Consider the following 114,318-nt stretch of genomic DNA (forward strand, 5'->3'; position numbering starts at 1 on the left):
AAACCGGCCCCACACTGCTGACGGACTTAGCCTTGTTCTATGACTTTGCGCGCCACCCGGAAACACTCCAGCGCCTGCGGTACGCCGCAATAAATGCCGATTACGTGAATGATTGCCCGAATCTCTTCGGTGGTGACACCGTTGTTGATGGCACCCCGGCAGTGGATTTCCCATTCATGCATCTTGCCGAGCGCGCCGATCATTGAGAGGTTCATCATCGAACGCGTCTTTGCGTCGATGACGTCATCACCCCAACCGAACCCCCAGCACCACGCGGTCATGGCTTCCTGAAAAGGGCGGGTTAAATCGTCGGCGGCTGCCAGATTTTTCTCGACATATTCAGCGCCCAGCGTTGCTTTTCGCTGTTCCAGTCCTATCAGAAAAAGGTCTTCGTCAAAGATGTTCGCCATTCGGAACCTCCGGTTGGTTTGGGTGAATTCAGGACTTCAGGCGATGCCTGTACAGGTGATCATAATGCGGCTTCATCCGGCGATGAACCTGCCGGACCCTTTCGGGTGCATCTTCGATCGAGATGTGCTTGCGTGGCTGTGGCGCAAGGCCGGTGGAGTTGGCCAGATTGGCGTGAAACGATCCGCCATCCCACCAGCTATGGGCAGACGGATCGCCGCCAGCCTCCCAGGTCAGAGCGTCTTCAATGAATGGTATGCCTATGGAATCGCAAAACTTTTGCGTCATGCTGTGCGGATCTTCCAGCAAGTCGTCGCTGTCAATCACGGGCGGCGGGGTGCCGTTTAGCGCTGTCAGCAGATCAAAAAGGGCGCGTTGTTCGGGGAAGCCGACTTCGCCTTCGGCAAAGTCCGGCCATTGCCGGTACATGGAAGTGATCGTTTTAGCAGGATCGCGGATCAGGAAAGCGTGAGTGAAATGAGACAGCAGCTCAGCATCCCACATGTGGTTGATATAATGCGGAAAATCCTTGAGGAACACCGGCCCCTTGCGGGCGCGCGCCCGGACGTCTTCCCAGACACTTTCAAGGGTCAGGCCCGGCGTGGTCTTTTCGCCCGGCCGAAAGCGATGCCAAAGCGGTTCTTCGCCCTGATACCACGCTTCACCAAAGGGTTCGTGCAGGCAATCGAGATCGCCGCGCTGGCGCATCATCCACTCGAAGGCCGTCGAGGTTGACCGGGGTACAGCCCAGAGCGCGAAGATTTGGTGCATTTGAACGACCTTTCGACTGCCATTCTTGTCTTCGTACAAGGCAAAATCCCGGCTACAGACGCCGCAGAAGCTGCCCGTGAGGTGTTTGGGGTGCGATGCCAAGCGATTTGAAGATGCGCCAGTACAGCGCGATGTCGTGGCCGATCACGGGCTTGCCGATTGCGGCCTCGAGATCATCGGCCAGATGCAAGGGACGTTGCGGAAGACCGCCCGGACCGGTTCTGAAATTGCACATGCCGTTGATCAGGATCGCGTCGGCCTTCGGGGCTTTTTCGGCAACATATTCGAAACTGCGGCGGGCCAGATCGCCGTCGAACACCCAGCGATGACTGTTGACCTCTTCCTGGCTGGAAAACCAACCCTGATCGTGAAAATTGCCGGCCCAGACCACGTCAAACCCGGCCTCGCGCAGGAAGCCGACGGTGCCCTGCCACCATTCGGGCCAGTGATAGGCCGCGTTAAGGGCGACCTTCTCGATGTTCATGTCCCGAAGCGCTTCGACCATGGCATAGCCTGCCATGTGAAACTCCGTGCCGTGTTTGTCGGACAAATCAGCACAGTGCTGCCGCACCCCGTCGACACCCAACCCGCAGGCATGGACCCAGTTCGACCCGACCTGACCGCAGACATCCACGCCATTGCGTGACATGCAGTGCACGAAATCTTCGAGCATGCCGAAGTTCTTTTTCCGCTGATCCAGCCCGTGGACGTAATCCGGGACATGCAGCATCCAGCCATGCACGCCGACGGTTTCGGGGCACATGCGCAGGAAGTCCGATGGCGCGGCATCGAAATCGAACGGCGGAGAGGTGAAGCCGACCTGATAAGGAAAAAGCTTGTGTTCAGGCCGCCATTCTCCGGGCATCAGCATAATCGGCCTGTCCTTTCGAAGACTGAGAAAATTTGACGCCTTCCCTGGGACAAAGGCACCGGCGTCATTCGACGGCCTCGCGCATCCATTGTTGCAATTTGGCGATCGAATGTTCCGACATCACGCCGCAACCCGGGTCCAGCACCAGCGGGCCGGGACGATAGCCGCGCGACTTGAGCCCGCGGTGCACGGACTCGACAAGGCGGATGTCTTCCTCGACCGTGGTTTCCCGGTCCTGTACGGCCAGTTGGCGGATTACTGCGCTTTCCGAACCGCCCTCGGTATACCAGCCCCGCCAGACGGTGCAGTGATCGGCATCGTTGGCGCGCCAGTGGTAGGTGTTCAGCACGTTGCCCGGGTAGCACTGGAACGAGAACATCGGCCACAGAAACCATGACTGGTAATCGCCCGCATGCGGTACTGACAGGTCAATAGGGTAGGTCATCTTTTCCAGGCTCTGACATTCGGTCGTGTGACGCAGCACATAGCCGCCGTCGGCGTCGGGTTGAATGTCATAGGTCTCGGGCTTGACCACGCCTTCGGCAAAGGTCGGGTGGTTGGTCGGGCAGTGGTAGCATTCCGAGTAATTCTCGATACTGACCTTCCAGTTGCAGTTTTCCGGAATTTCCACCCATTCCAGCGGTTCCAGATTGTCTATGTTCGGAACAAAGGCACGGATTTCCTCGCGCACGCCGGGGTACCATTCATCCATAGGCGCGGCGTCATCATCGAGGTTGACGAAGATGAAACCGTTAAACACCTCGGTGCGGACAGGGGTCAGGCAGATGGCGCTGCGGTCAAAGCCGGGGACGGATTTGATGTTGGGGCCCGCGCGCAACTGGCCGGACAACTCGTAGGTCCAGGCGTGATAGGGGCAGACGACGACGCGCGTGTTGCCCGCTCCGGTGACCATCTCGTGCGCACGATGCTGGCAGACGTTGTAAAAGGTGCGGATTTCGCCATCGCGGCCGCGGATGCAGAACAGGTTTTGCCCGGCGATCTCGAAGGCGAAGTAATCCCCGGTCTCGCGGACCTGCGCGATGTGGCCCGCGAACTGCCACGTTCGGGCCAGCAGACCCTGCAACTCCTGCCCGAATATGGCGGGATCGGTATAGTATCGGGCGTCAAGGGAATGGGTCAGGGGGGCGTTCATTCGGGCTCCTCCGCGTAGAGGCCAAGTTGGTGTCTGCGTTGGTGAAACCGTTCCACCCGCTCGACGATCTCATCGCTGGACACCGCGATCACGAAAGACAGCAGTGTTTCCAGCAAAGCGATGGTCGAAACGGAGGACGGGAAGAACTGTGGTGTGTCGGCGGCGACGACAAAACCGTGATGTGCGTTCAGGATCACCGGGCTGGCCGGGCTGTCCGAGATGCCAACGACGGTCAGGCCCTGCTGGCGGGCCAGCTTGATCGCTTCGATCACCTCGGTCCGGTAGGGGCGGCAGGTGATCGCGATCAAAACGTCCTGTTCATCGGCCCAGGCCAGATCATCCACCGGGGTCGAGCCGGGTCGCGGGATGGCGTGAAACTGTTTCATCCCTGTCGAGGCCAGATAGGTGAAGTTGCGCGCGTTCGAGTTGTTGACGCCGACGCCCAGCGTGAAGATCTGGCGGCTGTTCCAGATGTCTTCTGCGGCAGCTTTCAGCTTTGTGGCGTCGATACCGGCAAAGGTTTCTTCGATGTTGCGAATCGCGGCGCCGACCATATCGGCGTAAAGCCCGCCCAGTTCGCCCGACTTGCCAATGTCCTGCAACCATCGGGCACGGTCGGGAAACGACACGCTGCCCTTGCGAATCGCTTCGCGGAAGGGCGCGCGGAAATCCTCGTACCCATCGAAGCCGACCTGACGCGCCATGCGGACAAAGGTGTTGGGCTTCACTTTTGCCGCTTCGGCAATCTCGCGCACGGTCGAGACCCCAACGTCGCTTGGGTTTTCCAGCACATAACGCGCGGCTTTCTGCGCCTCGGGGGTGAGGGCGTCCCACTCCTGACTCAGGCGGTTCAGAACGATTGATGATACATTTGTGTCATTCATGATTGACGATGGTACATTTGTGGAATTAGCCTGTCGAGCAGAAACGCGACTCGGGAAGAGGAAAAATCATGTCCGGGAATGAATTGCCGTCACAGGCCCGTGTGGTCATCGTCGGAGGCGGTGTTATGGGGGTCGGTCTGGCCTATCATCTGGCGCATGAAGGGTGGGGCGGTGATACCGTCCTGCTGGAGAAGGCTGAACTGACCAGCGGCAGCACCTGGCATGCGGCGGGCCAGATCACGCATTCGACCTCGAGCTTTGGGCTGGGCAAATGCGTGGACTACAACATCGGCCTGTATTCCGGCCAGCTGGAGGCTGAGACCGGCCAACCCGTCACATGGCATGGCTGCGGCTCGTTCCGGCTGGCCTATACCGAGGACGAGATGGACTGGTTGCGCCACACGTTGTCGGTGGGCCGGTCGCTGGGGTTCAACATCGAGCTGGTCGGCCCCGAGAAGGTCGCCGAGCTGCATCCGTTCTATAATCTCGAGGGCGTTCTGGGTGCGCTCTATACGCCAGATGACGGGCATGTGGATCCGACCAATGTAACAATGGCGATGGCGACCGGCGCGCGTCAGAAAGGCGTGCGAATCTTCCGCAATTGCCGCGCCACCAACATCACGCAGGCCGAAAATGGCGAGTGGGTGGTCGAGACCGAGTTGGGCGCAATCACCTGCGAGCATGTGGTGAACGCGGGCGGTACCTATGCCCGGCAGATGGGTGAATGGTCCGGTTTGCAACTGCCGATGACTTCGATGACCCACCATTACTTCGTGACCGAGCCGGTGCCGGAGTTCCAGAACCTGGATAAGGAGCTGCCGGTGATCCGCGATGACCGCAAGGTCTCGGGGTATATCCGGATGGAGCAGCAGCGCGGGCTGATCGGGATTTATGAGAAGGAAAACCCGAACTCGGTCTGGCACGATCATTGCCCGTGGGAATACGAGAACTGGCTGTTCGACGCGGATTACGACCGGGTGATGCCGTGGCTGGAGGAAAGCCTGAATCGCATGCCGATCTTTGCCGAGCTGGGCATTCAGCGCGATGTGCATGGGGCGATCTCGCATCCGCCGGATGGCAACCCTCTGATCGGGCCCGCGCCCGGTGTTCGGAACTACTGGTGTTGCTGCGGGACCCAGATCGGGATCGGCTGGGGGCCGGGTCTGACCCGCGAACTGGCGCGCTGGATGGTGCATGGCGCTGCTGATATTTCGATGCGCGAGTATGACCCGCGCCGGTTTGGCAGCTATGCGACCAAGGACTGGCAGGTGATCAAGGCGGAAGAGGATTACTGCCTGCGCCACGAAATCCCCTTTCCGCATTTCAACCGTCTGGCGGGGCGCCCGATCAAGCCGTCGCCACTGTATGAGCTGCTGAAATCCAAGGGTGCTGTGCACGAGGAGGTCTATGGCTTCGAACGCCCCCGCTGGTTCGCGCGGGACGGCGTGGAGCAGCGCGATCACTATTCCTTCCGCCGTACACCTGCCGATGACATGGTCGCGGCTGAAGTCAAAGCGGTGCGCGAACGCGTGGGCATCATGGATGTCACCGCCTTTACCAAGGTCGAGGTCTCGGGGCCGGATGCCTACGCCCTGCTGGACCGGCTGACCGCCAACCGGATGCCGCAGAAGGTCGGCTCGATCACGCTGACCCACATGCTGAACCGGCGTGGGCGGATCGAGTTGGAGACGACAATTGTCCGCATGGCCGAGGATCGGTTCTATCTGGTCTGCGCGGCGTTCTTCGAACAGCGCCTGCTGGATCATCTGGCGCAACAGCGCGCAGGTGAGGATGTTCAGATCACCGCATTGTCCGCAGACTGGTCGGCCCTGTCGCTGAACGGCCCCCGCTCGCGGGACGTGTTGGCGCGTTGCACCGACGCCGATCTGACCAATGCCGGGTTCCGCTGGCTTTCAGCGCAGGAGATCGCCATCGCGGGCCACAAGGTCTGGGCCTTCCGCATGTCCTATGCCGGAGAGCTGGGTTGGGAACTGCACATGCCCAACGCGGCCTGCCTGGATGTCTACAACGCGTTGTGGGTGGCAGGCGAGGCCCATGGCATCACCGATTATGGCAGCTTTGCCATGAACGTGATGCGGATGGAGAAGGCCTTCAAGGGCGCGGGTGAACTGACCAACGAGGTCACGTTGGCCGAGGCAGGCGTGCTGCGCTTTGCCCAGACGGACAAGGACTATCTGGGTAAGGACAAGACCCTGAACACTGACCTGCCCTGGGTGTGTGCATATCTCGAAATCGAGCCGGATGGTGTTGCGGATGGCCATGGTGGAGAAGCTGTGGTGCTGGACGGGCGTGTCGTGGGGTCGACCGCTTCGGTGGTCTATGGTCACACAGTCGGCAAGATCCTCGCCTTTGCCTATGTCAAACCCGACGCGGCCGCACCCGGAACCGCAGTAGAGGTCGTGATCCACGGCAAGCCCCGCGCGGGCCGGATTCTTGGTCAGCCGGCCTATGACCCCGAAAGCCTGTTGCCCCGCACAGACGCAATAATGGAGACCGCGTGATGAGCCTGCCCGATACGATGAAAGCCATGGTCACGATGGGTCACGGCGGGCTGGAGCAGATGGTGCTGCACACGGACTGGCCGCGCCCGGACCCCGCCGCCGGAGAAGTTCTGATCAAGGTCGCCGCCTGCGGTCTGAACAACACTGACGTGAACACGCGATCCGGCTGGTACTCCAAAACCGTCTCTGAGGCGACCACCGGAGGTGCTTTCGAAGAAGTCAGTGAGGACGACCCGACATGGGGCGGCGCGCCGATCACCTTCCCCCGCATTCAAGGGGCCGATATCTGCGGTGAAATCGTGGCCGTCGGTGAAGGCGTTGACCCTGCCCGTATTGGCCAACGTGTCATCACCGATGGCTGGTTGCGGGACCCTGCCGACCCGGAAAACATGGACAAAACCGGCTATTTCGGTTCGGAACGCGATGGCGGATTTGCCGAATACGCGACCACGCTTGCGGTTAACGCTGTGCCGATCAACTCGGGCCTTTCGGATGCCGAATTGGCGACGTTCTCGTGTTCTTACTCCACCGCCGAAGGCATGCTGACCCGCGCCAACGTGACCGAAAAAGACACGGTGCTGGTGCCCGGCGCGTCCGGCGGTGTTGGGGGCGCTTTGGTCCAGTTGGCCAAGCGCCGCGGTGCGCGCGTGATCGCGCTGGCGTCCGAGGCGAAGCATGCCGATGTGGCCGAACTGGGGCCCGATGTGATCCTGCCGCGCGCGCCGGAAAACCTGCGGGCGGCGCTGGGCGACGAGAAGATCACCGTGGTTGCCGATGTGGTGGGCGGGCCCTACTGGCCGACCCTGATCGACATTCTGGAACGAGGTGGTCGGTATACCTGTTCCGGCGCCATTGCGGGCCCGATGGTCGAGTTTGACCTGCGGACTTTCTATTTGCGCGACCTGACCTTTACCGGCTCGACCGTGATCGACCCGCAGGTAATGCGGAACCTCGTGAAGTATATCGAAGCCGGAGAGATCAAGCCCGCGCTGGCCGCGACCTTTCCGCTGGAAAAGTTGCGCGAGGCGCAGGCCGCCTTCATCGCCAAACAACACACCGGCAATATTGTGGTGATCCCATGACGCTTGATGACGTACTGGAAGCGGCCCGGTTGGTGCATCAGGCGCATCCTGATCTTGCCGCTTTCGGGGCCTGGCCCGATGATCTGACTCCCACAGGTCTGCAGCCTGCGCCGATACCGGCGACCGATCTGGTGCGTGACTTTGCCGAGGACGTCGGGGAGCCGACCCGCGATCTGGTCGCGGCGATCAAGGCGACGGCGCATCTGGCGCAGTGGAAGCTGACCTATACCGAAGAGGAGGTCGGCGCGGATTTCCTGAACCGCTTTGGGTACTACGAACTCTTTGGTCCGACAGGGCATTTCCACTCGACTCAGCTGCGGGGCTACGTCGCGTATTGGGGTGCCGGCCTGAACTATGATTGGCATAGCCATCAGGCTGAGGAGCTGTATCTGACTCTGGCGGGCGGGGCGGTGTTCCGGGTCGACGGAAACGAGGCCTTCGTCGGCCCTAACGAAACGCGGCATCACAAAAGCTGGCAAAGCCACGCCATGACCACGACAGAACAGCCGATCCTGACCTTTGTCCTGTGGCGCGGCGACGGGATGGGCGATCTGCCCAGAATGGACGCTGCATGAAGATCAACCGTATCCGCGTCTTCCAGACCGGGCTGCCCTATGTAGGTGGCACGTATGTCTGGGGTGCGGGCAACGCGATTGAAACCGCTATTGCGTCGGTGGTCGTGATCGACACCGATGCCGGATTGCAGGGCTGTGGGGAGTTCACGCCCTGCGGCGAGAACTACATGGTGGCGCATTCCGAAGGTGTTCCTGCACTCGCACGTCTGGTGGCACCAAAGCTGTTGGGGGAAGACCCGCGTCAGGTCGGGCGGATCGAACGGCTTCTGGATCACCTGGTACAGGGGCATGGCTATGCCAAGGCCCCGTTCGATGCGGCATGCTGGGATATTCTGGGGCAGGCCTGTGATCAGCCGGTGTGGATGCTGCTGGGCGGTAAGCTGACCGACGGTGCGCCGATGTACCGGGTGGCCCCACAAAAGGCGGTGGACGAGACCGTGGCCGAGATGGATCGCTACCGGGATCAGGGCTATCGCCAGTTTCAGGTCAAAGTCGGCGGCGATTGGGTCACCGATATTGACCGTATCCGCACCACGGTGCCGCTGTTGGAGCCGGGTGAAAAGGCGATGGCCGATGCCAATCAGGGTTGGCGCGTGGACAATGCGATCCGGGTGGCGCGTGCCACGCGTGATCTGGATTTCATTCTGGAACAGCCCTGCCGCACCTATGAAGAATGCCAGCAGGTGCGCCGTGTCGCCGAGCAGCCGATGAAGCTGGACGAATGTCTGACCGGCATCCACATGGCGCAGAGGATCGTGGCGGATCGCGGGGCCGAGATCTGTTGCCTGAAGATCTCGAACCTCGGGGGGCTCAGCAAGGCGCGGCGCGTGCGGGATTATCTGTTAGATAACCGAATTCCGGTGGTCAGTGAGGATACCTGGGGTGGCGAGATCACATCCTCGGTCGTGGCGCATTTCGCGGCCTCAACCCCGGCAGAGTATCTGCAGAACACCACCGATCTGATGAACTACAACACGCGGTCGACCGGAATCGGCGGTCCGGTGTCGCGGGATGGCAAGCTTTACGCCTCTGATACGCCAGGTCTGGGCGTAACCCCTGATTTCGAAAGCCTCGGCGCGCCGATAGAGGAGTTCCGCCTATGAGACCACAAGCAACGGCAACTCAAATGATTGACGACGCCCGTGTTCGGGTGACGCGATTTGACTTTGCGCCCGGTGGGGAAACCGGGTGGCATCGGCACGAGATGGACTATGTCATCACCGCCATCTCCGATTGCCATATGCGGCTGGAATTGCCCGATGGCTCGGTCAATGACGTGACGGTCCCGGCCGGATCCGCGTATCGGCGCGATGAAGGGGTCGAGCATAACGTTATCAATAACGGGGACAGCCCCATGTCCTTTGTCGAAGTGGAACTGAAATGAAGATCACCCGGATATCGGTCTATCACGTCGATCTGCCGTTGGAGCATCCCTATTGGTTGTCCGGCGGGCGGCTCAAGTTCGAGGTGCTTGATGCAACGCTGGTCAAAGTCGAAACGGATGAGGGCCTGGCCGGCTGGGGCGAGGGCACTCCTTGGGGCCACACGTACGTGCCCGCACACGGGCCGGGTATCCGCGCGGGAATCGAGACGATGGCGCCCTTCGTTCTGGGCCTGGATCCGCGCAAAGTGTTGGATGTGGAACGTGCCATGGATCTTGCCTTACCCGGACATCTCTATGCAAAAAGCCCGATCGACATGGCCTGCTGGGACATCGCCGGGCAGGCGGCGGGCCTGCCCATTGCCGACATTATGGGCGGCGGGTCACGAACACCGCGTCCGATTGCTTCGTCCGTGGGCGCGAAAACCGTGGAAGCAACCCGCGCGGTGATCGAACGCTATCGCAGCCGGGGCTACATCGCCCATTCGGTGAAAATTGGTGGAGATGTCGAACGCGACATTGCCCGTGTTCGCGATGTCGAAAGCATCCGGCGACCGGGTGAGATCATCCTTTATGACGTCAACCGGGGCTGGAACCGGCAACAGGCGCTGCGGGTGATGAGTGCCTGCGAGGACCTGAACGTCACGTTCGAACAACCCGGTGAGACGCTGGACGACATTGCTGCGATCTCGGGCAGACATGCCTCGCCCGTTTCGGTGGATGAAAGCCTGGTCACCCTGCAGGATGCGGCGCGCATCGCCCGGGATGGGCTTGCCGAGGTTTTCGGGATCAAACTGAACCGCGTCGGCGGCCTGACCAAGGCGGCGCGGATCCGTGATGTCGCGCTGGCCCATGGTATCGACATGTTCGTGATGGCCACGGGCGGGTCGGTTCTGGCGGACACCGAAGCGCTGCATCTGGCCGCGACCATCCCGGATGACAACTGCCACGCGGTCTGGGCCTGTCAGGATATGATCACCCTCGACATCGCTGGCGGGCGCGGTCCGCGCAACATTGATGGCCACCTGCATCTGCCTGAAACGCCCGGCCTTGGTGTTTCGCCGGACGAGGATGCGCTGGGCGATCCGGTCGGAGCCTACCAATGAGGATCACCAAGATAACGCTCTGGTCCGTCGACCTGACAAGTCACGAAACCTATCACATGGCCGAGGGCAAGACCTGCGCGACAGTCAAAAGTCATATCCTGTGTCTGGACACGGATACCGGCTTGAAAGGCTGGGGCGAGGTCTGCCCGATTCCGCATTACCTTCCCGCCTATGCCGATGGGGTTCCCGCAGCTGTGGCCGAGATGGGGTCGGAAATTCTTGGCATGTCTCCCTTCGGGGTCGATGCGCCCATGCGCAAGCTGGATGGGTTTCTGCAGGGGCATCTCTATGCCAAATCCATCGTGGATCTCGCGCTGTGGGACCTGTTTGGCAAGGCCTCGGGTCAGCCGGTCTATGCGCTGCTGGGCGGGCGGACACAGGCGGATATGCCGCTGTACCACTCGATTACCTGCATCGCGCCAGATGACATGGCGCGGATCGCCAAGACCGCTTACCAGACCGGCATTCGCCAGTTTCAGGTCAAGCTGGGCGTCGAGGGCGATTGGCAAGCCGACGCTGAGCGGCTGTCCAGGGTGCGCGAGGCCGTGGGCCCGGGACCGCTGGTTTATGGCGACTGGAATTGCGGGGCAACGCGCTTGCAGGCGACGCGTACGGGCCGGGCGGTGGCGCATCTGGATGTGATGCTGGAACAGCCCTGCAAAACGCTTGAGGACTGCGCGGCGGTGCGTCAGGCGACCGGCCTGCCGATGAAGATCGACGAAAACGCTCATGATCTGGCCTCGCTGTTGCAGGCGCATGCGCTGGGCTGCATGGATGCCGTCGCTTTGAAAATCTCGAAATTCGGCGGGCTGTCGGCCATGCGCCGGGCGCGGGATCTGACCGTGCATCTGGGGGCCGAGATTTGCGCCGAATGCACCTGGGGGTCGGATATCGTGACGGCCGCGGCGCTGCATTTCGCGGCGTCGACACCGGCTGCGTCGCTGATGAATACCTGCGACCTGTCTTCCTATGTCTCCCCGCGCGTCTGCCCGGACGCACCAAACCGTGAAAATGGCCGGATTGCCCCGCCTGAGGGTCCGGGGTTAGGTGTTACACCGGACCCGGAGGTTCTTGGCTCCCCAATATTGGAGATCGTTTGAGATGCTGAAAATCAATACTCAATCCGAATGGATCGCCCGCGCGAACGAGGTTCTTCCCGCCGGCGGGTTTGGCAATTTCGATCCGGGTATCATCATCGCCCGCGGCGAAGGCAGCCGCGTCTGGGATGAGGATGGCAAGGAATATGTCGATTACCTGATCGGCTCGGGGCCGATGCTGCTGGGCCATGGCCACCCCGAGGTGATGGAGGCCGTGCTGGAGCAATTGCCCAAGGGCATGACCTTTTTTGCCAACAATGCAAAGGGTGTCGAGCTGGCCGAAGCGATTGTTGATGCGGTGCCGTGTTGCGAGCAGATCCGCTTTGTCGCCTCGGGCGGTGAGGCGGATATGTATGCGATCCGATTGGCCCGCGCCTATACCGGTCGCGACAAGATCCTGAAATTCGAAGGCGGTTATCACGGGATGAGCGCCGAGGCGCAGATGAGCCTGGCCCCCAGCCGCGAGGTCAACTTCCCGCAGGCCGTGCCCGACAGCGCGGGTATCCCGCAGGGCGTGGCCGACCAGATGCTGATCGCGCCTTTCAACGATCTCGAGGCGGTGTCGAACCTGTTGAATGAACATGACGACATTGCAGCCATCATGGTCGAGCCGCTGCAGCGGATCATCCCGCCTGAACCGGGTTATTTGCACGGGCTGCGCGATCTGTGCGACAAGCACAGTGTTCTGCTGATCTTCGATGAGATCGTGACCGGGTTTCGTCTGGCCTATGGCGGTGCGCAGGAGAAATACGGCGTGACGCCCGATATCTGCACGCTGGGCAAGATCACCGGTGGCGGTTTTCCCCTGGCGGCTCTTGGTGCCAGCGCCGAGATCATGAAGCATTTCGACAAGGCGAAGGTGGGCGAAGAGGGCTGGCTCATGCAGTTGGGCACGCTGTCCGGCAATCCGATCGCGTCCGTGGCCGGTTTGAAAACCATGGAGGTTCTGCGCCGCGACGGTGTCTATGACAAGCTGCGCGCAACCGGAAAGGCGCTGCAGACCATGCAGTCCGAAGCGCTGAGCGCCGCCGGTATCCCACACCGGATTTGCGGCGATGAGACACTGTTCGACATCTATTTCACCGCCAACACTTGCCGGGACTACCGCAGCGCGAAACATGATGATCCCCAGCGCAACGTCGTCTACAACACCGCCTTGCGCGAGGCGGGTATCTTCAAGGCGCCGGGCAAGCTGTACCCGTCGCTGGCCGTGACCGAGTCTGATCTGGAACACACACGCGCGGCGGTGGCAAAGGCGGTTGCGGCCATCGTCTAAGGGTTTTGGCGCCCTGCGATCAGGTTTGCCCGGGCTTGCGCAATGGCCGGTGTTCTGCGCAAGTCGCATCTGAGTGGTGTCCCGGGATACCGCTCTTCAGGATCGAATCCAACAAGCTTGGCCCCCAGGAATGTCGCAGATCATATTCTGCACCCGCGGACTGGGCCGAAGCCATGAAACAGGGGCTGAAACACCATGACATGCTGTTTGTCGGCATGCATTGCCCGGTGCCTGAGCTGATCCGCAGAGAGGCCGCCCGTGGTGACCGTCCGCCCGGCAGCGCGGAACAGGACCAGCGGACAATTCACAAAGGCCGGCAATACGATCTGGAGGTCGACGCGACGGACGGGGTGGATGCCAATGTGGACGCGATCCTTGCGGCGTGGCGCAGTGGCACGCGCAAATCAGAGTTTGCGATCTTGCGTTGGGCGGCCCTGATCCTTAGCCGCGCGGCTGCGCCGCCGGGTAGACGCCCAGAATTTCAACGTTGGTCGTGAAGTGTTCCAGCTCGTCCATGGCCAATTGCACGTTGCGGTCCTCGGGGTGTCCAACGATGTCGGCGTAGAACTGGGTCGCGGTGAACGAGCCGTCGATCATGTAGCTTTCCAGCTTGGTCATGTTGATGCCGTTTGTCGCAAAACCGCCCATCGCCTTGTAAAGGGCGGCCGGGATGTTGCGCACCTGAAACACGAAGCTGGTGATCATGCCGTGATCCCCGCGTGGCGTCAGGTCGGACTGCCGGGACATGACCAGAAACCGGGTGGTGTTGTTGTCGCGGTCCTCGATATGGCGGGCCAGCACGTTCAGGCCGTAGATTTCTGCCGCAAGCTCGCTGGCAAGGGCCGCCGAATGCAGCTCGGCCTGTTCTGAAACCTCGCGCGCGGCGCGGGCGTTGTCGGGGCTGACGCGGCCGCGAATGCCGTGTTCCTTCAAAAATCCCGCGCATTGCGGCAGCAGCACCAGATGGGAATGCGCCTCGGTGATGTCTTCAAGCTTTGCGCCCGGAACGCCCAAAAGGTTGATATGGACGCGCACGAAGGCCTCATCGATGATGTGCAGCCCGCTGTGCGGCAACAGCCGGTGAATGTCGGCCACCCGGCCATAGGTCGTGTTCTCGACCGGCAGCATCGCCAGATCCGCGTCACCGGCGCGAACCGATTCGATCACATCTTCGAAAGTGCGGCAGGGCAGGGCCTCCATATCGGGGCGCGCGTTGCGGCAAGCTTCGTGGCTGTAGGCGCCGGGCTCACCCTGAAATGCGATGCGATTGGTCATTTGGTCGATTCCGTGCAACAAGTTCTTGATTTGGGCGTTTAGTCGCGGTGTCTATACCTTGCCTCTTGCAAGGGGAAGCCTTAGACACCCCGCAGACAGCTGAAATGGACTCGCGATCAATGTTCGACACGATGACAGTTACCAAGGCCGCCGCAGGCCTGTTCGGCACCTTCCTGGTGCTTCTTCTAGCCAAATGGGGGGCAGATGTTCTCTATAGTGTAGATGCCCATGGCGCCGAAGCCGCCTATGTCATCGAAACCGAAAGCTCGGGCGAAAGCGCCGACGGCGAAGAAGTGGTATTCGAGGACATGCTGGCAGCCGCCGATCCTGAAAAGGGTGCGAAGGTATTCCGCAAGTGCACCGCCTGCCATAAGCTGGAAGACGGCGCCAACGGCACTGGCCCATATCTGTACGCGATTGTGGATCGTCCGGTTGCGTCCGCCAAGGGCTTTACCGGCTATTCCGCATCCATGCAGGCCCATGGCGGCAACTGGACGCCAGAGGCGCTGGATGCCTTCCTGACAAGACCCAGCAGCTACATTTCCGGCACCTCGATGAGCTTTGCCGGCCTGAAGAAGCCGCAGGAACGTGCCGACCTGATTGCCTATCTGCAGACCATCGGCAACTGATCGGCCGATCGGATGAACCGAATTCAAAGCCGCTGCCCCGTGCAGCGGCTTTATTTTTTGTCTAAGGACAACTTCACAATCCGTTCACGCGTTCTAAACTTGCAACTTACAGTTCTGGCCTTTTAGCTGTCGGTCACAACAATGAAGACGGAAACGACCAAGAGGATGAGCACCATGAAATCCCTTCTGTCCAGTAATCTCAAATTGCACGCCCGGTCCTGGGCTGCCGTTGTGGGGGTTTCTGCCGCTCTGGTCGTGGGGGCCGCGAATCTGGCCGGGGCCGTTGAGGAGGGCGTGACGCGCAGCCACGGGTATTCCTATTTTGGCAATCTCGACTACCCGCCCGATTATCCGCATCTGAACTATGTCAATCCCGAAGCCCCCAAGGGGGGCGAGCTGTCGCTGGCGGGGTCTGGCACCTTCGACTCGCTTAATCCTTATTCGCGCAAGGGCCGCGCCGGGGCGCTGACGTCGATCCAGTATGATGCGCTGATCGACAGCGCGTCAGACAGTGTAGGGCAGTATTACGGTCTGCTTGCACACAGCATGGAGTATGATGAAGGGCGCAATTACGTGATTTTCCACATGCGACCGGAGGCGACGTTCTGGGATGGAACACCGGTGACAGCCGAGGATGTAGTCTACAGCCATCGCCTGTTCATCGAGCAGGGGTTGCCATCTTATGCGCAGGCCGTCGGTCGCATGGTTACAGGGGCCGAAGCGCTGGACGATCATACGGTGAAATTTTCCTTTAGCCCGGAAGTGACGCGCCGCGGGTTGATCGAAACGGTCGGGTCGACGCCGGTATTCTCGAAAGCCTGGTTCGAGGCTGACGAATCCCGCCGTCTGGACGAGCCCCGGCTTGAGGTTGCCGTGGGGTCCGGGCCTTACAAGCTGGACAGTTACGACATCAACCGGCGCATCGTCTACAAACGCCGGGACGATTACTGGGGCAAGGATCTGCCGATCAACGTTGGCCGCAACAACTACGACACCATTCGTATCGAGTATTTCGCCGATCAGACTGCCGCTTTCGAGGGGTTCAAGGCCGGTGAATACACCATGCGGATCGAAAGTGACCCCAAGCTTTGGGCCTCGAGCTATGATTTTCCGAAGCTGACCCAAGGAACGGTTGTCCGCGACGAGATTGCGGATGGCAGCCCGCCGACTCCTTCCGGGTTTGTGTTCAATCTGGGTAAACCGCAATTCGAAGACAAGAAAGTGCGGCAGGCGCTGGCGCTGGCCTTCAACTTTGAATGGGCCAATGAATCGCTGATGTTCGGCTTGAACGCACCGCGCAATTCCTTTGTTCAGGACACCCATATTGAGGCCAAGGGGCCGCCGGAGGGGGCTGAACTGGCCTTTCTGGAAAGCCTTGGCGATATCGTGCCGGATGAGGTTCTGAGCGAACCGGCCCTGGTGATGCACGAGTCCAGTTCGGCGCGCCTGAACGATCGGCGAAACATGCGGGCGGCCTCGAAGCTGCTGGATGAGGCTGGCTGGCCGGTTGGAGATGGCAATCTGCGCCGAAACGAACAGGGTCAGACGCTGAAGGTGAACATTCCCTATTCTTCCAGCATTCCGACCTCGACCGCGACGATGATCGAGACCTTTGTGCAGAACCTGCAGGCCATTGGTGTGGATGCAACGGCGGAAAAGGTGGATCCGTCGCAATACACGCTGCGCCGGCGCGAGCGGGACTATGACATGATCCATTCCACACAGTATGGGGCGTTCCTGTCCACCGGCGGGGGGCTCAGCCAGATGTACGGCTCGAAAGAGGCTGCGTTCAGCCTTTTCAACCCGGCTGGTCTGGCCAGCCCATTGGTGGATGCGGTGATCGAAGCCTCGTTCGATACCACGAATCAGGCAGAACAGGACGCGGCGTTGATGGCGCTTGACCGCGTGTTGCGGTATGAGTTCTTCGTGATCCCGGATGGATACGTTGCGGACTATTGGACGGCTTACTACGACATGTATGAATACCCGGAAAACCTGCCTCCGTTCAGCCTTGGTTATCTGGATTTGTGGTGGATCAATCCGGAAAAAGAGGCGGCTCTGAAAGCGAAAGGCGCGCTGCGATAACATGGGCGCGTATATTCTAAGACGCCTGTTGCTGGTCATTCCGACCCTTCTGGGCATCATGATTGTTAACTTCACGCTGGTGCAGTTCGTGCCGGGCGGGCCGGTTGAACAGATCATCGCCCAGATCGAAGGGCAGGGCGATGTGTTTGCCGGATTTGCAGGCGGTGGCGATTCCGGGGCGGCCTCGGAACCTGCCGGGGGCGCCTTTGACGACAAATATGTCGGCGCGCGGGGGCTGCCGCCTGAATTCATTGCCGAACTGGAGAAAGAGTTCGGCTTCGACAAGCCTCCGCTCCAGCGCTTTCTGAGCATGATGGGCAACTACCTGACGCTGGATTTCGGCGAGAGCTATTTCCGGTCCATCAGCGTCATCGATCTGGTGCTGGAAAAGATGCCGGTTTCGATCTCGCTGGGTCTTTGGTCGACCCTGATCGCCTATCTGGTGTCGATCCCGCTGGGCATCCGCAAAGCCATCAAGGACGGATCGACCTTTGATACCTGGACCAGCGGAACCATCATTGTGGCCTACGCCATTCCCGGTTTCCTGTTCGCCATCCTGCTGCTGGTGCTGTTTGCGGGCGGATCCTACTGGCAGATTTTCCCGCTGCGGGGGCTGACATCGGATAATTGGGACAGCCTCAGCCTGATTGGCAAGATTGCGGACTATTTCTGGCACATTGCCCTGCCGATCATTGCGCTGACGATTTCGGCGTTTGCAACGCTGACGCTGCTGACCAAGAACTCGTTCCTGGATGAAATCAAGAAGCAATATGTGATGACCGCCCGCGCCAAGGGCCTGAGCGAGCGCAAGGTTCTGTACGGTCATGTGTTCCGCAATGCGATGCTTATCGTGATTGCGGGCTTTCCGGCGGTGTTCATCGGGGTGTTCTTTGGCGGCTCGATCATCATTGAGACCATATTCTCGCTGGACGGGCTGGGACGGTTGGGGTTCGAGGCCGCGGTGGCGCGTGATTACCCGGTAATATTCGGCACGCTGTTCATCTTTGGTCTGATGGGGCTGGTGGTCGGCATCATCAGCGATCTGATGTACGTGGTGGTCGACCCGCGCATCGATTTCGAAAAGCGGGAGGGGTAAATGGCGCTGTCCCCACTCAACCAGCGCCGCTGGCGCAATTTCCGGCGCAATGGTCGCGCGTTCTGGTCGCTGATCATCTTCTCGGTACTGTTCGGCCTGTCGCTGTTCGCCGAGTTCATCGCCAACGACAAACCGATTCTGGTGAAATACCGGGGCGAGTTCTTCACGCCGGTGTTCAATTTCTACGCCGAAACCGAATTTGGCGGGGATTTCCAGACCGAAGCCATTTATCGCGACCCCGAGGTGAGATGCCTGATCGACAGCGGTGGTCTTGATCAGTGTTTTGACGACCCCGAGCGAATCATCGAAGAGATCGATGCCGGCACGTTTCAGGCGGACGGGTTCGAGCGGGGTTGGGCGATCTGGCCGCCAATTCCGTACTCCTACAATACCAGTGTCGACCGGCCGGGTGCGGCACCCCTGCCGCCGAACGGGCAGAATCTGTTGGGCACCGACGACACCAAACGTGATGTTCTGGCGCGCGTGATCTACGGGTTTCGGCTGTCTATCCTGTTCACGCTGGTCGTCACCGGCGCGGCCAGCCTGATCGGGGTGTTTGCAGGGGCCATCCAGGGCTATTTCGGCGGCTGGCTGGATCTGATCTTTCAGCGGATCATCGAGATCTGGTCCGCGACACCGTCGCTCTATGTCATCATCATCATGTTTGCGGTTCTGGGACGAAGTTTCTGGCTGTTGGTCATCCTGATGATCCTGTTCAGCTGGACCGGTTTGGTGGGCGTGGTTCGGGCGGAATTCCTACGTGCGCGCAACCTTGAATATGTCCGCGCCGCCAAGGCGCTCGGCGTTGGCAACATGACGATCATGTTCCGGCACATGTTGCCCAACGCGATGGTGGCCATGCTGACCTTCATGCCATTTATCGTTACCGGCACCATCGCAGGTCTGGCCAGTTTGGATTTTCTGGGCTTCGGCCTGCCGTCCTCGGCCCCGTCACTGGGCGAACTGACCTTGCAGGCAAAACAGAACCTGCAGGCGCCGTGGCTGGCCTTCACCGCGTTCTTCACCTTTGCCATCATGCTGTCGCTGCTGGTTTTCATCTTTGAAGGCGTGCGGGATGCGTTTGACCCCAGAAAGACGTTCTCATGAGTTTGTTGGATGTGAATAACCTCAGGGTCTCGTTCCGGCAGGACGGGCAGGTTTCCGCGGCGGTCAGGGGTGTGTCATTCACCGTCGACCGGGGCGAAACGGTCGCGCTGGTTGGGGAATCGGGGTCGGGCAAGTCTGTAACGGCGCTGAGCACGGTTTCGCTTTTGGGTGACAGCGCGATTGTCGAAGGCTCGGTCACGTATGAAGGTCAGGAAATGATCGGCGCGTCCGAGGACAGGCTGATGGATGTGCGCGGCAACGATATCAGTTTCATCTTTCAGGAGCCGATGACCTCGCTCAACCCGCTGCACACGATCCAGAAGCAGATGGCCGAGTCGCTGGCCCTGCATCAGGGTGTAACCGGCGACGAAGCGCGCGAGCGGATCGTGGAACTGCTGATCAAGGTTGGCATCCGCGACCCGAGGGATCGGCTGGACAGCTATCCGCACCAGTTGTCTGGCGGACAGCGCCAAAGGGTGATGATCGCGATGGCGCTGGCCAACAAGCCGGACATCCTGATCGCGGATGAGCCGACAACCGCGCTGGATGTCACAATTCAGGCGCAGATCCTGGAGTTGCTGGCTGACCTGCAGAAATCGGAAAACATGGGGATGCTGTTCATCACCCACGATCTGGGTATCGTGCGGCGGATCGCCGACCGGGTGTGCGTGATGAAGGACGGCGAGATTGTCGAAACCGGCGAAACCGCCGAAATCTTCGACAACCCGCAGCATCCCTACACGCGCAAGCTGCTGGCGGCGGAACCGTCGGGCGAACCCGATCCGGTGGCCGCTGATGCCGAGGAAGTGGCGCGGACGAACCACCTGAAAGTGTGGTTTCCGATTCAGCGCGGGTTCTTCAAGCGGACAGTGGGCCATGTGAAGGCCGTCAACGATGCGACGCTGTCGGTGCGCGCGGGTGAGACGCTGGGGATCGTGGGCGAAAGCGGGTCGGGCAAGACCACGCTGGCACTGGCGATCATGCGGCTGATTGCCTCTGAAGGCGGGATTACATTCCGCGATCAGGACGTGCGCCGCTGGTCGACGCGTGAATTGCGCCGCCTGCGCAAGGATATGCAGATCGTGTTTCAGGACCCGTTCGGCAGCCTCAGCCCCCGCATGACCTGCCAGCAGATCATTGCCGAGGGCTTGGCGATCCACAACGTTGACCCGCACCGCGCGCCGCGCGAACTGGTGGCCGAGGTGATGGCCGAAGTCGGTCTGGACCCGGCGGCGATGGACCGGTATCCGCACGAGTTTTCCGGCGGTCAGCGCCAGCGCATCGCCATCGCGCGGGCCATGGTGCTGCGGCCCAAACTGCTGGTGCTGGATGAGCCGACCAGCGCGCTGGACATGACGGTGCAGGTGCAGATCGTCGATCTGCTGCGCGATCTGCAAAAGAAATACGGGCTGGCCTATCTGTTTATCAGTCACGACCTGAAGGTGGTGCGCGCCATGTCCCACAACGTCATTGTTATGCGAAATGGCGACGTGGTCGAGATGGGCAGGGCCGAGGACCTGTTCGAGAATGCCCAGACCGATTACACCCGAGAACTGATCGCGGCGGCGGGCTGAGAGCAGCCCGCCACGGTGCGTCAGGCGTTGGCCGTTTCACGCGATGCCGATTTCGGCACCGGTCCGCGCAGTTCCTGATAGTGATCGAAGCTGAGTTTGACCCAGCCGGTACCGCGCGTGGCACTGGCAAGGGTGCGGTGCAGCTCATCCTCGGCCACGGCGGGAAGCTGGGCGTTGAAGATCTCCCAGCCCGAGGCATTTGGGTTGCCTTCGAAACCCAGAACCTGCCCCTGGAGCGAGCTGATCGTCGGCACCAGGTCGCCCACAAAATCCGACGGCAGGTGGATCTCGGCGTTCAGGATCGGTTGCAGGACAACGGGTTTGCCCTGCGGCAGTGCCTCGCGCACGGCATTCTTACCGGCTGTGCGGAAGGCATAGTCCGAACTGTCCACGTTGTGGTGCTTGCCATCGCTCAGCGTGACTTTGACATCGACAACGGGAAAGCCTTCGGGGCCTTCAACCAGCGCGTCTTTCGCGCCGTGTTCAACCGACGGAATGTAGTTCTTGGGAACTGCGCCGCCTTTGACAACCTCTTCGAACTGAAAGCCCGATCCGCGCGGCATGGGCGCGACCGTGATCACGACGTCAGCGAACTGACCGGCACCGCCCGATTGCTTGCGGTGTCTGTGACGATGTTCAACCGGTGTCCGGATGGTTTCGCGATAGGCAGTTTCGACCTGATCCGCCTCGATTTCGATCCCGAAGTCTTCTGCCAGCTTGGCGGTGACGCGTCGCATATGCTGAGGGCCCTGCGAGCCCAGAATCGCGTGACCGCTCAGTTCGTCCTGTTCGAGGGTCAGGCCGGGATCGATTTCGACCAGGCGGCTCAGCGCGTTGGACAGGCGTACGTCATCCCGTTCATGCGCCGGTGAGACGATCTGCCGATGCGCCGCGGGACGCGAGGTGGCCCAGTCTGGCAGAGGCGTGGCGGAGGAACTGTCGTAAATGTTGCCCGGATTGAGGTGATCGGACTTGACGGCCAGACCGATCTGACCGGCCTCAAGCGCGCCGATCTGGGTCTTGGCGTCCAGCGTGGTCAGGTTGCCGACGGTTTCGCCGCCCAACGCCTCATGCGCGGTGACGCCTTCGCCAAGACCGCGCAGCACGATGATCTTGCCGATGTGTTTTTTCACGTCGGCGAACCCGGCAATGGCGCGGGCGTTGTCTGCGGCCTCATCCCGCCCGGCGGCTATGTCGAACTCGGGCGCTTCGTGGCGCAGGGCTTTCATCAGGCGGGTCAGGCCGTTGCCGTGGCTGGCGGCGCCCAGGCAGGCGGGGATCAGCTGGTGGTTCTGCAGAACCTGTGCAGCCAGTTCAAAAACCTCTTCGTTGGGAGGCTGCTTGTCTTCAATCAGCTGTTCCAGCAGCTTGTCGTCGAAGTCGGACAGGGTTTCGAGCAATTCCGTGCGCGCTTCCTGTTCGCGGTCCTCGACCGATTGAGGCAGTTCGATCAGGGCCGAGGGCTGGCCTTCCTGATATTTCCACGCCCGCTCGGATATCAGATCAACCGCGCCGATGATGACCTCGCCGTCGCGAATGGGCACCTGCCGTAGCGCGATATGATGGGTGCAATAGGTTTGCAGGGCCGCGATGATATCGCGGATGCGGCCGTTGGGGTTGTCCATCCGGTTGATGAACAGGAAGCAGGGAATCCCGGCTTCTTCGACCAGTCTGAGATAGGGGGCGCACAGCACTGCGGCGTCCGGGTCGGGCGGAACCACCACAACCGCCGCGTCCGAGATTGCCATGGCAGGACCGACATAGGCCAGGGAATCCCCGCCGCCATCCACGTCGATGGCGCACCACGGCTCGTCCAAATAAGAAAAACCGTGCAGATGCACGGTTCCGGATACGTCGAATGTTGTTGGCCGACCATCAAGGCGGCTGATGGCCTCGACCAGGGTGGATTTGCCCGATTGACTGGGGCCGAGGACGGTGAAAACGCGCATGAGTGCTGTCCCTCTTTCAGGTTTAAGAACGACTGCGCGATATCGGCTGCCTTGCGCTGACGCGCAGGGGTCAATTGCCTGAAAACGGATCTGCCTCGGGGTTGGGGCGGCTTGCCGCCCGCGTTCTTAAGTTTGCGGAATACCCCCTGTCTGCGTCAACCCCCCCTCTGTCCGAAGTCAATCAGATGGCCGAACTGTGGCCTGCCTTGCTTAGGTCATAGGCGTCAAAGCTGCGGGCGATCATCCGGGTCAGGGCACGGGCCTCGGGCGGTATGAAAAGACCGTCCCCGGTCACCTGCAGCAACCCGTCGAACGCATCGTTGGCCGTGTTGAACATGCCCTGCAATTCCCCGGCCGAGATGTCGTGGTCCCGCAGGATTTCAGCCGAATCGATCCGGAAATCGCACATCAGCGCCTCGATCAGCCGGGCGCGCAGGATGTCCTGCCCCTTGAACAGGTGCCCGCGCGAGGTCGAGAACTGCCCGTTCCGGATGGCCTTGGTATGCGCTGAAGTTGCCGGCGCGTTCTGGGCGTACCCTTGCGGAAACTTTGAGATCGAGCTGGCACCAACGCCGATCAGAACCTCGGCCTGATCGTCGGTATAGCCTTGAAAGTTCCGTTTGAGCTTTCCGGTCTGCAGTGCACGGGTCAGCCCGTCATCCTGCGTCGCGAAATGGTCGATACCAATCTCGGCGTAATCGTCCCACATGAACAGGCGGCGCGCGGTGTCGAACAGGTCAAGCCGCTGTTCCGGCGTCGGCAGCGCGTCCGAGGGGATAAGTTGCTGGCGTTTGGCCATCCAAGGCACATGGGCATAGCCATAGAGCGCAACGCGGTCCGGGCTGAGCGACAGCAGCTTTTGTACGCTTTCGGTCATCCGGGTCTTGGTCTGATGCGGCAGCCCATACAGGATATCGGCGTTCAGGCTGGTGATGCCGCGCGCGCGGATCATGTCGATTGCTTTGCGCGTGGTGTCATAGCTTTGGATGCGGCCGATGGTTTTCTGGATTTCGTCGTCGAAATCCTGCACCCCGATCGAGGCGCGATTCATGCCGGCCTCGGCCAGAGCGTCCAACCGTGCTTCGTCGATTTCGTTCGGGTCGATCTCGACCGAGAACTCGGCGTCCGGGCCCAGCGGCACGATGTCCAGAACCCGCGCTGCCAGATCGCGCATCAAATCGGCGTTCAGCAGGGTTGGCGTGCCGCCGCCCCAGTGCAGCCGCGACAGGGTGACGCCCTCGGGCAGGCGCGCGGCCAGCAGATCAAGCTCGGCCTTCAAAACGTCGACATAGGCGATGACGGGGTTATCGGTCTGTGTTCCCTGGGTCCGGCAGGCGCAGAACCAGCACAGTCTGCGGCAAAAGGGGACATGGATGTAAAGGGACACGGCGCTTCCGGGCTGAATGCCCGAAATCCAGTCGCCAAACATGCCTGATCCCACATCGTTGTTGAAGTGGGGCGCTGTCGGGTAGCTTGTGTAACGCGGAACTTTAGCGTCAAATAGTCCAAGCTGTGCTAATTGTGGTTTCACTATCATGGCGATACCGTTAAGGGACGGCCTTCAACAAGACCTTGACTGAGATCAAGTGGAAACGCGAATGAACCTGAATTCCCAATTTGACCACTCGAATTGTGCGGACTGCCCGATCCGGCACCGTGCCGTGTGTGCCCATTGCGAACCCGACGAGCTTGTGGAACTGGAAGAGATCAAGTTCTACCGTAGTTTCGAGGCCGGGCAGACAATCATCTGGTCCGGCGATCAGATGAATTTTGTCGGCTCCGTGGTTTCGGGCATCGCCTCGCTGACGCAGACGATGGAGGATGGCCGGACCCAGATGGTGGGCCTGTTGCTGCCCAGCGACTTTGTGGGCCGTCCGGGACGCGAAACTGCGCCCTATGACGTTCAGGCCACAACTGATCTGGTGATGTGCTGTTTCCGCAAGAAACCGTTCGAAGAATTGATGAGCACAACCCCGCATATCGCGCACCGGCTGCTGCAGATGACGCTGGATGAGCTGGACGCGGCCCGCGAGTGGATGCTTGTCCTTGGGCGCAAAACCGCGCGCGAGAAGATTGCCAGCCTGTTGTCGATCATCGCGCGGCGCGATGCTTCGGTGGCCCAGAAAAGCAACTCCGGTCCAATGGTGTTTGATCTGCCGCTCACGCGTGAGGCGATGGCGGATTATCTGGGGCTTACACTGGAAACGGTCAGCCGCCAGATGTCGGCGCTGAAAAAGGACGGCGTCATTACACTGGACGGAAAACGCCACGTGACCATTCCGGACATGGCGCGCCTCATGGATGAGGCCGGCGATGATGCGGACGGCGGTTTTCTGGTCTGACACCCGATACGCAAAAGGAGATTCGGATGGAGTTCACCAGCCTGCTTGCAATGTTGTTCATCGGCGCAATCGCCGGATGGCTTTCAGGCAAGATCATGGAAGGCCGGGGTTTTGGCCTGTTCGGCAATATCATCATCGGGATCGTCGGCGCGTTTCTTGCGGGCGCGATTTTCCCGGCCTTGGGCTTTTCGGTTGGCGGTGGGCTATTCTCGTCGATCTTTTTCGCAACCATCGGTGCGGTGATCCTGCTGTTCGTGATCGGCCTGATCCGGCGCAACTAGTTTAGAATACTGCCCCAATGAAAGGGGCAGTATCTGCAAGCCGCACGTCCCTTCGGATCAATGGGCCAAAAAGACCGGCACAACGGATTGTTCCAGCATGTTGCGGGTGGCACCGCCCAAAATGGCCTCGCGGAACCGCGAATGGCCATAAGCGCCCATGACGATCAGGTCAGCCTCGGTATCGCCAGCATGGCGGTTGAGGATGTCCGAGACGCGGGTCATGGTTTTGCTCAGCACGTCAATTTCGCATTTCACCCCGTGCCGGGCCAGCATTTGTGACAACAATCCGCCCGGGTCCGAGCGGTCTGGTCCGTGGCGCGGCGGATCGATGACGACGATGCGCACCAGGTCCGCCTGTTTCAGGAAGGGCAGGGCGCGGCGGATGGCCCGCATGGCCTCGACGCTTTCATTCCATCCGATCAGAACGGTTTTTGGTTTCTCGAACGGCGTCACATCATCGGGCACAACCAGAACCGGTGCGTGGCCTTCGAACATGGCGGCTTCAATGATGGGCTCGGCCTCGGCCGCGCGATCCTCGCCATATGGCTGCGGCAGCACAACCAGATCGGAAAACCGTGCGCGATGGGCCACGTGGCGGCCGATATCGGCAATCTGGGCCACGCCGTTTTCCGCGGACCAGCGGATCCCGGTTTTGCCCAGGTAGTTCTTTGCATACTCCAGAACAGCGTCGGAATCGGCATTGGCGCGGCTGAGCGTCTCCTGAAGGATCAAGGCGTTTGCGCCAGCGTAATAGTAGCCGGTCTGGCTACGATCAACGCCGAGACACAGGGCTTCGACATGCGCGTCCTGCGCGTTTGCCAGAGCTACAAGCTGGGCCAGTGCCGCGTTCGCCTGCTTTGTCTCTGTCATGACTGTTAGAAGGGATTTGTAAGCCATTTTGACCTCACTCGATGTGCGCGGGGGGCAAGCTGCGACCAGTTAACCCACTCAATTGTTTATCACTGCCACGGAAAACAGGCTATTGTCTTGACACAGATCAAAGCAGCTATGGCCCTTGTCAGACAGAACAGCGGCCAGTCAAATGGGTTTCGTGCGGCGTCAAGAATCGCACGGGGCATGCAAAGGGACGCAATATGTCAAATTACATCAAGCTGATCGTGCTTGGTCTGATCGTGATTTTTGCCGCGATCGGGTCCAACTATGCACGGGATTTGGCGTATCAGGTGCACGCGATTCTGGTGATGCTGATCGCCGTTGGATTGTTCATCTGGACGCTTCGAAACACAGATGAGCCAGATATTCTCGTAGACCGCTCGGCCGAGTACATGGATGACGTGATCCGCTATGGCGTGATCGCAACTGCTTTCTGGGGCGTGGTCGGGTTTATTGCAGGAACTTTCATTGCGTTTCAGTTGGCCTTTCCGGCACTGAATTTCGAATGGGCCCAAGGATATCTGAACTTCGGCCGTTTGCGTCCGCTGCACACATCGGCGGTGATTTTTGCCTTTGGTGGCAACGCCTTGATCGCAACCTCGTTCTATGTTGTGCAGCGCACCAGCGCCGCGCGCCTGTGGGGTGGTAATCTGGCGTGGTTCGTCTTCTGGGGCTATCAGCTGTTCATCGTGCTGGCGGCAACCGGCTATGTCCTTGGCGGTACGCAATCCAAGGAATACGCCGAACCCGAGTGGTATGTTGACCTGTGGCTGACAATTGTCTGGGTCGCCTATCTGGCCGTTTATCTGGGCACGATCATCAAGCGGAAAGAGCCCCACATCTACGTGGCCAACTGGTTCTATCTGGCGTTCATCGTCACTGTCGCAATGCTGCACCTGGTGAACAACATGACCATCCCTGTCAGCATCTGGGGTTCGAAATCGGTCATCGTCTGGTCGGGTGTTCAGGACGCCATGATCCAGTGGTGGTATGGCCACAACGCCGTGGGCTTCTTCCTGACTGCGGGCTTCCTGGGCATGATGTACTACTTCATCCCGAAACAGGCCGAGCGCCCCGTGTTCTCGTACAAGCTGTCGATCATCCACTTCTGGGCGCTGATCTTCCTGTATATCTGGGCCGGTCCGCACCACCTGCACTATACCGCGCTGCCTGACTGGGCGTCGACGCTGGGTATGGTGTTCTCGGTGATCCTGTGGATGCCGTCCTGGGGTGGCATGATCAACGGTCTGATGACCCTGTCGGGTGCATGGGACAAGTTGCGTACAGACCCGGTGATCCGCATGATGGTGATCTCGGTCGGTTTCTACGGCATGTCCACCTTTGAAGGCCCGATGATGTCGATCCGCGCGGTCAACAGCCTGTCTCACTACACTGACTGGACCATTGGTCACGTGCACTCGGGTGCGCTGGGTTGGAACGGCATGATCACCTTTGGTGCGCTGTACTTCCTGGTGCCTGTTCTGTGGAAGCGGGAACGCCTGTACTCGCTGCAGATGGTCAGCTGGCACTTCTGGCTCGCGACTATCGGCATCGTGCTCTACGCCGCGTCGATGTGGGTGACCGGTATCATGGAAGGCCTGATGTGGCGTGAAGTGGATGCCAACGGCTTCCTGGTGAACTCGTTCGCCGACACCGTGGCCGCCAAGTTCCCGATGTATGTGGTGCGTGCTCTGGGTGGCGTTCTGTTCGTCGCTGGCGCTGTGATCATGTGCTACAACCTGTGGATGACTGTGCGGAAAGCGCCGGCCAAAGAGGCCAGCCTGACCGTCGCGGTCCCGGCTGAATAAGGAGGGCCGGAGCTATGGCAATTCTCGACAAACACAAGATCCTCGAGACCAACGCGACCCTCCTGCTGATCTTCAGCTTTCTGGTCGTGACCATCGGCGGCATCGTGCAGATCGCGCCCCTGTTCTACCTTGAGAACACCATCGAGAAGGTGGAGGGCATGCGTCCTTACACCCCTCTCGAGATGGCGGGGCGCGAGATCTACATCCGCGAAGGCTGCTATACCTGCCACAGCCAGATGATCCGTCCGATGCGGGACGAGGTCGAACGCTATGGCCACTACTCGCTGGCGGCTGAATCGATGTATGACCATCCCTTCCAGTGGGGGTCGAAGCGCACCGGGCCCGATCTGGCCCGTGTCGGCGGCCGGTATTCGGATCAGTGGCAGGTGGACCACCTGCGTGATCCGCAGTCGGTGGTGCCGGAATCGGTGATGCCGAAATACGGCTTCCTCGAGCATCGCAAGATCGATGGCAAATACATTGGCGACATCATGAAAGCGAACGCGATGGTCGGCACGCCCTACACCGACGAGATGTTGGAAAACGCCGTGGCGGACTTCCGCGCTCAGGCCGATCCGGACAGCGACTATGACGGGCTGCTGGAACGCTATGGCGACAAGGTCAACGTGCGGAACTTCGACGGTCAGCCCGAACTGACCGAAGCCGATGCGCTGGTCGCCTATCTGCAGATGCTGGGAACGCTGGTCGATTTCTCGACCTTCACCCCGGACGCAAGCCGCTAAGGGAGGATCGTGATGGAAGAGTACACCCTTCTCAGGCAGTTCGCGGACAGCTGGATGCTGCTTGTGCTGTTTGTCTTCTTTGTGGGCATCATCATCTGGGTTTTCCGCCCCGGTGCCAGCAAGGAATACAATGACACCGCCAACATCCCCTTCCGGCATCAAGACAAACCCGCCACATCCAAGGAGGCGCGGCAATGAGCAAGACACCTGAAAAACAGCCGGGTGATCCGAACACCACCGGCCACAGCTGGGACGGGATTGAGGAATTCGACAATCCGATGCCGCGCTGGTGGCTGTGGACCTTCTACGCCACCATCGTCTGGGGTGTGATTTACACGATCATGTATCCGGCATGGCCTCTGGTACAGTCGGCAACCGCCGGTGTCATGGGCTGGTCTTCTCGGGCGCTGGTGCAGCAGGAGATGGTTGCGTTCGAAGAAGCAAATGCGCCTTGGAACGCCAAGCTGGTGGAAACGCCGCTGGAAGACATCGCCAAGGATGCCGAATTGCAGCAATACGCCGTCAACTCGGGTGGCGCCGTGTTCCGCACGTGGTGCGCGCAGTGCCACGGCTCGGGTGCGCAGGGTGCGCCGGGTTTCCCGAACCTGTTGGATGACGCCTGGTTGTGGGGCGGTTCGCTCGAGGATATCGAGTACACTGTGGCCTATGGCATTCGAAACGAAGAAAGCGACTATGCGCGCTATTCCGAAATGCCTGCCTTTGGTGAAATCCTCGAAGCGGAAGAGATCACGCAGGTGGTTCAGTATGTCATGTCCCTGACCAACGCCCAGACCGACGATGCTTCGGCACAGGCTGGCAAGGTCGTGTTCGAGGACAACTGCGCGTCCTGCCATGGCGAGGACGGGACCGGCGACGTCACGCAAGGTGCACCGAACCTGACCGACGCGATCTGGCTGTTCGGCGGCTCGGAAGAGGCGCTGACCGAGACGGTTACGTACAGCCGCTTCGGGGTCATGCCCGCGTGGGAAAACCGCCTGACCGAGGCACAGATCCGCGCCGTTTCGGCTTACGTCCACCAGCTGGGTGGCGGTCAATAAAGATAAGTGAACACCTTCGGGCGGTTCGCCGCCCGAAGGCTTAGGCACCGGCTGTTCCATCTGTTCGCGCGTTTCCTGAACAGCCGGTGCCGACTTTCCCGAGAATAGAACCAGGACTTGCCCGGGTCCAGTTTCCGGTGTGGCCATCTTCGTCGGATGTCACCGATTAACCTGCCGGTTTTCCGGTTTGCGGCCTATCCTTTCTTCGCTGAAACCGACCGAAAATGTGCTAGGTGTGACAAAAGGTGTCTGCCCGATGCGCATTTGACACATGTCAAAGTTGGTCAGCGCATGATCTGGGAAAAGACGCCTGATCAAAGCCAGACGTGGAGCCAGCCCGTGAGCGATTCCGACCCTGCCCCCAGCCTTTATGCAGCACGTGAGCCGATTTTCCCGCGGCGCGTGTCGGGTCCATTCCGTAACCTGAAATGGATCATCATGGCTGTGACCCTGGGGATTTATTACATCACCCCATGGTTCAGATGGGACCGGGGTCCCAGCCTGCCGGATCAGGCCGTGTTGCTGGATCTTGCGAACCGGCGATTCTATTTCTTCTGGATCGAAATCTGGCCGCACGAGTTCTATTTTGTCGCCGGCTTGCTGATCATGGCGGGGCTTGGACTGTTCCTGTTCACCTCGGCCCTGGGCCGGGTCTGGTGCGGATATGCCTGCCCGCAGACGGTGTGGACCGACCTGTTCATTCTGGTCGAGCGCTGGATCGAGGGCGACCGGAACGCACGTTTGCGGCTGCATCGGCAGAAGAAACTGGATTTCCGCAAGGCCCGCCTGCGGGCGACGAAATGGGGGGCGTGGTTTCTGATCGGACTGGCCACCGGCGGGGCCTGGATCTTTTACTTCGCGGATGCACCGACACTGGCGCGCGATCTGGTGACGGGCAACGCGCATCCGATCGCCTACACAACCATGTTGATCCTGACAGGTACGACTTTTCTGTTCGGCGGGTTTGCCCGTGAACAGATCTGCATTTACGCCTGCCCCTGGCCCCGTATTCAGGCGGCAATGATGGATGAAGACACGCTGGTCGTCGGCTACCGCGAATGGCGGGGCGAGCCGCGCGGCAAGGGCAAGCGGACCGCTGACACGGAATTGGGCGATTGTATCGACTGCATGGCTTGCGTGAATGTCTGCCCGGTTGGCATCGACATCCGCGACGGTCAGCAATTGGAGTGCATCACCTGCGCGCTCTGCATTGATGCCTGTGATGACATGATGGCCAAAATCGGCAAGCCGCGCGGCCTGATCGATTATATGGCGCTGAGCGACGAGGCGCATGAACGCTCGGGCCAGCCGGCCAAGAATGTTTGGAAGCACATCCTGCGCCCGCGCACGATCATGTACACCGCGCTGTGGGCGCTGGTTGGGTTCGGCCTGTTGTTTGCCCTGTTCATCCGTTCCGACATCGACCTGACCGTGGCGCCGGTACGCAATCCGACCTTTGTCACCCTGTCAGACGGCACAATCCGCAATACCTATGACGTGCGTCTGCGCAACAAACATGGCGAGGATCGGTTGTTTAAACTGTCCCTGACCGGAGACCCGGCCATGCGGCTGGAGATTGAAGGCACGATCATAGACACTGTGAATGTAAGCGCGGATACGGCACAATTGAGCCGCGTTTACATCACCGCCCTGAAGGACACCGACCCAGCCAACACCGACGCGACGCCGGTTCGTATCTGGGTCGAGGATCTGATCAGCGGTGAACGCGCGTACAAGGACACCACGTTCAACGGACGAGGGAACTGAGAATGGCAGAACGACAGTTTACCGGAAAGCACGCGCTGGCCGTGTTTGTCGCCGCCTTCGGCGTGATCATCGGTGTTAATCTTGTACTGGCCTACAGTGCGGTCAAAACCTTTCCCGGGCTCGAGGTCAAAAACTCGTATGTCGCCAGCCAGGAGTTCAACGAGCGTCTGCAGGAACAGCAGGCGCTGGGTTGGGACGTGCGGGCCGAGACCAAGGGCGGCTTGTTGATCCTGCACATCAACGACGCGCAAGGCGCGCCGGTCAGGGTCGATCAATTGCAGGCCGTTGTGGGGCGGGCGACCCATGTGCGCGAGGATTTCACCCCCGACTTTGTGTTTGACGGAACCGCATATTCCACCCCGGCGACCCTTGGCGAGGGCAACTGGAACATCCGGCTTGTCGCCAAGGATGGCGAAGGGGCCACCTTCTCGCAGCGTATTCCGCTTTACGTCAAAGGCTAGGCTGATGACAGCGCAACCCTCACCCGGAACCATGGCCTGTCCCGGCTGCGTCGCGGCCACGGCCGAGCCTGCCCTTCCGGTTCCCGAGGACATCCAGATCGCCCTGTCCTTGCCGGGAATTCACTGTTCGGCCTGCATCTCGACGGTCGAGCGGGAACTGAACGCGCTTCCGGGCGTCGAGGATGCGCGGGTCAACCTGACCCTGAAACGGGCGATGATTAAGGCCGCGCCAGACATCCGCGCCGCCGATCTGATCCCGGTGCTGGAACAGGCAGGTTTTGAGGCGCATGAACTGGATACCGGTGCGCTGTCGGCTACGCAGACGGACAAGGCGGGCCGGGATTTGCTGATGCGGCTGGCGGTGGCCGGGTTTGCGTCGATGAACGTGATGCTGCTGTCGGTTTCCGTCTGGTCCGGGGCCACGGACGCGACGCGCGACATGTTCCACTGGATTTCGGCGGCCATCGCGCTGCCTGCCATCGCCTTTTCGGCGCAGCCGTTTTTCGTCAATGCCTGGAGCGCACTGCGTGTGCGCCGTCTGAACATGGATGTGCCGATCGTGCTGGCCATCCTGCTGGCGCTGATCACCTCGCTTTGGGAAACTGCGCTGAGCGGCAAACATGCCTACTTCGACGCTGCGCTGACGCTGACATTCTTCCTGCTGGCCGGACGGTATCTCGATTATCGCACGCGCGCCGCTGCCCGGTCCGCGGCCGAGGAACTGACGGCGCTTGAGGTGCCGCGCGCCATCCGGCTGGTCGACGGCACAGAAGAGGAAGTGGCCGTCGCGACGCTGACCGTCGGTGACCTGATCCTCGTTCGGCCCGGTGGCCGTATGCCCGTGGACGGAGAGATCATTTCGGGCCGGTCGGAACTTGACCGCTCGTTGCTGACCGGGGAAACCCTGCCGGTTTTTGCCGAAGCCGGGCTGACAGTCAGCGCGGGCGAGGTCAATCTGACCGGCCCCCTGACGATCCGGGCGACAGCGGTGGGCGAAGACACTTCGCTGCACCGGATGGCCGATCTGGTGGCCATCGCTGAATCGGGGCGCTCACGATACACGTCGCTGGCTGACAAGGCGGCCAAGCTGTATGCGCCCGGGGTGCACATCCTGTCGGCGCTCAGCTTTCTGGGCTGGTACATCTATTCCGGCGATATCCGCACCGCACTGAACATCGCGGCGGCGGTTCTGATCATCACCTGCCCCTGTGCGCTGGGGCTGGCGGTGCCTGCGGTGACGACGGCGGCATCGGGGCGGCTGTTCCGCAAGGGAATGCTGATCAAGCACGCCACAGCGCTGGAGCGTCTGGCCGAGGTGGACACTGTTGTCTTCGACAAGACCGGCACGCTGACATCGGGTGCGCCTGAACTGACCAATCTGGCGGATCATACCCGTTCCGATCTGGAAGTTGCGCTGGCGCTGGCCGAGGCGTCGGCGCATCCGCTTTCCGTCGCGCTGGCCAAAGCGGCGCGTGACGCGGGTATCAGGCCGGCCTGCCTTGACGCTGTGGTCGAAGTGCCAGGTTTTGGCACCGAAGGCGAACATAAAGGACAGCGCGTTCGGCTGGGCCGGGCGAATTGGGTCGGAGCCGAACCCGGCACCCAGACGTCAGCATGGCTTGCGGTCGGGAGCTGTAAACCCGTGCCGTTCGTGTTCGCGGACGCTCTGCGACCGGGCGCGGCCAGCGCGGTTGAGGCGTTTAGGAAAGCGGGCAAGGATGTGATCCTGATTTCAGGCGATACACGGGCTGCAGTGGAAAAGCTGGCTGGAAATCTGGGTATCGCAAACTGGGTGGCCGAAGCGCTGCCACAGGACAAGGCGCAGCGTGTTCAGGACCTGCGCGACAACGGGAAAAAGGTTCTGATGGTGGGGGATGGCCTGAACGATACCGCCGCCCTTGCGGCGGCGCATGTGTCGATCTCGCCCGCCTCGGCGCTGGATGCGGCGCGGGTTGCCTCGGATATCGTGCTGTTGGGCAACGACCTGTCGCCCATCGCCGATGCCTGCGACACGGCCACAAAAGCGACTAGGCGGATTCGTGAAAACTTCCAGATTGCAACCGTGTATAATGTCATCGCGGTGCCCCTGGCGGTGGCCGGGCTGGCAACGCCGCTGATCGCGGCGCTGGCGATGTCGACCTCGTCCATCACCGTGTCCCTGAACGCCTTGCGGCTGAGGTGATCTGATGGAAGTTCTGGCCTATCTCATTCCGATTTCGCTGCTTTTGGGCGGTGTCGGTCTTGTAGCCTTTGTCTATACCGTGCGGTCGAACCAGTACGACGATCCCGAAGGCGATGCCCGGCGGATTCTGAGCGACGAATGGGACGACAAGCCCAAGCCCTAACCGCCCTTGAAATTGCCGCAATGCCCGGCTATGTCGGGCGCATCCGCTAGCAGAGAGACAAAGCCTCATGGCCACCACAAACCCGATCCAGTTCATCCAGCAGGTCCGTGCCGAAGTATCCAAGGTCGTCTGGCCGACCCGGCGCGAGGTGCTGTTGACCACGGTCATGGTGTTCATCATGGCGGCGTTGACGGCCGTGTTCTTTGCGCTGGTGGATCTTGGCATTCGCGGCGGGCTGCAGCTGATTCTGGGCGCGTTCAGCTAAGACGGGACGGGCAGTGCGGAAACGCGGCTGCCCCCTTGCGCCGCGCGCAATGTCAGAGTAGTTCACGCGGAACTATCCGGAATGGGCGTGCGGCGATTCGGGCTGCGCGCCGCTTTTTGTTCCGGGTCTCGCGACAGAATTTCAATGACGGTACATCCGGATGTGCGGATGCGACCTAAGGCAAACAAGGACGACAGGTTCATGGCGAAACGGTGGTACTCGGTCAGCGTTCTTTCGAATTTCGAAAAGAAGATCGCAGAGCAGATCCGCACGTCGGTGGCCGAGCAGGGCCTTGAGGACGATATCGACGAAGTTCTGGTGCCCACCGAAGAGGTGATCGAAGTGCGCCGGGGCAAGAAGGTTACGACCGAGCGCCGCTTCATGCCCGGCTATGTGCTGGTGCATATGGAAATGTCCGATCAGGGCTACCACCTGGTTAACTCGATCAACCGCGTCACCGGTTTCCTCGGTCCGCAGGGCCGCCCGATGCCGATGCGCGACGCCGAGGTGAACCAGATTCTGAACCGTGTTCAGGAAGGTGAAGAAGCGCCCAAGCTGATGATCACTTTCGAGATCGGCGAAAAGGTTAAGGTCAACGACGGCCCGTTCGAGGATTTCGACGGCATGGTCGAAGGCGTGGACGACGAGAACCAGAAGCTGAAGGTCTCAGTCTCGATCTTTGGCCGGGAAACCCCGGTCGAGTTGGACTTCACACAGGTGACCAAGCAGAGCTGACAAGCTCGCCAACGCGTTTCGAAGCGCCGCGATGCCTTGGGCAACGTGGCGCTTTTTTGTTGTGCCGGGCCAGTGGATCAGGCCCAGGCAAAAACTGCAGGTTACTTCCCCGGCAATGAAAGCGCTTTTCGGTTATGGTCGGCCGGGTATCAGTTGTTGTTCCTGAAGAACCGTCAGAATGTCGAGAATGGTCGAAGGGCTGACATCCACCGATCCTTCCAGAAAAACACCAAGCCCGCCCTCTCCGATCTCTCGAGGACCTCCATTGTCGTAAGTGGGGTCGAGGGACGCGAGTTCGGGGGGTAATTCCGGGCACAAGGGGGTTTCGTTCAACACAAGATCAACAGCGGCCAGCATAAGTTCCTTTGCAGACTCGAGCGTGTCATCCTCCAGAAGCTGTTCGCGTTGTTCTTCCGGGGCCGAAAGCGTCAGATCGATGAGTTTGAAGTAGGCACAATTGTCACGCAGTTCGACGGTCGCTTCGGTGGCCATGTTCGCCTGGATTGCCCTTTTCTGTTCACCCCGCTGAAAGTCGCGTTCACTCGTCCGGCTGCATTCGAAAATCGTGATGGTCACGTCGCCATCCAGATCGATCGCATCGTCCAGTGCTTGCAGGCTCAAATCGTCCAGGCGCACTTGCAGACCACAGTTGTCGATTATGGCATTGTCCGCCAATCGCTCGGGCACCGTTTTCTGGATTTCGCGCAGATCGAGAAGGGCGCCCACCCCGATCCGAGTGGGCGCAACAGCGCTCAGGCTCAGATCAAGCTTGTATAGCAGTTCCGTTTCCCGGACCTGCTGGGTTGCATCGATGACAAAAGTCACTTCCTGTGCGCCGGACGATTGGGCGCCCAGCGCAGCGGCCATCAGGGCCGGGAAAACCAACCAACGTCTCATTTGGCAAACTCCAATACGCCAAGGTCCTGCAGCCCACCAAGGACTTTGACGATGGTCTCTGCGCTGACATCAGCCGATCCGGTGATGGCTGCGCCCAGCCCGCCGGGCGCAATCTCGCGCGTGCCTCCGGATTCGTAATTCGGGTCGAGAACCGTGAATTCCTCTGGCAAGGGCGGACAGACCGGGTTGGCAGCCAAAAACTCGCCACCCTTTTCAAGGACGGCTTCATTAATGCGGCTGGTCAGGCCGAAGAGGTTTGAGACAGCGCCGATGAACCCGCGCGGGTTCAGATCAACGTCTTCGATACTGAATGTAAGGCACTGGCCTTTCACCTCTGCCTTGGCGACGGCAACCGCGTCCACGGTTCCCCCGAAATAACGAAAGCCCGGTTCCTGGCGCCGGTTGCAGGTTGTAAATCGTGCACGGGCCGAGCCTTCGACCCTGACGGTGTCATCCTTGGCAGTGACATCCCGGATCTCGAGGTAGATTTGGCGTTTGCAGCTTTCTTCAAGCGGACCCGTCAGTATTTGGGGGGCCTTTTCCTGCAAGCCGCGCAAGTCCATGAACGCCCTCAACCGCAAGCGGGTAGGGCTGGCTTCTTCCAGGCCGCTATAGACCGTGAAAGGCACCGGAATGTCGCGAACGGGGACTTCCTTGGTGAACTTGATCTGAAACCGACCGGCGTAAGTGGCGGGGTCGATCCCTTTTGCGCCGGAGGACGCCGTGCTGTTGATGCCGTCGGTTTGGGTTGCCGATCCAGACCCTTCGCCCTGATCCTGAGCCCTGCTGCCACAGCCCGGCAGCATGGCAAAAAGAACGCAGATCAGTAATCCCTTGTTCAGCCGAGATGATCCCATCCCTGACCACCTCTTTTGTGTCCAAGTTTCACCAAGATACCCACCTGCGTCTCCGACGCAACTTATGTATTCAACAAAATCATTTTGTTCCGTCAGTTCCCTGGCCTCACCGAAGCCCGACCGGTATACAACTGGGTTACTTGGGAATAGGGTGCCAGCCACTTGCCAACCCCTCCGTTCCGCTGTACATGCCGCCTCTATCGTCTTCGGGCGAGATTCTCTCGTGGGAGATTGCAGGGATCGCGATCCCGGATCGGACCACGCAACATAATCTGGGTGAGACGCGTTTCACCTAAGTTGAAAGGAAAACCAAATGGCTAAGAAGCTTGCTGGTACAATGAAGCTGCAGGTTCCTGCAGGTCAGGCGAACCCGTCGCCGCCAGTTGGTCCGGCGCTGGGTCAGCGCGGCATCAACATCATGGAATTCTGCAAGGCGTTCAACGCCAAGACCGCAGACATGGAGCCCGGCGCTCCGTGCCCGACCGTGATCACCTATTATCAGGACAAGTCCTTCACCATGGACATCAAGACGCCGCCCGCGTCTTACTACCTGAAAAAAGCGGCTGGTCTTAAGCCGGTCGGCAAGCGTAACCGTCCCCGCGGCGCGGAAAATCCCGGTCGTGAGACCGTGGCAACCGTGACCTCGAAGCAGGTTCGTGAAATCGCCGAAGCCAAAATGAAAGATCTGAACGCCAACGACGTCGAAGGCGCAATGCAGATCATCCTGGGCTCGGCCCGCTCCATGGGCATCGAGGTGAAATAAGATGGCAAAACTCGGTAAACGTACCCGCGCTGCGCGCGAAGCTGTCGCCGGCAAGGAAAACCTGTCGGTCGAAGAAGCCGTTGCCCTGGTCAAAGGCAATGCAACCTCGAAATTCGACGAGACCATCGAAATCGCTCTGAACCTGGGCGTTGACACCCGTCACGCAGACCAGATGGTGCGCGGCGTTGTCGGCCTGCCGAACGGCACCGGCAAAGACATGCGCGTTGCTGTTTTCGCTCGTGGCCCCAAGGCTGACGAAGCGAAAGAAGCAGGCGCAGATATCGTCGGTGCAGAAGACCTGATGGAAACCATTCAGGGCGGCACCATCGAATTCGACCGCTGCATCGCAACCCCGGACATGATGCCGATCGTTGGCCGTCTGGGTAAGGTTCTGGGTCCTCGCAACTTGATGCCGAACCCGAAGGTCGGCACCGTGACCATGGACGTGAAAGCGGCCGTGGAAGCAGCCAAGGGCGGTGAAGTTCAGTTCAAGGCGGAAAAAGGCGGCGTTGTGCACGCCGGTGTTGGCAAAGCTTCGTTCGACGAAGCCAAGCTGGTCGAAAACGTCCGCGCATTTGTCTCGGCTGTTGCCAAAGCCAAGCCGTCGGGCGCCAAAGGCACCTACATGAAGAAAATCGCGCTGAGCTCGACCATGGGCCCGGGCGTGACTGTTGATGTTGCGCAGGCTTCGGGCGAATAAGCCTCAGCCTCTGCAAAAAAACGAAATAACCCGGGTGGTGCCAGCCATCCGGGTTCTTTCGTTTTTGGGTCGCTTGAATTCCAGTAGATGCCGGATCAACCTGAACTTCGGGGCAGGTTGAATGCCTGTTTCAGCCGTATCTCCAGCCGAGTGCGCCGGTGGTCTTCGAATTCGCTGCAAATATGGCTTGGCTGGCTAAGAAACAGCCAATCCTTGAGCAGGCGTCCGCGAATGCAGAAATCCAGAATGTCCATATTGATCGGATGGCGGTACAGGCGGAAGAACATGTCCTTGTTTCGTTTCAGGATGCCGCTGCGATCCACATCTGACGGCTGACTGTCGCGGAATATGTCGGCCTTCAGGAAGTCGACGATGTCGTATACGGCCAGCTTTTCGCGTGCCTCGGTGAAATCCAGCCCGATGGTTTTCCCTTGCCCCATGATCAGGTTGAGACCGTGAAAATCGCCATGCGCGAACACCTGAATATCCGGCGCCCCTTTCAGGCGCGCGGCCTCGGCCAGCATCGTGTTGATCATTCGCTGACTTATGCCGGCAAGATTGGCGGGCAGGTTTTTCGACAGGTCCCGGATGCTGTCGGTCATCCATTTCGGCCGGAACCCATAGTCTTTTGGCGGGCGAAACCCGTGCAGATCGTTCAGCCATGCTCCGGCGCGGCGATAGACCTGGGCGACCTGATCGTTGTCGGGGCTGTTGTATATCAGATCGACGGCGGTGGGGCGTTTGATGTATTCGGTGACCATGAAGTCACCTGCGGATGAGAGGTAGATCGGACGCACAACCTGCGACGTCTTCTTGTCGTCGAAGTATTCGGCAAGCTGACAGAGCAAATTATACTCCTTGCGTAGCCGGTCGGTTATGGGGGCTTGGGTGTCGGCCTTCAGCGCGTACATCGCCCCTTGGGTTTCAAGCTTAAGAACAAGCCGTGTTTCGGGGAAATCGTGAGACCGGTAGATGCAGGAATGTTCGCGGATGGGGTCGATCTTGCCACTTCGGGAAAGCTGATCCAGATATTGTGATGTCCGGTCGCGCTCTTGTTGAGAAAGGGTCAGCATTTTAAGGGCGCGCGCCAGTTCGGATCGGGATCGGGGTTATAGACTTTGACAGGACCGCAGCGCGTCCTTGGTGTCAATGTGCGGTTGGCGCGATTTATCCTTGTTAGAACCGGTGCAGACACGCCCGGGAAACCCGTTTTTCGTGCAATTTACCTCTTGGAAACCGAGCGTGTCTGCCCTAAGTAGGGCTACGAAGTAAAGCGTGCGATTCGTCGTGCGCTTTATTTTGTTTCGTCCAAGACGGTGGGTGGGGCCATACGGTTCCTTAATTCCCTGCCTGAGACGGGTAAGACCAAAGAATTCTGAGGGTCCCACCCTCGGGCGAGTTTTGGCCAATCCCGTAACAACGGACCTGAACGCCGGGGCGCAAGCCGCGGCAAATATGAGCCGGGATGTCTGACATCCCTAACTTGGAGAGAACTGTGGATAGAGCCCAGAAAGAGAAAGTGGTCGAGGAACTCGGCCAAATCTTCGAAAGCTCTGGCGTCGTAGTGGTTTCGCACTACGCCGGTCTGACAGTTGCCGAGATGCAGGACCTTCGCGCACGTGCTCGTGACGCGGGTGGCTCCGTGCGTGTTGCCAAGAACAGGCTCGCCAAAATCGCCCTTGAGGGTAAGCCGTGTGCAAGCATGGCCGACCTGCTGACAGGGATGACCGTTCTGACCTATTCCGAGGACCCCGTGGCAGCAGCCAAGGTGGCCGAGGACTTCGCCAAGGATAACAAGAATTTTGAAATCCTCGGCGGTGCAATGGGTGAGAACGCTCTGGACCGCAAAGGCGTTGAAGCCGTTTCGAAAATGCCGTCGCGTGAGGAGCTTATTGCTTCGATCGTGGGCTGCATTGGCGCACCTGCTTCGAACATCGCCGGCGCGATTGGCGCACCTGCAAGCAACATCGCAAGCATCCTTTCCACCATCGAAGAGAAGGCGGAAGCTGCGTAAGCGGTTGGCACTGAATGATCTGCGTGGGGCATTTGCCCTGACGTTGGAACACACACTGTAAAACGGAAAGAGCTAATACAATGGCTGATCTGAAAGCACTCGCAGAAAGCATCGTGGGTCTGACCCTGCTGGAAGCACAAGAACTGAAAACCATCCTCAAAGACGAGTACGGCATCGAGCCCGCAGCAGGCGGCGCAGTTGTCATGGCAGCTGGTGGCGACGCCGCCGGTGGCGCAGCTGAGGAAGAAAAAACCGAATTCGACGTCGTTCTGAAGAACGCCGGCGCTTCGAAAATCAACGTGATCAAAGAAGTTCGCGGCATCACCGGTCTGGGCCTGAAAGAAGCCAAGGAACTGGTCGAAGCCGGCGGCAAGATCAAAGAAGGCGTGTCGAAAGACGAAGCCGAAGAAGTCAAAGGCAAGCTGGAAGCAGCTGGCGCAGAGGTCGAACTGGCCTAAGCCCTTTGTCTGGTGCGTCGCTGATGCGCCTGAAAATTTGGCTGGGTCCGGAGAAATCCGGGTCCAGCCGAACCTGTCTTAGAAAGGGCCTCATGGGTTGGGGCGTTTTCTAAGACACGGTTGTCGGATCGGGAGGCCGCCTTCGGGACGGTGGCCATGAATTGATCCGGACGTGTCGTCTCGAATGTGCAAGATGCCGGGGCCCGACGGTGTCTTTGCCCGCTGAGAACATCGAAAGGTGACATCTGACATGGCTCAAACGTTCCTTGGCCAGAAACGTCTTCGTAAATATTACGGCAAAATCCGCGAAGTGCTGGAGATGCCGAACCTCATTGAGGTGCAGAAATCTTCTTATGATCTTTTCCTGCGCTCCGGCGATGCAGAGCAGCCCACAGACGGCGAAGGCATCAAAGGTGTGTTCCAGTCGGTCTTCCCGATCAAGGATTTCAACGAAACCTCCGTTCTGGAGTTCGTGAAATACGATCTGGAAAAACCCAAATACGACGTCGAAGAGTGCATGCAGCGCGACATGACCTACAGCGCTCCGCTGAAGGTAACCCTGCGCCTGATCGTGTTTGATGTCGACGAGGACACTGGCGCCAAGTCGGTCAAGGACATCAAGGAACAGGACGTGTTCATGGGCGACATGCCCCTGATGACACCGAACGGAACGTTCATCGTGAACGGTACCGAGCGTGTGATCGTGTCCCAGATGCACCGTTCGCCCGGTGTGTTCTTTGACCACGACAAGGGCAAGACCCACTCCTCGGGCAAGCTGCTGTTTGCCTGCCGCATCATCCCGTATCGCGGCAGCTGGCTGGACTTCGAGTTCGACGCCAAGGACATCGTGTTCGCCCGTATCGACCGCCGCCGCAAACTGCCTGTGACAACCCTGCTGTATGCGCTGGGTCTGGATCAGGAAGCGATCATGGACGCGTATTACAACACCGTGTCCTATAAGCTGGACAAGAAAAAGGGCTGGATCGCGCCGTTCTTCCCCGAGCGTGTACGTGGCACCCGTCCGACCTATGACCTGATCGACGCGAAATCCGGTGAGGTGATTGCAGAAGCGGGCAAGAAAGTCACGCCGCGCGCGGTCAAGAAACTGATTGACGAGGGTGCCGTCACCGACCTGCTGGTTCCGTTCGATCATATCGTTGGCAAATTCGTCGCCAAGGACATCATCAACGAAGAAACCGGTGCGATCTATGTCGAAGCCGGTGATGAACTGACCCTGGAATATGACAAGGACGGCGACCTGATCGGCGGTACCGTCAAGGAACTGCTGGATGCGGGCTTCAAAGACATCCCGGTTCTGGACATCGACAACGTCAACGTTGGCCCCTACATGCGCAACACCATGGCGCAGGACAAGAACATGGGCCGCGAAAGCGCGCTGATGGACATCTACCGCGTCATGCGTCCGGGCGAGCCGCCCACCGTCGAAGCTGCGTCGGCCCTGTTCGACACACTGTTCTTCGACAGCGAGCGTTACGACCTGTCCGCCGTTGGCCGTGTGAAGATGAACATGCGTTTGGCTCTGGATGCGCCGGACACCCTGCGCACCCTGCGCCGCGAAGACATCGTGGCCTGCATCAAGGCACTGGTTGAACTGCGTGACGGCAAGGGCGACGTGGACGATATCGACCACCTCGGCAACCGTCGTGTGCGTTCGGTCGGCGAACTGATGGAAAACCAGTATCGCGTTGGCCTGCTGCGCATGGAGCGCGCGATCAAAGAACGTATGTCGTCGGTCGAGATCGACACCGTCATGCCGCAAGACCTGATCAACGCGAAACCGGCTGCGGCTGCTGTTCGTGAATTCTTCGGCTCGTCGCAGTTGTCGCAGTTCATGGACCAGACCAACCCGCTGTCGGAAGTCACCCACAAACGCCGTCTCTCGGCGCTTGGCCCCGGTGGTCTGACACGCGAACGTGCGGGCTTTGAGGTGCGCGACGTACACCCGACCCACTATGGCCGGATGTGCCCGATTGAAACGCCGGAAGGTCCGAACATCGGTCTGATCAACTCGCTGGCCACCTTTGCCCGCGTGAACAAGTATGGCTTCATCGAAACACCCTACCGCGTCGTCAAGGACGCCGAGGTGACCGATGAGGTTCACTACATGTCCGCGACCGAGGAAATGCGTCACACCGTGGCGCAGGCGAACGCGACGCTGGATGAGAACGGCAAGTTCATCAACGATCTGGTTTCGACCCGTCAGGCCGGTGACTACACCCTCGCCCCGCGCGAGAATGTGGATCTGATCGACGTGTCGCCGAAACAGCTGGTCTCGGTCGCTGCATCGCTGATCCCGTTCCTTGAAAATGACGACGCCAACCGCGCTCTGATGGGCTCGAACATGCAACGTCAGGCGGTTCCGCTGCTGCGCGCCGAGGCACCGCTGGTCGGTACCGGGATCGAGGAAAAGGTCGCGATCGACTCAGGCGCTGCGATTCAGGCGAAGCGCGCCGGTATCATCGACCAGGTCGATGCCCAGCGTATCGTTATCCGTGCCACTGAAGATCTGGAACTGGGCGACGCTGGCGTTGACATTTATCGTCTGCGCAAGTTCCAGCGTTCGAACCAGAACACCTGCATCAACCAGCGTCCGCTGATCAAGGTAGGTGACACCGTCCAGAAGGGCGAGGTCATTGCCGACGGTCCGTCGACCGATATGGGTGAACTGGCTCTGGGTAAGAACGTGGTCGTCGCGTTCATGCCGTGGAACGGTTACAACTACGAAGACTCGATCCTGATCTCGGAACGTATCGCGCGTGATGACGTCTTTACCTCGGTCCATATCGAGGAGTTTGAAGTCGCCGCCCGTGACACCAAGCTGGGTCCAGAAGAGATCACCCGCGACATCCCGAACGTCGGTGAAGAAGCGCTGCGCAACCTCGATGAGGCAGGCATCGTTTACATCGGTGCGGATGTTGAGCCGGGCGATATTCTGGTCGGCAAGATCACTCCGAAGGGCGAAAGCCCGATGACCCCGGAAGAAAAGCTGCTGCGCGCCATCTTTGGTGAGAAAGCATCTGACGTGCGCGACACCTCGCTGCGCGTGAAGCCGGGCGATTACGGTACGGTCGTTGAGGTCCGCGTCTTCAACCGTCACGGCGTTGAGAAAGACGAGCGTGCGCTGCAGATCGAGCGTGAGGAAGTCGAACGTCTGGCCCGTGACCGGGACGACGAGCTGGCGATTCTTGACCGCAACATCTATGCGCGTCTGCAAGGCCTGATCCTGGGTAAAACCGCTGTCAAAGGCCCGAAAGGCGTCAAGGCAGGGTCGGTGATCACCGAGGACCTGCTGGAAACCCTGACCCGTGGTCAGTGGTGGCAGCTGGCGCTGGAAGATGAGCAGGACGCACAGATCGTTGAGGCTCTGAACGAGCAGTACGAAGTGCAAAAGCGTGCTCTGGACGCTCGTTTTGAAGACAAGGTTGAGAAGGTCCGCCGTGGCGACGACCTGCCGCCGGGTGTGATGAAGATGGTCAAAGTCTTCATCGCCGTGAAGCGCAAGCTGCAGCCGGGCGACAAGATGGCCGGTCGTCACGGGAACAAAGGTGTGATCTCCAAGGTTGTTCCGATGGAAGACATGCCGTTCCTGGCCGATGGTACTCCGGTTGACTTCTGTCTGAACCCGCTGGGTGTGCCTTCGCGTATGAACGTTGGTCAGATCCTTGAAACCCACATGGGTTGGGCCGCGCGCGGTCTGGGTCTGAACATCGACGACGCTCTGGGTGAATATCGCCGCTCCGGCGACCTGACCCCGGTTCGTGAGGCGATGAAGCTGGCTTATGGCGAAGATGTCTACGAAGAAGGCATCACCGGTCTGGACGAGGATGGCCTGATCGAGGCTGCGGGCAACGTGACCCGCGGTGTTCCGATCGCGACCCCGGTCTTCGACGGTGCCAAAGAGGCCGACGTCAACGACGCGCTGGTGCGTGCGGGCTTCTCGGAGAGCGGTCAGTCGGTTCTGTTCGACGGTCGCACCGGTGAGCAATTTGCACGTCCGGTGACCGTGGGCATCAAGTACCTGCTGAAACTGCATCACCTTGTGGACGACAAAATCCACGCGCGTTCGACCGGGCCGTACAGCCTGGTGACCCAGCAGCCGCTGGGTGGTAAGGCGCAGTTCGGTGGTCAGCGCTTTGGTGAGATGGAGGTCTGGGCTCTGGAAGCTTACGGCGCCGCCTACACCCTGCAGGAGATGCTCACCGTGAAATCGGATGACGTCGCCGGCCGGACCAAGGTCTATGAGTCGATCGTCAAGGGCGAGGATAACTTTGAAGCGGGCGTACCGGAATCGTTCAACGTTCTGGTTAAAGAAGTCCGTGGCCTCGGCCTGAATATGGAACTCCTGGATGCGGAGGTTGAGGAGTAAGGGCGCTGCCCTTTCTCCCGTCCCCCCTTCCGCAAGATTTGAGGTAACAAATGAACCAGGAAATCACCAACAACCCGTTCAACCCGCTGACGCCCCCGAAGGTTTTCGACGAGATCAAGGTCTCGCTGGCGTCGCCCGAGCGGATCCTGTCTTGGTCCTATGGCGAGATCAAGAAACCCGAAACCATCAACTACCGGACGTTCAAGCCCGAGCGTGACGGTTTGTTCTGTGCGCGTATCTTTGGCCCGATCAAAGATTACGAATGTCTTTGCGGCAAATATAAGCGGATGAAGTATCGCGGCGTTGTCTGCGAGAAATGCGGTGTGGAAGTCACCCTGCAGAAAGTCCGCCGCGAGCGTATGGGCCACATCGAACTGGCCGCGCCTGTCGCTCACATCTGGTTCCTGAAATCGCTGCCGTCCCGCATCGGTCTGATGCTGGACATGACGCTGCGCGATCTGGAACGCGTTCTGTACTTTGAAAACTATGTCGTCATCGAGCCAGGTCTGACCGACCTGACATACGGCCAGATGCTGACTGAAGAAGAGTACATGGATGCGCAGGATGCCTATGGCATGGACGCGTTCACCGCGAATATCGGTGCCGAAGCCATTCGTGAGATGCTGGCCCAGATCGATCTGGAAGCCGAAGCCGAGCAGCTGCGCGCTGATCTGGCTGAAGCAACCGGCGAATTGAAGCCCAAGAAGATCATCAAACGTCTGAAGGTTGTTGAATCTTTCCTCGAGTCGGGCAACCGCCCCGAGTGGATGGTGATGACCGTGATCCCGGTCATCCCGCCGGAACTGCGTCCGCTGGTTCCGCTGGATGGTGGCCGTTTCGCGACCTCGGATCTGAACGATCTGTATCGCCGCGTCATCAACCGGAACAACCGTCTGAAGCGTCTGATCGAACTGCGTGCACCTGACATCATCGTCCGCAACGAAAAGCGGATGCTGCAGGAATCCGTGGATGCTCTGTTCGACAACGGCCGCCGTGGCCGCGTGATCACCGGCGCCAACAAGCGTCCGCTGAAATCGCTGTCGGATATGCTGAAAGGGAAACAGGGTCGCTTCCGTCAGAACCTTCTGGGTAAGCGCGTCGACTTCTCAGGCCGTTCGGTCATTGTGACCGGTCCGGAACTCAAGCTTCACCAGTGTGGTCTGCCGAAGAAGATGGCGCTGGAGCTGTTCAAGCCGTTCATCTACTCGCGCCTTGAAGCCAAGGGTCTGTCTTCGACCGTGAAACAGGCGAAGAAACTGGTCGAGAAAGAGCGTCCCGAAGTGTGGGATATTCTCGACGAAGTGATCCGCGAACACCCTGTCATGCTGAACCGTGCGCCGACGCTGCACCGTCTTGGCATTCAGGCGTTCGAGCCGGTCCTGATCGAAGGTAAAGCCATTCAGCTTCACCCGCTGGTCTGTTCGGCCTTTAACGCCGACTTCGACGGTGACCAGATGGCGGTTCACGTTCCGCTGAGCCTTGAGGCCCAGCTGGAAGCCCGTGTTCTGATGATGTCGACGAACAACGTTCTGTCGCCTGCAAACGGCGCACCGATCATCGTTCCGTCGCAGGACATGATCTTGGGTCTGTACTATGTGACCCTGGAACGCGAAGGCATGCCGGGCGAAGGCAAGGTCTTTGGTTCGATCGACGAGGTTCAGCATGCGCTGGACGCGGGTGAAGTGCATCTGCACTCGAAAATCACCGCGCGGATCACGCAGATCGACGACGAGGGCAACGAAGTTCAGAAGCGCTATGAAACCACTCCGGGCCGTTTGCGTCTGGGTGCGTTGCTACCGATGAACAACAAGGCGCCGTTCGAGCTGGTCAACCGCCTGCTGCGGAAGAAAGAAGTGCAGCAGGTGATCGACACCGTCTACCGTTACTGCGGTCAGAAAGAGTCGGTCATTTTTTGTGACCAGATCATGTCGATGGGCTTCAAGGAAGCGTTCAAGGCGGGCATCTCGTTCGGTAAGGACGACATGGTCATCCCGAACGACAAATGGGGCATCGTTGATGACACCCGCAACCAGGTGAAAGACTTTGAACAGCAGTACATGGACGGCCTGATCACTCAGGGCGAAAAGTACAACAAGGTTGTCGATGCCTGGTCGAAGTGTAACGACCGCGTCACCGAGGCGATGATGAGCACCATCTCGGACGTCGCCAAGGCCGAAGACGGGTCGGACATGGAGCCGAACTCGGTCTACATGATGGCCCACTCGGGCGCGCGTGGCTCGGTCACTCAGATGAAACAGCTGGGCGGTATGCGCGGCCTGATGGCCAAGCCGAACGGTGACATCATCGAGACGCCGATCATCTCGAACTTCAAGGAAGGTCTGACCGTTCTTGAATACTTCAACTCGACCCACGGTGCCCGTAAGGGTCTGTCGGATACCGCTCTTAAGACGGCGAACTCGGGTTACCTGACCCGTCGTCTGGTGGACGTGGCGCAGGACTGCATCGTGCGCGAGATCGATTGCGGCACCGACCGCGCGATCACTGCCGAAGCGGCCGTCAACGATGGTGAGGTTGTCGCCTCGCTGGCCGAGCGTATTCTGGGCCGCGTGGCTGCTGACGACATCCTGCGTCCGGGTACGGATGAGTTGATCGTGGCCGCCGGTCAGCTGATCGATGAACGTATGGCAGATACAATCGATGAGGCCGGCGTTCAGTCGACCCGCATCCGCTCGCCTCTGACCTGTGAGTCCGAGGAAGGCGTTTGTGCCACCTGCTATGGTCGTGACTTGGCGCGCGGTACCATGGTGAACACTGGCGAAGCTGTCGGCATCATCGCAGCCCAGTCCATCGGTGAACCCGGTACGCAGCTGACGATGCGGACCTTCCACATCGGTGGTGTTGCGCAAGGTGGCCAGCAGTCGTTCCAGGAAGCCAACCAGGAAGGTGTTGTCACATTTGAGAACCCGCAGATTCTGATCAATGCCGCAGGTGAAAGCCTGGTCATGGGCCGGAACATGAAGCTGGTGATCAACGACGAACATGGCGAAGAGCGTGCCAGCTTCAAACTGGGCTACGGTTCGAAGCTGTTCGTCAAGGACGGCACCAAGGTGGCCCGTGGCGACAAACTGTTCGAGTGGGATCCGTACACCCTGCCGATCATCGCCGAGAAAGCCGGTACCGCGAAATACGTCGACCTGGTTTCGGGCCTTGCCGTCCGCGACGAGACCGACGAAGCAACCGGCATGACCCAGAAGATCGTGATCGACTGGCGCGCGGCCCCCAAAGGCAGCGACCTCAAGCCCGAGATCATTCTGGTCGGTGAAGATGGCGAGCCGGTCCGCAACGATGCGGGCAACCCGGTTCACTATCCGATGTCGGTGGATGCGATCCTGTCGGTCGAAGACGGTCAGAAGATCGAAGCCGGTGACGTTGTCGCGCGTATCCCGCGCGAAGGCGCCAAGACCAAGGACATCACCGGTGGTCTGCCGCGTGTGGCCGAACTGTTCGAAGCCCGTCGTCCGAAAGATCACGCGATCATCGCAGAAGCCGATGGTTACGTGCGCTTTGGACGCGACTACAAGAACAAGCGCCGCATCAGCATCGAACCGGCTGATGAGTCACTGGAGCCGATCGAGTACATGGTGCCCAAAGGCAAGCACATCCCGGTTGTGGAAGGTGACTTCGTCCAGAAGGGCGACTACATCATGGACGGCAACCCGGCACCGCATGACATCCTGTCCATCATGGGTGTCGAGGCTCTGGCGAACTACATGATCGACGAAGTGCAGGACGTTTACCGTCTGCAGGGCGTGAAGATCAACGACAAGCACATCGAGGTTATCGTGCGCCAGATGCTGCAGAAGTGGGAGATCCTGGATTCAGGCGACACCACCCTGCTGAAGGGCGAGCATGTCGACAAGCAGGAGTTCGACGCGGCCAACGAGAAGACCATCGCCCGCGGTGGTCGTCCGGCACAGGGCGAGCCGATCCTACTGGGGATCACGAAAGCCTCGCTGCAAACGCGTTCGTTCATCTCGGCGGCGTCGTTCCAGGAAACCACCCGCGTGCTGACCGAAGCTTCGGTTCAGGGCAAGAAGGACAAGCTGGTTGGCCTGAAAGAGAACGTCATCGTCGGCCGCCTGATCCCGGCCGGTACCGGTGGTGCCACCCAGGCAGTGCGTCAGGTTGCCCAGTCGCGCGACAATGTCGTGATCGAAGCCCGCCGGGAAGAGGCCGAAGCGGCCGCTGCCCTGGCAGCGCCGATGATCGACGACGACATGGTTGGCGACGAGCTGGACGTGCTGGTGGAAACACCGGAAAGCCGCGAGTGAGCGCTATAAAATGCTGAAGATCAGGCCCCGCGAAATCGCGGGGCCTTTTTCTTTGTGAGGCCACCACCGCCATTTTTCTTAAGTCTCAAGAACGCGTCGGGCTTTGGCGCTGGCAAAATTTTTCTAAGTTTTGGGTGGTCTTGCAGATATTCAATAAGGCCGCGCTGCAATGTGGTAAGCTTAAGACTTGATGCTGGGGGCGGAAATGCTCAAGTTTGACCGGGAAACCGCCAAGATATTGGACGTTGCCTATCAGGGTGCCGACATTATTCGAAGAAGACGCGCTTCTTTTGATGCTCTCAATCCAAGTCCGGGCGAGACCATCTTGGATATTGGTTGCGGAAATGGTCTGCTGACCGCAGAGCTCGCGCGCGCGGTTGGCCCGTCGGGTCGGATCGTGGGCGTGGATCCAAGTAAAGATATGCTGGCGGTCGGAAAGAACAGATGCCTGGATTACTCCTGCGTTGAGTTTCTTGAAGGTGTTGCCGGCAATCTGCCACTAGCGGATGAAATCGCTGATAAAGCTGTTTCTGTTCAAGTATTTGAGTATGTAGAAGATATAGGGGCGGCCTTCGGCGAGGCGATGCGTTGCCTCAAACCTGCAGGGCGGTTTGTGATCAGCGATCTTCATTTCGGCAGTCTCATTTGGTTCAGCGATGAACCGGAAAGAATGCAGCTTGTGCTTTCCATCTGGAACGAACACTTCGCCAGTGGAACAGTTCCGGAACGACTGCCAGCCTTAATCAGGGAAAGCGGGCATAGTGTGGAGGATGTCGTATCGATCACGATGACGGATCATCAGTTAAAGCCGGATGGGATTGCTATCATGATGATGCATCTCATGAAACAATTTGTAGTGAACAGTGCAAAAATTGAGTCAGCTGTCGCACAAGCTTGGTTCGACGAACAAGTCAGACTTGCGGAGCAGGGTCGCTTTTTCTTTTCGGTTACGCAGTTTGTTGTCGTGGCGCGGAAATCAAGCTGAACCGTGAAATTGAGTGCGAGCGCGCGCGGTCGTCGCATGAACATGAACTTCGATAAGCGGGTTCCAACTTTGGGCTGTAATCAATTGGTGTGTTTTTCAAGCCTCCGCAGGGGCATGCTGAACACTGGTTGCCAACGCAGCCGGATGACCTTTCGGCGTCACTGGTATGAGTTGACAAAACTGGTCCCAAAAGCGCCAATGCCTCGATTGATTTGAGACCGGGCCTGATTGAAATGACCCCAAACCTAAAAGGCGCCTTGCTGATGATGGGCAGCATGGCTGCGTTTACCGTGAATGACACGCTGGTGAAGGTGGCGCTTGATGATTTGCCGCTGTTTCAACTGGTTGCGTTGCGCGGGTTGCTGGCCTCGTGTCTGGTGTTCATTCTCGCCCGGCATCTTGGGGCGTTGCACCTGAATTTCTCGCACCATGACAAGTGGCTGGTCGCGCTGCGCTGTCTCAGCGAATTGTCGGCAACGTTCTTTTTCCTGACAGCGCTGAAGCATATGCCGCTGGCGAATGTCACTGCCGTGCTGCAGGCGCTTCCGCTGACGGTCACCCTTGGCGCCGCGCTTTTCTTTTCCGAGCATATCGGTTGGCGGCGAATTACCGCGATCGCCATGGGCTTTGCCGGAATGTTGCTGATCGTCCGTCCCGGCCCGGACGGGTTCAGTATCTATGCGCTTTATGCGCTGATCGCTGTTGCTTCGGTCACGGCGCGCGATCTGATCACGCGGCGTATGTCGGCGGATGTGCCATCGATGGTTGTGACATTGGCGACATCGTTTTCGATCACGACCGCGGCCGCGGTTGCTTCGGTCGTTGAAGGATGGGTGCCAGTCACGGCCGGCTCTGGCCTGCTGGTTGCATCGGCCGCGGTATTTGTTCTGATGGGGTACTTGTTGAGCGTCATGGTGATGCGGGTTGGTGAGGTCGGATTTGTCGCGCCCTTCCGGTATTCCAGCCTGATCTGGGCGCTGGGGTTAGGCTGGACCGTTTTCGGCGACTGGCCGGATGCCGTGACAATGCTTGGCGCAGCTCTGGTCGTTGGCGCGGGCCTGTTTACACTGTTCCGCGAGCGGTCGCATCAACCGGCGGAATGAACCCGCCGAACGACGTTTTGATCAATGGCAAAGCGCGCAACGAACTCGCCTTCCTGTTCGGGGCTGAGGTCTGACAGACCGGCCCTGCTTTTGCGGGTCTGGGGCGAGTCGTTGAACTGATTCAGTGAACGCACCCACATGGGCGCGTCCGGATAGCTGACAACGGGCATGCGCCGAGCGATCTTGTTGTGGGCGAAATTCATGATCGTCAGCGGGCAACCGCCCTGAACGTGCATTCCCAATCCGGCGGTGACGAGATCGCTGTATACATTCAACGCCCGAATACCTATCGCGTCCATGCGGGCCAGAAATCCGTTGTTGAAATCAATGCCGACCGCAGGGTTGTTTTCAAAAAGTACCCGGCAATCCTGCGCCGCAAGACGAAGCCGTTCGACGAAGTCGACGGAAACGGCGTCATCGTCATCATGGCGAAACTGCAGGCAGGGTTGGTCCGGGTCCTGACGTGCAGCGTTCAGGATATCCTGCATGACCCTGCGATGTCGGGCAGGCTTTCTTTCGATGATCCGGACCTGACGAATGTTGGCCGTCAGGTCTTGCAGCCGGTCACGGGCCTGTGTGGGCATGCAGTCCCCGATCACGATCAGAAGCTGGAAATCTTCATCGGTCTGTTCCCGAAAACAGGGCAGGGTGCTGGATTCGAACAGCCTGAACCGTTCTTCCAGCCGCCTGGGACTGTAAAGATAACGCCGCCTGTCCTCCGGGGTCTTGTGTTCGATCTGAAAACCGCCGAGGGCTGGATAGGAAAAGCGGCACAGGCCGATGACTTGCATTGGATGTCCGGAAGCTAGGGTCTTGCCGGGACTATGCCCCTGCATTAGGTGCATCGCAAGCGGCAGACCGCTCCTTTGTCGCGGCCGCGAAAGCCGGTTTGACAGGGCACTGTTGACACTTGGGCCGACTCCCCCTATTACGCGCGTCATCTCGGTACCGGGGGCCGCCCCATAACCGATTTCAGTAATGAACTGGTCAAGGCCCGGACAATTTTGCAGTTCGCGCCCTCTGATAACAAACCGCGACGTTCACCTCGGAATGGGAACGCTCGCGGGTTTTGCGCTTGTGGACGCATGAGTGCAGCAAGTTTAACCGCACGCAACGCGCGTGCATGTCATGTGTGTTGCAAAACGGGGAAGAAACCGGAATGCCAACTATTCAACAGCTGATCCGCAAGCCGCGGCAGCCGAAAGTAAAACGCTCGAAGTCCATGCACCTGGAGCAGTGCCCGCAGAAACGCGGCGTCTGCACACGTGTTTACACCACCACACCGAAGAAGCCGAACTCGGCTATGCGTAAGGTTGCCAAGGTGCGCCTGACCAACGGGTTCGAGGTCATCTCGTACATCCCGGGTGAAAGCCACAACCTGCAGGAACACTCGGTTGTTCTGATCCGTGGCGGCCGTGTGAAAGACCTTCCCGGTGTGCGTTACCACATCCTGCGCGGTGTTCTGGATACTCAGGGCGTCAAAGATCGTAAGCAACGCCGTTCGAAATACGGCGCGAAGCGTCCCAAGTAAGAAGGAGAGGCTGATATGTCACGTCGTCACGCCGCCGAAAAACGCGAAGTCCTGCCTGACGCCAAATTTGGCGACAAGGTACTGACCAAATTCATGAACAACCTGATGATCGACGGCAAGAAGTCGGTCGCAGAGCGCATCGTTTACAACGCATTTGACCGCGTTGAGAACAAGATCAAGCGCGCCCCGGTCGAAGTGTTCCACGAAGCGCTCGACAACATCAAACCGTCGGTCGAGGTTCGCTCGCGCCGGGTTGGTGGTGCAACCTATCAGGTTCCGGTCGAAGTGCGCCCCGAGCGCCGCGAAGCTCTGGCCATCCGCTGGCTCATCACTGCTGCGCGCGGCCGCAACGAAAACACCATGGAAGAGCGCCTTGCAGGCGAACTGCTGGACGCCGTTCAGTCCCGCGGTACCGCCGTCAAGAAACGCGAAGACACCCACAAGATGGCCGAGGCGAACAAAGCCTTCAGCCATTACCGTTGGTAATCCCAGAGGCTTATCCAAATGGCACGCGAATATCCGCTCGAACTATACCGCAACTTCGGTATCATGGCGCACATCGACGCAGGTAAGACCACCTGCTCGGAGCGTATCCTGTATTACACTGGTAAATCCCACAACATCGGTGAGGTGCACGATGGTGCAGCCACCATGGATTGGATGGAGCAGGAGCAGGAACGCGGCATCACCATCACTTCGGCTGCGACCACCACCTTCTGGGAGCGCACCGAGGACGGTCAGACCGCCGATACCCCCAAGCACCGCCTGAACATCATCGACACCCCCGGCCACGTCGACTTCACCATCGAAGTCGAACGCTCGCTGGCGGTTCTCGACGGTGCCGTCTGCGTTCTGGACGCAAACGCCGGTGTTGAGCCCCAAACCGAAACCGTGTGGCGTCAGGCTGACCGCTACAAGGTCCCGCGTATGGTTTTCGTCAACAAGATGGACAAGATCGGCGCAGACTTCTTTAACTGCGTTCGCATGATCGAAGACCGCACCGGCGCACGCGCTGTTCCGGTTGGTATTCCGATCGGCGCCGAGTCCGAACTGGAAGGCCTGATCGACCTGGTCACCATGGAAGAGTGGCTGTGGCAGGGTGAAGACCTTGGCGCAAGCTGGGTCAAGGCCCCGATCCGTGACAGCCTGAAAGACATGGCTGACGAATGGCGCGGCAAGATGATCGAAGCGGCCGTCGAAGAAGACGACGACGCGATGATGGCCTACCTGGAAGGCGAAGAGCCCGATGTTCCGACCCTGCGCAATCTTCTGCGCAAGGGCACGCTGGCGCTGCACTTCGTTCCGGTTCTGGGTGGTTCGGCGTTCAAGAACAAAGGTGTTCAGCCGCTGCTCAACGCTGTGATCGATTATCTGCCCAGCCCGCTGGACGTTGTCGATTACATGGGCTTCAAACCCGGCGACGAGGAAGAAGTTCGTAACATCGCACGTCGTGCCGACGACAACATGGCCTTCTCGGGCCTGGCGTTCAAAATCATGAACGACCCCTTCGTCGGTTCGCTGACCTTCACCCGGATCTATTCGGGTGTCATGAACAAGGGCGACTCGATCCTGAACTCGACCAAAGGCAAAAAAGAGCGCATCGGTCGTATGATGATGATGCACTCGAACAACCGGGAAGAGATCGAAGAAGCGTTTGCAGGCGACATCATCGCGCTGGCGGGTCTGAAAGACACCACCACCGGTGACACCCTGTGTGATGCGAAGGATCCGGTGGTTCTGGAAACCATGACCTTCCCCGATCCGGTGATCGAGATCGCGGTCGAGCCCAAAACCAAGGGCGACCAGGAGAAGATGTCCCAGGGTCTGGCCCGTCTGGCCGCCGAAGACCCGTCCTTCCGCGTGGAAACCGACCTGGAATCGGGTCAGACCATCATGAAGGGCATGGGCGAACTTCACCTGGACATCCTGGTGGACCGCCTGAAGCGCGAGTTCAAGGTCGAGGCGAACATCGGTGCGCCGCAGGTGGCTTACCGTGAAACCATCTCGATGCCTGTCGAGCACACCTACACCCACAAGAAACAGTCGGGTGGTTCGGGTCAGTTCGCGGAAGTCAAGCTGGAGATCCAGCCCACTGAGGCGGGCGAAGGCTATTCGTTCGAAAGCCGCATCGTTGGTGGTGCCGTTCCGAAGGAATACATCCCCGGCGTTGAAAAAGGCATCAACTCGGTCATGGACAGCGGCCCGCTGGCTGGCTTCCCCGTGATCGACTTCAAGGTTGCCCTGCTGGACGGTAAGTTCCACGACGTTGACTCGAGCGTTCTGGCGTTCGAAATCGCATCGCGGATGTGTATGCGTGAAGGCATGCGCAAAGCCGGCGCGAAACTGCTGGAACCGATCATGAAGGTCGAAGTGATCACCCCGGAAGAATACACCGGCGGTATCATCGGTGACCTGACCTCGCGTCGTGGCCAGGTGTCTGGACAAGAGCCGCGCGGCAACGCAATCGCGATCGACGCGTTTGTTCCGCTGGCGAACATGTTCGGCTACATCAACACCCTGCGTTCGATGTCGTCGGGCCGTGCCCAGTTCACCATGCAGTTCGACCACTACGATCCGGTTCCGCAGAACATCTCGGACGAGATCCAGGCGAAATACGCATAAGCGAAGATTTGAGGGAGCTCGGGTAACGGGCTCCCTTCATTACCGAAAAAGGAGGCCATCATGGCAAAGGAAAAGTTTGAGCGTACAAAACCGCACGTCAACATCGGCACGATTGGGCACGTTGACCACGGCAAGACGACGCTGACGGCGGCAATCACCAAGTATTTCGGTGACTTCAAAGCGTATGACCAGATTGACGGCGCGCCGGAAGAGAAAGCGCGCGGCATCACCATCTCGACCGCCCACGTGGAATACGAGACCGATGCGCGCCACTATGCGCACGTTGACTGCCCCGGCCACGCCGACTACGTCAAGAACATGATCACCGGTGCTGCCCAGATGGACGGCGCGATCCTGGTTGTGAACGCAGCTGACGGCCCGATGCCGCAGACCCGCGAGCACATCCTGCTGGGCCGCCAGGTTGGCATCCCGAAGATGGTCGTGTTCATGAACAAGGTTGACCAGGTCGACGACGAAGAGCTGCTGGAACTGGTTGAGATGGAAGTTCGCGAACTGCTGTCCAGCTACGACTACCCCGGCGACGACATTCCGATCATCGCAGGTTCAGCTCTGGCGGCGATGGAAGGCAACAACCCGGAAATCGGCGAAGCGAAGATCCGCGAACTGATGGCGGCTGTCGACGACTACATCGACACCCCCGAGCGCGCTGTTGATCAGCCGTTCCTGATGCCGATCGAAGACGTGTTCTCGATCTCGGGCCGTGGTACCGTTGTGACCGGTCGTGTTGAGCGTGGCGTGATCAACGTTGGCGACGAGATCGAAATCGTTGGTATCCGCGACACCGCGAAAACCACCTGCACCGGTGTGGAAATGTTCCGCAAGCTGCTGGACCGTGGTGAAGCCGGCGACAACATCGGCGCCCTGCTGCGCGGTGTTGACCGTGACGGTGTTGAGCGTGGCCAGGTTCTGTGTAAGCCGGGTTCGGTGACACCGCACACCAAGTTCGAAGCCGAAGCCTACATCCTGACCAAGGAAGAAGGCGGCCGTCACACCCCGTTCTTCGCGAACTACCGTCCGCAGTTCTACTTCCGTACGACTGACGTAACCGGCACCGTGACCCTGGCCGAAGGCACCGAGATGGTCATGCCCGGAGACAACGTGTCGTTCGGCGTTGAGCTGATCGCGCCGATCGCGATGGAGAACGGTCTGCGTTTCGCCATCCGCGAAGGCGGCCGCACCGTCGGCGCCGGCGTTGTGTCGAAGATCATCGAGTAATTCGCATCTGCGAAAAGCTACGGAAAGGGCGTCCTTCGGGGCGCCCTTTTTTTTGTTGTTTTTCCAGAGCCTTCTGTAATGCTAACTTCTTTCGTATTGAGACATTGCAATTAGAAAGAGGTCCTAAGATGCATTTTTCGGCGCGTTCAGTTTGTCTTGTCGCAGCAGTTGCTCTCTCAGCTACCTCGGCGTCTTCACAACAGATTGCAGATAAGATCTATCTCGGAGGGCCCATCGTAACGATGAACGATGGGGCTCCGTCCGCCGAAGTTGTCGCAGTTAAAGATGGGCGCATTCTTGCGGTTGGGTCGCTGTCTGACTTGTCGGCGCATCAGGGTGAAGAAACCGAAACCTATGATCTGGAAGGGCGCGCGATGCTTCCAGGTTTCGTAGACAGCCACGGGCATGTCGTTTTGGGGGGGGTGCAGGCTTTGTCCGCCAACCTTCTTGCGCCACCGGATGGAGAGGTCACTGATATCGCCAGTCTGCAATCCACACTGACAGACTGGGCCGAGGAGAATGCGCAGGCTGTCGAAAAGGTCAAAATGATCATCGGCTTTGGTTACGACAATGCGCAACTAAAGGAACTGCGCCACCCTACGCGGCAGGAGTTGGACATGGTGTCCGAGGACCTGCCCGTTGTCATTATTCATCAGTCTGGGCACCTGGGTGTAGCAAACTCGAAAGCCCTGGAGTTGGCAGGTATCACAGCGGCCTCAGAGGCTCCTCCGGGCGGTGTCATTCAACGCGATGAGGCCGGGGAACCAAATGGTGTTCTGGAAGAATACGCGTTCTTTTCGGTTCTGGTGCCGATATTGGGGAATCTGGGCGAGGAAGGTCTGGCGGCTTTTGCCAGAGCTGGGACCAAACTTTGGGCAAAGTTTGGATACACGACCGGGCAAGAAGGCCGGTCATCGGGTGAAATCGTCGAAGCTCTCAAGAAAGTTGCCAACGAAGAAGGGCTTCCTATCGACGTTGTCGCGTTTCCAGATGTTCTTGAGTCGAGGGAGTATATTGGCGCAAACACCTCGGCGGATTATGACAACCGGGTTCGGGTAGGTGGCTGCAAGCTGACAATTGACGGATCGCCGCAGGGCTTCACGGCTTTGCGGGACCGACCCTATTACGATCCGGTTGGAAACTATGCCGCCGGGTATGCAGGATACGCCGCCATCACAATGGAGCAACTCCAGGATGCCGTGAACTGGTGTTTCGAGAACGGTTTCCAGATCCTCGTACACTCCAACGGTGAAGGGGCATCGGACATGCTGATTGCGGCCCTCGAAGAGGCGCAGATCAAGTATGGGAATCCGGGCAACCGCCCTGTTCTGGTACACGGTCAGTTTCTGCGAGAAGATCAGGTCGCCAGCATTAAACGGTTAGGAGTGTTCCCGACGCTTTTCCCGATGCACACATTCTACTGGGGTGATTGGCATCGGGAACATACAGTCGGTCCAGTGAATGCCGACAATATCTCTCCAACAGGGCGGCTGCGAGAGCGGGACATGATATTCGGCACGCATCACGATGCCCCGGTCGCCTTTCCGGACAGTATGCGTGTCCTTGCGGCGACGGTTACACGTCGAACACGATCTGGTGACATTCTTGGGCCGCACCAGAGGGTTGATGTGATGACTGCGTTGAAAGCCATGACAATTTGGCCCGCCTGGCAACATTTCGAAGAAGATCAGAAGGGCTCAATCGAAGTTGGAAAAGTCGCCGATTTCGTCATTTTGTCCGACGATCCAACTGCTGTTGATCCCGAGAAGCTGGCCGAACTTGAAGTACTTGTGACCATAAAGGGGGACGAAGTTGTCTATGAGGCCGAAGACGGTATCAGGGAAGGCAATCTGCAATTCTCGCCGTTTTCGAATGATCCAGTAATCGCGCACCTTTTTCTGCATGCGGTTTATCAAGGGATGAAGGTCGAAACCCCATGGCTCGTGCGGAATTAACATGAGTTTTTTCGCGGAAAGCTGAGGCGTTTTGTCGAAGATCATCGAGTAAATCGCATCTGCGAAATGCTACGGAAAGGGCGCCCTGCGGGACGCCCTTTTTTGCTTCGTACACGGCCGAGACTTCTTCGCGAATGATCTCGGGGTGCGGACTCTGCTGAACATTAGGCCGTTCCACTCCTGCAAGCGGCTTGTCCTGCGGACGTGACCGCCCGACCTCAGAAACGCCGCTCGAAGCCCAGCTCAAACTCGGTTTCCATATAGCTGTAGGCCCTGATATCAGACTGAGTTCGGTTGTATTCCAGTTGCAGGAATGGCGAGAAGCCGTTGCCAAAAAACAGATCGTTTTTTTCGACCCTGACTGCCGTACCCCACGACGTCTCGTCCGGCGAGGCGGTGAGGATCGGGCTGGGTGATTGGAATATCTTGTTTTCAAGATAGACGGACGGACGAAACGTGAAGCCGCCGCGAGTGTCCACCTGTCCAAACAGGGTCAATCGCTTGCGCAAATAATTATCCAGATCGCCTTCAACAGACTTCTCCTGGATCAGTGCGCTCAACCCGATGGATCCCCGCCCGCCGATGGACCGGCGAACACCAAGTTCGGCCTGAAATTCATGACCGTCCAGCGCGCTGTTAGTCGGGTTGTGCAGGCGCGACGCGGACAGCAGACCAAAGACAGATCCCCCGAGCAGGTTTCTGCGTTCGAATGCGGTTTCCAGAGCGATGCGGTTCTCAAACACATTGCCGCCGACAAGTCGGGTCGAGAGGGCCGGCCCGAAAGACACGGTGGTCAACGGGGCGAGGGTGCGCAGACCGAACCTTCCAACGAAAATGTAGTCATCGTAGTTCGAGGTTCGCGCCTCGGTCACGTCAAACGCCAATGAGGCAAATGCAACGGTATCGAGGTTGGAAAAGGACAGGTCGACCGGTTTGCGGAAATTCGCCGCTCCGGTGACGCGCAGGCCGAGTTCGGTCGAGGTGTCGCGGTCCAACGTGAACGGCAGATTCAGCCCGAACAGGTTCAGTGTGATCTGGTCCGTGTCGTATTTGCGCGGATTGCCGACGGTGGTCAGGCCGAGGCTGAGATCCCAGTCGAACCCCCGGCGGGCGTCGATCTGCCGGATGTAGCTGAGAACACGGGCGCGCACAGGGTCCGGCAGATCGCCGGAAAGAACGACAAAGAACTCGTTTCGTGCCCGGTCCCACTGACGGGCCAGAAAGAATGCGCGGGCCAATTCCAGCCTGACCCGCACGAGATTCGGATTGGCCGCCAGTATCGAGGAGAACTTTTCGATTGCAGCTTGCGGTTGTCCGCGTTGCAGATCCGCAAGGCCGCTTAGAAACAAAGCTTCGATTTCCGTTTCGTCGACGAACGCAGCGACTGGAACTTTGTTTTCTGACTGGGCGCGGACCTCGGTATTGGGTAACAGGACAAACAGAAAGCTGAGGGCGGTAAGCAGAATACGGGTCAAGAACAAGCCTTTTTGGACGTCATCCGGCGCCAAAACGAAATTGAGCGGCCCGGTCTATTATTGTTGTTGCGGGAAACCATTTTTGCCGTGAAAACAAAATTGTGCGTCAATTCGGCCCACGGTGCCTGTCGCATTTTCAACAACAAGAACATCTCCTATAAATTGCACGGGCGGCATCACTTGCGCCGTATGGGTGAGTAACTAATGTGCCGTTAAAGATTTGACTATGGAGCAGTTATGAATTCCCAAACACGTTGCCTGATTGCAGCATTCATCCCCGTATTTTTCCTTGGCGCATGCGGCGGAGCCGCCGGTCTTGATTTTGATGGCGGTGGCGGTGGTGATTCGTCCTCTGGCGGTGGAAATTCCGCCGAAGGGCCGATTTCAACAACACCGGCCCAGAAAATCAATCTGCCGCAGGATGGCACCGCAACTTTGAACGGCAGGGCAGTCGTGCAGGCGTATTCGTCAAATCAGGCGAATGGTCAAGTCATCGTTCAAAACCAGACTGGCCCCATTCCATCGGATCTGACGCTGATTACAAGCGGCGGAAACATCGTTGCGGCGACGGCTGTTTCGGGGGGATCCAGTTTCATTCTGGACAGCCGCAATGGTGACAGGATTGATCAGGGTACGGCGGCGGTCACCTTCAACTCTCCGGATTTGAATTCCGGTGCAACCATTCTGGACCCAACCCGGACACGGTTCGAGTATCAGACCTTTGGCGCGTGGTTGCATGACCGGAACCAGCCGTCCGGTACTGCGGGCGCCGGGTCCTATGGCTCGGTTACGCCGACCGCCGACATTCCGCGCGGGCAGACCGCCAGCTATCAGGGTGCCAGCACCGGGATTGCACGGCGTGCCGACGGAACCCACTATCAGACGGTTTCCGAAGTCAATGTGTCGACAGATTTCTCCACCGTTTCGATGAGCAGCACCAATACCGTGGCAGACAGCCTGCTGGTCGGAGGGAGCACCGGTCTCGCCCCAGAGCTGGATTTCGCAGGTACCGGCAGCGTTTCGAACTCGGGGTTCGTGGCGAATGTCGCCGGTTCGGGAACCCGCGGTCAGGCACATGGTGTTTTCTACGGCCCCAATGCGGAAGAAGTTGGCGGGACATTCCAGACCACTGGCGCGAACGGTGTGTCTTATATTGGAGCGTTCGGCGCAGATTGATCACCCTGCAAGAGCCTTCCTGTGTAAAGGCTCTTGCTGTCAGGGCTGAATGCCGGTGTCCCAAGCCTGTTACATGCGGGCTTGGGTTTCGTTGCCAAGAGTTCCCCAGGGTTGTCTGGCCGCGATGACGCCTAGAGTGCGGAGTTTGCGGCGGCCCGGACTGCCAGAATGTTTGCACCGTATACTTCGGGTCGGGAGACCGAGCCGCCCTTGAATACGGCGGAACCGGCGACCAGTACGTCAGCCCCGGCGGCTGCGACCAACGGTGCCGTCTGGGGATCAACGCCGCCATCAATCTCGATGTGAACCGGGCGATCACCGATCATCTGCCGCAGGCGGCGGATCTTTGCGGTCATATCGATGAATTTCTGGCCACCAAATCCAGGGTTCACCGTCATGACGCAAACGAGGTCCGTCAGGTCCAGCAGATGCTCGACCGCCTCGGCAGGGGTTCCCGGGTTCAGCGCAACGCCAGCCTTCATCCCGGCGGCCCGGATCGCCTGCAAGGTGCGGTGCGTATGTGGGCCCGCCTCGACATGGGCGGTCAGGATGTCGGCACCCGCATCGGCATATGCCTGAATGTAGGGGTCGACCGGCGTGATCATCAGATGCACGTCCATCACTGTCTTCACATGCGGGCGGAATGCCTTTACCGCAGGCGGACCAAAGGTCAGGTTCGGCACAAAATGACCGTCCATCACATCGACATGCACCCAGTCGGCGCCCTGGGCCTCGATCGCCTGAATTTCTTGTCCGAAATTGGCGAAATCGGCGGACAGGATGGATGGGGCAATCTTGATGGAACGGTCAAAGCTCATGGCTGGCCTCGTGCGCAGGTAGGGTGTTGCCCGCGCATATAGCCGCGATTGATGCCAATGGGTAGGCCCAATCCCGCATTTGCGGGGCTTGGAGCCGGGTGGCCGATACTTGCAGCACGGATCGCAGTTACAAAACTTTCATCGAACCGACACATCCCCGTTGAGTGCCGTCTGTAGCTGGCCACCAACACGATTTGGGGGTGGCACGTGCTGCGTATCGAAAAACTGACCAAGCGATTTGGTGACAACGTTGCTGTCGATGCGGCAACGTTGGATGTGGACAAACCTTGCATGATCGGGATCATCGGCCGGTCCGGGGCGGGTAAATCGACGCTGTTGCGAATGCTCAACCGGTTAACCGATTCCAGCGATGGCCGCATCCTGTACGAAGACCGCGATGTTACCCGACTGAAAGGCCGGGAAAAACGGTCCTGGCAGGCCGAGTGCGCGATGATTTTCCAGCAGTTCAATCTGGTGCCGCGCATGGATGTCGTGTCGAACGTGCTGCACGGGACGCTGAACCGACACTCGACACTGGCGACGATATTCAACCTGTTTCCGATGGAGGATATCCATCGCGCTATCGACATACTGGATCGTCTTGGCATTGCCGAACATGCGCCAAAGCGGGCTGAGGCCCTGTCGGGGGGGCAGCAGCAACGCGTCGCCATCGCACGTGCCCTGATGCAGGACCCCAGGATCATACTGGCGGACGAACCCATCGCCTCGCTGGACCCGATGAATGCGCAGGTCGTGATGCAGGCCCTGCGCCGTATCCACGAAGAGGACGGCCGCACCGTCATCGCAAACCTTCACACGCTGGATACCGCGCGCCGCTATTGCGATCGCGTGGTTGGCATGCGCGACGGGCGCATCGTGTTTGACGGGTTGCCCGAGCAGCTGACCACCGGGGTTGCCCGCGAAATCTATGGCGCCGACGCCAGCTTCTCGGAAGAGGCGACATCGACCGAGATCGAAACGCTCGACGCCACCCAGAAGGCCCTGATGGAAGCCGAGGCCACCATCTGAGCCACCCCACCACCTTTCATCGCCCGGCCCGATGAGAGGTCGGGGTAATCAAACTGGAGAGAGACAGATGAAAAAACTAATGGCTGCCCTTGTTGCGACCACTGCCATGGCCGCACCTGCAATGGCTCAGGACATCAGCGAATTCCGCATCGGTATTCTGGGCGGCGAAAACGCTCAGGACCGTCTGAACAACAACGAGTGCCTGCGGGAATACACCGAAGAAGCGCTGGGCGTTGAGACCAAGCTGTTTGCCCCTGCCGACTACAACGGCGTTATTCAGGGTCTGCTGGGCGGCACCATCGACATGGCGTGGCTGGGCGCGTCGGGCTACGCCAAAACCTATCTGAGCGATCCTGAGGCGGTTGAGCCGGTTCTGGTCAAAGTGAATGTCGACGGCGGCTACGGCTACTACTCGATCGGGTTTGCCCACAAAGATAGCGGCATCACCTCGCTGGATGACATGAAGGGCAAGACCTTTGGTTTCGGCGATCCAAACTCGACCTCGGGCTATCTGATCCCGTCGATCGAAATCCCGCAGGCCACGGGTGCGACCATGGATTCGGGCGATTACTTTGGTGAAGTAAAGTTCACCGGCGGTCACGAGCAGACCATCGTCGCGGTCAACAATGGCGACGTAGACGGTGGCGTTACCTGGGCTGACGGTCTGGGCAACTGGGAAGACGGCTACAACTCGGGCGCCCTGCGCCGCGCTGTTGATGCCGGTCTGGTCGACATGAACGACATGGTCGAAATCTGGAAATCCAAGCCGATCCCGGAAGGTCCGGTAGTTCTGCGCACCGCGCTGCCTGCGGATGTCAAAGAAAAGATGACTGCCCTGATGGCTGGCCTGCATGAGAAAGACCGTGAATGCTTCTACGGTGTTGCCGCGGGTGAGGCAAAAGCGTTCGAGCCGATCACGCATGACGCCTACGAAATCATCATCGAAGCACGCAAGCTCAAGTCCAACTAAGCCTGCCTATCCAATGATCGGGGTCTGGTATTGAACCGGACCCCGTTTTCCCCTCAGGAGCATTCCATGACAGACCTGACTGCAGGGTCCCAAAGCGTCGATCAGATCCGCGACGAATATACAGCGATGACACGACGCAAGAGGGTCTATGGTGGTATCCTTCTGATCCTGTTCGTGGTTTTGATGGCGGCGGGATTCCGCACCGCTGACAGCCGCAATGCAGGAAGCTTCACCGACGGCTGGCATCGCATTCTGGACTATCCGGCCGAGGTGTTGTCGGAAGCCTGGGAAAAGATCGGCGCGATGCCTGCGAATCTTGTCGAGTTTTTTCCCGCATTGATCGAGACACTGAACATCGCGGCGGCGGCGACTTTGGTCGGTACGATCGGTGGAACGTTTCTGGCACTGATATCGACGCGGGGCATGGCGCTTTGGCCATCACTGATCCCGGTCTTCCGCCGGATCTCGGACATCTTCCGTGCCATACCAGAGATCGTGATTGCGCTGGTTTTGATCTTCATTCTGGGTGGTGGCCCGATCCCGGCGATGATCGCCATTGCCATTCACACGGCGGGCGCGCTGGGCAAGCTGTTCTCGGAGGTCAATGAAAATGCCTCGCTCAAACCGGTGGAAGGATTGCAGTCGGTCGGGGCCAACTGGTCGCAGCGCATGTATCTGGGCGTGATCCCGCAGGTCGGGCCGAACTATGTCAGCTATGCGCTATTGCGGTTCGAGATCAACATCCGCGCCTCGGCCATTCTGGGTTTCGTCGGTGCGGGTGGTCTGGGCTATGAGCTGCGTAATGCCATGTCCTGGGGGCAGGGGCGTTACGATGAGGCCGCGGCCATCTTCATCCTGCTTTTCGTAACCATCGTTATCGTGGACCAGTTGTCCGGGCTGCTGCGCGACCGCCTGACCCACGGGTCGGAAAAAGGAGCCACGGCATGAGTACCTTTGCCACTGACCTGTCGATAGATGACCTCAAGGCCGAGGCCGACCGTCTGTTCAGCCGCAAGCGTATCGTGAGCTTTGGATTGCCCGGTCTGGTTGTCCTGTACCTGATCTATGTTTTCTTCGCCTTTGACGTGCCAGGGCTGGCCGAACGTGCCAATTGGGAAAACGGCAAGACGCTGGTTTCGGACAGCTACAGCTACAAAACCCATGTCGAACGCGACAACCGCAATGGTGAAGTCTCGGTTGCCATCGAGGGCGAGCGTAAGGGTGCCTATCCCGAGGGAACCGCGCCGGATTGGGTCGCGCTGGGTGAGACGACCGTAATCGATCTGGAAGACGGACACGTTGTGCGCTTTGGTCCCGAGACGGTCGAGTACGACATCCCAGGTTATGGTACGGTACGCGCGACACCCAGCCGATCCGCTGGCGTGCAGGCGGAATTGCCGTCAGAGGATGTGCCTGAATGGATCAAAGTCTCCAAGAATCGTTTGGCGATCACGACGGATGCGGGCCGTCTGACGGTTACCCGCAACCGATCAGAAGTATTCCGCTATTTTACTGGTTGGGAGCTGTTCTGGTTCACGCTGGATAGCCCGTATTACGGAAAATCCTTCTCGGAGTTGATGGGGCGTGCCGCATCAGGCGAAGCCGGTGCGATCTTCAATGACTTCTGGACCAACAAGATGTGGCGGCATCAGGATGTGGCCTGGGCGATCTTTGAGACCATTCTGATGGCCTTTCTGGGAACCCTCGGGGCCGGCCTGATCGCATTGCCGCTGGCCTTCATGGCGACGCGCAATTTCAATCCGTTGCGGTCGGTGCGCTTTATCACGCGCCGGGTGTTCGATTTTGTCCGTGGCGTGGATGCGCTGATCTGGACGGTTGTTCTGGCCCGGGCCTTTGGTCCGGGGCCGCTGACAGGGGCGCTGGCCATTCTGGTGACGGACACCGGCACATTCGGCAAAATTTTCTCGGAGGCGCTGGAAAATGTGGATCAGAAGCAGATCGAAGGTGTGCAATCCACCGGAGCGAACGCGCCACAGCGCTATCGCTTTGGGGTGATCCCGCAGATCACTCCGGTGCTGTTGAGCCAGTTGCTTTACTTCCTCGAATCCAACACTCGCAGTGCCACCGTGATCGGTGCGATCACCGGCGGCGGGATCGGTTTGCTGCTGACGCAGGCCATCATCACGCAAAAAGACTGGGAAGAGGTCGCCTATTACATCGTCCTGATCATCCTGATGGTGATGTTGATGGATTGGTTTTCGGGCTGGCTGCGCCGACGTCTGATCCAGGGTGAAACCGGAAAGACGCGCAAGCCGCGGGATCGCAAGGGCAAGCCGTTCCTATTGCCGTGACCTAAGAACAAGGACAAAAAGACCATGGCGCGACTGCGTTCTGACCAGCCGTTCATCCATAGCGATTGCCAGATTACCGGCAGCACCTTTGGCGAGTTTGTCGAGATCGGTGCCGGTACCCGCGTAGCGAATTCCGAGTTCGGCGATTACTCCTATTGCGACCGAACCTGCGACATCGCCAATGCCCGGATCGGTAAGTTTGCGAACATCGCCAGCTTCACCCGGATCGGGGCGACCGATCATCCGATGGAGAAAGCCTCGCTGCATCATTTCCACTATCGGTCAGCTGACTATTGGGACGATGCCGAGGACGATGCCGACTGGTTTGCCCATCGCGCGGGTCGCACGGCGTTTATCGGCCATGACACGTGGATCGGGCATGCCGCGACCATCAAGCCCGAGGTTACCATAGGCCATGGCGCGGTCGTCGCCTCTGGAGCGATTGTCACCAAGGATGTAGCGCCCTACACGATTGTTGCTGGCGTGACTGCACAACCGGTGCGTCGTCGCTTTCCCGAGGATATTGCAGATCGCATGATGGCACTGGCCTGGTGGGATTGGGACAACAGCAGGCTTCGTACTACCCTGCCAGATTTCCGTACCATGTCTGCCGAAGCATTTCTGGAAAAACACGAGGCGTGATCCAGTCAGCCAAGACGGCTCCCGCGCCCGCAGGGACATCGGCTGCGCCGATACCCTTTGGCAGCCTTGGGCATAGCGCGGCGCTATGCCCAACGAGATGAGGCCTCCGTCAGGAGGCTGAAGACGGGCGGGAGCAATCCAGTTATTCATCGCTTAAGGTAAGTGTCACTCGCTCACCCGCGAATACGGTCTTGCCATATTCAACGGGCTGTCCGTCAGGATCAGCGTTTATCCCCAGCGAATGCAGTACGGGGGCACCTTCGGTCAATTGCAAATGCAGTGCCTGCGTTGCGCTGGCGGATCGCGCGGTCAGGCGGGTCGAGATGCGGGTGTAATCCGGCACACCGCAGGTTTGTAGGGCCTTTGTCACCGATGCGTTTCCGGACAGGGCGTCCAGCAGGTCGGGAAATCGCTCTGCCGGAAAGACGCTCTGAAACAGACCCACAGGTTGCCCGTTAGCCAGAGACAAGCCGTCGTAGACATGCACCGGGTCACCTGTTTGCAGGCCGAGCGCTTCCGCTTCGGCCTCATCAGATGCGCGGGTCGTCAGGGCCAGTACCCGTTTGCCCGGGATCTTGCCGCTGGCCGAGATGTTCTTGTGGTATCTGACACGTTTGCCAATCGGGTAATCGGTGGGGCGGGCCGAAACAAACACGCCTGCACCGCGCCGGGCGTGGACCAACCCGTGCTCGGCCAGATCGGACAAAGCCCGTCGAACGGTATGCCGGTTTACGCCATGGGTTGCGGCCAATTGCGCTTCGGTCGGCAGGCGGTCGCCGGTGTTGTATCGGCCCTCGGCTATGTCCGAGGTCAGGGTCAGGGCGATGCTTTTCCAAATCGGTGTTTTGCTCATGTCATAAAAACTTCACGGCTGCGGAGATTGCGACTCGAGATCGATAGGTGTAATATTTGTCTAGTTGTATAGTAAAGATAGACAACCCGGCCAAGAGGCTTTGATGGTGGAGCAAACAGATAAATCAGCTGAAACGCGGCAGGCATGGATGGGTTTGCTGGCCCGGGCGCCGCAGGATGCCCTGATGGCACTATGGGACGGCCTGCAGCTGAACCCGACATATGAATGGCTGCGAGCGCCCGAAATCGGTGGCGCCATGGTGCGCGGTCGCACGGGTGGCACGGGTGCCCCGTTTAATCTGGGTGAGATGACAGTGACGCGATGCTCACTGGTGCTGAAGGATGGCACGGTCGGGCACGGCTATGTGCAGGGCAGGTCCCGGGATAAGGCCCGGACGGCAGCTCTGGTCGATGCGCTGATGCAGACCGGGTCTGCCGACATGGTCCGGGCAAAAGTGATTGATCCGCTGACGATGCAGATGCAGGCCGCCAAAACGGCACGTGCGGCCAAGGCAGCAGCCACCAAAGTCGAGTTCTTCACCATGGTACGCGGAGAAGACCAATGAACGCGCAAACCCAATTCTCGGGCGGTTTGCGAAACGCCCCGGTTGATGCCGCACATGCCTTTCGTGCGGCAATGACCGTCATGGCGCGACCTGGAGAGATTCGTGACCTGACTGGTGCTGAACCCCCCGTGCCTTTGTCCATAGCGGCGGGTACATTGCTGTTGACGCTGTGTGATCCTGAAACCCGCGTTCATCTTGCCGGGGAGGCTGATACCGAAGCGGTGCGGAAATGGCTGACCTTCCATACCGGCGCGCCGATTGTTCCGGCGGTCGAGGCCGATTTCTCGGTTGGTCGCTGGGAGGATCTCATGCCGCTGAACTCCTACCGGATTGGCACGCCGGAATATCCCGACCGGTCTGCCACGCTGATCGTGGAATGCGACGCGCTCGAACAGCAGGGCGCGGCACTCAGCGGGCCGGGCATCAAGGAGGTGGCGCACCTTTCGCTTCCGGATATCGCTATCCTGCAAGGCAATGCAGCGCTCTACCCGTTGGGATGTGACTTCTTTTTCACCAGCGGCACCCAAGTCGCGGCATTGCCGCGCAGCACGCAGATCAGGGCAGAGGGTTAAGCGATGTATGTTGCTGTCAAAGGTGGCGAGAAAGCCATCGAAAACGCCCATGCCTGGCTGGCCGAGGAACGGCGCGGATCAACGGATGTTACCGAGCTGAGCCTTGCGCAGATCCGGGAACAACTGAGCCTCGCCGTGAACCGCGTGATGGCCGAAGGGTCCCTGTTCGATCCTGATCTTGCGGCGCTGGCGATCAAACAGGCGCGCGGTGATCTGATCGAGGCGATTTTCCTGATCCGGGCCTATCGCACGACACTGCCGCGGTTTGGTTATTCCAATCCGGTTGAGACGGGTGGCATGGCATGTGATCGCCGTATCTCGGCCACCTTCAAGGATGCGCCGGGCGGGCAGGTGCTGGGCCCGACTTTTGATTACACGCACCGTCTGTTGGATTTCAAACTGGCTGCCGACGGAGAGGTGGCTGCTGCGCCCGAAGGTTCTGCCCGGCAGGAGGCAACACCGCATATCACCGAGTTCCTCAAGGGTGAGGATATCATTCAGGACGAACCGCCCAGCGATGCAACACCGGGAGACCTGACGCGTGAGCCGATGGAGTTCCCGTCGAACCGGCCTCTGCGCCTGCAATCCCTGACGCGCGGGGATGAGGGGTTTGTGCTGGGCATGGCTTACTCGACCCAGCGCGGCTATGCCCGCAATCATGCGTTCGTGGGAGAGTTGCGGATTGGCAAGGTCGCGGTCGAGATGGACATCCCAGAGTTGGGCTTTTCCATCGAGATTGGCGAGGTCGAACTGACCGAATGCGAAACGGTGAACCAGTTCAAAGGGTCCAAAACCGAACCGCCGCAGTTTACGCGCGGCTATGGTCTGGTCTTCGGCCAGTCCGAGCGAAAGTCCATCGCAATGGCTCTGGTTGACCGTGCCCTGCGCTGGAAAGAACTGGGCGAGGACGATCTGGGCGCCCCGGCCCAGGACGAGGAGTTTGTTCTGAGCCACGCGGACAACATTCAGGCCACGGGCTTTCTCGAGCATATCAAGTTGCCGCACTACGTGGATTTCCAGTCTGAACTGGAATTGGTGCGGAAACTGCGCCGGGAAGCCGAAGAACGGATTATTGGGAAGGAGGCGGCAGAATGAAAGCGGTTGTTTTTGATATTGGCGGTGTACTGGTCGACTGGAAACCGCATCTGGCCTGGGTCGAGGCGCTTGGGTCGGAAGACGCCGCACATGCGTTTGTCGAACGCACGGATTTCCTGGCGCGCAATGCGCGTGGAGACAATGGCGAGCGATTTGCCGATCTGGCACAGGAGCTTGACGATCCGCAGGACCAGCGCCTTTTTGCGGCATATGTAGGGTTGTACCCGCGTACCGTTGAAAACGCGATCCATGGAACCTGGGATGTTCTGGACCGGCTCAGGGCGCAGGGTACGCCGGTTCATGCCATCACCAACTGGTCAGCCGAAACCTGGCCTGAAGGACTGAAGGTGCACCCGCGTCTGGGCGAGGTGTTCGGAACATTGGTCGTTTCGGGGCAGGAGGGCGTGATGAAGCCCGATGCGCGAATTTTCGAACTGCTTTGCGCTCGTGCCGGTATTGCGCCCGAGGAGTGTGTGTTCATCGATGACGGTCTGCACAATGTCGAAGGCGCGCGTGCGGTTGGCATGGATGGCATTCACTTTACGACGCCGCGGGCGCTGGAGGCAGAACTGACCGAAAGGGGTTTCCTGTGACGGGGTTCAGGATTGTCTGTCCGGGGCGAAGTGAGCTGGGGAACGCTCCGATATATCTGCGCGGGCTGGCGGATTTTTGCCGAGAGAGTTCTGCGTCGGCGCGCCGATCGCGCTCCATTCGTCTGTTGGGTCGCGTTGTTGCGCCTCACGTCGCCGTTTTGCATGGCGCGTGTGCCAAAGCAAATAGAAGAAAACGATCAATAAGAACGAACCAATTAACATTACGTCCACAAAAACACCAAAAAACAAAACGATACGCCAAATGACTGAGTATAACTTCGCATATCTGGACGAACAAACCAAGCGAATGATACGCCGGGCCATCCTCAAAGGCCTTGCCATTCCGGGCTATCAGGTGCCGTTTGCCAGCCGTGAAATGCCGATGCCTTACGGCTGGGGCACCGGTGGTGTGCAGGTTTCAGCGGCGACGCTGACGCCGGATGACACGTTCAAAGTGATTGATCAGGGGGCGGATGACACGACGAATGCGGTGTCGATCCGCAAGTTTTTCGAGAATACGGCGGGCGTCGCGACAACCGAAGAGACGGCCAAGGCCACAGTCATTCAGACCCGCCACCGCATCCCCGAGGCGAAGCTGACCGAAGATCAGATACTTGTCTATCAGGTACCGATCCCGGAACCGCTGCGCTTTCTGGAGCCGCGCGAGACAGAGACGCGCAAAATGCACAGCCTTGAGGAATACGGGCTTATGCATGTGAAGCTGTATGAGGATATCAGCCAGCACGGCGCGATTTCAACCGCGTATGCCTATCCGGTCCGGGTGTCGGGCCGCTATGTCATGGACCCGTCGCCGATTCCGAAATTCGACAATCCCAAGCTTGAAATGGATGCGATCCAGCTGTTTGGCGCGGGCCGGGAGCAGCGGATTTACGCGGTCCCGCCGCATACCAAAGTCGTGAGCCTCGATTTCGAGGACCATCCGTTCGAAGCGACGAAGGCCGACCATCCCTGCAATCTGTGCGGGGCCGAGGACAGCTATCTGGACGAGGTGATCATGGATGATGCGGGCAACCGGATGTTTGTTTGTTCTGACACTGACTATTGCCGGTCACGCCGTGAGGCAGGCCATGTGGGCCGATTGGCTGAGGAGAGCGCGGCATGACCCATTTGTTGCAGGTCAAAGGCATCGGGAAACGCTATGGCGCGCGGATCGGGTGCACGGATGTAAGCTTCGACCTCTACCCCGGCGAGGTGATGGGGATCGTGGGCGAAAGCGGGTCGGGCAAGTCGACCCTTCTGAACTGCCTGGCGGGGCATCTGGAACCGGATGCGGGTCAGGTGATCTTTGAAACTCGGGCGAATGGACCGGTTGACACCGTTACCATGTCGGAACCCGAACGTCGGATGCTTGGCCGTACCGACTGGGCTTTTGTGCATCAGCATGCGCGGGATGGTTTGCGCATGTCGGTCAGTGCCGGCGGCAATATCGGCGAGCGGCTGATGGCGGTCGGCGATCGTCACTACGGCAATATCCGCCACAAGGCCATCGACTGGCTGGGCCGGGTCGAAATCGAGGCAGAGCGTGTCGATGACCGCCCGACCGCGTTTTCGGGCGGGATGCAGCAGCGGTTGCAGATCGCGCGGAATCTGGTGACCGGACCGCGGCTGGTGTTCATGGATGAGCCGACCGGCGGGCTGGATGTCTCGGTTCAGGCGCGTCTGCTGGATCTGCTGCGTGGGCTTGTGCGTGAAATGGGGCTGAGCGCCATTATCGTCACCCATGATCTGGCCGTGGTGCGCCTGCTGGCAGACCGGCTGATAGTGATGAAGGATGGTCGCGTGGTCGAAGCTGGGTTGACGGATCAGGTGCTGGACGACCCGCAACACGCCTATACGCAGCTGCTTGTGTCGAGCGTTCTGCAGGTTTGAGTATTTGGGAAAAGATGAAGTGCGATGATTGAGTTAGTCAACGTGAGCAAGAGCTTCACCCTGCACAATCAGGGCGGCGCGGTGATCCCGGTGATGGAAGGTGCCTGTCTGCAAGTCGGACCGAGTGAATGCGTGGCCCTGACCGGAGCCTCCGGAGCGGGCAAGTCGACCCTGATGCGGGTGATCTACGGAAATTATCTGGCCGCCTCGGGTCAGGTGCGGGTCGGCGAGGTGGATGTGGCGCGGGCTGAACCGCGCGAGATTTTGGCGTTACGGCGAGAGACGTTGGGCTATGTCAGCCAGTTCCTACGTGTGGTGCCCCGGGTGCCGACGCTTGAGGTTGTGGCCGAGCCGTTGTTGGCGGTTGGCTGCGACAAGCAGGCGGCCTTGGACCGCGCGGCCGGGTTGCTGCGGCGGCTGAGTATTCCCGAACGCCTTTGGACACTCAGTCCGACGACATTTTCGGGTGGCGAACAGCAGCGGGTGAACATCGCGCGTGGTTTTGCGCATGAATATCCTGCCTTGCTGCTGGATGAGCCCACAGCCAGCCTGGATGCGCAAAATCGTGAAACCGTCCTGTGGCTGATCCAGGAGGCGAAGGAGCGCGGCGCTGCGATTGTCGGGATTTTCCACGATGTCGCGGCGCGGGAGCGGGTGTGCGATCGCGAGGTCAACGTCTCGGATTTCACGCCGGGGGTGGCTGCATGACCCTGGCCCCCGTCATAGCGGTTGTCGGCCCTTCGGGTGTGGGCAAGGACAGTGTGATGGAGGCGCTCGAGGCGCGGGTGGACGGCATTCAGCGGGTGCGGCGGGTGATCACGCGACCCGAAGGCGAAGGCGGCGAAGATTTCGAACGTGTTCCGGTCGAGATGTTCCGACAAATGGCACAGGATGGCGCGTTTGTGCTGCATTGGTGCGCCCATGGGTTGCAGTACGGAATTCCGGGCGGGGTCGCGGATCAGCGCCGCAGGGCCGAGGCGTTGCTGGTCAACCTGTCGCGTGCGGTTCTGTTGCAGGCGCAGGATGTGTTTGGTGAGCTGATTGTCGTGTCGCTGACCGCAGATCCGGACGTTCTGGCACAACGCCTGTCGGCGCGCGGACGTGAAAATGCCGCGGAACAAGCGCGTCGTCTGGGTCGGGCGGAGGCTCCGCTGCCCGAAGGTTTGAACCGGGTGATCGAAATCGACAACTCAGGGCCCCTTGATGCCACTGTGGATGAGATCCTGTCCCGGCTTCAGCCGGAAAGGGCGTAGCGATGGATCAGGTGGAACCGACCGTCTTCAGCCTCGCCCACCAATGCCAAGTCGTCGATCCGAAACGGGGTTGGCAGCATCGGTTCAAGGTGTGTTGCAAGCGCTGCCTGAGCGCTGCGAAGCGTGGGTTTGTCGAGTTTGCCGCTAAGCGTGATGTGAAATCGGAACGAATCCAACACGTAAGGGTAGCCCCAGTTGACCAGATTGGCGTCCTGTTCCGGTGTCAGGCCGTTGCCACGACGGCGGGCCAGATCCGCGTCGGTCGCAGGGGCGCGGAACGTATCGAGATCGCGAACACAAGCGGCGGCCAGTTCGCCAAGTTTCGCGGTGTCTCCCAAGGGGCACAGGGCGAGGAAGCGGCCGAGCCGCGCAATCTCCTGACCCTCCAACGTGACCGGAGCGTAGGATGCCGCCAGTCGTATGCAGGCGTCCTGCAGTTCTGCGGCTGTTCGGGTTTTGTGCAGGCGGAAGGGCGGTTTCATCGTCGCATGCAGGCCGTATTTGCGCGGAACCTCGGTCACGGCGGCTACGTCTACGCCGTCGACGTCAGGATGCGCCGCCACCGAGCCCGTTTCCATGTTCCAACCCAGCCAGCTGGTTGCGAACCTTGTCCAGTCCGCGTCGCCGGATGGCGCAAAATAGATCGCATATCGCGTGAATGTCACATTGGCCTCCTACCTGTGTGGCCGATCCATAGCCCAAACTGCGTGAAGTTCAGATGACAGAAGAATTGATCCTTGCCAATGCGACGCTTGTTTTGCCCGATGAAACGGTTACGGGCAGCATTCGCATCCTCGGCGAAACCATTGCTCAGGTCGATACTGGCGCGGCAGTCCCCAAGGGGGCGACGGATTGCGAAGGCGATTACGTCAGCCCCGGTCTTGTCGAATTGCATACCGACAATCTGGAGCGTCACATTCAGCCGCGTCCTAACGTACACTGGCCGCACGCCGCGGCGATCATTGCCCATGATGCGGAACTTGCCAGCACCGGCATTACGACCGTCTTTGATGCCATGCGCGTGGGTTCCATCCCTTCGGGCGCGGGGCGTTACGGGAAATATGCCCGGGGTTTGTCGCGCGAGCTGTGGCAATTGCGCGAGCAGGACGCATTGAAGATCAGCCATTTTCTGCATTTGCGGGCCGAGGTCTGTTCGGAAACTCTGATCGAGGAACTGGCCGAATTCGGCCCCGAAGATCGTGTCGGGCTGGTCTCGCTGATGGATCATACGCCGGGGCAGCGGCAGTTCCGGGACATGAACAAGCTCGAAGCCTATCTGAAGGGCAAATACGCGATGGATGACGCGATGTTCACGCGTCACGTGGCCCAGCTTAGGGGGTTGCGGGAACGCAATGGTAAAAAACACGAAACCGAGGCGGTCAAGGCCGCGCGTAGGTTCGGTGCGGTTCTTGCCAGCCATGACGACACCACAGCAGATCAGGTTCGTATCTCAGCCGGTCACGGCATTCGTCTGGCTGAGTTTCCCACAACGGTCGAGGCGGCGCAGGCCTGCCATGCGTATGACATCAAGGTCATGATGGGCGCGCCGAACGTGATCCGGGGTGGGTCGCATTCGGGCAATGTGGCCGCTCGGGATCTGGCCGAGCTTGGGCATCTGGATATTCTGTCTTCGGATTACGTGCCGTCGGCGCTGCTGCTGTCCGCCACGATGCTGGGTGAGCTGTGGGGCAACATGGCGCAGGGCCTGAAGACAGTGACACAGACCCCCGCGCAGGCCGCCGGTCTGGCCGATCGGGGTGAACTGCGCGCGGGTTTGCGTGCCGATCTGATCCGCTTTCGCCTGCGCGATGGTATTCCGGCGCTGAGCGCGGCTTGGTCGCGAGGGCGCCGCGTCGCTTAGAGTGGCAGGGCAAAGGCCGCTCAGGTCCTGTAGAACAGATAGCGGTCCGGGGCGATGGTCTCGGGTCCGGCAAATTGCTGGAATCCCACCAGGGGCTGGCCGGAGATCAGCAATCCGCCCGGCAGCATGACCCGCGCGATCAGCGGGCTGAGGCGGGCGGCCTCGGCAACATCCTCTTCCTTGATGCCGCGTCCGAAATCATAGTGGGCCATGGCGATGCAGGGGCCGTTTTCTGCCAGCTTTTCCAGCATCGGCTCTGCCTCGCCCTGCAGAAAATCTTCGGCCGGGGGTGTGCTGGAGGGGTGGCATTGCAACACGCGATCCATGACCCAGATGCGCCGGTCGGGCAGGATCTCCCGCAAATGGTCATAGGTCCGGCCATTGCCAAGTCCCATATCCAGAATATCCCCAGGTGTTTCGGCGATCCGGGCTGCAGCCCAGTTCAGACCGTCGCGTTGCGCGGTCAGGCGGCGCAGCATGGAATCAAGTCGGCTCATCGGGTACTCCGTGGGTGTTTCGGATGGGGGGCGCGACCCAGATCTCCGTGGGTCCGTCCAGCAATCTGGCCAGCAGGGTTTCGGTAAATCGCCAGATGTCCGGATCGTGCACCAGATGATGGGTCAGAACGCCAAATGGCTCGGCATTGTCCGCGCGACCTTCACGCCGGTCGCGCAGGAAGCCTGCGGTTCGGGTAATCAGTATGTCCGGGTCAACAAGCCCCCGTGTCCCACGCCAGTCGATCGGGTCCAGATGTGTGTTCACCTGTTCCAGCCCAGGCGCGGCCAGCCTTGACGCACGCGGCGTTGCCGTTGACAGAATGCGATAGCCGAGATCGGGCAAAACCTGCGCCACTTCGGGCGCGATGCGGTTCCATGGCGGAACGAAAATGGGCCTCAGCCGGTCGCCGAACAGTTTGTGCAGAGTCGAAAACCCAGCCCCCGCGTCCTGCGCAATTTGCGCCATTGGACGGTGCAGGCGGAATTCAGCTTTTTTCTCGGTGGTCGGCGCGTGGTTTTGATGGGACCACCCGTGCACCACCGGGACCAGTTCGGAATGCTGCGCGACATAATCGACCAGGGCTTGGTCTGCGTCGCGGGGGATTACGGCAAGATGTACGGGCAGGCCGATGCGGCAAGACAGTGCCGACAGGGTTTCAAGCTGCGGCGTCACGGTTACCGCATCGTCGTCCCGCCACCAAAGCGGCAGGGTCAACTCTGCATCCGACCAGAGTTTCAGCTCGTGTGTCAGAGGGCCCCAGTCCACGGTCATCCGCGCCGCTCCAGCAGCGTTTTCGTGATCTCGACGGCTTTCCGCGCGCCGTTGAACCCTTGTGTCGGAACCTCGCGTGCACCGTCTGACAAGACTGTGCCGACAGCCTCGGCCAGACCAGTGCCGCTTAACCGGGCGCTGGGCAGCACCCCGATGCCCGGGAGATCCGCAAGGCTTTGAGCGCGCAAACCCTGTTCGACCTCATTGCCGTCGTCAAAGGGTATGAAAACCGCTGGCGTTCCGCTTTGCAGAATATCCAGCGCAGTGTTGTAACCGCACATGCTGACCGAAGCGGCGGCAATTGGAAGCATTTCACGAAAATCCGGCCGGACCGGTTCCAGCGTGATGTTGGTGCCTTCGGCCTGTTTCGACAGATCGGCGATGCGCGCGCTTGCGTCTCGTCCGCCGACCAGCAGGCGCCAGCGCCTGTCTGGCATCTTTTGGGCGGCCTCGATGGCCGCGCGAAAGATCGGCTGGCCTACCGAACCGCCACCGGCGCTGACGATGACCTCGTCCCGACCGACGCCGTCCGCGTGCGGTTGTGGTGCCGGTGGGGCAACAAAACCGGTATAGTGCAACCGCTCGGACAGCTCAGCCGTGACAGGCCAGCTGACATCCAGTTTCGTGAATTTTGGGTCCGAGTGGACAAGGATGCCGTCATAGTACCGCATTACGATCTCAAGTGCGCGATGAGCTTTCTCCGGTTTGGAGGGCGGCGCAAGGATGTCGCGGATCGACCCCAGAATCAGCGGGCAGCGCGGCAGACCATGTGCTGCTTCAAGGGCAGCCGTGAACTCTCGGGCCAGCGAGCGCCGACCAAACGGAAACAGTTCGGTGATCAGCACATTCGGCTGAAAACGCTGAACGGCCTGCGTCAGCGCGACGATCCGGGCTGACAGATATGTGTCGTCCGCAACAGAGCCTGTTTCGGTCAGAAGTCGCGTGAAGTCCGTTCCATCCGACCGCAGGGGCGGCAGCCCGAATAGCGTCAGGCCCGCACTGTTCAGTTGCGGTGCGGGCATCCCGCCTGATACGACCAACACCTCAGCCCCGTCCCGTGCATAGGCCCGCCCAAGTGTCAGGGCACGGCTGAGATGACCGGTGCCCAAAAGGTGCGTGACTACGATCAGAACCTTCATGAATTGCCCTTCGGGCGCAGCAGGCGAACCGGTTCGGGATCAGGGTGCATGTTTTTCATGTCGACGATATACAGCCGGTTGCGCTTGATTTTGAAGGGTGCGGGGCCGTTAAAGTCCCACCCCCAGGCCTGCGCCAGAATGACCCGCATGATACCGATATGGCAGACGGCAAGTGTGTCCCTTTGCAGGCCTGACAGCCAGGGGGCCAGACGGGCCCGGACGTCGGACGGGCTTTCTCCGTTCGGAGGGCGGAAGTCCCACCCCCAGTCCTCGATATGGCGGTAACCGCTGCCGGCATCTGCGATCAGGTCAACGCCACGCTTACCCTCCCATGCCCCCCAGTTCATTTCGATCAGGGCGTCCGATGTCTTTGGCGCGCGTCCTGACACCAGTCGCGCCGTTTCGCTTGCACGCATCAGCGGGCTGGACCACAGCTCGGCCGTGTCCCACGGGGAAGGGAGTGCGGAACCGGAAAGCTCGGCGTGCGCGTCGTCATCCAGTGCAATATCGCTGCGCCCCTGAATGCGCCCCGCACGATTCCAATGCGTGTGGCCATGGCGAAGAAGGGCAAGCCGGGTCATGCAGGCGCCCCCGATAACGGGCGGGCGTGTTGCCAGAAGCGCCTGGTGGCTTCGGGCATCAGGTTGCGCGCCGCCACATGCGCGCGCGCGTTTTCTCCCAGTGTGCGGCGCAGGACGGGGTCTTTCAGCAACAGCTGCATCCGGTCGGCCAGGCCTTGAGCGCCCGCTTCGACAGTCGGGTGATCCGAGGGGGCAAGAACATCGCGCACACCGGGTCTGTCCTGCGCAACGACCGGAAGGCCACAGGCCTGAGCCTCAAGATAGGTCATGCCATAGGCTTCGTTCACGCCGGGCCAGACAAGAAAGGACGACTTTAGGTAGACAGCTTGGACCCCGGCCCGGTCCAACAGACCCAGAATACGCACCTTCCCGTCAAACCGGGCCATCAGTGCTTCGACTTCGGGTCGGGCGGGCCCATCGCCAACGATATTCAAGGCCCATTCCCCGTCAAGCCGGGCCAGTGCGTCGGCAAGAACCCGGTACGAGGCCAGCTTGTCGCCATGCCGCATCATGCCGACTGCCAGCATGGGGCCGTTGCATTCCGAAACGGGGGGCAGATCTGTAATGGGCAGAAACGGCGGCAACTCGGCCAGGATTTGATCGCCAAATCGGTCCCGCTCCAGCGTGATCAGGTCGTTGGCGGTGTGATAGTAGATCACCCGCGCCGCATCGCAGGCCCGGTGCGCAGCGCTGGCAAAATCGGCCCATGGGCCGTTTAGCCGGCTGGAGGCGCGGGTGCTTTCCAGTTGCACATACGGAATTCCCCGGGCCTTGCAGACCTGTGGCCCCAGCAGATCAGGGGCCTTGTAATAATTATGATAGGTCACCCACAGAGCCGTTTCGGCTGGCATCGTGTCCAGAACGCGTTCCACTTCGACCCGTGCCGCGTTATGCAACGCCTGCTGGGTTACGGTATCTCCGGTCTTGTCATAGATGCGGAGCGTGGAAATGAGGTCGACCTTGTCCCCCTGCGCGCCGATCGCCTTCATCAGATTGCGTGCCATTTCGCGGTCGCCCGAGGGAACCGGGCTGTCCGGAGATTTCATCGGAGCGTAAAAGGCAACCCGTGCCATCAGGCAGGTTCCAGACACATGGCGTTCAGGCGGGCAGACAGCCGGGCAATGCCGGGATCCATTTGGAATTCTGTGATCAGGCGGTTGTATGCCGCCGCAGCCATTCTGGCCGCATCTTCCGGATCGGCGGCAACACCGGACATTGCGGATGCCAGCGCTGCGGGATCATCGTCCGCCAGAATACCGTGCACGCCGGTCTCGATGAACTCGGGAATGGCGGAAACCGGGGTGGACAGGATTGGTAACTGCTGAGAGGCCGCTTCCATCAACACGTTGGGCAAACCATCACGGTCGCCGTCCACCGCAATCCGGCTGGGCAGTACAAACAGGTCGGCACGCCGCATCGCCTCGATCACTTCGGGCTGATCGCAGGCACCTTTCCAGGTGATCCGGTCCGCCAAACCCGCAGCAACGGCCCGTTCCTGCAGCTTTTTGTTCAATGAACCGCCCCCGATATGGGTCCAGTGCCAATCCAGCCCATCCGGCAACAAGGCGAATGCGTCGATCAGTCGGTCAAACCCTTTTTTTTCGACCAACCGGCCGACGGACAGCATGTGAAACGGGTCGCTTGCGGCCCGAATCATTCGGTCAGGAGGGGACGGGAAGCGCGACAGATCCAGCCCGTGATAGATCAGTTCGATCCGTGCGGGATCATCAGAAAGCCCACGCAGGTGTTTTGCGCCAATGGCGGTGCAAGTGGCCCCGAAGGTGGCACCAAACGTGTCGGCCCGCATTTTTTCCCGCTTTTCCCATTCAGGTGAGGTCCAGATGTCTTTGGCGTGGGCGGAAAAGCTCCACGGCAATCCCCGCATGATCGCGGCATATCGCGCGACTGAGGAAGGCGTGTGCATGAAATGCGCATAAAGCGCCAGCGTTTGCTCCGGCAGTTCGGCGGCCAGAACGCAGGCCTGCCCGAAGCGCCGGATGCGATTGTGACTAGGGTCGCGGCGCAGATCATCGCGCCAGGCCCGATACGCCTGCTTGTAGCCAGGCAAAGCCCGCGCCACATGACGGGCAGCCCAGACACGGCCGGGTTCTTCGTACAAGTACTCGGGCAGGTAATGGACACGACCCTGAAATCGGTCGTGCAGAGGGTGGCGTTTGACATCCGTTGGGTGGCGCAGGGACCAGATATCAAAGCGGTGGCCAGCCTCTTGCAGGGCCACCAGTTCCTGGGCGATGAACGTCTCGGACAGGCGCGGCCAACCTTTGACCAGCACCGCCAGTTTCGGCAGGTCTGCGGTCATCCGGTGGCCCGTTCCCGTTTGCGGCCCAGCAGAACCTCAATGCGATCGGTCACGTAATCCAGCCCGCCCAACAATCCGCCCCGGATGGCTTCTGACGGCAGCGGCTGGTGCGGAATATTGCGAATGGCCTGGATCATTGCCTCGGTTGTCAACCCTTCCCGGCGTTCGTCCAGCATGCGGATCAGGCCCAGGTTTTCGGCCCGGGAAGCCCGGATCCACTGTTCCAGGCGCGGTGTCGTGCGCGGTACGATGACCGCGCGTTTGTCAAAGGACAGAACCTCGCAAAAGGTGTTGTAACCACCCATGCAGACAACTCCGGTGGCGCCGGCAAACAGGGTTTCAATCTGCGATTCAAATCCTACCGCGGTAACACGTCCATCAAGCGCGGCAACGCGCGTTTCGAACTCTTCCCGCAATTCGCCCGACAGGAACGGTCCGTAGACCAGCACCGCCCTTGGCGACAGGTCGGGGTCGCTTTCGTAAGCGGACAGCACCAGATTGACGAGCGCCTTGCCGTCTCCGCCGCCGCCGGGCGTGATCAGCACATAAGGCTGCTTGGGTGGGTCGCCAACGGGGCCAAGATCGCGCCGAAGATAACCTGTCCAGTGAATACGGGATTGCGCCGCCGGGCTGAGCGGCAGCCCCTTGGTCGGATCGTAGACCGATCGCAAGCCGTATACCCAGATTTCGTCGTAAAACCGCTCCGTCGCGGCCACTGCGTCCTTTCTGGCCCACTCGGCGGCCAGAACCTCGGGCTCGTCCAGAACATCCCGCAGACCCAAGACAAGCCGTGTCCGGCGCGAACGTTCAAGGGTTTCCAATGTGCGCAGCAACTCGCCCCGAAACCCTGTCGGCTCTTTGTCCACGACAAAGACGTCAGGATCGTACTGCTCGACCGCGGTTTGAATCAGGCGCGCGCGCAGCTCCGTGACTTCTTCGATGCCCATGCCAATGGTCTGCGAGGCATATGAACCGTCGGCCCGCTTGGTGACACCGGGCAGGCGCACATGGTCGACGCGGCGTGGAAACGTAAACCGCCCCGCCACGGGCGAGCCCGTCAGGATCAGCGCGGAGGCCGTCGGATCTGCCTGGGTGATTGCGGCGGCCAAAGCACGGGAACGGCGCAAATGTCCCAACCCGAACGTATCGTGGCTGTAAAACAAAATGCGCGGCGCGCGGCCGGATATCTCACTATGTCGTTCTAGGCTCATGCCTTCGCCCGTTTTTTGTCATTTCGGTGCAGTATCCGCGCAAATGCACCCGTATCTTATTATTTCAGTCTCTGCCCGCCAAACGAGCGCTGCCCGACCTGCAAATGCGCCATGCATTGCGATTTGGCAACATCAATTCCAGAGCAGAACAGGCGCGTGGCACCGGATTGTCCCGCCCAAACCGGTCTGACGGTGTTCACTTGTTACAGGATTGGTCATATTCAGTTTTTGTCAGGTTGAAAACAGCCTTGTCCAAAACTGTGCGCCAGGAACACGGCTGGACACTTTATCGAGATGGGAAGGTTGGATAATTTGAACACCTGTAAACGCTTGAGTATTCTGTGCGGCAACATGCGAACTGGACCTAAACCCATGCACTTCAAACTGTTTGCCGCGCTGGTTTTCACTTTCTGGGCAGTGCTTGCTGCCGGAACGGGGGCCGTCGCTCAGACATCTTTGATTCCGGGATACCCGACTGCTGGCGACACCAGTGCCGAGACGAGCGCCGACGGAGACATAGCCGCAGCCATCCGCGCCGCGACCGAAGCTGGCGCAAGCGTGATCGTGATCGACAGCGCCGGGCAGGTCGCAACTGCCGGAACCACCGGAGCCGCCGGTGCGGCTGCGGGCGACGAGAACGACCCGATGGGTGAAGGCTCGCAACTGATGAAGGCGCAGGAGAGGTTCAGGACTTTCCGGGAGTCGGTTCAGTCGCGGCTGGAGGCGTTGCCCTATTCGATCTTCGAAGTGCAGTACATTCTGCGCCAGACCAGCCCGGACGGGCGGATCATGACCTATGTCGAGGTTCTGGCCTGGAATGTCCTGTTCCTGCTGCTGGGACGGTGGCTGTCCATCGAGATCTACGGCAAGCGTATCGCGCGGCGTATCGTGGTGGCGCGATCCAAGGACAACCCCCAGGGGTACCGTGAGAAGATGCCGTTCCTGGTGTTCCGGTTCCTGATGGGGATCGGGGCCACCGTGTTTGCCATGTTGCTGGCGCTGATCGTGGGGTATCTGTTTCTTGGCGAGGCCGAGGACATCTCGATCCAGTTCACGGTCACAGCCATCTTCACGGCGTTCTTTCTGTCGCGGACAGTGTCGGATCTGTGGCGGATGGTCCTGTCGCCCTACCTGAGCCAATACCGACTGCCACCCTTTTCCGACAGGGACGCAAAGCGGTTGTACATCTGGGCTTCGGCCATCGCGACCTATGACATTTCGGTCGTTCTGTTTTCCACCTGGGTTGCCGATTTCGGGCTGAACTACAACGTCTACGCGATGGTCTACGGAAGTCTGACGATGCTGGGCGCTGTCGCCAATGTCTTCATGATCCTATTCAATGCCCGTGCGATCTCGAACGCCATTCGCGGCGGACGCGCGCCGGATCAGGTGTCGTGGATATTGCGGTTCATCTCGTTCGCCTGGGCTCCTGTGCTGATCGTGTATCTGGTGTTCAGCTGGCTGAAACTGGCCGTGGATCTGTTGCTGGAAAATCAGAACTCAATACCGATTGTCGCCAGCAGCTATCTCATTTTCATGTCCGTCGTGATTGCTTACGGCGCCATGAACTATCTGTTGGAGCGGTATTTCGACCGTAACCGTCAGATCGAGGAAATGAACGCCCGCGCGGAAGAGGCCGAAACCGAAGAGGGGCAAGGCGCAGCGGAAACACCTGAAGCTGAGCAGAGAAAGCACACCATCCTGACCTACGAGGATCTGGCCCGGCGCGTTGCGGGCATTCTGGCCTTTGTGGTTGGTGCCTACGCACTGGTGGTGATCTGGAACCCGGACGCCAACTGGAGCGAGGATCTTCCGATCGAGCGGGTGCTCGATGTGATGGTAATCATCTTCATGGGCTATATCCTGTTCCATTTCTTCCGCGTCTGGATCGATTCCAAAATCGCCGAAGAAGAGGTCGATGTCGGCGAAGCGGAACTGGGCGATGAAGGCGGCGAAGGGGGGCAAAGCCGTCTGGCCACCCTGCTGCCGCTGTTCCGCGGTGCGATCCTTGCAGTTGTCGTCGTGACCATAATTCTGATTGTGCTGATGGAGCTGGGCATCAACGTCAGTCCGCTGTTCGCGGGTGCCGGTGTTGTTGGTCTGGCCGTCGGGTTCGGCTCGCAAACGCTGGTGCGGGACATCTTCTCGGGCGCGTTTTTCCTGATGGATGATGCCTTCCGTAAAGGCGAATATATCGATATCGGCGACGTGAAGGGGACAGTTGAGAAAATCTCGGTCCGGTCCTTCCAGCTGCGCCACCATCTTGGGGCGCTCAACACCATTCCGTTTGGCGAGATCAAGGTGCTGACCAACTACTCACGCGACTGGGTGATCATGAAGCTGCCGCTGCGTGTGACCTATGACACCGATGTCGAGCAAGTGCGCAAGCTGATCAAGAAGCTGGGCCAGCAGTTGCTGAGCGATCCGGTGATCGGCGAGAACTTCATTCAGCCATTGAAATCGCAAGGCGTGATTGAAATGCAGGATTCAGCGATGATCATCCGGGTCAAGTTCATGACCAAGCCGGGCGACCAGTGGTTGGTGCGCAAGAAGGTCTATCAGGAAATCCGCGAACTGTTCGCGCGCGAGGGCATTCGTTTCGCCCACCGCGAGGTCACCGTGCGTCTGGCCGATGACAAGAATGCCGAGGACCTGACGCCCAAGCAGCGCGAGGCTGTGACCGGTGCGGTACAGGCGGCGATTGATGAAGATTATCTTGACGATATCGGCCCGGGTGGCGGCGATGACAGATAGCGCATCCTCCCGCCCCTTTGACCGACGTCTCTGACGAGACGCCAGCAAAGAGTTGGGCCGGGCCGCGCGTCCCGCGCGGAGGTGGCTCTTTGGATGAGTGGGGTAAACTGGCACGCCTTTGAGCCACGGCGGGCCGAGAACGTGCAGAGCGGTTGGGGTTTTTGCGAGCGAGGGTCTGTCGGAAAAGCGTCAGGCAGACAGACCAGCCCACTGCGGCGGGGAGGTGCCAAGTCTTGATGCGGGCAGCGGCCAGTGCATCCTGGCAGTCCCGACGCTCAGCGCGGGTTTCAGGCGGTGGCCAGGCCCCCAACCCGAAACCTCGGTAGCCTGGGCATAGTCCTGCGGGGTAGCACCCTGCATCTCGACCTCGGGGTCGGATTTGCTGAGTGCCACCAGCAACTCTGCGGTGCGTGCAAGTGACAGTTTGGCGTGCATCACCGGGTTCCCCCGCGCGGCCTGAGCAAGCGCCGACAGGATTGATGCGGCCATCAGGTAACCGGTGGCGTGATCCAGCGCCTGCACGGGCAGGGGGGTAGGCTTGTCCGCCTGCGCCCAGATGCGCCCGGCATCGGCGATCCCGGCGCTCATCTGGACAAGGCTGTCAAACCCGCGTCGGGTCGACCAGGGGCCTTGCCACCCATAGGCGTCCAGTGTCACCTCAACCCGGTTCGGGGCCAGTTCATCCCGTTTGGTTTTGGTCAATCCAAGCGCGTCCAGTGCGCCGGGACGATAGCCGTGAACAAAGACGTCCGCCTCGGCCAGCAGGTCATGCAACTTTTGAACCCCGGCAGGAGATTTCAAGTTCAGATAGGTGCATCGTTTGCCCAGCGAGATGTCGGGAATGACCCCGGGCTCGTCCCAGCCGGGGGGATCGATCCGCAGCACTTCAGCGCCGAATCCGGCGAGGGTTCGGGTGGAAACCGGGCCAGCCAGAACGCGGGTCAGATCAAGGACCCGCAAGCCAGCGAGTGGCCGTTCTGCTGTGGCATTTTGCCGGTCGCGCAGGGTGACGATTCGCGGGTTTTCCCAGGTAATCAGCGGGTCGCGCGACACGGCACGGCCCTGAGGATGTTCAAGCCATTCCACCCGGCTGCGCATGGCAGCCGCAACACCGCCTTCGGCGACAATTGCGCTTTCAAGTTCCGAAATCGCCCACTGCCTGACCGCCTGGGATACGGCTTCCCGATCTGCGGGTGTATCCAGAACCTTGAGGGCCGCGTTGCGATGATGCGGCAGGTTGGTGTGCAACCGGATCCAACCGTCCGATGCCCTGTAGTTGCCGGCAACCGCATCCCACAGGTCCGGCATCTGCCAGCCATCGGGTTTGAACGAAAACCCGAACCAGAGCGATGCCAGGCGGTGATCGACGGTGATTTCCGGTAGCTTCGCGGACAGGTTCAGGGCGGAAGTCAACGAAGCAAGCTCCTGCCCGACGGCGGCAAAGCTGGCCGTGGCCAGCTCTGACACCGCAAACACGCTTGAAAGTGCGCCGTTCCCGGTAGTCCGATAGCTGTCTGCGGCGGGAAGGGACGACAGCAGGCTCATTGCTGATAGGGGTCCAGACTGTCGCGCAGCCCGTCGCCAAGGAAGTTGAAGGCCAGCACCACGACGATAATCGGCAGCATCGGGATGGCGGTCCACGGGTAGATCTCGATCGAGGCGAGGTTCTGCGCATCGTTCAGCATCACGCCCCAACTGACCGCCGGTGCCCGCAGGCCAAGGCCGAGGAAACTGAGCGCCGTTTCCCCGAGGATCATTGCCGGGATCGACAATGTGGCCGAAGCGATCAGATGTGACATGAAGTTCGGCAAAAGGTGCTTGCGGATCACCCGCCCCGAGCTTGCGCCCATCATTTCCGCCGCGCGTACGTATTCCTCTTCGCGCAGGGACAGGAACTTGGCGCGAACGGATCGGGCGAGACCGGGCCAGTCGAGAATGCCGAGAATGATCGAGATGATGAAGAACACCGCCACCGGGCTCCAGTTCGACGGGACCGCAGCGGACAAGGCCAGCCACAGGGGCAGTTCCGGCAGCGAGCGCAGGATTTCGATCACCCGGTTGATGGTCCAGTCGATCCTGCCGCCGAAATATCCCGCCATCGACCCGAACAGGATACCCAGAAAGAACGACACCGAAATACCGATGAGGCCCACGGTCAGCGACAGTTGCGCGCCGTAAAGGATGCGGCTGAACACGTCCCGGCCCAGCCGATCCGAGCCCCAAAGGAACAGCGTGGCGCCCTCGGGGGCGCAGAACAGGTGCCTGTTTGTTTTGATCAGTCCTGCCAGCTTGTATTCGGACCCTTCACAGAAGAACCGGATCGGGCGTGGGTCTTCGGTGTCGGGGACGAATTTCCACTGAAAGGTCTCAAGATCAGCTTCGGCTACAATGGGATAGACGTAAGGCCCGACAAATTCACCTTCGTGGAACCAGTTGACGCTTTGGGGCGGGGCATAGAGGTGTTCACCATTGCGGTCGTTCGGCCCGTAAGGCGCAATGAAGCCGGCGAAGGGCAGCATCAGATAGCATAGCAGCAGGAAGATGCCCGAAATCAGGCCCAGCTTGTGGGTCCGGAACTTGCGCCAGACCAGAACCCAGTTCGGCGCGTCCAAATCCGCGCGTTCGAGTTGTTGGATCGAGGCTTCGGGATCGAACGGGGCGTCGTCGACATAGCGGCCGTCAGGAAGTTTGCTCATGCTTCACGGCCCTCGTATCGGATGCGCGGGTCCAGCATAACCAGCAGGATGTCGGAGATCATCGTCCCGATCAGGGTCAGCAGGGCGACGAACATCAGGATGAAGGCCGACAGGAACTGATCCTGTGTCTTAAGCGCGGTCAGCAGGGTCGGGCCAATGGTTTGCAGACCCAGAACGACCGACACAAGTACCGATCCCGATACCATCGAGGGCAGCAGGTTGCCGATGTCCGCCACAAACGGGTTGAAGGCAACGCGCAACGGGTATTTCGTCAGCATCCGCGACGGGGCCATGCCCTTGGCGATGGCGGTTTCGACATATGGCTTGCCCAACTCGTCCAGCATATTGGCCCGCAAACGCTGCATCATCGCCGATGCGCCTGAGGTGCCGATGACAAAGGTCGGAACAATCAGGTGGACAAGAATGGACTTCAGCTTGTCCCAACTCATCGGCTGGCCTTCGAAGGATGGGTCCATCAGCCCGCCGATGGGCAGGTTGAAATAGCGGTGGCCGTAATAGAACAGGATCAGCGCCAGAAGAAAGTTTGGCGTGGCGAGACCAAGATAGCCAACAAAGGCCGAGGTGTAGTCGATCCAGGTCCGCGACTTTGCTGCAGCCAAAACACCCAGCGGCAGGGCCACTGCATAGACGAAAAGGATCGCGGCCAGGTTGACCACGACCGTCAGCCACAGCGTGTCACCCACGATTTCGGACACGGGGCGGTCGAATTCAAAGGACCAGCCGTAATTGCCCTGCAACAATCCTTCGAACCCGTGGGGACCGGGCCAGAATCCCATCCAGATCAGGTATTGCTCCGGCATCGACCGGTCCAGCGCGTATTCCTTGCGCAGAAACTCGGCCTTGGCCACGCCGGCCGACTGGCCCGAGGCCTGCAATTCAGCAATCTGGTTGCTGAGATAGTCGCCGGGCGGAAGGTTGATGATCACGAAGATCAAAACCGACACCACCAGCAGTGTCAGCAGCATCGTGAAAAAGCGGTACACCGCGTAGCGCAGCATGATCATTTAGCTGCTCCTGTCAGTCGGCGAAAAAGAACTCGTCTGGCCGGTGGACGCCGAAATGCGCACCGGGTTCCCACGCCCACATGGCTTGCTGAGGTACATTGCGCAGACGGTTCGAAACCACGATCGGTTGCGGTGCACCGTTCAGAATACCGATGGCGTAAAGCTGATCGGCATGAATTTTCAGCATTTCGGTCCAGACCGCCTGACGCTCTTCGTCGGTTGTGGCGATTTCCCATTTGTGGGCCAGTTCCATCAACCGCTCAGCCTCAGGCATGTCTGGTGACTCGCCCGCTTCGCCACCTGTCTGATGATACTGCCCCCATTTCGGCCACGCCAGAAACACCTGATCGGTCGGGGCCAGATAGGCGGGGGAAGTGTGATTTTGCGGGATACCGTCATCCCAGCCAAACCAGACGGATGCCATCGTATTGCCCGAGAAGACGCGGTTGCGCAGGATGTCCCGGTCCAGCGGGCGCATGACCAGCTTGACGCCAACTTCGCGCCAGGTGTCGGTGACGATCTGCAATGCGTTTTCAACCTCTTGCCGTTCGCCAGCGGTTTCGATCACCAGTTCCATCGGACGTCCGTCAGGCAGCAAGCGGATTCCATTGTTATCCCGCTTGTCCAGCCCGGCCTCATCCAGCAGAGCATTGGCCTGCTCGATGTCGAACTGCGCCCAGGCCTGTGCATTTTCCTCGTTGTAGAAAGGTGAGGCAGGCAGCACCGACATCGCACCGGGCTGGGCCAGTTTGAAGTAAAGCGCCTGGTTGATCGTCTGGCGGTCAATTGCGAGTGAAAGGGCGCGGCGCACGCGCACATCGCGCAACACTTCGCGCCAGCCATCATCCGAGTAATTCAGGTTCGGGTAGATTGCGATCTGTGACGCCACCCCGGTTTTCCAAAGCAGTGTCTTGTAGTTCCCCTTCTCCTCGCCCTTTTTCAGGATTGAAGCGTCACGGAAAGCCAGCCCGCGCCCCTGCAAATCGGTCTCACCCGCGTTGGTCTTGGCTGCAACAAGGCCGGGGGCGACGATCTCCATCTCGACCACATCGATATAGGGCAGTTGCACGCCCTTGGAGTCGATGCGGTGATAGTAAGGGTTTCGGACAAAGTTGTGCCGGATCTTCTTGCCCGAGCTCGCGTTCAGCCAGGGCTGCAGGGTTGGCAGTTCGTGATTGTCGAATTTATAGAGGTTATCCAGCTTGTTGTGCAGCGCGGCCCAGCTTTTGACCCTTGCATCGTCAACCTGAAAGGCCAGATCTTCGGCATCTGCAAACTTCTCATGATATTGCTTGAGGAAGGCGGACGGGCGGTAAATGAAGGGGGGGCGGGCCTGCGCCAAAGATTGAAGGAAATTCGGGTTCGGATCGTCCCATTCGTAAATGATTGTCTGCTCGTCCGGGAAAGTCACGGTCGGCAACTTGCCTTCGACTTGCAGGAAATCCGGCGGACCGGAGGGGCTGAGGAGTTCATTGTTGGCCACATCCTCCCACCAGTAGCGAAAATCTTCCGAGGTGAAGGGAGAGCCGTCGGACCATTTGTGCCCTTCGCGCAGATGCAGCGTGAACTTGCGGTTGTCTTCGTTGTCGAATGAGGCCAGCAGGTCCGGGACAATTTCATAATTCTGGTCGAAACCGACCAGGCGGGCATACCCATAGACGACCATCTGGCGGATATCCTTGGACCGCGTCACCATCGTGCGCAAAGTTCCGCCGGGTGTGCCGAATTCACGCCCCTTTGCGGCCAGATCAACGATCAGGGGGTCCTTTGGCAAACGCTCCTGAACCGGGGGCAGGTTGCCTGCGTTGACTTCAGTGGCCCAGAATTCGCTTTCCTGTGGTGTCGGAACGGTCTCTGCCGTGGCGGGCAGCATCCAGGTCAGGGCCAGCGACGCGGCCAGAAACAGGGGACGAGTGGTTTTAAACATGGCAACGTACCTTATGGCCGGGCTCCAGCTCTATCAACGAGGGTACCACGGTGTCAGAGAAACGAAAGGCTTCTTCCCAGCTGCTCGGTGCCCCCGCGCCCAAAGCGACCAGTTTCAGGTCGATAGGGCGGTTGATGTCAGGTTCCGGTTGAGCGGCAATCAGCGCTTTGGTGTAAGGGTGGCGGGGATTGTAAAACAGGGTCTCAGGCGGGGCTTGTTCGACGATCAGTCCCCGTCGCATCACGGCGACCTCATCAGCGATGCGCGCCACGACGGCAAGGTCGTGGGAGATGAAGAAATAGGACAGGTTCAGACTGTCCTGCAGGTTTTCCAGCAATGTCAGGATCTGTTCCTGCACCGACACGTCCAGTGCCGAGGTCGGCTCGTCACAGACGATCAGCAACGGGTCCAGCATCATGGCGCGGGCAATCGACAGGCGCTGGCGCTGACCACCGGAAAACGCATGCGGGTAGCGTTTGAGCATGTCCGCGTTCAAGCCCACCCGTTTCAGCATCTCGGCCGCCTTGTCCCGCTGTTCGGAAACAGACCCGATGCGGTGGATTTCCAACGGCTCGGTCATGGCGTCCTGAATGCGCATGCGCGGGCTAAGCGAACTGTAGGGATCCTGAAACACCATCTGCGCATTGCGTTGAAACGCGGTGCGCTGTGCGCGTGTCATCTTGTGGACCGTGATCGGATCGGCATCTGCCGAAGTGCGGAACAGCACTTCGCCGCCCGGATCAGGTAGCTCGGCGCCCAAGGCGATGCGGGCGGCGGTGGTCTTGCCTGACCCGCTTTCGCCTACAACGGCCAGCGTTTTACCCCGGGCCAGCTGCAGATCGACACCCTGACAGGCGAAGATTTTCTTGTCGTCCTGCCAACCCTTGCTTGAACGCATGGTGTAAGTCTTGCTGACGTCCTTCATCTGCAAGATCAGATCATCCTGCGGCATCGGCAGGCCGACGGCATCCTTGTCCGGGATTTCCGGTGCGGCATCAAACAGTTGCCGCGTGTATGGGTGCGCGGGCGCATTCAGCATCGGCTCGGCCGGACCGGCCTCCATCACGCGACCCTTGTGCATGACGACAACCTGCTTGGCCATGTTGGCGACAACGCCCAAGTCATGCGTGACCAGGATCAGCGCCATGCCGGTTTCTTTTTGTAGCTCCTTGATCAGCCCCAGAACCTGCGCCTGCGTCGTCACGTCCAGCGCGGTGGTCGGTTCATCTGCGATCAGCAGCTCGGGTTTCGAGACCATCGCCATCGCGATCATCGCCCGCTGCCGCATGCCGCCGGACAATTCGAAAGGGTAAGAATCATACGCCCGCTGAGGGTCGGGAAACCCGACGCGCTCGAACTGGGTCAGAACCTCTTTGCGAGCCTGCGCCTCGGACGCACCGCGATGCAGCCAGAGAACCTCGCTGACCTGATTGCCGATCTTGTGCAATGGAGAGAGGGATCGCATCGGCTCCTGAAATATCATCGAAACGCGATTGCCGCGAATATCGCGCATCTGGCGTTCGTTGATTCGGGTCAGGTCCACCAGACCCTTGGAATCATTCAAGGTAATTGTTCCGCTGCGAATCTGGGCCGTGCGCGGTAGAATGCGCAACGCTGCCCGGCAGGAAATGGTTTTGCCCGATCCGGATTCTCCGACCAAAGCAAGCGTTTGCCCCGCCTCGACGTCAAAATTCACGCCTTTGACAACAGATTCCGCACTGCCAAAGCCAATGCTGAGGTCTTGGACAGACAACAACGCATTCATGCAGGTTTACCACCTGTTTGACCGTAGGTCGGCATCGGCTTTTTCAACTCCCTGTGTTTTTTGGCTCAGTTTCGCGCGGTTAGTGCCGCATAGTCAAACCGTTCTTGGGCCCAAACGTCGCGGAAACGTGAAACCGGGGGCAATTTATCTACACAAAGTCTTGAGTTCTTGTCATCTAGGGCAGTGTCGGCCACATCTTGTCTGTCGACTGCCATCAAGGAGAGATTTGCCCCGTGTCCGACAATCAAAGCCGTCTGGATCTGTTCATCGACCGCATGGTGTCACAGCGTGCCTGCCTGGATTTTGCCATTGCGCAAACCCGCGGCATGCGGGGTCCCGTGTTTGAGCTCGGGCTGGGCAACGGGCGAACCTATCATCACATGATCGGTCGTATTCAGGATCGCCCGGTTTATGTTTTTGAACGGGCGGTTGCGTCGCACCCGGAGTCCACACCGCCCGACGATCGGGTGATCCTTGGCGACGTGCGGGAAACTCTGCCCGCGTCGGTCGACCGTTTTGGCGCATCGGCCAGCTTGATACATGCGGATCTGGGCGGGCATAACAGGGCCAAGAACGATGCGTTCGCACGATTTGTATCGCCGCTGATCGAGCCGCTGCTGGCCGAGGGCGGATTGATGGTGTCCAGTGATCGCATGTATTTCGAGGCTCTAACCGAAGTGCCGCTGCCGGCAGGTGCTGTGGAAGGCCGCTGTTTCATTTATCGCCGCTGATCCGGACCACAGGAAAGAGCGCCAATGCTGTTTTATGACTGCTCAACCGCCCCCAACCCGCGCCGGGCCCGCATGTTCATCGCTGAAAAAGGGCTTGATATTGAAACCCGGCACATCTCGATCGCTGATCGAGAGCAGTTGAGCGACGATTTCAAGGCGGTAAATCCATGGGCAACGGTGCCGGTTCTGGTGACGGATGACGGCACAGTCCTGACCGAAAACCTTGGAATCGCTGCCTATCTTGAAGCGCGCTTTCCCAATCCGCCTTTGTTGGGCCGTGGTCCGGACGAAAAGGGACTTGTTTTGATGTGGAACAGTATTGTCGAGCAACAGGGCGGCGCCCCGATTGCCGAGGTGCTGCGCAACACCAATCCCTTCTTTCGGGACCGGGCGATCCCAGGACCGGTCAACTACGCGCAGATCCCCGAACTGGCGCAGCGCGGCACCGACCGCGTGGCACGGTTTTTCGATCTTCTGGAGCAGCGCTTGCGAAACAGCGCATTCTTGGCCGGGGCAGAGTTTTCACTGGCGGATATTTCGGCTTTTGTTTTTGTCGATTTTGCGCGGGTCATCAGAACGCGCATACCTCAGGAAAACACGGCGACCCTGGCATGGTTCGAGGCGATCAAGGAACGACCCGGCGCCAACCTTTGAAGCCAAGGTTTTAGGAAGCGTAGACCACCCAGGCCCAGACCATGGCGACGTAAGTCAGGTTGTGCATGAACTGATCCAGCCCGGCAGCCCGCCAGAATGCCGCCTGATTGGGTTGCAGTTGCCGCTTGTCCGAGTACCGGGCCTTGGCAAAGTCTATGTTGAAATGCACGAACCATTCCAGAACGGCGATAACAAGGATGAAAGCTATCGCGGTCCCGAACAGCAGAAACACAATAGCAGACCCCGCCGCATGCACCGCTGCATGCTGCGCGCGTCCCAAATGCATATATTCCCCGCGGCCCGACAGCATTTTTGCTGTCTGGAGATAAAAATCCGCGAACATATGTTTGACCTGCAATAAGCAGATCATCAGCAACACCGCGCCAAGTGTAGCAGTCAAAATCGCCTTCCCCATATCAGTCTGTCTCAAACTCTAGGTGCTAAATTGGGCTCGCGCAAATGAACTAGTTCACACAAGGGGGGAATTTTCGATCAATTGGAAACTATTTGCGTCTTTTGTTGGGATTGCGGTAAATTCGTACTGCTGAATTTAAAGATTACCATGACGTACGGGTCGATGACCTGAAGTAGGGGCGGGTTCAATAGAAAGAACGATTTTCCGGTTTATTTGGAAGTACTCCAAACGCGATCAGCTGGTGCTGCTGGCCGTGACGGCGACGCTGTTTCCATTGCTTTACCTGACGCTGGAACTGCCCAAGCGCATCATCAATGACGCCATCGGCGCAACCAGCAGCGTGGTCGAGGTCTGGGGCTACAGCCTGACGCAGACCAATTTCCTGATCATCCTGTGCTTTGCATTTCTGGCCTCGGTTCTGGCGCATGGTTTGATGAAGATGCGCATCAACACGATGAAGGGGATCCTTAGCGAACGGATGTTGCGCAGGTTCCGCTATCAGCTGATCAACAGCGCGCTGCGTTTTCCGCAACCTTATTTCGAGCGGGTCAGCCAGGGTGAACTGGTCTCGATGGTCACAGCCGAAAGCGAGCCGATGGGCGGGTTGATGGGCGATGCGATCAGCCAGCCGGTGTTGCAGGCCGGACAGATGATCACGATCCTGTCGTTCCTGTTTCTGCAAAGCGTCTGGTTCGGATTGGCAGCAGTGGCGCTGATCCCCTTGCAGGCCTGGCTTATCCCGCGCCTGCAACAGCAGATCAACCTGCTGAACAAGAAACGCATTCAGGAAGTGCGCGTGCTTGCGGCCCAGATTGGTGAAAACGCGGCGGGCGCATCGACGTTGCGGTCAAACGGCGGCTGGCGGTATCGTCGCGCGATGGTCTCGGATCAGCTGGGGCGGCTGTTCGGCATCCGGTTCGAGATCTACCAGAAGAAGTTTTTTATGAAATTCATAAACAACTTCATCTCGCAGCTGACGCCGTTCATGTTCTATCTGGTTGGCGGGCTTCTGGTGCTTCAGGGGTCGGTCTCGCTGGGGGCGCTGGTCGCGGCCTTGGCGGCCTACAAGGACCTGAGTTCCCCATGGAAGGAACTGCTGACATATTACAACCAGACACAGGACATGTCCCTGCGCTGGGACGTGGTGATCGAACGCTTTGCGCCCTCGGGAATGCTGGATGAAAAACTATTCGATGGAGAACCTGAAACACGCCCGCATCTGAACGGCGATATCCACCTGAACCATGTCTCGGTGCGCGATATGGATGGAAATCAGGTGTTGGACGATCTGAATCTTACGTTTCCGGGTGGAAAGACGGTTGGTATTTCCGCCCCCAGCGAGGAAGACCGGCGTGCATTGGCGGAACTGCTGACACGGGAAATCCTGCCAAGTGCCGGGCGCATTGAAATCGGCGGGCAGAACCTGGCCGATATGCATCAGGGGGTTGTGGCGGCTCGGATCGGATATGCCACGTCGCGGCCCGTGATGTTTCAGGGAACGCTGGGCGACAACGTCATGATGCCGATGCGGTTCAAGCCATTGTCGGACGGGCCGGCCGATCCCGGATTTGCCGAAACCCAGCGTGCCGGAAACAGCCCGGACCCGTTCCGGGCAGATTGGCTGGATCCGTCACTGGCCGGTCTGGACAATGCGCAGGCACTGCGTGCGTGGTGGCTGCAACTGGTCGAGGGTATGGGCTCGGGTGCAGCCCTGTTCCAGCGGGGCAGCGAGCAGACATTCGATGCAGCCGAGCACCCCGAGCTGGCGGCAAAACTGGTCGAACTGCGCCCGGTAGTGCAGCAGGCCGTTCAGCAGAATGGTCTGGAACAGCAAGCGCTGATTTTCGGTCGGGATACCTATAACCCGGCTTTGCCCGTGGCCGAAAACCTGCTGTTTGCCACCCCGCGCGTCCGGGTCACGCAGGATCTTCTGGCGCGCCAATCCGTGTTTCTTGGGCAATTACGCGAACTCGGACTGGATGAAACGCTGGTCAGCCTGACCCGGGACGTGATCGACATGCTGCGCCAGATCTTTGGGCTGGATGGAACCGATCACCCTCTGTTCCGCAAACTTGGCCTTGAAGCCCAGACCTATGAGGCCGCGGTCGAGCTGATCGACCGCACCCGTGACGAAGGCGCGACGGGGCTGAACGATGAACAGCTGGCAAACCTGCTGGCGGTGCCGTTGGTGATCTCGGCCGAACAGATCGGGCCGGCCTTTACCAATGAACTGAAGGACCGGATTCTTGAGCTGCGTCACAGCCATTCTGACAAGCTGCTTGAGACATTGCATGACGTTTTCGTGCCGCTGGATGAGAGCGAGTTTGCACCGGGTCTGACCGTGATGGAGAACGCCCTTTTTGGCAAAGTCAGCCAGGTTGGAGGAGCCCGGTCCGACGAGTTGCGCAAGGTGATTGTCGATGTGCTGTCCGAAAACGGCGCGCGTCCACTGGTGATCGAACTGATCTACAACGTTCCGGTTGCCCTCGGCGGGCAAAACCTTCCGGCGGTTTTCGCCGAACCTTTGGCCTTTACCCGAGCAACGATCAAGAAGCCGGACGTTCTGGTTCTTGAGAACGCGCTGGCCAGTTATGACATGAAAACCAAAGTGGCGGTCTACAAGAACCTGCGCGAGTTGCTGCCGGAGACCACGGTTGTCTACTTGAATGATCAGTTCCAGAATCCGGATGCATTCGACATGCATGTGGAAATCAGGCAAGGTCGTGTCGTTTCAGGGGAGGGACCGATCGACGTGGAGGAAGACAGCGCCGCCTCAGCCGACCTTGCGCGCAAACTGCGAGCATTGGAGCAGACGCCCCTATTCTCGGGTCTGAACCGCAGACAGCTGCGCCTGCTTGCGTTTGGTGCGCGCTGGTTCGAGGCCGCGAAAGGCGAGGTGATCTTTCTGAAGGACGACCAGCCGACGGATGGGGCCTACGTTGTTCTTGAGGGCGAGGCGGGTTTGTATCTGCCGCAAAAGGACGAACCGGATCAGCTGATCACCAAGGTCGGACCCGGCGCGCTGGTTGGCGAACTTGGCCTGATCCGCAAAGAGCCGCGCGCGCTGAGCATGATTGCCGAAACCGATCTGTCCTGCCTGCGTATCGGTGAAGAGGAATTCCTTGCCGTCGTCGAAAACGATGCCGCAACCGCGTTCAAGCTGTTGCAGGTCATTGCCGGTTACGTTTCGAACTAGATGCCGCCCTCGGGGTTGCAGAACAGGTCATAGAGCAATGTGATGACCTGTGCGGTATTGCCGTCTTTCAGCGTGTAGTAGATTGTCTTGCCATCCCGGCGGGTCGAGACCAGGTTTTCCTCGCGCAAGCGGGCAAGCATCTGACTGACTGCCGCTTGCCTCAGCTGCAACAGCTCCTCCAGTTGCCCTACAGATTTTTCGCCATCGCCCAGATGGCACAGGATCATCAATCGGCCTTCATGGGCCAGCGTCTTGAGAAATGCGGCCGCGCGGGCGGCGCTTTCGCTCATATCCGCAGGTTTTTCAGGGCTCAGTTGTTGGGACTGCACTTCCTTGAACGTCACGCGCGACCTGTCTACTAGTCTGTATTGTCAGCATTATGCCTGATTACAGTCGTGATTGTCACCCCTCGACAGCCGGGGCGCCGCCCTGAAAGGCGTTGCCGTTGACGTAGTCACAAGGTGCCTCCTGCATCTGCAGGTGCAGGCCATCCCCGGTATAGGGGTGCGCGCGGGCCAGTTCTTCATTGACGTCGATCCCGAGGCCGGCAGCAGTGGGCGGGATCACGAATCCATTGTCCACCTGCAAACTGCCGTTGATCAACTGGTTGTGGAACGGGGTTTCAATGGTTTCCAGCAGCAACAAGTTGGGTATGGATGCGGCCAGATGGATATTCGCGGCCCATTCCACAGGCCCCGCGTATAGGTGAGGTGCCATCTGTGCGTTGAAGATCTCGGCCATGGCGGCGACTTTCTTCATCTCCCATATCCCACCTGCGCGCCCCAGCGCGGGTTGCAGGATTTCCGCCGCGCCAGCCCGCAGAACCGCCCCGAACTCGGCCTTTGTGGTCATCCGTTCGCCTGTGGCCACCGGAATGCGGACGTTGCGGGCAACGCGCGCCATGTCTTCGATCATGTCCGGCGGTGTGGGTTCTTCGAACCAGAGCGGCGAGTACGGCTCGAGCGCCTGACCCAGTCGAATGGCCCCCGCCGTGTTGAACTGGCCGTGGGTGCCGAACAGCAGGTCGGCCTTGTCCCCGACCGCCTCGCGTATGGCTTTGCAGAACGCCACCGACATCGAGATATCGGACATCGCCGGCATATGGCCGCCGCGCATCGTGTAAGGACCAGCCGGGTCGAACTTGACCGCAGTGAAGCCGCCCCGGACCATTTCGGCCGCGCTTTCCGCCGCCTGATCGGGTGACGTCCAGAAATCGGTCAGATTGTGCCGGGGCAGGGGGTACAGATAGGTATAGGCGCGAATGCGTTCATTCATCAGCCCGCCTAGCAGGGCGTAAACCGGGCGGTCCCGGTCCTTGCCCAAGATGTCCCAGCACGCGATTTCAAGCCCGGAAAACGCGCCCATGACCGTCAGGTCCGGACGCTGGGTGAAGCCGCTTGAATAGGCGCGGCGGAACATCAGCTCGATGTTTTCCGGGTTCTCGCCCAGCATATGCCGTTCGAACACGTCCCGGATGACATGTTTCATGGCCTCCGGGCCAACCGACGAGGCGTAGCATTCCCCCCAGCCGATGATCCCGGTATCGGTCGTGACCTTGACCAGTATCCAGTACCGTCCGCCCCAGCCGGGGGCCGGAGGGGCCGTGACGATAATGTCGAGATCCTGCAGTTTCATCAGCTGCCCTCCTGCCGGGTCGTGTTAGTTCTGGTCGAAGATAATGACGTTGCGTTTGGCCGAGCCGGTCTTCGTGTCGGCAATCGCCTCGTTGATCTGGTCCAGCGTCCAGCGCCCCGAGATCAGTTCATCCAGCTTCAGCCGCCCCTGTTCGTACAGGTCGATCATCCAGGGGATGTCGCGCTGAATGACCACATCGCCCATTTTCGATCCGACCAGGCCCTGTCCCAATGCGGCAAGGATGACGGGTTCGTAGGTGGACTGATCGCCGGAATGCGGCATGCCGATCATGACCGCCTTGCCGCCGCGCCCAAGGTAACGCGGGGCCTGATCATAGGCCGGTATCGCGCCAACGGTAATCAGAACAGCATCCGCCCCGCGCCCGCCCAAAGCCTTGTATGCAGCCTTCCACGGCTCGTCCAGGCTGCCCAGCACGCCATGGGTTGCGCCAAACTCTTTGGCGATTTCCAGTTTTTCTTCGGTCATGTCCACAGCCACGATGCGCCGCGCCCCGGCAAGCCGTGCGCCCTGTATCGCGTTCAGGCCTACGCCCCCGGCGCCAATCACGACTACGTCCTGACCCGGGCGCAAACCGGCCGCGTTGACGGCTGCGCCAACGCCCGTGATCACGCCGCAGGACAACAGGCTGGCAACGTCCTTGGGCAGCGATTCCGGGATTTTGACGATCTGCCTGTGGCTTACGACCACCTTTTCCGCAAAAGCGCCGCAGGCCATGGCCTGTTCAAGCGGACCGTTGTCGGCTGTACGCAGCGGTCCCTTGACCGTGTCGTAAGGGGTTTCACAGATCGTGGGTTTGCCGCCGGCGCAGGACGGGCAGGACCCGCAGGCCCGGATCAGCGTGACAACGACCGGGTCGCCCACCTGGAATCCGCCTGCGTCCTTGCCCACCGCCGATATGATGCCAGCCGCCTCGTGCCCGTAAACGGCAGGCAGAAACCCGCCCCACGCGCCACTGGCGTATGTTATGTCGGAATGACAGATCGCGACGGCGTGCAGGGTCACTTCGACCTCGCCATTGCCCGGAGCCGAAATCCGGACATCTTCAATAACAAGCGGTTCCCCGAACGCATGGCATACAGCGGCTTTGATGGTTTGCATTGTTGTTAACTCTCCCTTTCGCACACGGTGGCGTTATGGCGCGCAGGCTGCAAGGCGGAATCCGTCATCGCGATGTCGTTGTTACGCCACAAGCGGGCGCGCCCCGGGAAAACAACACGAAACCTGCAATCATCAGGACTAGGGCAAGAAGAAACGGCGCCCCGGGCAAATAGATAGCTGTGTCCGGTCGCACGAAATGCGCGAATACGCCGGTCATCAGCAACGGAGAGATAATCATCGACAGAGCATGGAGTGAGGTCAGAACGCCCTGCAGTTCGCCCTGTTGGGAATCCGGAGTGGCCCGCGACATCATGGCCTGCAGGGCCGGGGTGATCACGGCGCCAAAGGCCGTGATCGGGATCAGGATCAGGGCGACAGTTCCGTTGGTCAGAAACGCCAACAGCAAGAAACTGATTATCTCGAATCCCATGCCGTAGATGATGGTTGCCCGCTCGCCCAGATATCGCGTGGCCGGGCGGATCAGACCGCCCTGCACGGCCGCCATGGCCATGCCGTAGACCCCAAGCGACACCCCGATCATCTGCGGTGACCAGCCAAAGCGCTCAGTCGTGAAATACGCCCAGATTGCGGGGTAGACATAGATTGACACCGAATACAGGAAATAGACCCACAACAACGGTCGAATTCCCGGCAGTCCGGCGATGGCGCGCAACGAATTTGCGGTATTGGCACGTCGCCAGCTGAATGCGCGCCGGGTCTTGTCGGTGATCGTTTCAGGCATGACGAACAAACCGACGACGAAGGTCAGCGCAGACAACCCCGCCGCCGCCCAGAACGGCGCGCGGGTTCCGTATTCACTCAGCACACCGCCCAGTACCGGCCCAAGCACGAAGCCAACGCCAAAGGCCGCCCCGATCAGCCCGAAATTGGCGGCTTTCTCGTGTGGCTTTGACACGTCCGCCATGAAAGCCGCCGCGGTTGCGTGGGTGGCGGCGGTGATGCCGCCAATGATGCGCCCGGCAAGAAGCAGCCAGATACTGCCTGCAACCGCCATGACCACGTAGTCCAGCGCCATGACAAACAGCGACACCAGAAGAACCGTGCGCCGCCCGTAAGCATCCGAAAGATTTCCCAAAATGGGGCTGAACACAAACTGCATTGCAGCGAACGCGGTGCTGAGAATCCCGCCCCAGATCGCAGCACTTGCCAGCGTTCCCGCCTGAACCTCGAGGATCAGTTCGGGCATGATGGGCATCACCAGACCGATGCCCATGGCGTCGATCATCACGATGCTGAGAACAAACAGAAATGGCAGACGCATGAGTACCGGTTTCATTGGTTTCTGCGCGGACCCTAGCGACCGGCCGCAGGGAAGGGAACATCCCTGTACAGTGTCGTGACGTCCGGTCAGCCGGGTTCAGAACCCATGCTCGATCTCGCTCAGCAGGGTGGCCAGCTTTTCCGGCTGCGCGAAAAACGGTGAATGCGAACTGTCGATGGTGTGACGCAGGTTCGGCGGCGCGCAGTGGCTCATCGTTTCCTGGTATTCGGTCGGTATCGTATGATCGTCGGTTGTACGGATATATGCCTTTTTGACGCCGGCGTATCTTTCGGACAGCGGCAAAGGGGTGTCCTGAGGCCGGATTGGCTGAGGGCACATTCGTGCCAGCGCATATTGGGTCGTGCCGGTCGGGCAGTCGTGATAAAACAGATCCTGCACCCGGTCTGGATGAACGGTGTAGGACAGGCCGTCGGCAGATTTGTCCACGGCGTCAACAATCAGTTGCCGGGGCGCGCGTTTTCGCATCTCGACCATCGACAAGCCGTCATGCGGCACATACGCGCAAAGATAGATCAGGCCCCGCATCGCGTTTGGCTGAGCCTCGGCGGCGGCGCTGATCGGATATCCGCCCCAGGAATGCCCGACGATGAGTGTTTCCGGTGTTGTGGCCGCCAGAACAGCGTCCCGACACCCGTCCAGCGTAACGTCGCAGATGCGGGTCGGGTCGGAACCGTGGCTGGGCAGATCGATGGCATGGGCGGAATGCCCCAGACGTTCAAGTGCGGGGATAAGATCGCGCCAGCACCATGCGCCATGACAGGACCCGTGGATCAGCAAAAAATCCGCCACAGTCGTCTCTCCTTCAGATATATCCGACATCGGACAGGAAGCGTCGCAACAAGGCGGCGTATTGCTTGGGGTGTTCGACACAGGGCAGATGTCCCGCCTTGCGCATCAGTTCAAACCGGGAGCCGGGGATCAGGTCAACTGTTTCTCTGACCAGATCGGGCGGGGTCGAGCCGTCCTCGCTGCCGGCGATGCCCAATGTGGGCAGGCGCAATCCGCTGGTCGGCGTATAGAAATCGGTGCCCGATATGGCGGCGCAGCACCCCAGATAACCTTCGACCGGTTGGCGAACCATCATGTTGCGCCACAGCAGATGATCCGCCGATGTGCGATAGGCCTTCGAAAACCACCGTTCCATCGTTGCGTCGGCCAGTGCTTCGATCCCGCCAGCTCGCACCGCGGCCATGCGATCCTGCCAGATGGCCGGGATCGCGATTTTGGCGGCGGTGTTTGATAGAACCAGCGCGCGGATTTGATCCATCCTTTTGACGGCCAGGCCTTGGGCGATCATGCCGCCGATGGACAGGCCGACGAATACGCAATCCCGGACACCAAGATGGTCCAGAAGGGCCTCGGTATCCCTTATCAAGGCGCCCATCGAATACGGGCCGGGAGGCTGCGAAGACAATCCGTGACCACGCTTGTCGAAACGGATGATCCGCAGGCCATCCGGCAGATGCGGCAGTACGCTGTCCCAAAGGCGCAGATCGGTCCCAAGGGAATTGGCAAACACGATCGGTGCCCCGTCCGGGTTGCCGTCCGTTTGGTAATGCAGTTGCACGTCACCAAGATCGGCGATTTGCATGATTTCGGTCCCTGTCGATTCAGAGTTCGGGGTCAACTTGTACGGATTGCCGCCTGCTGTCAGGTCAGGAATTCCAACGCCTGGCCAAAAACTTGCGGATCGGCATTTCCGCCGGATGCCACTACAATGACCGCGTCGCCCTGAATCTCGTCCTTTCGGAACAAGGCTGCCGCCAATGACACGGCCCCGCCCGGTTCCAGCGCGATCTTGAGGCGCAAAAAAGCCTGCGCCATTGCCCGCAGGGCTTCTTCCTCGGATACCGCCAGCCCGGGACCGCACAAACGCTGAAGGATCGGGAAGGTGATCCGGCCGGGTTGGGGGGTCAGGATTGCATCGCACAGATTGCCCGCTGCCGCCGTGTTCTTTTCGATGCGGCCGCTTTCCAACGATCGTTTGACATCATCAAAGCCTTCCGGCTCGCACGGGCGAACCCGCAGGTCAGGCGCGTGTTTTTCCAAAGCCAAGGCAATGCCCGATGACAGGCCGCCGCCGCCGCAACACACCAGAACGTCCGCATTGGCAACCCCGGCTTCGGCTGCCTGACGCGCAATCTCAAGCCCCGTGGTGCCCTGTCCGGCGATTACTTGCGGTTCGTCGTAGGGCCGGATCAGCGTCAGCCCACGCTCCTGCGCCAGACCTTCTCCGATCTCCTCGCGACTTTCGGTTGTGCGGTCGTAGAGAACAACCTCGGCCCCCAATGCGCGGGTGTTTTCGATCTTCAGCCGTGGCGCGTCGGAGGGCATGATGATCACCGATGATATTCCGTGCCGGGACGCGGCCAGCGCAACCCCCTGCGCATGGTTGCCCGAGGAATAGGCGATGACGCCGCGCTGCCGGTCACTATCTTCCAGCGCCGAGATTGCCGACCATGCGCCGCGAAACTTGAAGCTGCCGGTATGTTGCAGGCATTCGGGTTTCACCAGCACACGCCGGCCTGCGATTTCGTCCAGAAAGGGCGAGGTCAGGATCGGTGTTTCCCGCACATGTCCCCGCAGTCGGGTGGCGGCGGCTTCGATCAGATCAATGGTGCTCATGCGGCGTCCAGTACTTTGCGAATGACGATCAGCGAAGGGGGCTCGTCCAGAAAGGGAACATGCCCGCGATCCGGCACCTCAGCCACGATAAGCCCGGGGTGACGAGTTTGCATTTGGGCAAGTGTTTCCCTTATCAGAATGTCCGAGTTTGCGCCACGGATGACACCAACCGGCAAATCGCGCAAGGCCTCGAACAACGGCCACAAATCCGGCACCACACCGGCAGCGGCTTGTTCGATCAGCGCGGTCCGCAAGGCGGGGTCGTAGCGCAACGACAGATGCCCGCCCTGATCTTCGTACTGAAACTCGGCCTGCCGTCGCCAGATGCTCAGAGGGACACCGGGGAAATGAGGGTCCATAGCCTGTTTCAGTTGCCGTGCCGCCTGATCCAGTGTTCTGGAAACCGGCGGTTTGCCAACGTATTCCATGATCTTGGCAATGCCTGCAGGTTCAATGACCGGGCCGACATCGTTCAGGATAACGCCGGCCAGCCGGTGGCGATGGCTGATTGCCAGCGCCATCGCGATCAAACCGCCGCGGGACGTCCCCAGAATGACCACCCGGTCGAGGGCCAGATGATCCAGCAATTCGATTGCGTCCAGCGCCTCGCGCTGGATGTTGTAGTTCGCGTGGTCCGGGTCATGATCGGATTGACCTCGCCCGCGATAATCCATTGTGATCATGCGGTAATCGGCCATGTGGGGCGCAAGGAAAGAAAAATCCCGACCATTGCGCGTCAATCCTGCCAGACACAGGACCGGAGCGCCTGTGCCATTGTCCTCATAATAGATGCGCCTGTTGTCCGAGGTCGTGAAAAACGGCATCAAAGACCGGCCAGCTTTGGGATCGAAGTCAAGTCGGACAGGACATGAGCGGGCGTCCACGGCAATCGGTCCTGGGGTTCGCCTGCACGGTTGACCCAGGCGGTCACGAATCCGTATCCGCTGGCTCCGGCAGCGTCCCAGCCATTGGAGCTGACGAACAGGACCTGATCGCGTTCACAGCCAAAGCGTTGCTGCACAAGGTCGTAGACTTTCGCATGTGGTTTGAAGACACCAACAGTTTCGACCGACAGAACGTCGTCCAGCAGATCGCCGACGCCGGCCGACTGCACGGCACCTTCCAGCATCGGCGGAGATCCGTTGGACAGGATGGCGGTCTGTAAACCACCCGCTTTCAATGCCTTCAGCATCTCGGGCACTTCCGGATAGGCCTGCAATTGCCAGTACAAATCCAGTAGCCTCTGTCGCAGGGCGGCATCGCCATTCAGCCCCGTGGCTTCCAATGCCCAATCAAGCCCGTCCTGCGTCACGTCCCAAAAATCGGCATGCGCGTCTGTTATCGCCCGCAACCAGGTATATTGCAGCTGTTTCAGGCGCCAGAAATTGGCCAGCTCGGGCCATTTCTGCTGCAGCGCCTCGAACTCCGGTTCACCTGCGGCCTGCCTTGCGGCGGCGGTGACATCGAACAACGTACCATAGGCATCAAAAACACAGGTAGAAATTGCCATCGGACCCTCACTGCCATTCGGCGGCAGGTTGGCACAGGAGTTTCGTGGGTTAAAGGGGCAAGGGTTTACATTATCGTGTCATACCCTAGGTTGACCGGTTCATTCCTTACCCGGTCGGAGTTCAAAATGACTGAAATCAAACAAGGCGACACAGTGCGCATCCATTATACCGGCACCTTGCTGGACGGATCCGTCTTCGACAGTTCCGAGGGGCGCGATCCGCTTGAGTTCGTCGTTGGCTCGGGCCAGATCATTCCCGGCCTCGACACGGCCATGCCGGGTCTGGCGGCAGGCGACAAGAAACGGGTCGAAATCGCCTGTGTGGAAGCCTATGGGCCGATCAACCCGGCGATGCGCCAGGCCATCCCGCGCGAAGGCATCCCGGATGATATTCCGCTGGAGCCTGGTACTCAGCTGCAGATGCAGACACCTGACGGGCAAGCTTTACCTGTAACCGTTGTCGATGCGGATGAGGCCACAGTTACCCTTGACGGGAACCATCCCCTAGCGGGACAGGACCTGATCTTTGAGATTGAGGTGGTTTCGGTAAACTGACCGGAAAAGGCGAAAAAACTGTCAGCCTGCAATCATGCCGATAAGGCGATCCACAGCTTCACGCACCGGTGGCTGAGTCAAAAAGACAAACAGCACCAGAAGGGATGTCAGCGTCAGTAACATGACACGACCCCGATTGGTCAGGAGTCCCGACTTGCGCCGGACCTGAGGTCCGCGCGCGTTGTTTGCAATGATCTGGTCTAGCTTGCTCATAAGCCAATCCCTGCCGCCGAAAGATGGTCAAATCTAGGCGTCGGCAGGGAAAGATATGGTCACATCGCCTCGGGCTGCGGCATTCCAAGGATATGGAAACCGCCATCGACACGGATGATCTCACCTGATGTGCAGGAACCGGCGTCCGACGCCAGATAGACCGCAGTGCCGCCCACGGCCTCAAGCGTCGCGTTCGATCGCATTGGCGCGTTCTGGTCGCAGAACTTGTAGGTCTTGCGCGCGCCGCCAATTGCGGCCCCGGCCAGTGTTTTCATCGGCCCGGGAGAGATTGCGTTGACGCGAATACCATCTGGACCGAGATCATTGGCCAGGTAGCGGGTCGCCGATTCCAGTGCCGCCTTGGCCACACCCATCACGTTGTAGTTGGGAACAACCTTGTTGGAGCCCTGATAGGTCAGGGTCAGCAAGGTGCCGCCATTGTCCTTCATAAGCGGATATGCGCGGCGCGCGACCTCGATAAAAGAATAGGCCGAGACATCCAGCGAGTGTTTGAAGTTCGCGCGGGTCGTGTTCAGAAACCGGCCGGTCAGTTCGTTCTTGTCGGAATAGGCGATGGCGTGCACGACGAAATCGATGGTCGGCCATCGCTCACCCAGCTCGCCAAAAGCGCGGTCCAGAGAGGCGTCGTCGGTGACGTCCGCATCTACCATGAAATCGCTGCCGAGGCTTTGTGCCAGCGGCTCCAGACGCTTTCCGAACGCGTCACCCTGATAGGTGAACGCCAGTTCGGCACCGGCCTCATGCATCGCCTTGGCAATGCCCCACGCAATCGAGCGGTCATTTGCCACGCCCATGATCAGGCCGCGTTTGCCCTTGAGAAGATCCGACATCATAGTCACCCGTTATACCTGGACAGGATCATGGAGCCGTTGGTGCCGCCAAAGCCGAAGCTGTTGGTCATCACGCTGTCCAGGCCTGCGTTTTCAACCACCTGAGTTGCAATTTCACCGGGCAGGATGCCGTCGGAAAGTGTGTCGACATTGATCGACGGAGTAATGAAGTCATTTTGCAGCATCAAAAGGCAGAAAATCGCCTCAAGCGCGCCGGCTGCGCCTTGCGCATGGCCCGTCATCGATTTGGTCGACGAAATCGGCGGTACGCTGCCCTCACCGAAGATACGGCGAACGGCCTCAACCTCGCCCACATCGCCGACCGGGGTCGAGGTGCCGTGGGCGTTGATGTAATCGACCTTACGGCCTTCGGGCAAGGTGGACAGGGCCAGGCGCATCGCACGCTCGCCGCCTTCACCGGACGGTGCAACCATGTCATGTCCGTCGGACGTCGCGGCATAACCGGTGACCTCGGCATAGATCTTCGCGCCGCGTGCCAGTGCATGTTCCAGGTCTTCCAGAACCACGATGCCGCCGCCGCCGGAAATCACGAAACCATCGCGATTCTGATCGAATGCACGCGAGGCTTTTTCGGGGGTGTCGTTGTATTTGGAGGACATCGCACCCATCGCGTCGAACAGGCAGGACAGGGTCCAGTCCAGTTCCTCGCCGCCGCCTGCAAACATCACATCCTGCTTGCCCAGCATGATCTGTTCCGCCGCGTTGCCGATACAATGCAGCGACGTCGAGCAGGCCGACGTGATGGAATAGTTGATACCCTTGATCTTGAACGCTGTCGCAAGGTTCGCCGAAATCGTCGAGCACATGCATTTCGGCACTGCAAAGGGGCCGATCCGCTTTGTCGCACCATTTTTCAGCACAGTCTGATGCGCCGTCAGCATGGCACTGGTTGATGGTCCACCGGAGCCGGCAACAAGACCCGTGCGCGGGTTGACGACCTGGTCTTCGGTCAGGCCGGCGTCTTCGATCGCCTGGCTCATGGCGATGTGCGCGTATGCGGCGCCGGGGCCCATGAAACGAAGGGTACGCTTGTCCACATGCTCGGCCACGTCGATCTTGAGCGTTCCGGCGATCTGGCTGCGAAATCCGTGTTCGACCATCTGTTCGTTGGCTTCGATCCCAGATTTACCTGCCTTGAGCGAGGCGAGGACCTCTTCGGCATTGTTGCCGATCGAGGAAACGACTCCCAGACCGGTGACGACGACGCGACGCATATGCGTACTCCTGTATTCCGTTCCTTGTTACCAGTCCGTCAGCCGGGGTTCAGCTTTCGGACAGCGCAACCTTCATGTCTTTGACCTGATAAATCACTTCGCCGTCGGCTTCGACCCGGCCATCCGCCACACCCATGGTCAGACGGCGGGTTTGCACGGCTTTGGTGAAATCCACGTAATATGTCAGCATCTTGCGGTCGGGGCGCACCATTCCGGTCAGCTTGACTTCGCCCACGCCCAATGCGTATCCGCGCCCCTGCCAGCCGCGCCAGCCCAGATTGAAGCCGGTCAGCTGCCACAGCCCGTCCAGACCCAGACAGCCTGGCATGATCGGGTTGCCGGGGAAATGGCAGTCAAAGAACCACAGGTCAGGATTGATGTCGAATTCTGCCACCACATGGCCTTTGCCATGTTCGCCGCCATCGTCGGAAATGTCGGTGATCCGGTCCATCATCAGCATCGGTGGGGCAGGTAATTGCGCGTTTCCGGGGCCGAATAATTCGCCACGGGCGCATTTCAGCAGATCATCCTTGTCAAAACTGCTCGGGAATTGGGCCATTCTGCCGCCTCTCCTGCCAGGGGTCCGTTCCTTATATCTGGCCTCGTCTAGCACCCGTTTGCAAGGGCCTGCAAGAGTTCTGGTCCATATCATGTCGCGCTCAGCCCATTCTTTGCGAATGAATTTCATTTGAAATTGTGGGGGCGAAGCACTTATATGTAAGTCAGCCAGAATTGCGGGTATCGGAAATCATGACACCTCAAAGCCAGAACAGAGCCACGACTTGGCTTGTAGACGCCGGATTGCGCCCGACGCGCCAGCGTGTTGCTTTGGCTGAGCTGCTTGTCGGGGACGGAAAACACCGTCACGTCACCGCCGAAAGCCTGTTTGATGCGGCGAAGAAAAATGGCGACGCCGTATCGCTGGCGACCGTGTACAACACGCTGCGCGCCTTTTGCGACGCCGGTGTTCTGCAGGAAATCACCGTGGACGGGTCAAAAAGCTATTTTGACACCAACACGCACGACCACCCGCACTTCTTCTGGGAAGACGAAGGCCGGCTGAGCGATGCGCCCTCGGATCAGTTGGTGATCCAGCGTCTTCCCGAAGCGCCTGAAGGGGTCGAGATCGCGTCGGTCGACGTTGTTATCCGCCTTCGCAAAACACAGTAACACCTCTCACCAGCCGAGTTCACCCAGAGCCTGTTCCGCCTTTTGAACATTGCTGTCCGCCGGACCGGTTCCGTGACGTGCCAGAACCACGGGTTCTGCCGCTTCCGGGTTGGATATCGGCCTACTGGTCAGCGGTCGCCCATCATAGCTGAAATGGCTGTGCGGGATGGCGTAGCTGATCGCGATTCCCTCACCGTGGGCGGCAAGGCTGCGCTGGATTTCCAGCGAGGCCGCGCGGTGCGCGACGGTGGGCGACAACCCGTTTTGCCGGAACAGGCCCAGCACATGCTGCGCCGACAAACCCTCCTGAGACAGGATTAGGGGGTGCGATTCCAATTCCTTCAGTGAAATTGTGTCGTTGCCCGTCAGAATATGCTCGGGCGGCATCACCGCGTGGGGGATGTTGTCGAACAGGATACGCCGCGAGAAACCGGCATCCATGCTCAGCCCATAGGTCAGGGCAATGTCAATGCGCCCATCTATCATTCCCGAAATCAGTCCCTCGAATCCGTCCACCTGATAAGTGATCGCGACGTCAGGCAGGGCATTCCGAAGAAGGTGCAAAGCCGGAGCCATCAGGAAAGGGGCCAGGTCCACGAAACACCCGATCCGCAGCGTCGCCGCGCCGGTGTTGGTCTGGTCCGACGATTCCAGCCGCGCGGCACGGTCCAGCAGCGCCTCAGCCTCGCCGATAAACCGGCGGCCCTGTGGCGTGACGGCCATCGCGGCGCCTCGTTTGCGGGCAAAAAGCGGATACCCCAATTGCGACTCGACCCGCGTCAGGGCGGTGGACAGCGCGGGTTGCGAGACATTGAGTTGCTGAGCCGCCGCAGACAGGCTGCCGTAGCGGCCGATTGCGCAGATATATTCATAATGTCGGAGCGTAACGTATAACATGCCCTTAATTCTAGGTTCGAAAGATATTATTTGAACAGAATTAATTTCCATGTGCAGATCGGGCAGGGAACGCACGGAGACCGAGATGACACACCCCCTTGTTACACAGGAAATGATTGACACCTTTCAGGAAGACGGCGTGGTCCTGATCAAAGGGCTATTTGCCGATCACGTGGAAGCTCTGCGCGACGGGGTGGCCGCAAACATGGCCGAGCCTGGACCGTATGCGTCCGACAACCATAAACAGGGCGAGACCGGACTGTTTTTTGACGATTACTGCAACTGGTCGCGAATCGGACAGTTTGAAGACGTGATCCGAAACTCTCCGGCTGCCGAGGTGGCTGCAGACCTGATGCAGTCGCGCAGTGTTCAGATGTTTCATGATCACGTGCTGGTCAAGGAACCTGGGACCTCGATGGCGACCCCATGGCACCAGGATGGTCCCTATTACTTTGTTGATGGCCAGCAAACGATCAGCTTCTGGTCGCCACTTGATCCGGTCAAGCAGGCAACCTTGCGCTGCGTTGCCGGGTCGCACCGGTGGGAAAAAGAAGTCCTGCCGACACGATGGGTTTCCGAGGAAGGGTTCTTTGCTGATGAAGGCCAGTACATCCCGGTGCCCGATCCGGATGCCGAAGGCATGCGGGTCGTCGAGTTCGAGATGGAGCCGGGAGATGCGGTCGCCTTCAACTACCGCACACTGCATGGTGCGCGGGGCAATCAGTCGGACAGCCGCCGCCGGGCGTTTTCGTTGCGGCTGGTCGGTGACGACGCACGCTATGTCGAGCGTCCGGGCCGGACTTCGCCCCCGTTTCCGGGGCATGACATGCAGCCGGGGCAACGTCTGCGCGAAGACTGGTTTCCGGTCTTGTTGCAGCGGTAGGGGACTCTGCCCCCATCGCCACAATGCCGCGCTTCCACTGCGGCATTTTCAAACAGACGAAAAGCTTGTCAGAACCATTGTCCCGATTCCATCAGGCCCAGATCGAGCAATTGCTGCGAGGTCCATTCAAACAGCACTGAATTCTGCCAGCGGAAGGTCGGGATATCGAATGTGGAACCGGCATTGCTTTTAAGGGCCTTGGCGGCACGGAAAGAACAGATCGCGGCCGTCAGGTTATGATGCCAGGGGCACGAATACGTGTTGTATTCCGCCTCGTTAAAGCTGTGGTCCGGCAGAAGCGTCAGGGTCTTTTTCGCCTTGAACAAGGAAATCCTGTCAATGCGGCGGCGTTCGTAGGGGATGTGATCCTCGAACCGCCACCGCAGGCCACCTGACATGTCCAGTTGGCGCTCAAGCGGATGTCCGTCAGCATCGTGGCGGGCGTGCGCGTAGTATCCGGTTCGGTCCAGCATGGCGTGATCGGGGGCGACACCGTTGGGATATACGGTCAGGTCCTCGGCATAAAGGTCGATCACGTGGCACAGCATCGCATTGCGTCGCTCTTCGGTATGGAACGTCAGCATTTCGCCGATGCTTCGGGTCTCGCAAAACGGAAAGAACAGGTACTCGGCGTTGTAGCAGTAGTACAGCCACAACCCCGGCGCGGCCTGGATGATCCGATTGAGGGCGTCAAAGACAACGGTTCTTGGCGCGCAGGTCTGATCTACCCGGTGAATGCGTTCGGACAGTTCCGGGTCCAGTTGAAACTCCGGCGGCATCAAAGCGATCAGGGATTTGAAGCCAAGGTTCAGATGGTGGCGGATGGTTCCGTCAAGTTCGACGTCGTCCTCGGCGATGATCAGGGCAATGGGTCCCTTGGCGAGGGCGGCGCTGCCGGACTGCAGAAAAGTGTCGAGGGTCTTGTAGTGCATCGCCTGTCTTGATCCGCCGTGCTGGAATTGCCGGCCAAAATCGGTTAATCGCGTCGGCATTGCAAGCGGCGTTCTATGGGTATAGACGACGCCGATCCCGCGAATGCAAAGGCCGTTTTCATGTCAGAACCCAAGAAGCTGTACATCAAGACCTATGGTTGCCAGATGAACGTCTACGACAGCGAGCGTATGGCCGAAACTCTGGGTGGGAAGGGCTATGTCGAAACCAAAAGCCCGGATGACGCGGATATGATCCTGCTGAACACCTGCCATATCCGGGAAAAAGCCGCCGAAAAGGTCTATTCCGAATTGGGCCGGTTCAAGGGGCTGAAGGCCGAAAAACCCGATCTCAAGATTGGCGTTGCGGGCTGTGTCGCTCAGGCCGAGGGTGAAGAGATCATGCGCCGCCAGCCTCTGGTCGATCTGGTTGTGGGGCCGCAAAGCTATCACCGCCTGCCCGAGATGGAGGCGAAGACCCGCGCGGGCGAAAAGGCGTTGGATACGGATTTTCCGGAAGAGGACAAGTTCGAGAAGCTCAAGAACCGTCCAAAGGCCAGCCGTGGCCCAACCGCATTTCTGACCGTTCAGGAAGGTTGCGACAAGTTCTGTGCCTTCTGCGTTGTTCCCTACACGCGGGGGGCCGAAGTCAGCCGGCCTGCCGACCGTATCATCCGCGAAGCGCAGGATCTGGTTGACCGCGGCGTGCGCGAAATCACCCTGCTGGGACAGAACGTCAATGCCTATCACGGTGCGGGCCCGAACGGGGATGTGTCGCTTGCCGGCCTGATCTGGGAGTTGAACAAGGTCGACGGGCTGGAGCGTATTCGCTTTACCACATCGCACCCCAATGACATGGCGGATGACCTGATCGAGGCGCATGGAACCTGCGAAAAGCTGATGCCGTATCTGCACCTGCCGGTGCAGTCGGGATCGGACAGAATCCTCAAGCGCATGAACCGCAGCCATACCGCCGAAAGCTATCTGCGCCTGATCGAACGTATCCGCGCTGCGCGGCCGGATATCGTCATGTCCGGCGATTTCATCGTGGGCTTTCCGGAGGAAACCGAACAGGATTTCCAGGAGACCATGGAACTGGTCGAGCAGGTCCGGTATGGATATGCCTATTCTTTCAAGTATTCGACGCGCCCCGGCACACCGGCCGCCGAGCGGCAACAGGTCGACCCGCAAGCGGCGGATGATCGTCTGCAGCGTCTGCAGGCGCTGATCACCCGCCATCAGCGCGAGATCCAGGATGACATGGTC

Annotated in this window: 108 protein-coding genes (1 of these 108 only partly in view); 62 read left to right on the top strand and 46 right to left on the bottom strand. The window is 59.6% G+C overall.

The window, feature by feature from the left end; all coding sequences use genetic code 11:
* Positions 1–26: 26 nt before the first annotated feature.
* From ACR0J2_RS10825 to ACR0J2_RS10845, 5 genes are all read right to left on the bottom strand, one after another.
* Entirely contained in the window at positions 27–410 is a 384-nt protein-coding gene (locus ACR0J2_RS10825; protein ID WP_480812562.1) for a carboxymuconolactone decarboxylase family protein, read from the bottom strand.
* A 28-nt stretch (positions 411–438) separates the two neighbouring features.
* The gene (locus ACR0J2_RS10830) at positions 439–1,179 is read right to left on the bottom strand and encodes a sulfotransferase-like domain-containing protein (protein WP_480812563.1); all 741 of its coding nucleotides are present in this window, start codon (positions 1,177–1,179) and stop codon (positions 439–441) included.
* A gap of 52 nt (positions 1,180–1,231) precedes the next feature.
* The gene (locus ACR0J2_RS10835) at positions 1,232–2,050 is read right to left on the bottom strand and encodes an aspartate racemase/maleate isomerase family protein (RefSeq protein WP_480812564.1); all 819 of its coding nucleotides are present in this window, start codon (positions 2,048–2,050) and stop codon (positions 1,232–1,234) included.
* 64 nt (positions 2,051–2,114) lie between these two features.
* Positions 2,115–3,203, bottom strand: coding sequence for an aromatic ring-hydroxylating oxygenase subunit alpha (locus ACR0J2_RS10840; protein ID WP_480812565.1), 1,089 nt, complete (start codon positions 3,201–3,203; stop codon positions 2,115–2,117).
* The gene (locus ACR0J2_RS10845; protein ID WP_170613630.1) at positions 3,200–4,087 is read right to left on the bottom strand and encodes a MurR/RpiR family transcriptional regulator; all 888 of its coding nucleotides are present in this window, start codon (positions 4,085–4,087) and stop codon (positions 3,200–3,202) included. The genes ACR0J2_RS10840 and ACR0J2_RS10845 overlap by 4 nt, the downstream gene beginning before the upstream one ends.
* 68 nt (positions 4,088–4,155) lie before the next feature.
* On the opposite strand from ACR0J2_RS10845, the gene ACR0J2_RS10850 reads away from it, so the two are divergent.
* Genes ACR0J2_RS10850 through ACR0J2_RS10890 form a run of 9 tightly spaced genes read left to right on the top strand, consistent with a single transcriptional unit; the run spans position 4,156 to position 13,623 of the window.
* Complete coding sequence (locus ACR0J2_RS10850) at positions 4,156–6,609, top strand: FAD-dependent oxidoreductase (protein WP_480812566.1); 2,454 nt, start codon at positions 4,156–4,158, stop codon at positions 6,607–6,609.
* Positions 6,609–7,691, top strand: coding sequence for an alcohol dehydrogenase family protein (locus tag ACR0J2_RS10855; RefSeq protein WP_480440651.1), 1,083 nt, complete (start codon positions 6,609–6,611; stop codon positions 7,689–7,691). The genes ACR0J2_RS10850 and ACR0J2_RS10855 overlap by 1 nt, the downstream gene beginning before the upstream one ends.
* Positions 7,688–8,266, top strand: a complete 579-nt coding sequence (locus tag ACR0J2_RS10860; RefSeq protein ID WP_480812567.1) for a dimethylsulfonioproprionate lyase family protein — start codon at positions 7,688–7,690, stop codon at positions 8,264–8,266. Before ACR0J2_RS10855 ends, ACR0J2_RS10860 begins: the two co-directional genes overlap by 4 nt.
* A complete protein-coding gene (locus ACR0J2_RS10865; RefSeq protein ID WP_480812568.1) occupies positions 8,263–9,369 on the top strand; it encodes a mandelate racemase/muconate lactonizing enzyme family protein in 1,107 nt (368 codons plus the stop codon). The genes ACR0J2_RS10860 and ACR0J2_RS10865 overlap by 4 nt, the downstream gene beginning before the upstream one ends.
* The gene (locus tag ACR0J2_RS10870) at positions 9,366–9,650 is read left to right on the top strand and encodes a cupin domain-containing protein (RefSeq protein WP_170806027.1); all 285 of its coding nucleotides are present in this window, start codon (positions 9,366–9,368) and stop codon (positions 9,648–9,650) included. The genes ACR0J2_RS10865 and ACR0J2_RS10870 overlap by 4 nt, the downstream gene beginning before the upstream one ends.
* Positions 9,647–10,753 carry a mandelate racemase/muconate lactonizing enzyme family protein gene (locus tag ACR0J2_RS10875; RefSeq protein WP_480812569.1) on the top strand — a complete coding sequence of 369 codons (1,107 nt, stop codon included), beginning with the start codon at positions 9,647–9,649 and terminating at the stop codon, positions 10,751–10,753. The genes ACR0J2_RS10870 and ACR0J2_RS10875 overlap by 4 nt, the downstream gene beginning before the upstream one ends.
* Positions 10,750–11,853: a mandelate racemase/muconate lactonizing enzyme family protein gene (locus tag ACR0J2_RS10880; protein ID WP_480812570.1), complete on the top strand. Its 1,104-nt coding sequence runs from the start codon at positions 10,750–10,752 to the stop codon at positions 11,851–11,853. The genes ACR0J2_RS10875 and ACR0J2_RS10880 overlap by 4 nt, the downstream gene beginning before the upstream one ends.
* 1 nt (position 11,854) lies before the next feature.
* Entirely contained in the window at positions 11,855–13,126 is a 1,272-nt protein-coding gene (locus ACR0J2_RS10885) for an aspartate aminotransferase family protein (protein ID WP_480812571.1), read from the top strand.
* 35 nt (positions 13,127–13,161) lie between these two features.
* A complete protein-coding gene (locus ACR0J2_RS10890) occupies positions 13,162–13,623 on the top strand; it encodes a phosphotransferase-like protein (protein WP_480812572.1) in 462 nt (153 codons plus the stop codon).
* Here ACR0J2_RS10890 and ACR0J2_RS10895 read toward each other — a convergent pair.
* On the bottom strand, positions 13,568–14,401 hold the full coding sequence (locus tag ACR0J2_RS10895; protein WP_170613612.1) for a prephenate dehydratase: 834 nt from the start codon (positions 14,399–14,401) through the stop codon (positions 13,568–13,570). The genes ACR0J2_RS10890 and ACR0J2_RS10895 overlap by 56 nt on opposite strands.
* A gap of 119 nt (positions 14,402–14,520) precedes the next feature.
* On the opposite strand from ACR0J2_RS10895, the gene ACR0J2_RS10900 reads away from it, so the two are divergent.
* The 5 genes from ACR0J2_RS10900 (at position 14,521) to ACR0J2_RS10920 (ending at position 20,892) form a co-directional block, all read left to right on the top strand.
* A complete protein-coding gene (locus ACR0J2_RS10900) occupies positions 14,521–15,030 on the top strand; it encodes a c-type cytochrome (RefSeq protein ID WP_170613798.1) in 510 nt (169 codons plus the stop codon).
* A gap of 174 nt (positions 15,031–15,204) precedes the next feature.
* On the top strand, positions 15,205–17,115 hold the full coding sequence (locus ACR0J2_RS10905; protein ID WP_170806031.1) for an extracellular solute-binding protein: 1,911 nt from the start codon (positions 15,205–15,207) through the stop codon (positions 17,113–17,115).
* A 1-nt stretch (position 17,116) separates the two neighbouring features.
* Positions 17,117–18,211 (top strand): microcin C ABC transporter permease YejB, encoded by a 1,095-nt coding sequence (locus tag ACR0J2_RS10910; RefSeq protein WP_170613608.1) that lies wholly within the window; start codon positions 17,117–17,119, stop codon positions 18,209–18,211.
* Positions 18,212–19,318: an ABC transporter permease gene (locus ACR0J2_RS10915; RefSeq protein WP_170613606.1), complete on the top strand. Its 1,107-nt coding sequence runs from the start codon at positions 18,212–18,214 to the stop codon at positions 19,316–19,318.
* Positions 19,315–20,892, top strand: a complete 1,578-nt coding sequence (locus tag ACR0J2_RS10920) for an ABC transporter ATP-binding protein (RefSeq protein ID WP_321251197.1) — start codon at positions 19,315–19,317, stop codon at positions 20,890–20,892. Before ACR0J2_RS10915 ends, ACR0J2_RS10920 begins: the two co-directional genes overlap by 4 nt.
* A 20-nt stretch (positions 20,893–20,912) precedes the next feature.
* Here ACR0J2_RS10920 and ACR0J2_RS10925 read toward each other — a convergent pair whose 3' ends face one another.
* On the bottom strand, positions 20,913–22,841 hold the full coding sequence (locus tag ACR0J2_RS10925; protein ID WP_480812573.1) for an elongation factor G: 1,929 nt from the start codon (positions 22,839–22,841) through the stop codon (positions 20,913–20,915).
* A 181-nt stretch (positions 22,842–23,022) separates the two neighbouring features.
* Positions 23,023–24,378 (bottom strand): oxygen-independent coproporphyrinogen III oxidase, encoded by a 1,356-nt coding sequence (gene hemN / locus ACR0J2_RS10930; RefSeq protein ID WP_480812574.1) that lies wholly within the window; start codon positions 24,376–24,378, stop codon positions 23,023–23,025.
* Between the two features lie 61 nt (positions 24,379–24,439).
* Between hemN and fnrL the strand changes: the two genes are divergently transcribed.
* Both fnrL and ACR0J2_RS10940 read left to right on the top strand, forming a co-directional pair.
* Positions 24,440–25,183 (top strand): transcriptional regulator FnrL, encoded by a 744-nt coding sequence (gene fnrL, locus ACR0J2_RS10935; RefSeq protein ID WP_170613598.1) that lies wholly within the window; start codon positions 24,440–24,442, stop codon positions 25,181–25,183.
* A 26-nt stretch (positions 25,184–25,209) separates the two neighbouring features.
* On the top strand, positions 25,210–25,464 hold the full coding sequence (locus ACR0J2_RS10940) for a GlsB/YeaQ/YmgE family stress response membrane protein (protein ID WP_170613596.1): 255 nt from the start codon (positions 25,210–25,212) through the stop codon (positions 25,462–25,464).
* Positions 25,465–25,521: 57 nt separating this feature from the next.
* Here the strand turns inward: ACR0J2_RS10940 and ACR0J2_RS10945 are convergent, their stop codons facing one another.
* On the bottom strand, positions 25,522–26,361 hold the full coding sequence (locus ACR0J2_RS10945; RefSeq protein ID WP_170613594.1) for a universal stress protein: 840 nt from the start codon (positions 26,359–26,361) through the stop codon (positions 25,522–25,524).
* A 197-nt stretch (positions 26,362–26,558) separates the two neighbouring features.
* Here ACR0J2_RS10945 and ccoN point away from each other — a divergent pair, with 197 nt between their 5' ends.
* The 10 genes from ccoN to nusG all read left to right on the top strand — a co-directional run bounded on the left by ccoN (position 26,559) and on the right by nusG (position 35,540).
* Positions 26,559–28,166 (top strand): cytochrome-c oxidase, cbb3-type subunit I, encoded by a 1,608-nt coding sequence (ccoN, locus tag ACR0J2_RS10950; RefSeq protein WP_170619174.1) that lies wholly within the window; start codon positions 26,559–26,561, stop codon positions 28,164–28,166.
* A gap of 14 nt (positions 28,167–28,180) precedes the next feature.
* Positions 28,181–28,909 carry a cytochrome-c oxidase, cbb3-type subunit II gene (ccoO, locus tag ACR0J2_RS10955; RefSeq protein ID WP_170613590.1) on the top strand — a complete coding sequence of 243 codons (729 nt, stop codon included), beginning with the start codon at positions 28,181–28,183 and terminating at the stop codon, positions 28,907–28,909.
* Positions 28,910–28,921: 12 nt separating this feature from the next.
* The gene (locus ACR0J2_RS10960) at positions 28,922–29,107 is read left to right on the top strand and encodes a cbb3-type cytochrome c oxidase subunit 3 (protein ID WP_170613588.1); all 186 of its coding nucleotides are present in this window, start codon (positions 28,922–28,924) and stop codon (positions 29,105–29,107) included.
* Positions 29,104–29,967, top strand: a complete 864-nt coding sequence (gene ccoP / locus ACR0J2_RS10965) for a cytochrome-c oxidase, cbb3-type subunit III (RefSeq protein WP_480812575.1) — start codon at positions 29,104–29,106, stop codon at positions 29,965–29,967. Before ACR0J2_RS10960 ends, ccoP begins: the two co-directional genes overlap by 4 nt.
* A 339-nt stretch (positions 29,968–30,306) precedes the next feature.
* On the top strand, positions 30,307–31,734 hold the full coding sequence (ccoG, locus tag ACR0J2_RS10970) for a cytochrome c oxidase accessory protein CcoG (RefSeq protein WP_170678426.1): 1,428 nt from the start codon (positions 30,307–30,309) through the stop codon (positions 31,732–31,734).
* A gap of 2 nt (positions 31,735–31,736) precedes the next feature.
* Positions 31,737–32,195: a FixH family protein gene (locus ACR0J2_RS10975; protein WP_480526870.1), complete on the top strand. Its 459-nt coding sequence runs from the start codon at positions 31,737–31,739 to the stop codon at positions 32,193–32,195.
* 4 nt (positions 32,196–32,199) lie between these two features.
* A complete protein-coding gene (locus ACR0J2_RS10980) occupies positions 32,200–34,377 on the top strand; it encodes a heavy metal translocating P-type ATPase (RefSeq protein ID WP_480812576.1) in 2,178 nt (725 codons plus the stop codon).
* Positions 34,378–34,381: 4 nt separating this feature from the next.
* Entirely contained in the window at positions 34,382–34,540 is a 159-nt protein-coding gene (gene ccoS / locus ACR0J2_RS10985; RefSeq protein ID WP_170613579.1) for a cbb3-type cytochrome oxidase assembly protein CcoS, read from the top strand.
* Between the two features lie 67 nt (positions 34,541–34,607).
* A complete protein-coding gene (gene secE / locus ACR0J2_RS10990) occupies positions 34,608–34,805 on the top strand; it encodes a preprotein translocase subunit SecE (protein ID WP_050605011.1) in 198 nt (65 codons plus the stop codon).
* A 201-nt stretch (positions 34,806–35,006) separates the two neighbouring features.
* Positions 35,007–35,540 carry a transcription termination/antitermination protein NusG gene (gene nusG / locus ACR0J2_RS10995; RefSeq protein ID WP_170407498.1) on the top strand — a complete coding sequence of 178 codons (534 nt, stop codon included), beginning with the start codon at positions 35,007–35,009 and terminating at the stop codon, positions 35,538–35,540.
* 132 nt (positions 35,541–35,672) lie between these two features.
* On the opposite strand, the gene ACR0J2_RS11000 is transcribed toward nusG, so the two are convergent.
* Entirely contained in the window at positions 35,673–36,437 is a 765-nt protein-coding gene (locus ACR0J2_RS11000; protein WP_480812577.1) for a hypothetical protein, read from the bottom strand.
* A complete protein-coding gene (locus ACR0J2_RS11005) occupies positions 36,434–37,294 on the bottom strand; it encodes a hypothetical protein (protein ID WP_170806039.1) in 861 nt (286 codons plus the stop codon). Before ACR0J2_RS11005 ends, ACR0J2_RS11000 begins: the two co-directional genes overlap by 4 nt.
* 313 nt (positions 37,295–37,607) lie before the next feature.
* On the opposite strand from ACR0J2_RS11005, the gene rplK reads away from it, so the two are divergent.
* Both rplK and rplA read left to right on the top strand, forming a co-directional pair.
* Positions 37,608–38,057: a 50S ribosomal protein L11 gene (gene rplK / locus ACR0J2_RS11010; RefSeq protein WP_010440985.1), complete on the top strand. Its 450-nt coding sequence runs from the start codon at positions 37,608–37,610 to the stop codon at positions 38,055–38,057.
* A 1-nt stretch (position 38,058) separates the two neighbouring features.
* On the top strand, positions 38,059–38,757 hold the full coding sequence (gene rplA / locus ACR0J2_RS11015; protein WP_170613573.1) for a 50S ribosomal protein L1: 699 nt from the start codon (positions 38,059–38,061) through the stop codon (positions 38,755–38,757).
* Between the two features lie 95 nt (positions 38,758–38,852).
* Here the strand turns inward: rplA and ACR0J2_RS11020 are convergent, their stop codons facing one another.
* Positions 38,853–39,830, bottom strand: coding sequence for a phosphotransferase family protein (locus ACR0J2_RS11020; RefSeq protein WP_480812578.1), 978 nt, complete (start codon positions 39,828–39,830; stop codon positions 38,853–38,855).
* Between the two features lie 422 nt (positions 39,831–40,252).
* Between ACR0J2_RS11020 and rplJ the strand changes: the two genes are divergently transcribed.
* The 6 genes from rplJ to ACR0J2_RS11050 all read left to right on the top strand — a co-directional run bounded on the left by rplJ (position 40,253) and on the right by ACR0J2_RS11050 (position 51,996).
* A complete protein-coding gene (gene rplJ, locus ACR0J2_RS11025) occupies positions 40,253–40,771 on the top strand; it encodes a 50S ribosomal protein L10 (RefSeq protein ID WP_170613569.1) in 519 nt (172 codons plus the stop codon).
* An 80-nt stretch (positions 40,772–40,851) separates the two neighbouring features.
* Complete coding sequence (rplL, locus tag ACR0J2_RS11030; RefSeq protein ID WP_170613567.1) at positions 40,852–41,229, top strand: 50S ribosomal protein L7/L12; 378 nt, start codon at positions 40,852–40,854, stop codon at positions 41,227–41,229.
* A gap of 250 nt (positions 41,230–41,479) precedes the next feature.
* The gene (gene rpoB / locus ACR0J2_RS11035; protein WP_480812579.1) at positions 41,480–45,616 is read left to right on the top strand and encodes a DNA-directed RNA polymerase subunit beta; all 4,137 of its coding nucleotides are present in this window, start codon (positions 41,480–41,482) and stop codon (positions 45,614–45,616) included.
* Between the two features lie 50 nt (positions 45,617–45,666).
* The gene (gene rpoC / locus ACR0J2_RS11040) at positions 45,667–49,908 is read left to right on the top strand and encodes a DNA-directed RNA polymerase subunit beta' (RefSeq protein ID WP_480812580.1); all 4,242 of its coding nucleotides are present in this window, start codon (positions 45,667–45,669) and stop codon (positions 49,906–49,908) included.
* A 205-nt stretch (positions 49,909–50,113) separates the two neighbouring features.
* The gene (locus ACR0J2_RS11045; RefSeq protein ID WP_170678405.1) at positions 50,114–50,893 is read left to right on the top strand and encodes a methyltransferase domain-containing protein; all 780 of its coding nucleotides are present in this window, start codon (positions 50,114–50,116) and stop codon (positions 50,891–50,893) included.
* Between the two features lie 233 nt (positions 50,894–51,126).
* Positions 51,127–51,996 carry a DMT family transporter gene (locus ACR0J2_RS11050; protein WP_170613559.1) on the top strand — a complete coding sequence of 290 codons (870 nt, stop codon included), beginning with the start codon at positions 51,127–51,129 and terminating at the stop codon, positions 51,994–51,996.
* Here ACR0J2_RS11050 and ACR0J2_RS11055 read toward each other — a convergent pair.
* The gene (locus tag ACR0J2_RS11055) at positions 51,981–52,787 is read right to left on the bottom strand and encodes a putative rhamnosyl transferase (protein ID WP_480812581.1); all 807 of its coding nucleotides are present in this window, start codon (positions 52,785–52,787) and stop codon (positions 51,981–51,983) included. The two genes, ACR0J2_RS11050 and ACR0J2_RS11055, sit on opposite strands and share 16 nt — an antisense overlap.
* A gap of 368 nt (positions 52,788–53,155) precedes the next feature.
* Here ACR0J2_RS11055 and rpsL point away from each other — a divergent pair, with 368 nt between their 5' ends.
* From rpsL to ACR0J2_RS11080, 5 genes are all read left to right on the top strand, one after another.
* On the top strand, positions 53,156–53,527 hold the full coding sequence (rpsL, locus tag ACR0J2_RS11060) for a 30S ribosomal protein S12 (RefSeq protein ID WP_005621086.1): 372 nt from the start codon (positions 53,156–53,158) through the stop codon (positions 53,525–53,527).
* Between the two features lie 15 nt (positions 53,528–53,542).
* Positions 53,543–54,013, top strand: a complete 471-nt coding sequence (rpsG, locus tag ACR0J2_RS11065) for a 30S ribosomal protein S7 (protein WP_039529242.1) — start codon at positions 53,543–53,545, stop codon at positions 54,011–54,013.
* Between the two features lie 18 nt (positions 54,014–54,031).
* Positions 54,032–56,149 carry an elongation factor G gene (gene fusA, locus ACR0J2_RS11070; RefSeq protein ID WP_170613555.1) on the top strand — a complete coding sequence of 706 codons (2,118 nt, stop codon included), beginning with the start codon at positions 54,032–54,034 and terminating at the stop codon, positions 56,147–56,149.
* 60 nt (positions 56,150–56,209) lie between these two features.
* Positions 56,210–57,385: an elongation factor Tu gene (gene tuf / locus ACR0J2_RS11075; RefSeq protein ID WP_170805981.1), complete on the top strand. Its 1,176-nt coding sequence runs from the start codon at positions 56,210–56,212 to the stop codon at positions 57,383–57,385.
* 242 nt (positions 57,386–57,627) lie between these two features.
* On the top strand, positions 57,628–59,340 hold the full coding sequence (locus ACR0J2_RS11080; RefSeq protein WP_480812582.1) for an amidohydrolase: 1,713 nt from the start codon (positions 57,628–57,630) through the stop codon (positions 59,338–59,340).
* A 218-nt stretch (positions 59,341–59,558) separates the two neighbouring features.
* On the opposite strand, the gene ACR0J2_RS11085 is transcribed toward ACR0J2_RS11080, so the two are convergent.
* Positions 59,559–60,815: a tetratricopeptide repeat protein gene (locus tag ACR0J2_RS11085; RefSeq protein WP_480812583.1), complete on the bottom strand. Its 1,257-nt coding sequence runs from the start codon at positions 60,813–60,815 to the stop codon at positions 59,559–59,561.
* A 237-nt stretch (positions 60,816–61,052) separates the two neighbouring features.
* Between ACR0J2_RS11085 and ACR0J2_RS11090 the strand changes: the two genes are divergently transcribed.
* Complete coding sequence (locus ACR0J2_RS11090) at positions 61,053–61,991, top strand: transferrin-binding protein-like solute binding protein (protein WP_480812584.1); 939 nt, start codon at positions 61,053–61,055, stop codon at positions 61,989–61,991.
* A gap of 131 nt (positions 61,992–62,122) precedes the next feature.
* On the opposite strand, the gene rpe is transcribed toward ACR0J2_RS11090, so the two are convergent.
* Entirely contained in the window at positions 62,123–62,809 is a 687-nt protein-coding gene (gene rpe, locus ACR0J2_RS11095; protein WP_480812585.1) for a ribulose-phosphate 3-epimerase, read from the bottom strand.
* Positions 62,810–63,016: 207 nt separating this feature from the next.
* Here rpe and phnC point away from each other — a divergent pair, with 207 nt between their 5' ends.
* From phnC to ACR0J2_RS11120, 5 genes are all read left to right on the top strand, one after another.
* A complete protein-coding gene (phnC, locus tag ACR0J2_RS11100; RefSeq protein WP_480812586.1) occupies positions 63,017–63,838 on the top strand; it encodes a phosphonate ABC transporter ATP-binding protein in 822 nt (273 codons plus the stop codon).
* Between the two features lie 67 nt (positions 63,839–63,905).
* Positions 63,906–64,808, top strand: coding sequence for a phosphonate ABC transporter substrate-binding protein (gene phnD / locus ACR0J2_RS11105; RefSeq protein ID WP_480812587.1), 903 nt, complete (start codon positions 63,906–63,908; stop codon positions 64,806–64,808).
* A 66-nt stretch (positions 64,809–64,874) separates the two neighbouring features.
* Positions 64,875–65,756, top strand: coding sequence for a phosphonate ABC transporter, permease protein PhnE (gene phnE / locus ACR0J2_RS11110; RefSeq protein WP_480812588.1), 882 nt, complete (start codon positions 64,875–64,877; stop codon positions 65,754–65,756).
* A complete protein-coding gene (phnE, locus tag ACR0J2_RS11115; protein WP_480812589.1) occupies positions 65,753–67,120 on the top strand; it encodes a phosphonate ABC transporter, permease protein PhnE in 1,368 nt (455 codons plus the stop codon). Before phnE (ACR0J2_RS11110) ends, phnE (ACR0J2_RS11115) begins: the two co-directional genes overlap by 4 nt.
* A gap of 24 nt (positions 67,121–67,144) precedes the next feature.
* Positions 67,145–67,762, top strand: coding sequence for an LbetaH domain-containing protein (locus ACR0J2_RS11120; RefSeq protein ID WP_480812590.1), 618 nt, complete (start codon positions 67,145–67,147; stop codon positions 67,760–67,762).
* 142 nt (positions 67,763–67,904) lie between these two features.
* Here the strand turns inward: ACR0J2_RS11120 and phnF are convergent, their stop codons facing one another.
* A complete protein-coding gene (phnF, locus tag ACR0J2_RS11125; protein WP_480812591.1) occupies positions 67,905–68,615 on the bottom strand; it encodes a phosphonate metabolism transcriptional regulator PhnF in 711 nt (236 codons plus the stop codon).
* 103 nt (positions 68,616–68,718) lie between these two features.
* Here phnF and phnG point away from each other — a divergent pair, with 103 nt between their 5' ends.
* From phnG to phnN, 8 genes are all read left to right on the top strand, one after another.
* A complete protein-coding gene (phnG, locus tag ACR0J2_RS11130) occupies positions 68,719–69,180 on the top strand; it encodes a phosphonate C-P lyase system protein PhnG (protein WP_480812592.1) in 462 nt (153 codons plus the stop codon).
* Positions 69,177–69,752 (top strand): phosphonate C-P lyase system protein PhnH, encoded by a 576-nt coding sequence (gene phnH, locus ACR0J2_RS11135; protein WP_480812593.1) that lies wholly within the window; start codon positions 69,177–69,179, stop codon positions 69,750–69,752. Before phnG ends, phnH begins: the two co-directional genes overlap by 4 nt.
* A 3-nt stretch (positions 69,753–69,755) precedes the next feature.
* Positions 69,756–70,847 carry a carbon-phosphorus lyase complex subunit gene (locus tag ACR0J2_RS11140; protein ID WP_480812594.1) on the top strand — a complete coding sequence of 364 codons (1,092 nt, stop codon included), beginning with the start codon at positions 69,756–69,758 and terminating at the stop codon, positions 70,845–70,847.
* On the top strand, positions 70,844–71,440 hold the full coding sequence (locus tag ACR0J2_RS11145) for an HAD family hydrolase (protein ID WP_480812595.1): 597 nt from the start codon (positions 70,844–70,846) through the stop codon (positions 71,438–71,440). Before ACR0J2_RS11140 ends, ACR0J2_RS11145 begins: the two co-directional genes overlap by 4 nt.
* A gap of 262 nt (positions 71,441–71,702) precedes the next feature.
* Positions 71,703–72,563 carry an alpha-D-ribose 1-methylphosphonate 5-phosphate C-P-lyase PhnJ gene (locus ACR0J2_RS11150; RefSeq protein WP_480812596.1) on the top strand — a complete coding sequence of 287 codons (861 nt, stop codon included), beginning with the start codon at positions 71,703–71,705 and terminating at the stop codon, positions 72,561–72,563.
* Complete coding sequence (gene phnK / locus ACR0J2_RS11155) at positions 72,560–73,330, top strand: phosphonate C-P lyase system protein PhnK (RefSeq protein ID WP_480812597.1); 771 nt, start codon at positions 72,560–72,562, stop codon at positions 73,328–73,330. The genes ACR0J2_RS11150 and phnK overlap by 4 nt, the downstream gene beginning before the upstream one ends.
* Before the next feature lie 24 nt (positions 73,331–73,354).
* Positions 73,355–74,038, top strand: coding sequence for a phosphonate C-P lyase system protein PhnL (gene phnL / locus ACR0J2_RS11160; protein ID WP_480812598.1), 684 nt, complete (start codon positions 73,355–73,357; stop codon positions 74,036–74,038).
* Positions 74,035–74,583, top strand: a complete 549-nt coding sequence (phnN, locus tag ACR0J2_RS11165; protein WP_480812599.1) for a phosphonate metabolism protein/1,5-bisphosphokinase (PRPP-forming) PhnN — start codon at positions 74,035–74,037, stop codon at positions 74,581–74,583. The genes phnL and phnN overlap by 4 nt, the downstream gene beginning before the upstream one ends.
* Here the strand turns inward: phnN and ACR0J2_RS11170 are convergent.
* Complete coding sequence (locus ACR0J2_RS11170; RefSeq protein WP_480812600.1) at positions 74,565–75,248, bottom strand: DUF1045 domain-containing protein; 684 nt, start codon at positions 75,246–75,248, stop codon at positions 74,565–74,567. The genes phnN and ACR0J2_RS11170 overlap by 19 nt on opposite strands.
* A 53-nt stretch (positions 75,249–75,301) precedes the next feature.
* Here ACR0J2_RS11170 and ACR0J2_RS11175 point away from each other — a divergent pair, with 53 nt between their 5' ends.
* Entirely contained in the window at positions 75,302–76,444 is a 1,143-nt protein-coding gene (locus tag ACR0J2_RS11175) for an alpha-D-ribose 1-methylphosphonate 5-triphosphate diphosphatase (protein ID WP_480812601.1), read from the top strand.
* Between the two features lie 20 nt (positions 76,445–76,464).
* On the opposite strand, the gene ACR0J2_RS11180 is transcribed toward ACR0J2_RS11175, so the two are convergent.
* Genes ACR0J2_RS11180 through ACR0J2_RS11215 form a run of 8 tightly spaced genes read right to left on the bottom strand, consistent with a single transcriptional unit; the run spans position 76,465 to position 83,164 of the window.
* Positions 76,465–76,941 carry a class I SAM-dependent methyltransferase gene (locus ACR0J2_RS11180; RefSeq protein ID WP_480812602.1) on the bottom strand — a complete coding sequence of 159 codons (477 nt, stop codon included), beginning with the start codon at positions 76,939–76,941 and terminating at the stop codon, positions 76,465–76,467.
* Positions 76,928–77,713: a polysaccharide deacetylase family protein gene (locus ACR0J2_RS11185; protein WP_480812603.1), complete on the bottom strand. Its 786-nt coding sequence runs from the start codon at positions 77,711–77,713 to the stop codon at positions 76,928–76,930. The genes ACR0J2_RS11180 and ACR0J2_RS11185 overlap by 14 nt, the downstream gene beginning before the upstream one ends.
* Positions 77,710–78,852 (bottom strand): glycosyltransferase family protein, encoded by a 1,143-nt coding sequence (locus ACR0J2_RS11190; RefSeq protein ID WP_480812604.1) that lies wholly within the window; start codon positions 78,850–78,852, stop codon positions 77,710–77,712. Before ACR0J2_RS11190 ends, ACR0J2_RS11185 begins: the two co-directional genes overlap by 4 nt.
* Positions 78,849–79,433, bottom strand: coding sequence for a histidine phosphatase family protein (locus tag ACR0J2_RS11195; protein WP_480812605.1), 585 nt, complete (start codon positions 79,431–79,433; stop codon positions 78,849–78,851). Before ACR0J2_RS11195 ends, ACR0J2_RS11190 begins: the two co-directional genes overlap by 4 nt.
* Positions 79,430–80,506 carry a glycosyltransferase family 4 protein gene (locus tag ACR0J2_RS11200; protein ID WP_480812606.1) on the bottom strand — a complete coding sequence of 359 codons (1,077 nt, stop codon included), beginning with the start codon at positions 80,504–80,506 and terminating at the stop codon, positions 79,430–79,432. The genes ACR0J2_RS11195 and ACR0J2_RS11200 overlap by 4 nt, the downstream gene beginning before the upstream one ends.
* Positions 80,506–81,753, bottom strand: a complete 1,248-nt coding sequence (locus ACR0J2_RS11205; protein WP_480812607.1) for a glycosyltransferase family 4 protein — start codon at positions 81,751–81,753, stop codon at positions 80,506–80,508. Before ACR0J2_RS11205 ends, ACR0J2_RS11200 begins: the two co-directional genes overlap by 1 nt.
* Positions 81,750–82,964 (bottom strand): glycosyltransferase, encoded by a 1,215-nt coding sequence (locus ACR0J2_RS11210; protein ID WP_170613505.1) that lies wholly within the window; start codon positions 82,962–82,964, stop codon positions 81,750–81,752. The genes ACR0J2_RS11205 and ACR0J2_RS11210 overlap by 4 nt, the downstream gene beginning before the upstream one ends.
* A 59-nt stretch (positions 82,965–83,023) precedes the next feature.
* A complete protein-coding gene (locus ACR0J2_RS11215) occupies positions 83,024–83,164 on the bottom strand; it encodes a hypothetical protein (RefSeq protein WP_170678349.1) in 141 nt (46 codons plus the stop codon).
* Positions 83,165–83,336: 172 nt separating this feature from the next.
* On the opposite strand from ACR0J2_RS11215, the gene ACR0J2_RS11220 reads away from it, so the two are divergent.
* Complete coding sequence (locus tag ACR0J2_RS11220; protein ID WP_480812608.1) at positions 83,337–85,718, top strand: mechanosensitive ion channel domain-containing protein; 2,382 nt, start codon at positions 83,337–83,339, stop codon at positions 85,716–85,718.
* Between the two features lie 189 nt (positions 85,719–85,907).
* Here the strand turns inward: ACR0J2_RS11220 and ACR0J2_RS11225 are convergent, their stop codons facing one another.
* The 5 genes from ACR0J2_RS11225 to ACR0J2_RS11245 are packed head-to-tail and all read right to left on the bottom strand — an operon-like array spanning position 85,908 to position 93,131.
* A complete protein-coding gene (locus ACR0J2_RS11225) occupies positions 85,908–87,263 on the bottom strand; it encodes a CoA transferase (protein ID WP_480812609.1) in 1,356 nt (451 codons plus the stop codon).
* Positions 87,260–88,414 (bottom strand): ABC transporter permease, encoded by a 1,155-nt coding sequence (locus ACR0J2_RS11230; protein ID WP_170613499.1) that lies wholly within the window; start codon positions 88,412–88,414, stop codon positions 87,260–87,262. The genes ACR0J2_RS11225 and ACR0J2_RS11230 overlap by 4 nt, the downstream gene beginning before the upstream one ends.
* Complete coding sequence (locus ACR0J2_RS11235) at positions 88,411–89,439, bottom strand: ABC transporter permease (protein ID WP_170613497.1); 1,029 nt, start codon at positions 89,437–89,439, stop codon at positions 88,411–88,413. The genes ACR0J2_RS11230 and ACR0J2_RS11235 overlap by 4 nt, the downstream gene beginning before the upstream one ends.
* A 13-nt stretch (positions 89,440–89,452) precedes the next feature.
* Positions 89,453–91,366, bottom strand: coding sequence for an ABC transporter substrate-binding protein (locus ACR0J2_RS11240; protein WP_170678341.1), 1,914 nt, complete (start codon positions 91,364–91,366; stop codon positions 89,453–89,455).
* The gene (locus tag ACR0J2_RS11245; RefSeq protein WP_480812610.1) at positions 91,359–93,131 is read right to left on the bottom strand and encodes an ABC transporter ATP-binding protein; all 1,773 of its coding nucleotides are present in this window, start codon (positions 93,129–93,131) and stop codon (positions 91,359–91,361) included. The genes ACR0J2_RS11240 and ACR0J2_RS11245 overlap by 8 nt, the downstream gene beginning before the upstream one ends.
* Positions 93,132–93,364: 233 nt before the next feature.
* Here ACR0J2_RS11245 and ACR0J2_RS11250 point away from each other — a divergent pair, with 233 nt between their 5' ends.
* Positions 93,365–93,862: a class I SAM-dependent methyltransferase gene (locus ACR0J2_RS11250; protein ID WP_170807679.1), complete on the top strand. Its 498-nt coding sequence runs from the start codon at positions 93,365–93,367 to the stop codon at positions 93,860–93,862.
* Between the two features lie 24 nt (positions 93,863–93,886).
* A complete protein-coding gene (locus tag ACR0J2_RS11255) occupies positions 93,887–94,516 on the top strand; it encodes a glutathione S-transferase family protein (protein ID WP_480812611.1) in 630 nt (209 codons plus the stop codon).
* Positions 94,517–94,526: 10 nt separating this feature from the next.
* On the opposite strand, the gene ACR0J2_RS11260 is transcribed toward ACR0J2_RS11255, so the two are convergent.
* Positions 94,527–94,916: a DUF3307 domain-containing protein gene (locus ACR0J2_RS11260; protein ID WP_170816776.1), complete on the bottom strand. Its 390-nt coding sequence runs from the start codon at positions 94,914–94,916 to the stop codon at positions 94,527–94,529.
* A 214-nt stretch (positions 94,917–95,130) separates the two neighbouring features.
* Between ACR0J2_RS11260 and ACR0J2_RS11265 the strand changes: the two genes are divergently transcribed.
* Positions 95,131–98,127: a cyclic nucleotide-binding domain-containing protein gene (locus tag ACR0J2_RS11265; RefSeq protein WP_480812726.1), complete on the top strand. Its 2,997-nt coding sequence runs from the start codon at positions 95,131–95,133 to the stop codon at positions 98,125–98,127.
* On the opposite strand, the gene ACR0J2_RS11270 is transcribed toward ACR0J2_RS11265, so the two are convergent.
* From ACR0J2_RS11270 to ACR0J2_RS11310, 9 genes are all read right to left on the bottom strand, one after another.
* Positions 98,124–98,417, bottom strand: a complete 294-nt coding sequence (locus ACR0J2_RS11270) for a metalloregulator ArsR/SmtB family transcription factor (RefSeq protein ID WP_170613792.1) — start codon at positions 98,415–98,417, stop codon at positions 98,124–98,126. The two genes, ACR0J2_RS11265 and ACR0J2_RS11270, sit on opposite strands and share 4 nt — an antisense overlap.
* Positions 98,418–98,529: 112 nt before the next feature.
* Positions 98,530–99,762: a mandelate racemase/muconate lactonizing enzyme family protein gene (locus ACR0J2_RS11275; protein ID WP_480812612.1), complete on the bottom strand. Its 1,233-nt coding sequence runs from the start codon at positions 99,760–99,762 to the stop codon at positions 98,530–98,532.
* Positions 99,763–99,786: 24 nt separating this feature from the next.
* Positions 99,787–100,881 carry a Zn-dependent alcohol dehydrogenase gene (locus tag ACR0J2_RS11280; RefSeq protein WP_480812613.1) on the bottom strand — a complete coding sequence of 365 codons (1,095 nt, stop codon included), beginning with the start codon at positions 100,879–100,881 and terminating at the stop codon, positions 99,787–99,789.
* 64 nt (positions 100,882–100,945) lie between these two features.
* The gene (locus ACR0J2_RS11285) at positions 100,946–102,163 is read right to left on the bottom strand and encodes a TCR/Tet family MFS transporter (protein ID WP_480812727.1); all 1,218 of its coding nucleotides are present in this window, start codon (positions 102,161–102,163) and stop codon (positions 100,946–100,948) included.
* A gap of 96 nt (positions 102,164–102,259) precedes the next feature.
* Positions 102,260–102,973: an alpha/beta fold hydrolase gene (locus tag ACR0J2_RS11290; RefSeq protein ID WP_321251319.1), complete on the bottom strand. Its 714-nt coding sequence runs from the start codon at positions 102,971–102,973 to the stop codon at positions 102,260–102,262.
* Positions 102,974–102,986: 13 nt separating this feature from the next.
* Positions 102,987–103,775, bottom strand: a complete 789-nt coding sequence (pcaD, locus tag ACR0J2_RS11295; protein ID WP_480812614.1) for a 3-oxoadipate enol-lactonase — start codon at positions 103,773–103,775, stop codon at positions 102,987–102,989.
* Positions 103,776–103,834: 59 nt separating this feature from the next.
* Positions 103,835–104,809 (bottom strand): threonine ammonia-lyase, encoded by a 975-nt coding sequence (locus ACR0J2_RS11300; RefSeq protein WP_480812615.1) that lies wholly within the window; start codon positions 104,807–104,809, stop codon positions 103,835–103,837.
* Positions 104,806–105,633 (bottom strand): alpha/beta fold hydrolase, encoded by an 828-nt coding sequence (locus ACR0J2_RS11305; RefSeq protein ID WP_480812616.1) that lies wholly within the window; start codon positions 105,631–105,633, stop codon positions 104,806–104,808. The genes ACR0J2_RS11300 and ACR0J2_RS11305 overlap by 4 nt, the downstream gene beginning before the upstream one ends.
* Complete coding sequence (locus tag ACR0J2_RS11310) at positions 105,633–106,319, bottom strand: haloacid dehalogenase type II (RefSeq protein ID WP_480812617.1); 687 nt, start codon at positions 106,317–106,319, stop codon at positions 105,633–105,635. The genes ACR0J2_RS11305 and ACR0J2_RS11310 overlap by 1 nt, the downstream gene beginning before the upstream one ends.
* Positions 106,320–106,445: 126 nt before the next feature.
* Between ACR0J2_RS11310 and ACR0J2_RS11315 the strand changes: the two genes are divergently transcribed.
* Entirely contained in the window at positions 106,446–106,874 is a 429-nt protein-coding gene (locus tag ACR0J2_RS11315) for an FKBP-type peptidyl-prolyl cis-trans isomerase (protein WP_170678317.1), read from the top strand.
* 21 nt (positions 106,875–106,895) lie between these two features.
* Here the strand turns inward: ACR0J2_RS11315 and ACR0J2_RS11320 are convergent, their stop codons facing one another.
* From ACR0J2_RS11320 to fabA, 4 genes are read right to left on the bottom strand one after another with little or no spacing between them, the layout of a single operon-like run.
* Complete coding sequence (locus ACR0J2_RS11320) at positions 106,896–107,087, bottom strand: hypothetical protein (RefSeq protein ID WP_170613469.1); 192 nt, start codon at positions 107,085–107,087, stop codon at positions 106,896–106,898.
* 59 nt (positions 107,088–107,146) lie between these two features.
* Positions 107,147–107,938: an enoyl-ACP reductase FabI gene (locus ACR0J2_RS11325; RefSeq protein WP_480812618.1), complete on the bottom strand. Its 792-nt coding sequence runs from the start codon at positions 107,936–107,938 to the stop codon at positions 107,147–107,149.
* A 5-nt stretch (positions 107,939–107,943) separates the two neighbouring features.
* Positions 107,944–109,173: a beta-ketoacyl-ACP synthase I gene (gene fabB / locus ACR0J2_RS11330; protein WP_170613465.1), complete on the bottom strand. Its 1,230-nt coding sequence runs from the start codon at positions 109,171–109,173 to the stop codon at positions 107,944–107,946.
* 49 nt (positions 109,174–109,222) lie between these two features.
* Complete coding sequence (gene fabA, locus ACR0J2_RS11335; RefSeq protein ID WP_480812619.1) at positions 109,223–109,732, bottom strand: bifunctional 3-hydroxydecanoyl-ACP dehydratase/trans-2-decenoyl-ACP isomerase; 510 nt, start codon at positions 109,730–109,732, stop codon at positions 109,223–109,225.
* A 191-nt stretch (positions 109,733–109,923) separates the two neighbouring features.
* On the opposite strand from fabA, the gene irrA reads away from it, so the two are divergent.
* On the top strand, positions 109,924–110,343 hold the full coding sequence (irrA, locus tag ACR0J2_RS11340) for an iron response transcriptional regulator IrrA (RefSeq protein WP_170619440.1): 420 nt from the start codon (positions 109,924–109,926) through the stop codon (positions 110,341–110,343).
* Between the two features lie 6 nt (positions 110,344–110,349).
* On the opposite strand, the gene ACR0J2_RS11345 is transcribed toward irrA, so the two are convergent.
* Positions 110,350–111,240 carry a LysR family transcriptional regulator gene (locus ACR0J2_RS11345; RefSeq protein ID WP_480812620.1) on the bottom strand — a complete coding sequence of 297 codons (891 nt, stop codon included), beginning with the start codon at positions 111,238–111,240 and terminating at the stop codon, positions 110,350–110,352.
* 85 nt (positions 111,241–111,325) lie between these two features.
* Here ACR0J2_RS11345 and ACR0J2_RS11350 point away from each other — a divergent pair, with 85 nt between their 5' ends.
* Positions 111,326–112,123: a phytanoyl-CoA dioxygenase family protein gene (locus ACR0J2_RS11350; protein ID WP_170807692.1), complete on the top strand. Its 798-nt coding sequence runs from the start codon at positions 111,326–111,328 to the stop codon at positions 112,121–112,123.
* A 68-nt stretch (positions 112,124–112,191) separates the two neighbouring features.
* Here the strand turns inward: ACR0J2_RS11350 and ACR0J2_RS11355 are convergent, their stop codons facing one another.
* Positions 112,192–113,115: a glycosyltransferase family protein gene (locus ACR0J2_RS11355; RefSeq protein ID WP_480812621.1), complete on the bottom strand. Its 924-nt coding sequence runs from the start codon at positions 113,113–113,115 to the stop codon at positions 112,192–112,194.
* A 60-nt stretch (positions 113,116–113,175) separates the two neighbouring features.
* Between ACR0J2_RS11355 and miaB the strand changes: the two genes are divergently transcribed.
* Positions 113,176–114,318 carry the 5' portion of a tRNA (N6-isopentenyl adenosine(37)-C2)-methylthiotransferase MiaB gene (miaB, locus tag ACR0J2_RS11360; RefSeq protein WP_170678591.1) on the top strand. Its footprint extends 177 nt past the window's final position, so only the first 1,143 of its 1,320 coding nucleotides appear in the window; it begins with the start codon at positions 113,176–113,178; its stop codon lies beyond the right edge, outside the window.

The sequence above is a fragment of the Ruegeria sp. CG4 genome (genome assembly GCF_056537185.1).

Coding starts and splice junctions, on each gene's coding strand:
- ACR0J2_RS10910 (WP_170613608.1), top strand. CDS start 17,117: ATGGGCGCGTATATTCTAAGACGCCTGTTGCTGGTCATTCCGACCCTT.
- ACR0J2_RS10900 (WP_170613798.1), top strand. CDS start 14,521: ATGTTCGACACGATGACAGTTACCAAGGCCGCCGCAGGCCTGTTCGGC.
- ACR0J2_RS10885 (WP_480812571.1), top strand. CDS start 11,855: ATGCTGAAAATCAATACTCAATCCGAATGGATCGCCCGCGCGAACGAG.
- ACR0J2_RS11320 (WP_170613469.1), bottom strand. CDS start 107,087: ATGAGCAAGCTAGACCAGATCATTGCAAACAACGCGCGCGGACCTCAG.
- hemN (WP_480812574.1), bottom strand. CDS start 24,378: ATGATAGTGAAACCACAATTAGCACAGCTTGGACTATTTGACGCTAAA.
- ACR0J2_RS11345 (WP_480812620.1), bottom strand. CDS start 111,240: ATGTTATACGTTACGCTCCGACATTATGAATATATCTGCGCAATCGGC.
- ACR0J2_RS11050 (WP_170613559.1), top strand. CDS start 51,127: ATGACCCCAAACCTAAAAGGCGCCTTGCTGATGATGGGCAGCATGGCT.
- phnK (WP_480812597.1), top strand. CDS start 72,560: ATGACCCATTTGTTGCAGGTCAAAGGCATCGGGAAACGCTATGGCGCG.
- ACR0J2_RS10975 (WP_480526870.1), top strand. CDS start 31,737: ATGGCAGAACGACAGTTTACCGGAAAGCACGCGCTGGCCGTGTTTGTC.
- rpe (WP_480812585.1), bottom strand. CDS start 62,809: ATGAGCTTTGACCGTTCCATCAAGATTGCCCCATCCATCCTGTCCGCC.
- ACR0J2_RS11285 (WP_480812727.1), bottom strand. CDS start 102,163: ATGCGTCTGCCATTTCTGTTTGTTCTCAGCATCGTGATGATCGACGCC.
- ACR0J2_RS11325 (WP_480812618.1), bottom strand. CDS start 107,938: ATGTCGGATCTTCTCAAGGGCAAACGCGGCCTGATCATGGGCGTGGCA.
- irrA (WP_170619440.1), top strand. CDS start 109,924: ATGACACCTCAAAGCCAGAACAGAGCCACGACTTGGCTTGTAGACGCC.
- ACR0J2_RS11020 (WP_480812578.1), bottom strand. CDS start 39,830: ATGCTGACCCTTTCTCAACAAGAGCGCGACCGGACATCACAATATCTG.
- ACR0J2_RS11315 (WP_170678317.1), top strand. CDS start 106,446: ATGACTGAAATCAAACAAGGCGACACAGTGCGCATCCATTATACCGGC.
- ACR0J2_RS11045 (WP_170678405.1), top strand. CDS start 50,114: ATGCTCAAGTTTGACCGGGAAACCGCCAAGATATTGGACGTTGCCTAT.
- ACR0J2_RS11305 (WP_480812616.1), bottom strand. CDS start 105,633: ATGCCGTTTTTCACGACCTCGGACAACAGGCGCATCTATTATGAGGAC.
- ccoS (WP_170613579.1), top strand. CDS start 34,382: ATGGAAGTTCTGGCCTATCTCATTCCGATTTCGCTGCTTTTGGGCGGT.
- ACR0J2_RS11255 (WP_480812611.1), top strand. CDS start 93,887: ATGCTGTTTTATGACTGCTCAACCGCCCCCAACCCGCGCCGGGCCCGC.
- ACR0J2_RS11240 (WP_170678341.1), bottom strand. CDS start 91,366: ATGTTTAAAACCACTCGTCCCCTGTTTCTGGCCGCGTCGCTGGCCCTG.
- ACR0J2_RS11270 (WP_170613792.1), bottom strand. CDS start 98,417: ATGAGCGAAAGCGCCGCCCGCGCGGCCGCATTTCTCAAGACGCTGGCC.
- ACR0J2_RS11200 (WP_480812606.1), bottom strand. CDS start 80,506: ATGGCACGGGTTGCCTTTTACGCTCCGATGAAATCTCCGGACAGCCCG.
- phnH (WP_480812593.1), top strand. CDS start 69,177: ATGAACGCGCAAACCCAATTCTCGGGCGGTTTGCGAAACGCCCCGGTT.
- ACR0J2_RS11220 (WP_480812608.1), top strand. CDS start 83,337: ATGCACTTCAAACTGTTTGCCGCGCTGGTTTTCACTTTCTGGGCAGTG.
- ACR0J2_RS11055 (WP_480812581.1), bottom strand. CDS start 52,787: ATGCAAGTCATCGGCCTGTGCCGCTTTTCCTATCCAGCCCTCGGCGGT.
- nusG (WP_170407498.1), top strand. CDS start 35,007: ATGGCGAAACGGTGGTACTCGGTCAGCGTTCTTTCGAATTTCGAAAAG.
- fnrL (WP_170613598.1), top strand. CDS start 24,440: ATGAACCTGAATTCCCAATTTGACCACTCGAATTGTGCGGACTGCCCG.
- ACR0J2_RS10915 (WP_170613606.1), top strand. CDS start 18,212: ATGGCGCTGTCCCCACTCAACCAGCGCCGCTGGCGCAATTTCCGGCGC.
- ccoO (WP_170613590.1), top strand. CDS start 28,181: ATGGCAATTCTCGACAAACACAAGATCCTCGAGACCAACGCGACCCTC.
- ACR0J2_RS10840 (WP_480812565.1), bottom strand. CDS start 3,203: ATGAACGCCCCCCTGACCCATTCCCTTGACGCCCGATACTATACCGAT.
- ACR0J2_RS10925 (WP_480812573.1), bottom strand. CDS start 22,841: ATGCGCGTTTTCACCGTCCTCGGCCCCAGTCAATCGGGCAAATCCACC.
- rpoB (WP_480812579.1), top strand. CDS start 41,480: ATGGCTCAAACGTTCCTTGGCCAGAAACGTCTTCGTAAATATTACGGC.
- phnG (WP_480812592.1), top strand. CDS start 68,719: ATGGTGGAGCAAACAGATAAATCAGCTGAAACGCGGCAGGCATGGATG.
- ACR0J2_RS11195 (WP_480812605.1), bottom strand. CDS start 79,433: ATGACCCGGCTTGCCCTTCTTCGCCATGGCCACACGCATTGGAATCGT.
- ACR0J2_RS10830 (WP_480812563.1), bottom strand. CDS start 1,179: ATGCACCAAATCTTCGCGCTCTGGGCTGTACCCCGGTCAACCTCGACG.
- ACR0J2_RS11205 (WP_480812607.1), bottom strand. CDS start 81,753: ATGACCGCAGACCTGCCGAAACTGGCGGTGCTGGTCAAAGGTTGGCCG.
- fabB (WP_170613465.1), bottom strand. CDS start 109,173: ATGCGTCGCGTCGTCGTCACCGGTCTGGGAGTCGTTTCCTCGATCGGC.
- phnN (WP_480812599.1), top strand. CDS start 74,035: ATGACCCTGGCCCCCGTCATAGCGGTTGTCGGCCCTTCGGGTGTGGGC.
- ACR0J2_RS10980 (WP_480812576.1), top strand. CDS start 32,200: ATGACAGCGCAACCCTCACCCGGAACCATGGCCTGTCCCGGCTGCGTC.
- ACR0J2_RS10920 (WP_321251197.1), top strand. CDS start 19,315: ATGAGTTTGTTGGATGTGAATAACCTCAGGGTCTCGTTCCGGCAGGAC.
- ACR0J2_RS10845 (WP_170613630.1), bottom strand. CDS start 4,087: ATGAATGACACAAATGTATCATCAATCGTTCTGAACCGCCTGAGTCAG.
- ACR0J2_RS10940 (WP_170613596.1), top strand. CDS start 25,210: ATGGAGTTCACCAGCCTGCTTGCAATGTTGTTCATCGGCGCAATCGCC.
- ACR0J2_RS10960 (WP_170613588.1), top strand. CDS start 28,922: ATGGAAGAGTACACCCTTCTCAGGCAGTTCGCGGACAGCTGGATGCTG.
- ACR0J2_RS11180 (WP_480812602.1), bottom strand. CDS start 76,941: ATGAGCCGACTTGATTCCATGCTGCGCCGCCTGACCGCGCAACGCGAC.
- ACR0J2_RS10835 (WP_480812564.1), bottom strand. CDS start 2,050: ATGCTGATGCCCGGAGAATGGCGGCCTGAACACAAGCTTTTTCCTTAT.
- phnE (WP_480812589.1), top strand. CDS start 65,753: ATGAGTACCTTTGCCACTGACCTGTCGATAGATGACCTCAAGGCCGAG.
- rpsG (WP_039529242.1), top strand. CDS start 53,543: ATGTCACGTCGTCACGCCGCCGAAAAACGCGAAGTCCTGCCTGACGCC.
- ACR0J2_RS11225 (WP_480812609.1), bottom strand. CDS start 87,263: ATGAGCCTGCTGTCGTCCCTTCCCGCCGCAGACAGCTATCGGACTACC.
- ACR0J2_RS10880 (WP_480812570.1), top strand. CDS start 10,750: ATGAGGATCACCAAGATAACGCTCTGGTCCGTCGACCTGACAAGTCAC.
- ACR0J2_RS11140 (WP_480812594.1), top strand. CDS start 69,756: ATGTATGTTGCTGTCAAAGGTGGCGAGAAAGCCATCGAAAACGCCCAT.
- secE (WP_050605011.1), top strand. CDS start 34,608: ATGGCCACCACAAACCCGATCCAGTTCATCCAGCAGGTCCGTGCCGAA.
- ACR0J2_RS10945 (WP_170613594.1), bottom strand. CDS start 26,361: ATGGCTTACAAATCCCTTCTAACAGTCATGACAGAGACAAAGCAGGCG.
- ACR0J2_RS11275 (WP_480812612.1), bottom strand. CDS start 99,762: ATGAAACTGCAGGATCTCGACATTATCGTCACGGCCCCTCCGGCCCCC.
- ACR0J2_RS11190 (WP_480812604.1), bottom strand. CDS start 78,852: ATGAAGGTTCTGATCGTAGTCACGCACCTTTTGGGCACCGGTCATCTC.
- fabA (WP_480812619.1), bottom strand. CDS start 109,732: ATGGCCCAATTCCCGAGCAGTTTTGACAAGGATGATCTGCTGAAATGC.
- ACR0J2_RS11310 (WP_480812617.1), bottom strand. CDS start 106,319: ATGGCAATTTCTACCTGTGTTTTTGATGCCTATGGTACGTTGTTCGAT.
- ACR0J2_RS10860 (WP_480812567.1), top strand. CDS start 7,688: ATGACGCTTGATGACGTACTGGAAGCGGCCCGGTTGGTGCATCAGGCG.
- ACR0J2_RS11245 (WP_480812610.1), bottom strand. CDS start 93,131: ATGAATGCGTTGTTGTCTGTCCAAGACCTCAGCATTGGCTTTGGCAGT.
- ACR0J2_RS11005 (WP_170806039.1), bottom strand. CDS start 37,294: ATGGGATCATCTCGGCTGAACAAGGGATTACTGATCTGCGTTCTTTTT.
- rpsL (WP_005621086.1), top strand. CDS start 53,156: ATGCCAACTATTCAACAGCTGATCCGCAAGCCGCGGCAGCCGAAAGTA.
- ACR0J2_RS10875 (WP_480812569.1), top strand. CDS start 9,647: ATGAAGATCACCCGGATATCGGTCTATCACGTCGATCTGCCGTTGGAG.
- ACR0J2_RS11230 (WP_170613499.1), bottom strand. CDS start 88,414: ATGAGCAAACTTCCTGACGGCCGCTATGTCGACGACGCCCCGTTCGAT.
- phnE (WP_480812588.1), top strand. CDS start 64,875: ATGACAGACCTGACTGCAGGGTCCCAAAGCGTCGATCAGATCCGCGAC.
- tuf (WP_170805981.1), top strand. CDS start 56,210: ATGGCAAAGGAAAAGTTTGAGCGTACAAAACCGCACGTCAACATCGGC.
- ACR0J2_RS11150 (WP_480812596.1), top strand. CDS start 71,703: ATGACTGAGTATAACTTCGCATATCTGGACGAACAAACCAAGCGAATG.
- ACR0J2_RS10905 (WP_170806031.1), top strand. CDS start 15,205: ATGAAATCCCTTCTGTCCAGTAATCTCAAATTGCACGCCCGGTCCTGG.
- ACR0J2_RS11355 (WP_480812621.1), bottom strand. CDS start 113,115: ATGCCGACGCGATTAACCGATTTTGGCCGGCAATTCCAGCACGGCGGA.
- ACR0J2_RS11120 (WP_480812590.1), top strand. CDS start 67,145: ATGGCGCGACTGCGTTCTGACCAGCCGTTCATCCATAGCGATTGCCAG.
- ACR0J2_RS11090 (WP_480812584.1), top strand. CDS start 61,053: ATGAATTCCCAAACACGTTGCCTGATTGCAGCATTCATCCCCGTATTT.
- phnL (WP_480812598.1), top strand. CDS start 73,355: ATGATTGAGTTAGTCAACGTGAGCAAGAGCTTCACCCTGCACAATCAG.
- ACR0J2_RS11350 (WP_170807692.1), top strand. CDS start 111,326: ATGACACACCCCCTTGTTACACAGGAAATGATTGACACCTTTCAGGAA.
- ACR0J2_RS11210 (WP_170613505.1), bottom strand. CDS start 82,964: ATGAGCCTAGAACGACATAGTGAGATATCCGGCCGCGCGCCGCGCATT.
- ACR0J2_RS10870 (WP_170806027.1), top strand. CDS start 9,366: ATGAGACCACAAGCAACGGCAACTCAAATGATTGACGACGCCCGTGTT.
- rplL (WP_170613567.1), top strand. CDS start 40,852: ATGGCTGATCTGAAAGCACTCGCAGAAAGCATCGTGGGTCTGACCCTG.
- ACR0J2_RS10895 (WP_170613612.1), bottom strand. CDS start 14,401: ATGACCAATCGCATCGCATTTCAGGGTGAGCCCGGCGCCTACAGCCAC.
- pcaD (WP_480812614.1), bottom strand. CDS start 103,775: ATGCAAATCGCCGATCTTGGTGACGTGCAACTGCATTACCAAACGGAC.
- rpoC (WP_480812580.1), top strand. CDS start 45,667: ATGAACCAGGAAATCACCAACAACCCGTTCAACCCGCTGACGCCCCCG.
- ACR0J2_RS11185 (WP_480812603.1), bottom strand. CDS start 77,713: ATGACCGTGGACTGGGGCCCTCTGACACACGAGCTGAAACTCTGGTCG.
- phnF (WP_480812591.1), bottom strand. CDS start 68,615: ATGAGCAAAACACCGATTTGGAAAAGCATCGCCCTGACCCTGACCTCG.
- ccoP (WP_480812575.1), top strand. CDS start 29,104: ATGAGCAAGACACCTGAAAAACAGCCGGGTGATCCGAACACCACCGGC.
- rplK (WP_010440985.1), top strand. CDS start 37,608: ATGGCTAAGAAGCTTGCTGGTACAATGAAGCTGCAGGTTCCTGCAGGT.
- ccoN (WP_170619174.1), top strand. CDS start 26,559: ATGTCAAATTACATCAAGCTGATCGTGCTTGGTCTGATCGTGATTTTT.
- ACR0J2_RS10850 (WP_480812566.1), top strand. CDS start 4,156: ATGTCCGGGAATGAATTGCCGTCACAGGCCCGTGTGGTCATCGTCGGA.
- ACR0J2_RS10865 (WP_480812568.1), top strand. CDS start 8,263: ATGAAGATCAACCGTATCCGCGTCTTCCAGACCGGGCTGCCCTATGTA.
- ACR0J2_RS11235 (WP_170613497.1), bottom strand. CDS start 89,439: ATGATCATGCTGCGCTACGCGGTGTACCGCTTTTTCACGATGCTGCTG.
- ACR0J2_RS11280 (WP_480812613.1), bottom strand. CDS start 100,881: ATGCAAACCATCAAAGCCGCTGTATGCCATGCGTTCGGGGAACCGCTT.
- rplA (WP_170613573.1), top strand. CDS start 38,059: ATGGCAAAACTCGGTAAACGTACCCGCGCTGCGCGCGAAGCTGTCGCC.
- ACR0J2_RS10825 (WP_480812562.1), bottom strand. CDS start 410: ATGGCGAACATCTTTGACGAAGACCTTTTTCTGATAGGACTGGAACAG.
- ACR0J2_RS11145 (WP_480812595.1), top strand. CDS start 70,844: ATGAAAGCGGTTGTTTTTGATATTGGCGGTGTACTGGTCGACTGGAAA.
- ACR0J2_RS11000 (WP_480812577.1), bottom strand. CDS start 36,437: ATGAGACGTTGGTTGGTTTTCCCGGCCCTGATGGCCGCTGCGCTGGGC.
- phnD (WP_480812587.1), top strand. CDS start 63,906: ATGAAAAAACTAATGGCTGCCCTTGTTGCGACCACTGCCATGGCCGCA.
- ACR0J2_RS10855 (WP_480440651.1), top strand. CDS start 6,609: ATGAGCCTGCCCGATACGATGAAAGCCATGGTCACGATGGGTCACGGC.
- ACR0J2_RS11300 (WP_480812615.1), bottom strand. CDS start 104,809: ATGAGCACCATTGATCTGATCGAAGCCGCCGCCACCCGACTGCGGGGA.
- fusA (WP_170613555.1), top strand. CDS start 54,032: ATGGCACGCGAATATCCGCTCGAACTATACCGCAACTTCGGTATCATG.
- ACR0J2_RS11080 (WP_480812582.1), top strand. CDS start 57,628: ATGAACGATGGGGCTCCGTCCGCCGAAGTTGTCGCAGTTAAAGATGGG.
- ACR0J2_RS11175 (WP_480812601.1), top strand. CDS start 75,302: ATGACAGAAGAATTGATCCTTGCCAATGCGACGCTTGTTTTGCCCGAT.